Annotated in this window: 107 protein-coding genes and 1 tRNA gene (1 of these 108 only partly in view); 55 read left to right on the top strand and 53 right to left on the bottom strand. The window is 65.5% G+C overall.

Features of this window, described 5'->3' with window-relative positions; all coding sequences use genetic code 11:
* Together METLW3_RS0105450 and xth are read right to left on the bottom strand one after the other, a co-directional pair.
* Positions 1-231: the 5' portion of a DNA polymerase III subunit chi gene (locus METLW3_RS0105450; RefSeq protein WP_024878958.1), read on the bottom strand. It extends 237 nt beyond the left edge of the window; 231 of the gene's 468 nt are visible here — the first part of the coding sequence; it begins with the start codon at positions 229-231; its stop codon lies beyond the left edge, outside the window.
* A gap of 37 nt (positions 232-268) precedes the next feature.
* Positions 269-1,045, bottom strand: a complete 777-nt coding sequence (xth, locus tag METLW3_RS0105455; RefSeq protein ID WP_024878959.1) for an exodeoxyribonuclease III — start codon at positions 1,043-1,045, stop codon at positions 269-271.
* Between the two features lie 122 nt (positions 1,046-1,167).
* On the opposite strand from xth, the gene METLW3_RS0105460 reads away from it, so the two are divergent.
* Positions 1,168-1,785 (top strand): HAD family phosphatase, encoded by a 618-nt coding sequence (locus tag METLW3_RS0105460; RefSeq protein WP_024878960.1) that lies wholly within the window; start codon positions 1,168-1,170, stop codon positions 1,783-1,785.
* Between the two features lie 9 nt (positions 1,786-1,794).
* Here METLW3_RS0105460 and pyrF read toward each other — a convergent pair whose 3' ends face one another.
* From pyrF to dnaK, 4 genes are all read right to left on the bottom strand, one after another.
* On the bottom strand, positions 1,795-2,511 hold the full coding sequence (gene pyrF / locus METLW3_RS0105465; protein WP_024878961.1) for an orotidine-5'-phosphate decarboxylase: 717 nt from the start codon (positions 2,509-2,511) through the stop codon (positions 1,795-1,797).
* Position 2,512: 1 nt separating this feature from the next.
* A complete protein-coding gene (locus METLW3_RS0105470) occupies positions 2,513-3,118 on the bottom strand; it encodes a methyltransferase domain-containing protein (protein WP_024878962.1) in 606 nt (201 codons plus the stop codon).
* Positions 3,119-3,194: 76 nt separating this feature from the next.
* A complete protein-coding gene (gene dnaJ, locus METLW3_RS0105475; protein ID WP_024878963.1) occupies positions 3,195-4,313 on the bottom strand; it encodes a molecular chaperone DnaJ in 1,119 nt (372 codons plus the stop codon).
* Between the two features lie 533 nt (positions 4,314-4,846).
* Positions 4,847-6,748, bottom strand: a complete 1,902-nt coding sequence (gene dnaK / locus METLW3_RS0105480; RefSeq protein WP_024878964.1) for a molecular chaperone DnaK — start codon at positions 6,746-6,748, stop codon at positions 4,847-4,849.
* Between the two features lie 352 nt (positions 6,749-7,100).
* Here dnaK and METLW3_RS0105490 point away from each other — a divergent pair, with 352 nt between their 5' ends.
* The 4 genes from METLW3_RS0105490 (at position 7,101) to METLW3_RS0105505 (ending at position 12,766) form a co-directional block, all read left to right on the top strand.
* Positions 7,101-7,691: a phosphatase PAP2 family protein gene (locus METLW3_RS0105490; protein WP_024878965.1), complete on the top strand. Its 591-nt coding sequence runs from the start codon at positions 7,101-7,103 to the stop codon at positions 7,689-7,691.
* A 169-nt stretch (positions 7,692-7,860) separates the two neighbouring features.
* A complete protein-coding gene (locus METLW3_RS0105495) occupies positions 7,861-8,946 on the top strand; it encodes an efflux RND transporter periplasmic adaptor subunit (protein ID WP_024878966.1) in 1,086 nt (361 codons plus the stop codon).
* An 11-nt stretch (positions 8,947-8,957) separates the two neighbouring features.
* Entirely contained in the window at positions 8,958-12,083 is a 3,126-nt protein-coding gene (locus METLW3_RS0105500) for an efflux RND transporter permease subunit (protein WP_024878967.1), read from the top strand.
* Positions 12,084-12,235: 152 nt separating this feature from the next.
* Positions 12,236-12,766 carry a hypothetical protein gene (locus METLW3_RS0105505; protein ID WP_024878968.1) on the top strand — a complete coding sequence of 177 codons (531 nt, stop codon included), beginning with the start codon at positions 12,236-12,238 and terminating at the stop codon, positions 12,764-12,766.
* A gap of 111 nt (positions 12,767-12,877) precedes the next feature.
* On the opposite strand, the gene METLW3_RS0105510 is transcribed toward METLW3_RS0105505, so the two are convergent.
* The 5 genes from METLW3_RS0105510 to METLW3_RS0105530 all read right to left on the bottom strand — a co-directional run bounded on the left by METLW3_RS0105510 (position 12,878) and on the right by METLW3_RS0105530 (position 17,999).
* Positions 12,878-14,707, bottom strand: coding sequence for a tetratricopeptide repeat protein (locus METLW3_RS0105510; protein ID WP_024878969.1), 1,830 nt, complete (start codon positions 14,705-14,707; stop codon positions 12,878-12,880).
* 161 nt (positions 14,708-14,868) lie between these two features.
* Positions 14,869-16,068: an ADP-forming succinate--CoA ligase subunit beta gene (sucC, locus tag METLW3_RS0105515; RefSeq protein ID WP_024878970.1), complete on the bottom strand. Its 1,200-nt coding sequence runs from the start codon at positions 16,066-16,068 to the stop codon at positions 14,869-14,871.
* Between the two features lie 77 nt (positions 16,069-16,145).
* Complete coding sequence (mdh, locus tag METLW3_RS0105520) at positions 16,146-17,108, bottom strand: malate dehydrogenase (protein ID WP_024878971.1); 963 nt, start codon at positions 17,106-17,108, stop codon at positions 16,146-16,148.
* 181 nt (positions 17,109-17,289) lie between these two features.
* On the bottom strand, positions 17,290-17,712 hold the full coding sequence (locus METLW3_RS0105525) for an EVE domain-containing protein (protein WP_024878972.1): 423 nt from the start codon (positions 17,710-17,712) through the stop codon (positions 17,290-17,292).
* Positions 17,712-17,999, bottom strand: coding sequence for a YciI family protein (locus tag METLW3_RS0105530; RefSeq protein ID WP_024878973.1), 288 nt, complete (start codon positions 17,997-17,999; stop codon positions 17,712-17,714). The genes METLW3_RS0105525 and METLW3_RS0105530 overlap by 1 nt, the downstream gene beginning before the upstream one ends.
* A gap of 458 nt (positions 18,000-18,457) precedes the next feature.
* Here METLW3_RS0105530 and METLW3_RS0105535 point away from each other — a divergent pair, with 458 nt between their 5' ends.
* Both METLW3_RS0105535 and tsf read left to right on the top strand, forming a co-directional pair.
* Positions 18,458-19,516: a 30S ribosomal protein S2 gene (locus tag METLW3_RS0105535; protein ID WP_026597939.1), complete on the top strand. Its 1,059-nt coding sequence runs from the start codon at positions 18,458-18,460 to the stop codon at positions 19,514-19,516.
* Between the two features lie 190 nt (positions 19,517-19,706).
* Positions 19,707-20,630, top strand: a complete 924-nt coding sequence (gene tsf / locus METLW3_RS0105545; RefSeq protein WP_024878975.1) for a translation elongation factor Ts — start codon at positions 19,707-19,709, stop codon at positions 20,628-20,630.
* A gap of 171 nt (positions 20,631-20,801) precedes the next feature.
* Here the strand turns inward: tsf and METLW3_RS0105550 are convergent, their stop codons facing one another.
* A complete protein-coding gene (locus tag METLW3_RS0105550) occupies positions 20,802-21,428 on the bottom strand; it encodes an outer membrane protein (RefSeq protein WP_024878976.1) in 627 nt (208 codons plus the stop codon).
* A 340-nt stretch (positions 21,429-21,768) separates the two neighbouring features.
* Between METLW3_RS0105550 and METLW3_RS0105555 the strand changes: the two genes are divergently transcribed.
* Entirely contained in the window at positions 21,769-22,359 is a 591-nt protein-coding gene (locus METLW3_RS0105555; RefSeq protein ID WP_024878977.1) for a TetR/AcrR family transcriptional regulator, read from the top strand.
* Here METLW3_RS0105555 and METLW3_RS0105560 read toward each other — a convergent pair.
* The 5 genes from METLW3_RS0105560 to METLW3_RS0105580 all read right to left on the bottom strand — a co-directional run bounded on the left by METLW3_RS0105560 (position 22,335) and on the right by METLW3_RS0105580 (position 31,203).
* Positions 22,335-24,287, bottom strand: coding sequence for a methyl-accepting chemotaxis protein (locus METLW3_RS0105560; protein ID WP_024878978.1), 1,953 nt, complete (start codon positions 24,285-24,287; stop codon positions 22,335-22,337). The two genes, METLW3_RS0105555 and METLW3_RS0105560, sit on opposite strands and share 25 nt — an antisense overlap.
* A 225-nt stretch (positions 24,288-24,512) precedes the next feature.
* A complete protein-coding gene (locus METLW3_RS0105565; RefSeq protein ID WP_024878979.1) occupies positions 24,513-26,450 on the bottom strand; it encodes a methyl-accepting chemotaxis protein in 1,938 nt (645 codons plus the stop codon).
* A 243-nt stretch (positions 26,451-26,693) separates the two neighbouring features.
* A complete protein-coding gene (locus METLW3_RS0105570; RefSeq protein WP_024878980.1) occupies positions 26,694-28,148 on the bottom strand; it encodes a hypothetical protein in 1,455 nt (484 codons plus the stop codon).
* Between the two features lie 36 nt (positions 28,149-28,184).
* Entirely contained in the window at positions 28,185-28,832 is a 648-nt protein-coding gene (locus tag METLW3_RS26755; protein WP_157516523.1) for a class I SAM-dependent methyltransferase, read from the bottom strand.
* Between the two features lie 193 nt (positions 28,833-29,025).
* A complete protein-coding gene (locus METLW3_RS0105580; protein ID WP_245267232.1) occupies positions 29,026-31,203 on the bottom strand; it encodes a glycosyltransferase in 2,178 nt (725 codons plus the stop codon).
* A 251-nt stretch (positions 31,204-31,454) separates the two neighbouring features.
* On the opposite strand from METLW3_RS0105580, the gene METLW3_RS0105585 reads away from it, so the two are divergent.
* The gene (locus METLW3_RS0105585; protein ID WP_024878983.1) at positions 31,455-32,108 is read left to right on the top strand and encodes an ABC transporter ATP-binding protein; all 654 of its coding nucleotides are present in this window, start codon (positions 31,455-31,457) and stop codon (positions 32,106-32,108) included.
* Positions 32,109-32,116: 8 nt separating this feature from the next.
* Positions 32,117-33,391, top strand: coding sequence for an LPS biosynthesis protein (locus METLW3_RS0105590; RefSeq protein ID WP_024878984.1), 1,275 nt, complete (start codon positions 32,117-32,119; stop codon positions 33,389-33,391).
* 7 nt (positions 33,392-33,398) lie between these two features.
* On the opposite strand, the gene rfbA is transcribed toward METLW3_RS0105590, so the two are convergent.
* Genes rfbA through rfbB form a run of 4 tightly spaced genes read right to left on the bottom strand, consistent with a single transcriptional unit; the run spans position 33,399 to position 36,797 of the window.
* Positions 33,399-34,268: a glucose-1-phosphate thymidylyltransferase RfbA gene (gene rfbA, locus METLW3_RS0105595; RefSeq protein WP_024878985.1), complete on the bottom strand. Its 870-nt coding sequence runs from the start codon at positions 34,266-34,268 to the stop codon at positions 33,399-33,401.
* A gap of 1 nt (position 34,269) precedes the next feature.
* On the bottom strand, positions 34,270-35,166 hold the full coding sequence (gene rfbD, locus METLW3_RS0105600; RefSeq protein WP_024878986.1) for a dTDP-4-dehydrorhamnose reductase: 897 nt from the start codon (positions 35,164-35,166) through the stop codon (positions 34,270-34,272).
* A 2-nt stretch (positions 35,167-35,168) separates the two neighbouring features.
* Positions 35,169-35,726: a dTDP-4-dehydrorhamnose 3,5-epimerase gene (gene rfbC, locus METLW3_RS0105605; RefSeq protein ID WP_024878987.1), complete on the bottom strand. Its 558-nt coding sequence runs from the start codon at positions 35,724-35,726 to the stop codon at positions 35,169-35,171.
* Positions 35,727-35,744: 18 nt separating this feature from the next.
* A complete protein-coding gene (gene rfbB, locus METLW3_RS0105610; RefSeq protein WP_024878988.1) occupies positions 35,745-36,797 on the bottom strand; it encodes a dTDP-glucose 4,6-dehydratase in 1,053 nt (350 codons plus the stop codon).
* A gap of 342 nt (positions 36,798-37,139) precedes the next feature.
* Between rfbB and METLW3_RS0105615 the strand changes: the two genes are divergently transcribed.
* Together METLW3_RS0105615 and METLW3_RS0105620 are read left to right on the top strand one after the other, a co-directional pair.
* The gene (locus METLW3_RS0105615) at positions 37,140-38,363 is read left to right on the top strand and encodes a tetracycline resistance MFS efflux pump (protein ID WP_024878989.1); all 1,224 of its coding nucleotides are present in this window, start codon (positions 37,140-37,142) and stop codon (positions 38,361-38,363) included.
* Positions 38,364-38,437: 74 nt separating this feature from the next.
* Positions 38,438-39,676: a M48 family metallopeptidase gene (locus METLW3_RS0105620; protein ID WP_024878990.1), complete on the top strand. Its 1,239-nt coding sequence runs from the start codon at positions 38,438-38,440 to the stop codon at positions 39,674-39,676.
* A 3-nt stretch (positions 39,677-39,679) separates the two neighbouring features.
* Here METLW3_RS0105620 and phhA read toward each other — a convergent pair whose 3' ends face one another.
* Together phhA and METLW3_RS0105630 are read right to left on the bottom strand one after the other, a co-directional pair.
* Positions 39,680-40,546 carry a phenylalanine 4-monooxygenase gene (gene phhA / locus METLW3_RS0105625; RefSeq protein ID WP_024878991.1) on the bottom strand — a complete coding sequence of 289 codons (867 nt, stop codon included), beginning with the start codon at positions 40,544-40,546 and terminating at the stop codon, positions 39,680-39,682.
* A gap of 69 nt (positions 40,547-40,615) precedes the next feature.
* Positions 40,616-41,983: a tryptophanase gene (locus METLW3_RS0105630; protein ID WP_024878992.1), complete on the bottom strand. Its 1,368-nt coding sequence runs from the start codon at positions 41,981-41,983 to the stop codon at positions 40,616-40,618.
* A gap of 102 nt (positions 41,984-42,085) precedes the next feature.
* Between METLW3_RS0105630 and METLW3_RS0105635 the strand changes: the two genes are divergently transcribed.
* Both METLW3_RS0105635 and METLW3_RS0105640 read left to right on the top strand, forming a co-directional pair.
* Positions 42,086-42,817, top strand: a complete 732-nt coding sequence (locus METLW3_RS0105635) for a cytochrome c biogenesis protein CcdA (RefSeq protein ID WP_024878993.1) — start codon at positions 42,086-42,088, stop codon at positions 42,815-42,817.
* 5 nt (positions 42,818-42,822) lie between these two features.
* Positions 42,823-43,548, top strand: a complete 726-nt coding sequence (locus METLW3_RS0105640) for a class I SAM-dependent methyltransferase (protein WP_024878994.1) — start codon at positions 42,823-42,825, stop codon at positions 43,546-43,548.
* A gap of 261 nt (positions 43,549-43,809) precedes the next feature.
* Here METLW3_RS0105640 and METLW3_RS0105645 read toward each other — a convergent pair.
* From METLW3_RS0105645 to METLW3_RS0105670, 6 genes are all read right to left on the bottom strand, one after another.
* Positions 43,810-43,885, bottom strand: a tRNA-Lys gene (locus tag METLW3_RS0105645).
* Positions 43,886-44,028: 143 nt separating this feature from the next.
* Positions 44,029-45,096, bottom strand: a complete 1,068-nt coding sequence (gene obgE / locus METLW3_RS0105650) for a GTPase ObgE (protein WP_024878995.1) — start codon at positions 45,094-45,096, stop codon at positions 44,029-44,031.
* Between the two features lie 13 nt (positions 45,097-45,109).
* Entirely contained in the window at positions 45,110-45,712 is a 603-nt protein-coding gene (locus METLW3_RS0105655) for a GNAT family N-acetyltransferase (RefSeq protein WP_024878996.1), read from the bottom strand.
* 197 nt (positions 45,713-45,909) lie between these two features.
* Positions 45,910-46,179 carry a 50S ribosomal protein L27 gene (gene rpmA / locus METLW3_RS0105660; protein WP_024878997.1) on the bottom strand — a complete coding sequence of 90 codons (270 nt, stop codon included), beginning with the start codon at positions 46,177-46,179 and terminating at the stop codon, positions 45,910-45,912.
* Positions 46,180-46,324: 145 nt separating this feature from the next.
* Positions 46,325-46,642, bottom strand: a complete 318-nt coding sequence (rplU, locus tag METLW3_RS0105665; protein WP_024878998.1) for a 50S ribosomal protein L21 — start codon at positions 46,640-46,642, stop codon at positions 46,325-46,327.
* A gap of 146 nt (positions 46,643-46,788) precedes the next feature.
* Positions 46,789-47,178 (bottom strand): helix-turn-helix domain-containing protein, encoded by a 390-nt coding sequence (locus METLW3_RS0105670; RefSeq protein ID WP_024878999.1) that lies wholly within the window; start codon positions 47,176-47,178, stop codon positions 46,789-46,791.
* A gap of 81 nt (positions 47,179-47,259) precedes the next feature.
* Here METLW3_RS0105670 and METLW3_RS0105675 point away from each other — a divergent pair, with 81 nt between their 5' ends.
* A complete protein-coding gene (locus tag METLW3_RS0105675; RefSeq protein ID WP_024879000.1) occupies positions 47,260-48,009 on the top strand; it encodes a glucose 1-dehydrogenase in 750 nt (249 codons plus the stop codon).
* 63 nt (positions 48,010-48,072) lie between these two features.
* Here the strand turns inward: METLW3_RS0105675 and METLW3_RS0105680 are convergent, their stop codons facing one another.
* From METLW3_RS0105680 to rfbF, 5 genes are all read right to left on the bottom strand, one after another.
* A complete protein-coding gene (locus METLW3_RS0105680; protein ID WP_198022746.1) occupies positions 48,073-48,570 on the bottom strand; it encodes a sigma-70 family RNA polymerase sigma factor in 498 nt (165 codons plus the stop codon).
* 268 nt (positions 48,571-48,838) lie between these two features.
* A complete protein-coding gene (locus METLW3_RS0105690; protein WP_157096431.1) occupies positions 48,839-49,162 on the bottom strand; it encodes a hypothetical protein in 324 nt (107 codons plus the stop codon).
* Between the two features lie 156 nt (positions 49,163-49,318).
* Positions 49,319-50,695, bottom strand: coding sequence for a lipopolysaccharide biosynthesis protein RfbH (rfbH, locus tag METLW3_RS0105695; RefSeq protein ID WP_024879003.1), 1,377 nt, complete (start codon positions 50,693-50,695; stop codon positions 49,319-49,321).
* The gene (gene rfbG / locus METLW3_RS0105700; RefSeq protein WP_024879004.1) at positions 50,692-51,804 is read right to left on the bottom strand and encodes a CDP-glucose 4,6-dehydratase; all 1,113 of its coding nucleotides are present in this window, start codon (positions 51,802-51,804) and stop codon (positions 50,692-50,694) included. Before rfbG ends, rfbH begins: the two co-directional genes overlap by 4 nt.
* A 103-nt stretch (positions 51,805-51,907) precedes the next feature.
* The gene (gene rfbF, locus METLW3_RS0105705; RefSeq protein ID WP_024879005.1) at positions 51,908-52,681 is read right to left on the bottom strand and encodes a glucose-1-phosphate cytidylyltransferase; all 774 of its coding nucleotides are present in this window, start codon (positions 52,679-52,681) and stop codon (positions 51,908-51,910) included.
* A 301-nt stretch (positions 52,682-52,982) separates the two neighbouring features.
* Between rfbF and METLW3_RS0105710 the strand changes: the two genes are divergently transcribed.
* Positions 52,983-53,984, top strand: a complete 1,002-nt coding sequence (locus METLW3_RS0105710; protein ID WP_024879006.1) for a peptidoglycan-binding domain-containing protein — start codon at positions 52,983-52,985, stop codon at positions 53,982-53,984.
* 158 nt (positions 53,985-54,142) lie between these two features.
* Positions 54,143-56,671, top strand: a complete 2,529-nt coding sequence (locus tag METLW3_RS0105715) for a DNA translocase FtsK (RefSeq protein WP_024879007.1) — start codon at positions 54,143-54,145, stop codon at positions 56,669-56,671.
* A gap of 26 nt (positions 56,672-56,697) precedes the next feature.
* Here METLW3_RS0105715 and METLW3_RS0105720 read toward each other — a convergent pair whose 3' ends face one another.
* Entirely contained in the window at positions 56,698-57,846 is a 1,149-nt protein-coding gene (locus tag METLW3_RS0105720; protein ID WP_036308682.1) for a hypothetical protein, read from the bottom strand.
* A 246-nt stretch (positions 57,847-58,092) separates the two neighbouring features.
* Here METLW3_RS0105720 and METLW3_RS0105725 point away from each other — a divergent pair, with 246 nt between their 5' ends.
* Positions 58,093-58,980, top strand: a complete 888-nt coding sequence (locus METLW3_RS0105725) for an outer-membrane lipoprotein carrier protein LolA (protein ID WP_024879009.1) — start codon at positions 58,093-58,095, stop codon at positions 58,978-58,980.
* A gap of 77 nt (positions 58,981-59,057) precedes the next feature.
* Here METLW3_RS0105725 and METLW3_RS0105730 read toward each other — a convergent pair whose 3' ends face one another.
* Positions 59,058-60,113, bottom strand: a complete 1,056-nt coding sequence (locus METLW3_RS0105730) for an NAD(P)-dependent alcohol dehydrogenase (RefSeq protein ID WP_024879010.1) — start codon at positions 60,111-60,113, stop codon at positions 59,058-59,060.
* 299 nt (positions 60,114-60,412) lie between these two features.
* Between METLW3_RS0105730 and METLW3_RS27380 the strand changes: the two genes are divergently transcribed.
* Both METLW3_RS27380 and METLW3_RS0105740 read left to right on the top strand, forming a co-directional pair.
* Positions 60,413-60,739: a HigA family addiction module antitoxin gene (locus tag METLW3_RS27380; protein ID WP_024879011.1), complete on the top strand. Its 327-nt coding sequence runs from the start codon at positions 60,413-60,415 to the stop codon at positions 60,737-60,739.
* Positions 60,740-60,767: 28 nt separating this feature from the next.
* Positions 60,768-61,229 carry a hypothetical protein gene (locus METLW3_RS0105740; protein WP_024879012.1) on the top strand — a complete coding sequence of 154 codons (462 nt, stop codon included), beginning with the start codon at positions 60,768-60,770 and terminating at the stop codon, positions 61,227-61,229.
* A gap of 36 nt (positions 61,230-61,265) precedes the next feature.
* Here the strand turns inward: METLW3_RS0105740 and dgcA are convergent, their stop codons facing one another.
* The gene (gene dgcA, locus METLW3_RS0105745) at positions 61,266-62,249 is read right to left on the bottom strand and encodes an N-acetyl-D-Glu racemase DgcA (RefSeq protein WP_024879013.1); all 984 of its coding nucleotides are present in this window, start codon (positions 62,247-62,249) and stop codon (positions 61,266-61,268) included.
* A 136-nt stretch (positions 62,250-62,385) separates the two neighbouring features.
* Between dgcA and METLW3_RS0105750 the strand changes: the two genes are divergently transcribed.
* The 8 genes from METLW3_RS0105750 to METLW3_RS0105785 all read left to right on the top strand — a co-directional run bounded on the left by METLW3_RS0105750 (position 62,386) and on the right by METLW3_RS0105785 (position 69,688).
* Positions 62,386-63,531 carry an ABC transporter permease gene (locus METLW3_RS0105750; protein ID WP_024879014.1) on the top strand — a complete coding sequence of 382 codons (1,146 nt, stop codon included), beginning with the start codon at positions 62,386-62,388 and terminating at the stop codon, positions 63,529-63,531.
* A 4-nt stretch (positions 63,532-63,535) separates the two neighbouring features.
* The gene (locus METLW3_RS0105755; protein ID WP_024879015.1) at positions 63,536-64,375 is read left to right on the top strand and encodes an ABC transporter ATP-binding protein; all 840 of its coding nucleotides are present in this window, start codon (positions 63,536-63,538) and stop codon (positions 64,373-64,375) included.
* 5 nt (positions 64,376-64,380) lie between these two features.
* A complete protein-coding gene (locus METLW3_RS0105760; protein WP_024879016.1) occupies positions 64,381-65,265 on the top strand; it encodes an MlaD family protein in 885 nt (294 codons plus the stop codon).
* Between the two features lie 330 nt (positions 65,266-65,595).
* Positions 65,596-66,180 (top strand): ABC-type transport auxiliary lipoprotein family protein, encoded by a 585-nt coding sequence (locus METLW3_RS0105765; protein ID WP_024879017.1) that lies wholly within the window; start codon positions 65,596-65,598, stop codon positions 66,178-66,180.
* Positions 66,181-66,368: 188 nt separating this feature from the next.
* A complete protein-coding gene (locus METLW3_RS25170) occupies positions 66,369-66,758 on the top strand; it encodes a 2Fe-2S iron-sulfur cluster-binding protein (RefSeq protein WP_024879018.1) in 390 nt (129 codons plus the stop codon).
* A 289-nt stretch (positions 66,759-67,047) separates the two neighbouring features.
* A complete protein-coding gene (locus METLW3_RS0105775; protein WP_024879019.1) occupies positions 67,048-68,082 on the top strand; it encodes an NAD(P)/FAD-dependent oxidoreductase in 1,035 nt (344 codons plus the stop codon).
* A 40-nt stretch (positions 68,083-68,122) separates the two neighbouring features.
* On the top strand, positions 68,123-68,785 hold the full coding sequence (locus METLW3_RS0105780; RefSeq protein ID WP_024879020.1) for an O-methyltransferase: 663 nt from the start codon (positions 68,123-68,125) through the stop codon (positions 68,783-68,785).
* A 24-nt stretch (positions 68,786-68,809) separates the two neighbouring features.
* Positions 68,810-69,688, top strand: coding sequence for a hypothetical protein (locus METLW3_RS0105785; protein WP_024879021.1), 879 nt, complete (start codon positions 68,810-68,812; stop codon positions 69,686-69,688).
* 235 nt (positions 69,689-69,923) lie between these two features.
* Here METLW3_RS0105785 and METLW3_RS0105790 read toward each other — a convergent pair whose 3' ends face one another.
* Together METLW3_RS0105790 and METLW3_RS0105795 are read right to left on the bottom strand one after the other, a co-directional pair.
* Positions 69,924-70,310 carry a hypothetical protein gene (locus METLW3_RS0105790; RefSeq protein ID WP_024879022.1) on the bottom strand — a complete coding sequence of 129 codons (387 nt, stop codon included), beginning with the start codon at positions 70,308-70,310 and terminating at the stop codon, positions 69,924-69,926.
* Between the two features lie 163 nt (positions 70,311-70,473).
* Positions 70,474-70,863, bottom strand: a complete 390-nt coding sequence (locus METLW3_RS0105795) for a DUF2946 family protein (protein ID WP_024879023.1) — start codon at positions 70,861-70,863, stop codon at positions 70,474-70,476.
* A gap of 201 nt (positions 70,864-71,064) precedes the next feature.
* On the opposite strand from METLW3_RS0105795, the gene METLW3_RS0105800 reads away from it, so the two are divergent.
* From METLW3_RS0105800 to METLW3_RS26765, 4 genes are all read left to right on the top strand, one after another.
* The gene (locus METLW3_RS0105800) at positions 71,065-71,706 is read left to right on the top strand and encodes a helix-turn-helix transcriptional regulator (RefSeq protein ID WP_024879024.1); all 642 of its coding nucleotides are present in this window, start codon (positions 71,065-71,067) and stop codon (positions 71,704-71,706) included.
* 197 nt (positions 71,707-71,903) lie between these two features.
* Positions 71,904-72,689, top strand: a complete 786-nt coding sequence (locus METLW3_RS0105805) for a 3-hydroxybutyrate dehydrogenase (protein WP_024879025.1) — start codon at positions 71,904-71,906, stop codon at positions 72,687-72,689.
* The gene (locus METLW3_RS0105810) at positions 72,686-73,702 is read left to right on the top strand and encodes a patatin-like phospholipase family protein (protein WP_024879026.1); all 1,017 of its coding nucleotides are present in this window, start codon (positions 72,686-72,688) and stop codon (positions 73,700-73,702) included. The genes METLW3_RS0105805 and METLW3_RS0105810 overlap by 4 nt, the downstream gene beginning before the upstream one ends.
* A 263-nt stretch (positions 73,703-73,965) precedes the next feature.
* A complete protein-coding gene (locus METLW3_RS26765; RefSeq protein WP_024879027.1) occupies positions 73,966-75,021 on the top strand; it encodes a hypothetical protein in 1,056 nt (351 codons plus the stop codon).
* 27 nt (positions 75,022-75,048) lie between these two features.
* Here METLW3_RS26765 and METLW3_RS26770 read toward each other — a convergent pair whose 3' ends face one another.
* Together METLW3_RS26770 and METLW3_RS0105825 are read right to left on the bottom strand one after the other, a co-directional pair.
* On the bottom strand, positions 75,049-77,178 hold the full coding sequence (locus tag METLW3_RS26770) for an EAL domain-containing protein (protein WP_024879028.1): 2,130 nt from the start codon (positions 77,176-77,178) through the stop codon (positions 75,049-75,051).
* 82 nt (positions 77,179-77,260) lie between these two features.
* Entirely contained in the window at positions 77,261-77,518 is a 258-nt protein-coding gene (locus METLW3_RS0105825) for a hypothetical protein (protein WP_024879029.1), read from the bottom strand.
* Between the two features lie 98 nt (positions 77,519-77,616).
* Here METLW3_RS0105825 and METLW3_RS0105830 point away from each other — a divergent pair, with 98 nt between their 5' ends.
* A complete protein-coding gene (locus METLW3_RS0105830; RefSeq protein WP_024879030.1) occupies positions 77,617-78,441 on the top strand; it encodes a LysR family transcriptional regulator in 825 nt (274 codons plus the stop codon).
* A 6-nt stretch (positions 78,442-78,447) separates the two neighbouring features.
* On the opposite strand, the gene METLW3_RS0105835 is transcribed toward METLW3_RS0105830, so the two are convergent.
* The 3 genes from METLW3_RS0105835 to METLW3_RS0105845 all read right to left on the bottom strand — a co-directional run bounded on the left by METLW3_RS0105835 (position 78,448) and on the right by METLW3_RS0105845 (position 81,788).
* Positions 78,448-79,191, bottom strand: coding sequence for an acetoacetate decarboxylase (locus tag METLW3_RS0105835; RefSeq protein WP_024879031.1), 744 nt, complete (start codon positions 79,189-79,191; stop codon positions 78,448-78,450).
* 87 nt (positions 79,192-79,278) lie between these two features.
* A complete protein-coding gene (locus METLW3_RS0105840) occupies positions 79,279-79,665 on the bottom strand; it encodes a VOC family protein (RefSeq protein WP_024879032.1) in 387 nt (128 codons plus the stop codon).
* A gap of 161 nt (positions 79,666-79,826) precedes the next feature.
* A complete protein-coding gene (locus METLW3_RS0105845) occupies positions 79,827-81,788 on the bottom strand; it encodes an acetoacetate--CoA ligase (protein WP_036290244.1) in 1,962 nt (653 codons plus the stop codon).
* A gap of 242 nt (positions 81,789-82,030) precedes the next feature.
* Here METLW3_RS0105845 and METLW3_RS29270 point away from each other — a divergent pair, with 242 nt between their 5' ends.
* Positions 82,031-82,165: a hypothetical protein gene (locus METLW3_RS29270; protein ID WP_280949425.1), complete on the top strand. Its 135-nt coding sequence runs from the start codon at positions 82,031-82,033 to the stop codon at positions 82,163-82,165.
* A 101-nt stretch (positions 82,166-82,266) separates the two neighbouring features.
* Here METLW3_RS29270 and METLW3_RS0105855 read toward each other — a convergent pair whose 3' ends face one another.
* Together METLW3_RS0105855 and METLW3_RS0105860 are read right to left on the bottom strand one after the other, a co-directional pair.
* Complete coding sequence (locus METLW3_RS0105855; RefSeq protein WP_024879034.1) at positions 82,267-82,626, bottom strand: response regulator; 360 nt, start codon at positions 82,624-82,626, stop codon at positions 82,267-82,269.
* Positions 82,627-84,708 (bottom strand): HWE histidine kinase domain-containing protein, encoded by a 2,082-nt coding sequence (locus METLW3_RS0105860; RefSeq protein WP_024879035.1) that lies wholly within the window; start codon positions 84,706-84,708, stop codon positions 82,627-82,629.
* On the opposite strand from METLW3_RS0105860, the gene ftsY reads away from it, so the two are divergent.
* The 6 genes from ftsY (at position 84,620) to METLW3_RS0105890 (ending at position 88,543) form a co-directional block, all read left to right on the top strand.
* Entirely contained in the window at positions 84,620-85,894 is a 1,275-nt protein-coding gene (gene ftsY, locus METLW3_RS0105865) for a signal recognition particle-docking protein FtsY (protein ID WP_348625809.1), read from the top strand. The two genes, METLW3_RS0105860 and ftsY, sit on opposite strands and share 89 nt — an antisense overlap.
* A complete protein-coding gene (locus tag METLW3_RS0105870) occupies positions 85,891-86,499 on the top strand; it encodes a septation protein A (protein ID WP_024879037.1) in 609 nt (202 codons plus the stop codon). The genes ftsY and METLW3_RS0105870 overlap by 4 nt, the downstream gene beginning before the upstream one ends.
* A gap of 141 nt (positions 86,500-86,640) precedes the next feature.
* Positions 86,641-86,796 carry a hypothetical protein gene (locus METLW3_RS25185; protein WP_157096327.1) on the top strand — a complete coding sequence of 52 codons (156 nt, stop codon included), beginning with the start codon at positions 86,641-86,643 and terminating at the stop codon, positions 86,794-86,796.
* A gap of 77 nt (positions 86,797-86,873) precedes the next feature.
* Positions 86,874-87,581 (top strand): thioredoxin domain-containing protein, encoded by a 708-nt coding sequence (locus METLW3_RS0105880; RefSeq protein ID WP_024879039.1) that lies wholly within the window; start codon positions 86,874-86,876, stop codon positions 87,579-87,581.
* 102 nt (positions 87,582-87,683) lie between these two features.
* The gene (locus tag METLW3_RS0105885; protein WP_245267438.1) at positions 87,684-88,076 is read left to right on the top strand and encodes a DsrE family protein; all 393 of its coding nucleotides are present in this window, start codon (positions 87,684-87,686) and stop codon (positions 88,074-88,076) included.
* Between the two features lie 107 nt (positions 88,077-88,183).
* Positions 88,184-88,543, top strand: coding sequence for a VOC family protein (locus METLW3_RS0105890; protein WP_036309309.1), 360 nt, complete (start codon positions 88,184-88,186; stop codon positions 88,541-88,543).
* 16 nt (positions 88,544-88,559) lie between these two features.
* Here METLW3_RS0105890 and METLW3_RS0105895 read toward each other — a convergent pair whose 3' ends face one another.
* Entirely contained in the window at positions 88,560-88,871 is a 312-nt protein-coding gene (locus METLW3_RS0105895) for a putative quinol monooxygenase (RefSeq protein WP_026597987.1), read from the bottom strand.
* Positions 88,872-89,007: 136 nt separating this feature from the next.
* Here METLW3_RS0105895 and METLW3_RS0105900 point away from each other — a divergent pair, with 136 nt between their 5' ends.
* On the top strand, positions 89,008-90,114 hold the full coding sequence (locus METLW3_RS0105900; RefSeq protein WP_024879043.1) for an endonuclease/exonuclease/phosphatase family protein: 1,107 nt from the start codon (positions 89,008-89,010) through the stop codon (positions 90,112-90,114).
* A 184-nt stretch (positions 90,115-90,298) separates the two neighbouring features.
* Complete coding sequence (locus METLW3_RS0105905) at positions 90,299-91,729, top strand: ATP-binding protein (protein WP_036308690.1); 1,431 nt, start codon at positions 90,299-90,301, stop codon at positions 91,727-91,729.
* A gap of 80 nt (positions 91,730-91,809) precedes the next feature.
* On the opposite strand, the gene METLW3_RS0105910 is transcribed toward METLW3_RS0105905, so the two are convergent.
* On the bottom strand, positions 91,810-92,271 hold the full coding sequence (locus METLW3_RS0105910) for a hypothetical protein (RefSeq protein ID WP_024879045.1): 462 nt from the start codon (positions 92,269-92,271) through the stop codon (positions 91,810-91,812).
* 352 nt (positions 92,272-92,623) lie between these two features.
* On the opposite strand from METLW3_RS0105910, the gene METLW3_RS0105915 reads away from it, so the two are divergent.
* From METLW3_RS0105915 to METLW3_RS0105925, 3 genes are all read left to right on the top strand, one after another.
* A complete protein-coding gene (locus METLW3_RS0105915) occupies positions 92,624-93,442 on the top strand; it encodes a L,D-transpeptidase (protein WP_036309311.1) in 819 nt (272 codons plus the stop codon).
* 127 nt (positions 93,443-93,569) lie between these two features.
* Positions 93,570-93,713, top strand: coding sequence for a hypothetical protein (locus tag METLW3_RS0105920; RefSeq protein ID WP_024879047.1), 144 nt, complete (start codon positions 93,570-93,572; stop codon positions 93,711-93,713).
* A gap of 10 nt (positions 93,714-93,723) precedes the next feature.
* Positions 93,724-94,674 carry a site-specific tyrosine recombinase XerD gene (locus METLW3_RS0105925; RefSeq protein WP_024879048.1) on the top strand — a complete coding sequence of 317 codons (951 nt, stop codon included), beginning with the start codon at positions 93,724-93,726 and terminating at the stop codon, positions 94,672-94,674.
* Positions 94,675-94,745: 71 nt separating this feature from the next.
* Here METLW3_RS0105925 and METLW3_RS0105930 read toward each other — a convergent pair whose 3' ends face one another.
* The gene (locus METLW3_RS0105930) at positions 94,746-95,624 is read right to left on the bottom strand and encodes an alpha/beta hydrolase (protein ID WP_024879049.1); all 879 of its coding nucleotides are present in this window, start codon (positions 95,622-95,624) and stop codon (positions 94,746-94,748) included.
* 343 nt (positions 95,625-95,967) lie between these two features.
* Between METLW3_RS0105930 and sucD the strand changes: the two genes are divergently transcribed.
* The 8 genes from sucD (at position 95,968) to METLW3_RS0105970 (ending at position 103,672) form a co-directional block, all read left to right on the top strand.
* Positions 95,968-96,852, top strand: coding sequence for a succinate--CoA ligase subunit alpha (sucD, locus tag METLW3_RS0105935; RefSeq protein WP_024879050.1), 885 nt, complete (start codon positions 95,968-95,970; stop codon positions 96,850-96,852).
* Positions 96,853-96,988: 136 nt separating this feature from the next.
* Complete coding sequence (locus tag METLW3_RS0105940; RefSeq protein WP_024879051.1) at positions 96,989-100,024, top strand: 2-oxoglutarate dehydrogenase E1 component; 3,036 nt, start codon at positions 96,989-96,991, stop codon at positions 100,022-100,024.
* Between the two features lie 2 nt (positions 100,025-100,026).
* On the top strand, positions 100,027-101,250 hold the full coding sequence (gene odhB / locus METLW3_RS0105945) for a 2-oxoglutarate dehydrogenase complex dihydrolipoyllysine-residue succinyltransferase (RefSeq protein ID WP_024879052.1): 1,224 nt from the start codon (positions 100,027-100,029) through the stop codon (positions 101,248-101,250).
* A gap of 123 nt (positions 101,251-101,373) precedes the next feature.
* Complete coding sequence (locus tag METLW3_RS0105950; protein WP_018264521.1) at positions 101,374-101,643, top strand: DUF1150 domain-containing protein; 270 nt, start codon at positions 101,374-101,376, stop codon at positions 101,641-101,643.
* A gap of 86 nt (positions 101,644-101,729) precedes the next feature.
* On the top strand, positions 101,730-101,999 hold the full coding sequence (locus METLW3_RS0105955) for a hypothetical protein (protein WP_134188029.1): 270 nt from the start codon (positions 101,730-101,732) through the stop codon (positions 101,997-101,999).
* Between the two features lie 39 nt (positions 102,000-102,038).
* Complete coding sequence (locus tag METLW3_RS0105960) at positions 102,039-102,389, top strand: hypothetical protein (protein WP_024879054.1); 351 nt, start codon at positions 102,039-102,041, stop codon at positions 102,387-102,389.
* 58 nt (positions 102,390-102,447) lie between these two features.
* Positions 102,448-102,888 (top strand): Rieske (2Fe-2S) protein, encoded by a 441-nt coding sequence (locus METLW3_RS0105965; RefSeq protein WP_024879055.1) that lies wholly within the window; start codon positions 102,448-102,450, stop codon positions 102,886-102,888.
* 79 nt (positions 102,889-102,967) lie between these two features.
* Positions 102,968-103,672: a glutamine amidotransferase gene (locus METLW3_RS0105970; protein WP_024879056.1), complete on the top strand. Its 705-nt coding sequence runs from the start codon at positions 102,968-102,970 to the stop codon at positions 103,670-103,672.
* Between the two features lie 102 nt (positions 103,673-103,774).
* Here the strand turns inward: METLW3_RS0105970 and METLW3_RS0105975 are convergent, their stop codons facing one another.
* Positions 103,775-104,251, bottom strand: a complete 477-nt coding sequence (locus METLW3_RS0105975; protein WP_024879057.1) for a hypothetical protein — start codon at positions 104,249-104,251, stop codon at positions 103,775-103,777.
* Between the two features lie 126 nt (positions 104,252-104,377).
* Positions 104,378-106,630: a penicillin-binding protein 1A gene (locus METLW3_RS0105980; RefSeq protein ID WP_024879058.1), complete on the bottom strand. Its 2,253-nt coding sequence runs from the start codon at positions 106,628-106,630 to the stop codon at positions 104,378-104,380.
* Between the two features lie 242 nt (positions 106,631-106,872).
* Between METLW3_RS0105980 and dnaN the strand changes: the two genes are divergently transcribed.
* Positions 106,873-107,991: a DNA polymerase III subunit beta gene (gene dnaN, locus METLW3_RS0105985; RefSeq protein ID WP_024879059.1), complete on the top strand. Its 1,119-nt coding sequence runs from the start codon at positions 106,873-106,875 to the stop codon at positions 107,989-107,991.
* Positions 107,992-108,037: 46 nt separating this feature from the next.
* On the opposite strand, the gene METLW3_RS0105990 is transcribed toward dnaN, so the two are convergent.
* A complete protein-coding gene (locus METLW3_RS0105990) occupies positions 108,038-108,400 on the bottom strand; it encodes an MmcQ/YjbR family DNA-binding protein (protein ID WP_024879060.1) in 363 nt (120 codons plus the stop codon).
* Positions 108,401-108,425: 25 nt separating this feature from the next.
* The gene (locus METLW3_RS0105995; RefSeq protein ID WP_024879061.1) at positions 108,426-109,223 is read right to left on the bottom strand and encodes a hypothetical protein; all 798 of its coding nucleotides are present in this window, start codon (positions 109,221-109,223) and stop codon (positions 108,426-108,428) included.
* On the opposite strand from METLW3_RS0105995, the gene METLW3_RS0106000 reads away from it, so the two are divergent.
* Complete coding sequence (locus tag METLW3_RS0106000; protein ID WP_024879062.1) at positions 109,222-110,676, top strand: hypothetical protein; 1,455 nt, start codon at positions 109,222-109,224, stop codon at positions 110,674-110,676. The two genes, METLW3_RS0105995 and METLW3_RS0106000, sit on opposite strands and share 2 nt — an antisense overlap.
* Positions 110,677-110,856: the final 180 nt, after the last annotated feature.

Here is a 110,856-nt window from a genome sequence, read left to right on the forward strand (position 1 = left end):
GATGGCGAGGAAGATCGGCTGCGTCTCGGGATCGTCGTCCTTCGCCGAGCCATGCGGCAGAAAGCTCTCCCCCGCATAGGACCAGAGCAGATCGTCGAGCGCCTCCAGCCGCCGCGCGCTGGTCGCCTGCACCACGACGCGCCAGTCGCGCGCCAGCGACAGCTCGAGCAGCTTGGGCAGAGCGCTCTCCAGCGGGAGGCGCTGGAGATGATAGAACCAGACATCGGTCATGGCGTGAGCGTCCATGCTTCGCGCGTGATGATGGGAGTCATTCCAGCTCGCATCTTATCGGCACATGGTCGGAGGGCTTTGCGCCGGCGCGCAGCTCCTTGTCTATGGTCACGCTCTGCAAGCGGTCGGCGGCCTGCGGCGAGAGCAGAAGATGGTCGATGCGAATGCCATTGTTCTTCTGCCAGGCGCCGGCCTGATAATCCCAGAATGTGTAGAGGCCGGTGGCGTCGGTCGAGGCGCGGAAAGCCTCCGTATAGCCGAGGTTCAGCAGCTCCTGGAATTTGGCGCGGGTCTGCGGCAGGAACAGCGCGTCGCCGGCCCAGGCTTTGGGGTCGTGGACGTCGCCGGCCGCGGGAATGACATTGTAGTCGCCGGCCAGAACCACCGGCTCCTCCAGCGCCAGAAGGCTCGCCGCATGGGCGATGAGGCAGTCCATGAAGGCGAGCTTATATGTGTATTTCTCTGTGTCCGGCGGATTGCCATTGGGCAAATAGATGCTGGCGACGCGCACGGCGCCATGATCGGTGGAGACGACCGCCTCTATGTAGCGGGCCTGCGGATCATGCTCGAATTTCGGCAGGCCGCGCACCACCTCTATCGGCGTCTTGGAGAGAATGGCGACGCCGTTGAAGGTCTTCTGCCCATGCGTCTCGACATTATAGCCGAGATCCTCGATCTCGGCGCGGGGGAAGGCCTTGTCCTCGCATTTGATCTCTTGCAGGCACAGCACGTCCGGCGCGACCTCGCGCAGATAGGCAGTGAGCGGCTCTAGCCGCTGGCGGACGGAATTGACGTTCCAAGTGGCGATGCGCAAGGCGGGCTCCCGGTCATGGACCGGACCTCGTCATAGCGCGCGCGCCGCCGGAATGAAACGTGCCGCTCCAATTGTCGTCACAGGCCGTCGGTATATGCTCCCCGCTAGCCCGGAGCCCCCGAATGTTCGTGAAATCCCACGTCACCACCGTCGTCTTCGATGTCGGCAATGTGCTGGTCGATTGGAATCCCCGCTATCTCTATCGCAAGCTCTTCGACGATTCGCAGGCGATGGAGCGCTTCCTCGGCGAGGTCTGCACCTCGGATTGGAATCTGGAATTGGATCGCGGGCGCCCCTTCGCCGAGGCGGTGGCCGAGCGCGTCGCGCTCTTTCCCGATCTCGCCGATCTCATTCGCGCCTATGATACGCGCTGGAGCGAGATGATCACCGGCCCCATCGCCGGCACGGTGGCGCTGCTGGAGCGGCTCGCCGCGCGCGGGACGCCGCTCTATGGGCTCACCAATTTCTCGGATGAAAAATATGTGGAGACCTTCCCGCGCTTTGATTTTTTCCAGCGCTTCGCGGGCGTCGTCGTCTCGGGCAGGGTGGGGCTGCTGAAGCCCGACGCCGCCATCTATCGGCTGCTGCTCGAGAGCTATGGGCTCGATCCGGCGGCCTGCATTTTCATCGATGATTCGGCGGCCAATGTGGAAGGCGCGCGCGCTGTCGGCATGCATGCGACGCGATTCGAGAGCCCGGAACAGGTCGAGCGCGATTTGCGGGAGCTGGCGCTGCTGTGAAGGGCGCGCTCAGCCGCCCATAGCGGCGGAGATTTCCGCAACGATCATGTCCGCGGCGGCGCGTGGGGCGGGCGCCTGCGTCACCGGCCGGCCGACGACGAGATGATCCGCCCCGGCGGCGATGGCCTCGCCCGGCGTCATCACGCGTTTCTGATCGCCGAGCGCGGCGCCGGCGGGGCGCACGCCCGGCGTCACCAGCGCCATTTTCGGCCCGACGAGCGCGCGAATCGGCGCCACTTCCTGCGGCGACAGGATCAGCCCGTCGATTCCCGCGTCCTTCGCCTGAATCGCGCGGCGCGAAACCAGCTCGGCGACGCCGATGGAATAGCCGGCCTCGGCGAGATCGGAATCGTCATAGGAGGTCATCACCGTGACGGCGAGCAGCCGCAGGCCGCTATCGCCCGCGCCCTGGCGGGCGGCGCGCATCGTCTGCGGAAAGCCGTGAATGGTGAGGAAATCCGCGCCGAGCCGGGCGATCTGCCGCGTCGCGCGCTCGACCGTCTGGCCGATGTCGTGCAGCTTCAGATCGACGAAGACCTTCTTGCCGCCGGCCTTCAGCTCCTCGACCAGCGGCAGGCCGCCGCCATAGGCGAGCTCCATGCCGATCTTGTAGAAGGAGACCGAATCGCCGAGCCGCGCGACGAGCACGCGCGCCGCTTCCACACCGTCGACGTCCAGCGCGACGATGAGGCGATCTCGCGCCGGGATCGTCGCGCCATTCGTCATGTCAGCCCGCCCGCCGGCTGTAGCGCCACACGCGCGCCGGCGGAATATTCGCCCAGACCTGCGAGCCCGTAGCCGTGAAGGCGGAGCCATTCGGATGGCGCTTCAGCGGCATGGGCGAGAACAGGCCATAGGTGAACTGAATGATGATGCCGCCCGGCGCCATCATCTCGAAGCCCTGATCGAGCAGGCGCAACCGGTCCGATTCGGGCTGGTTGAGCAGCGGCAGGCTCGAGACGATGGTGGAGATCGGCCCTTCGACCTTGCCGGCCAGCGTCTGCTTCAGCGAGTAGGCGTCGCCCTGCACCACTTCGACGCCCGGAAAGCGCTGGCGCAGGAGATCGCAGAAGGCGGTCTCATATTCGACCAGCAGCAGGCGCGAGGCGGGAACCCCATGCTCCAGCAGCGCCTGCGTGACCGGGCCGGTGCCCGGTCCGAGCTCGACGATCGGCCCCTCGCGGGAAAGATCGACATAGCTCGCCATGGCGCGGGCGAGCATAGGCCCCGAGGGCGAGACGGCGCCGACGCCGCGAGGATTTTCCATCCAAGACCGCAGAAAGCGCGCATTATCGGCGAGAGCGGATTTCAGTGGCTCGATATTCAGTGACACGCTGAGACAGCCTCTCGATCGTTCCAAACGCGCGCGAACATGTATGAGGTCGCACGCCCGGTCAATGGCGTCCGCCTCATTTGCCGAACAGGTCTTTCATCTTCGCGAAGAATCCGGTCGCCTCCGGATGCGTCTGGTGGGACGATTCCTCCTCGAATTCGGTGAGCAGCTCGCGTTGGCGCTTGGTGAGACTTTGCGGCGTCTCGACGCTGATCTGCACATAGAGATCGCCCGATTCGCGACCGCGCAGCAGTGGCATGCCCTTGGCTTTCACCTTGATCTGCTTGCCGGTTTGGGCGCCTTCGGGGATTTTGATCTCGGTCTCGCCGCCGTCGATCGTATGCACTGTGATCTTGCCGCCGAGCGCCGCGCGCACCATGGAGATCGGCACGCGGCAATAGAGATCGGCGCCGTCGCGCTGGAAGAACGTATGCGGCTTCACCGACAGGAAAATATAGAGGTCGCCGGAGGGGCCGCCGCGCAGCCCGGCCTCGCCCTCGCCGGCGAGGCGGATGCGCGTGCCGTCCTCGACGCCGGGCGGCACATTGACCGAGAGCGTGCGCTCTATGGTGGCGCGGCCGGTTCCCGAGCAGGCGGTGCAGGGATTGTCGATCACCTCGCCGCGGCCCTGGCAGGTGGGGCAGGTGCGCTCTATGGCGAAGAAGCCCTGCTGGGCGCGAACGCGGCCATGACCGGCGCAGGTAGGGCAGGTCTTGGGCTTGGAGCCCTTTTTGGCGCCTGTGCCGCCGCAGGGCTCGCAGGAGACGGAGGTCGGCAGCTTCAGCGTCGCCGCCTTGCCGTGGAAGGCCTCCTCCAGCGTGATCTCCATATTGTAGCGCAGGTCCGAGCCGCGCTCGCGAGCGGAGCCGCGGCCGCCGCCGCGCCGTCCCATCACCTCGCCGAAGAGATCGTCGAAAATATCGGCCATGGAGGCGGCGAAGCCGTCGCCGCCGCCGAAGCCGCCGCCTTGCTCGAAGGCGGCGTGGCCGAACCGGTCATAGGCGGCGCGCTTCTGCGTGTCGGAGAGGCATTGATAGGCCTCATTGACCTCCTTGAAGCGCGCCTCGGCCTCCGAGTCGCCGGGATTGCGATCCGGATGATATTGCATCGCGGCCTTGCGAAAGGCGATCTTGAGCTCGACGTCGGTCGAGGTCTTGGCGACGCCGAGAATTTCGTAGAAGTCGCGTTTGGACATGGGGTCGGTCGATAGGAGTTGGGGAAGGCGTCCTGCGGGCGGAAGCGCCGAGGATCGCAGCCGATATAGGAACTCGGAAATTTGTTACCACGGTTTGGCGGACGCGCCAAAGTCGCGTTTCCGAACCCGCTGGGGTCTTTCGCGCCTCGGCGAAATTGCGCCCGATCCTGTTTGTCAGCGTCGACTGTCTCAGCGCGAAAAGCGTGGCGGGCGTGAACCGAGGCTGGCCGCGCTCGCTCTCGACGCGCCTCTCCTTCTCCCACTCGTGGGAGAAGGTGGCCCGACGCAGCCGGGTCGGATGAGGGTTCCGCGAGCTTAGAGCGCTTTCCGATCGAATGGAATCGGTCGATCGATTAGAATTCGCTCCAACGAAAAAGGCGAGAGCGCCATCCGATCCAGTTGGATCAGGTGGCGCTCTACAGCGTCGTCGAATGTTGGCGGAATGCGATAGGGACCCTCATCCGACCCTCGCTGACGCGAGGGCCGCCTTCTCCCGCGAGCGGGAGAAGGGAGCGCCCTTTCGACGAACCGGCTTACTTCTTCTTCTCGTCGCCGCCGACTTCCTTGAAATCCGCGTCGATGACGTCGTCCTGCGCATGGGTCTCGCCCGCCGGGGCGGCGCCTTCGGACTGCTGGGCCTTGTACATCGCCTCGCCGAGCTTCATCGAAGCCTGGGTCAGCTCATTGCTCTTGGTCTTGATCGCCTCGGCGTCCTCGCCCTCGAGCGCGGTCTTCAGCGCCGCAATGGCGGCCTCGATCGCGCTCTTGTCGGCGGCCGACACCTTGTCGCCGAACTCGGCCAGCGACTTCTCGGCCGAATGCACGGCCGCCTCGCCATGGTTCTTGGTGTCGACGAGCTCGCGGCGCGCCTTGTCCTCGGTGGCGTGCGCCTCGGCGTCCTTGACCATCTTGTCGATGTCGGCGTCCGACAGGCCGCCGGAGGCCTGGATGCGGATCTGCTGCTCCTTATTGGTGGCCTTGTCCTTCGCCGTCACATTGACGATGCCATTGGCGTCGATGTCGAAGGTCACCTCGATCTGCGGCACGCCGCGCGGCGCCGGCGGAATGCCGACGAGATCGAACTGGCCGAGCAGCTTATTGTCCTGCGCCATCTCGCGCTCGCCCTGGAAGACGCGAATGGTGACGGCGGTCTGATTGTCCTCGGCCGTGGAGAACACTTGGCTCTTCTTTGTCGGGATGGTCGTGTTGCGGTCGATGAGGCGCGTGAACACGCCGCCCAGCGTCTCGATGCCGAGCGACAGAGGCGTCACGTCGAGCAGCAGAACGTCCTTCACATCGCCCTGCAGAACGCCGGCCTGCACCGCCGCGCCGATGGCGACCACCTCGTCCGGGTTGACGCCCTTATGCGGCTCCTTGCCGAAGAACTGCTTCACCACCTCCTGCACTTTCGGCATGCGGGTCATGCCGCCGACGAGCACCACCTCGCCGATCTCGGCCGCGGAGAGGCCGGCGTCCTTCAGCGCCTTGCGGCAGGGCTCGATGGTGCGCTGGATGAGATCGTCGACCAGCGCCTCGAATTTCGCGCGCGTCAGCTTCAGGGTCAGATGCTTCGGACCGGAGGAGTCCGCGGTAATGTAGGGCAGGTTGATCTCGGTCTGCGTCGCGGAGGAGAGCTCGATCTTCGCCTTCTCGGCGGCTTCCTTCAGGCGCTGAAGGGCGAGCTTGTCCTTGGTGAGATCGATGCCCTGCTCCTTCTTGAACTCGCCGGCGAGATATTCGACGAGACGGCCGTCGAAGTCCTCGCCGCCGAGGAAGGTGTCGCCATTGGTGGACTTCACCTCGAACACGCCGTCGCCGATCTCGAGGATGGACACGTCGAAGGTGCCGCCGCCGAGGTCATAGACCGCGATCGTGCCGGCGCCCTTCTTGTCGAGGCCATAGGCGAGCGCGGCCGCGGTCGGCTCGTTGATGATGCGCAGCACCTCGAGACCGGCGATCTTGCCGGCGTCCTTGGTGGCCTGACGCTGAGCGTCGTTGAAGTAAGCGGGAACGGTGATGACCGCTTGAGTCACGGTCTGGCCGAGATAGGCCTCGGCCGTCTCCTTCATCTTCTGCAGAATGAAGGCGGAAATCTGCGAGGGCGAATATTGCTTGCCGTCCGACTGCACCCAGGCGTCGCCATTGGGGGCCTTGACGATATTATAGGGGACGAGGCCGATGTCCTTCTTGGTCATCGGATCGTCGAAGGAACGACCGATGAGTCGCTTTATCGCGAAGAAGGTGCGCTCCGGATTGGTTACCGCCTGACGCTTGGCGGGCTGGCCGACGAGACGCTCTCCGTCCTCTGTGAAAGCGACGATGGACGGCGTCGTGCGCGCGCCTTCCGCGTTCTCGATGACCTTGGGGCTCGACCCTTCCATGACGGCCACGCAGGAATTGGTCGTGCCGAGGTCGATGCCGATGATTTTAGCCATATCGCCGTTCCTTTCGTTCTTTCGAAATCGGGTCCCGAAGCGGCCCGTATGTCGCCGATCCTTCGGCGGCTCGCATTTTCAGCCCGCCGCGCATCGGCTGTTCATCGTCACTTCAGATTGTAATCGGCCTGCATCGGCGCAAGTGCGATCTGCATATAGAGCGCGCCGGGCATATAGAATGAAGGCTCCCATTGCGGCAAGCGCCGTCGGGGCCGGGATTTTCTGTTCTTCCGTCGGCTTTGCCGCTCGGGCTCGCTTTCGCTTATTCTCCTCGCAGCGATTCGCGAAGCGAAGCTCGGCCGCGGACGAGCCCGCGCCTATTTCCGAACTCTGATTGCGAACAGGCCGACGCGTGCTTCCCCACTCGATCGAACCCATTCTGCGAATCGTCGCCGTCCTCGGCGACGCCGGCTTCGTCCTGCCGGCGAGCGGCGGCCTCGCCGCGGCGCTGTGGGCGGCCGGCGATCGCCGCGCGGCCGTCGCATTCCTCGGCGCCATAGCGGTCTGCGGCGTCATGGCGACCTTCGCCAAGATAATCTCCATGGCCTTCGGCCCGCCGGCGTTGCACAGCCCCAGCGGCCACGCCGCGCTCGCGGCGGCCTTCTTCCTGCCGCTCTCCGCAATTTTCATGCGCGTTCGCGAGAAGCGCGCCGGAATTTTGGCCGCCGCCCTCTGCCTGGCGGCGGCCGTGCTCGTCGCCATCATCAGAGTGGCGCAGGGCGCGCATACGGAGCCGGAGGCTTTCGCCGGATTTTTCATAGGCTTGGCGTCATTCGGCGTGTTTCTGCGCGCCGCCCCGGCGCAGGTCTCGATCGGCGCTCCGGCGATCATCGTCTTCTTCATCGTCGCTGTCGCGATTCAGTCCCAGATCGGGCTCAGCATAGAAGTAGAAGGGCCGCTCGAGCGCATTGCGACACGGCTCGCCGAGATGCTGTCGCTCTAGCTCCAATGTTTCTATCTTGTTTCTTTTGCGCTTTCGAAAAAACCTCGGGGCCGGAAGCGGATAGGCTCTTCTCGCACGGCGCGGCTGACGCCTGACAATATTTGATTTTCATCACGAAGCGTGCGATTCGACACGATAGGAATAGCGTTTTTGGCGGAGAAACGCCGCAATGCAGAAGAGTCGATTGTTGCGGTCCGCGGCGGCGTTATCCATTCTCCTCCTGCTTTCCGCCTGTGACAATTCCGGCCGCAAGGCCGAGGACCCGGCGCGGGTCGTGCTCGTCGCGCCGGTTCATTACGCGCCGCGCTCGCCGACGCGCCAATTCGTCGCCGCCATCCGTCCTCGCGTCGAGACCGACCAATCCTTCCGCGTCGCCGGCAAGGTGGTGCGCCGCCTCGTCGAGAATGGGCAGGCCGTCAAGGCCGGCGATCTTCTGGCGGTGCTGGATGAGGCCGATCTGCGCCTGCAGAAGGAGCAGGCCGAGGCGGAACTCTCCGCCGCGCGCATGGCGCTGGAGCAGGCCGCCGCCGACGAGCGCCGCGCGCAGACCTTGCGCAAGGATGGCTGGACCGCGCAGGCGGCGCTCGATCGCCAGAAAGCCCAGGCCGAGGAGGCGCGCGGCCGCCAGCAGCGCGCGCTGCGGGCCGTCGAGCTCGCCAAGAATGCGCTGGATTACGCCTCGCTGCGCGCCGATTCGGACGGCGTGGCGACGGCGACCTTCATCGAGCCGGGGCAGGTGGTCGCGGCGGGTCAGGCGGCGGTGCGCGTCGCCCGCGCCGGCGCGCTCGAGGCCGTCGTCGCTCTGCCGGAGGCCTTCGCCTCCGTCGCCGGAGCGGGGGAGGCGAGCCTCTTTCTCTGGTCCGATCCAGCCAAGACCTATCGCGCCAGCCTGCGCGAGCTCGGCGCTTCCGCCGACGCCGCCACCCGCACCTTCTCCGCGCGCTATTCGATCGTCGGCGCCGATGAGAAGGTCGGGCTCGGCATGAGCGCGACGCTGACGCTCGCCGGCAAGGATCAGGGCGTCGCCGCGGCTCTGCCGCTGGCGGCTCTGTTCGATCAAGGCTCCGGCCCCAGCGTGTGGAAGGTGGAGGAGGGCGGCAAGCTCACCCTCGCGCCCGTCTCCGTGCTGCGCTACGAGGCCAAGACGGCGCTGATCACCGCCGGCGTCGCCGAGGGCGACCGCGTGGTCGTGCTCGGCGCCCATAAGCTCGATCCCGGCCAGCGTGTGCGTCCGGTCGACGCCGAGAGTCTGTGAGGCGCGGGGCGATGGGCTTCAATCTCTCTCTTTGGGCGGTCAAGCGTCAGACGCTCACTCTGGCGCTGATTCTGGCCGTGGCCATCGCCGGGGTCTTCTCCTATTTCCGCCTCGGCCGCGCCGAGGACCCGTCCTTCACCATCAAGGTCGCCAATCTCACCGCGATCTGGCCCGGCGTCACCGCGCTCGAGATGCGCGATCAGGTCGCCGACCGCCTGGAGAAGAAGCTGCAGGAGCTTCCCTATCTCGAGAAGATCGAGACCTATGTGAAGCCGAGCTTCCTCGCCATGCAGGTGACGTTCAAGGACACGACGCCGCCCGCGCAAGTGCCGATCCTCTTCTATCAATTGCGCAAGAAGCTCCACGACATTCAGCCGGAGCTGCCGCAGGGCGTGATCGGCCCCGACGTCAATGACGAATTCGGCGACGTCGACGCCGTGCTCTACGCCGTGCATGGCTCCGGCGCCGATTATCACCAGCTCGACCGCGTCGTGGAGATGTTCCGCCAGCGCCTGCTGGAGACGACGGACATCGTCAAGGTCAATGTCTATGGCGAGCAGGATCGCAAGATCTTCGTCGAGTTCAGCCAGGCCAAGCTCGCCAATCTCGGCGTGACGCCGCAGGCGCTGTTCGAATCGCTCGCCAAGCAGAATGCGGTGAACGCCTCCGGCGTCTTCGAGACGCCGGCCAATCGCGTGCCCTTGCGCGTCACCGGCGCGCTGAAGGGCGCGGAGGCCATCGCCGCGACGCCGGTGGAGGCGAGCGGCCATGTGTTTCGCCTGGGCGACGTCGCCGATGTCGTGTCCGGCTATGAGGACCCGCCGAATTTCCTCGCCCGTTACAAGGGCGAGCCGACCATCGTCGTCGGCGCGGTGATGGCGCGCGGCGGCAATGTCCTCACCCTCGGCAAGAATCTCGAGGCCACAATGGCCGAAGTTCGCGCCGAGACGCCGGTCGGCATAGAGATCACGCAGATCGCCGATCAGCCGACCGTCGTCTCTCATGCTGTCGGCGAGTTCACGCGCTCCTTCGTCGAGGCGCTGGTCATCGTCCTTTTCGTGAGCTTCGTCTCGCTCGGCTTTCGCACCGGAATCATCGTCGCCCTGTCGGCGCCGCTGGTGCTCGCCGTCGTCTTCGTGTTCATGAACGCCTTTGGCGTCGATCTTCAGCGCATCTCGCTCGGCGCGCTCATCATCGCGCTCGGCCTGCTGGTCGATGACGCCATCATCGCCGTCGAGATGATGACGGTGAAGATGGAGCAGGGCGAAGATCGCATCAGCGCGGCGACCTTCGCCTGGACGTCCACGGCCTTTCCCATGCTCACCGGCACTCTGGTGACGGTGGCGGGCTTCATGCCGGTCGGCTTTGCCGCCTCCTCCACCGGCGAATATACGGGCTCGCTGTTCTTTGTGCTGGCCGTGGCGCTCGTCGCCTCCTGGTTCGTCGCCGTGCTGTTCACGCCCTATCTCGGCGTGAAGCTGCTGCCGGATTTCTCGCGCCATGCGCATCACGATCCCGAGGCGATCTATTCGACTCCCTTCTATCTCGGCCTGCGCCGGCTCATCACCTGGGCGGTCGACAATCGCCTGCTCGTCGTTTGCGCGACGGGGGGGATTTTCGTCGCGGCGGTCCTCGGCTTCGGCCATGTGCAGAAGCAGTTCTTCCCCATTTCCGAGCGGCCGGAGCTGTTCTTCCAGCTGCGCATGCCGGAAGGCTCGTCCATATTCGCGACGGCCGCGGCGGTGGACGAGGCCGAGAAGCTGCTGAAGGGCGATGAGGACGCCGTCCATTACACGAGCTATATCGGCCGCGGCCCGCCGCGCTTCTGGCTCGGCCTCAGCCCGGCGCTGCCCAATGAGGCCTATGCGGAGATCGTCATCGTCGCCAAGGATCTCGAGGCGCGCGAGCGGTTGAAGGTCCGCCTGTCGAAGGCGCTGGAGGATGGCGCCGTCTCGCAGGCGCGCGCCCGCGTCGATCGCTTCAACTTCGGCCCGCCGGTAGGCTTTCCGGTGCAGTTTCGCGTCATCGGCCGCGATCCGGCGGAGGTGCGCGCCATCGCCTATCGCGTGCGCGATCTAATGCGCGAGGACAAGGCCGTCGTTGAGCCGCATCTGCAATGGAACGAGCAGACGCCAGCGGTGCGGCTCGTCATCGATCAGGACCGCGCGCGCGTCATGGGCCTCACGCCGCAAGAGGTGGCGAATCGGCTGCAGATGATGGTCTCCGGCGTGACGATCACCAGCCTGCGCGACGGCATAGACCGCGTCGATGTGGTCGCCCGCGCCACGCCTGGCGAGCGCGGCGATCTCGGGCGGCTCGACGACATCGTGATATTGACGCGCGCGGGGGCGCCCGTGCCCGTCTCGCAGATCGCCAAGATCGTCTATGAGCATGAGGAGCCGATCATCTGGCGGCGCAATCGCAACATGCTCGTCACGGTGCGCGCCGATGTGAAGGACGGCGTGCAGGCGCCGGACGTCACCAATCGCATATGGCCGCGCCTCGCCGAAATTCGCGAGCATCTGCCGCCGGGCTATCGGCTCGAGATCGGCGGCGCGATCGAGGAATCCGCCAAGGCCAATTCCTCCATCGCCGCCGTGGCGCCGGTCATGATTCTCGTCATGCTGGTGATCGTGATGTTCCAGCTGCAGGACTTCACGCGGCTCGGCCTCGTTATGATGAGCGCGCCGCTCGGCCTCATCGGCTCCTCGCTGGCGCTCAATCTCGCGGGCGCGCCTTTCGGCTTCGTCGCTCTGCTCGGCCTCATCGCGCTCTCCGGCATGGACATGCGCAACTCGATCATCCTGGTCGATCAGGTGCGTCAGGACCTCGAGAAGGGCGCCAATTATCGCGAGGCCATCATCGGCGCCACGGTGCGCCGCGCGCGGCCGGTGGCGCTCACCGCGATGGCCGCCATTCTCGGCATGATTCCGCTGACGCGCTCGCTGTTCTGGGGGCCGATGGCGCTCACCATAATGGGCGGCCTCTTCGTCGCGACCTTTCTGACGGTGCTGTTCCTGCCGGCGCTCTATGCGATGTGGTTCCGCCGCAAGCTCGGCGACACGCTGGTCGAGACGCAGCCGCCGCCGGCTGCCGCGCAATTCGCTTATTGCGAGCTGCCGAGGGTGGCGGAATGAGCGGGAGCCCCGCCCGCCGCGGCTGAAGCGGTTTGCCGAGCGCGGAAGGTAATATAGCCGCATTCCGGTTTGCCAGAATGCGGCTAACGATAGAGTGGAACCATTGAGCGAGCGCTCTGCGTCGAGCGCGCAATATTTCTTCGGAGCGGCATATGCGTAAATCATTGGCCGTGGCGGCCCTTTTGACCAATTTCCTCTGCGGCGCGACCGTCGTTCGCGCGGATGCGTCGCTGGAGGATGTCCGCGTCGCGCGACAAGTCGTCGACGCGCTCCATTTGAGCGATCAAATGGCGGCGATTCTGCCGCAGCTCGTCGACGCCGTGGGGCGCGGGCTCACCGCGCATTATCCCCAGCACGCCCAAGAGATTTCCGAGATCATGCCGCGACTGAAAGTCAAAGCGGCGGCGCGGATCGACGAATTCATGAGCCTCATGGCCACGGCCTTGGCCCCGAAACTGTCGTCGATGGAGCTGCGCGAGTTGCGGAGCTTCGCCACCGGACCGCGTGACGTCGCGGCGCGTAATGATTTCGCGCGCTCGCCGACAGGAATCAAATTTTTCTCCCTGCGCGAAGAGTTCAAGCGCGAAATGCGGGAGCGGGGAGAGCAATGGGGCGCGAAAATCGGACGCGAGGTCGATGAGGAGTTCAAGGCCGAGCTGAAGAGCCGCGGCGTCCATTTATAGAAACTGCTATCGCGCCGTCTTTGAAAATGAATTGCGCCGCTCCTTCGTTAAGAAGGGCGGCGCTGAAACCTCCAGAGAATATGCGGCTCGAGGGGAGCGATTCCCGCCCCCTCAGCCGCCGTTCTTCTTCTTGCTCTGATCGCTGGCGATGGGCGAGGCGTCGGTGAGGCCCTTGTCGATCTTCTCGAGGATCTTCGGCAGATCGTCCGGATCGGGGCTCATGTCGCGCGCGTGATTCCATTGGAAGCGCGCCTCGAGCTTGCGATTGACGCGCCAATAGGCGTCGCCGAGATGGTCGTTGATGACCGGATCGGAAGGCTTGAGATCGACCGCCTTCTCGAGCTCGCGCACCGCCTCGTCATAGCGGCCGAGGCGGTAATAGGCCCAGCCGAGACTGTCGACGACATAGCCGTCGCGCGCACGCAGATCGACGGCGCGGCGCAGCATTTTGAACGCCTCGTCGAGATTGACGCCCTGATCCACCCAAGAATAGCCGAGATAATTCAAAACCAGCGGCTGGTCCGGATAGAGCTCCAGCGCCTTTTTGAGATCGGCCTCGGCGGTCGGCCAGTTCTTGCGGCGCTCATTGGCGATGCCGCGATAATAATAGAGCAGCCACTGGCTCTTGTCCGTCTGCGGCTGCAGGTCCAGCACCTTGGTGTAGGTGGTGACCGAATCGGCGAAGAGCTTGCGCGAGCGCTGTATGTTGCCGAGCGCGGTCAGCGCCTCCTGATCCTTGGGATGCTCGACGATCACCGCCTGGAGGTGGTCGGTCGCCTCCTTGGTCTTGCCGAGCGTCTCCAGCAGCAGCGCCGCCTGCACATCGGCGTTGACGCGCAGCGGGTTTTCCTTCGGCACGCTGTCGTAGAGATCGATGGCGATCTCCTCCTGCTTCATGCGCTCATAGATGTCGGCGAGGGTGATCGTCGCCAGCGCATTGTCGGGCGCGAGGAAGAGCGAGAGGCGCAGATAGATCAGCGAGGCGAGCTCGTCGCCCTGGCGGCCGCCGATCGCGCCGAGGCCATAGAGCACCTCGGCCGCGCCGGCGTCTGCGTCGCGAACGAAGGGCGTGAGCGGCTTGCCCGTGTCGATGTCGGCGATCGCCGCGGTGACGATGGGATGACGCGGGGCGAGATCGTCGAAGGCGCGATAGACGCGGCGCGCCTCCTCGCGGCTGCCATGCGCGACGAGGAAGCGCGCATAGGCGTCGACGAGGCGCAGCGTATTGCGCTCGGAGCCATAGGCGGATTTGAAGCGCTTGGTCGCCTCGGCCTTGTCGCTGTTCTTCGCCGAATCGACGATGAGCGCGGCGTGATAGTCGCGGAAGACGGCGAAGGCGTCTTCCTTGAGCTTGTCGGCCGTGGCCAGCGCCTGCTTGGTCTCGCCGGCGCCCGCATAGGCCCAGGCGGTGAGCAGCGTGGAGGTGACGTCATGCTTGCGGTCGAGCCCGCCTTTGGCGAGGACGGCGCGGGCCTTGGCGAATTTCTTGGCCTTTATCGCCTCGACGCCGAGCGTCAGATTGGCGAGGCCATTGTTTTTGTCGAAGGTCGCGACGCGGGCGGCGAGGGCGAAGGCCTCCTGCATATTGCCATTGGCGAGAGCGGCGACGAAGGCGCGCTCGGTCAGCTCGCGATTGCGCGGATCATTGCGCAGCGCCTCGCGGAAAAATGTGGAGGCGGCCAGCGTGTCGCGTTCCGCTCCGGCGACGATGGCGGCGAGGTAATTTCCGGACGCGCTCTCGCCGACTTCGAAGGGCGTCGCGATGGAGAGAGACGATTCGCGGGCGTGAGCCGAGCCCTCGCCGACGAAGGAGATTTTGCCGGCGAAATCATCGACCCCGAGCGAAAGCGCGCAAAACGCCGCGGCGGCATAGGCCGCGCGGGTCGAGAAAGAGCGAACGCGGCGCCGTCCAGGCGCATCGGACGAGAAGAATCTGTTCACGTGCTGTTTCCCGCAATCGGCCGCAGCGGCGCGGCGCCGGCGCGCCCCGAAAGAGGCCGCCGAGCGCCACCATCATGCGGGAAGATGGCTGTTTTGAGCCGCCCCCGCAAGTGCGAAATATCCCAACGGGGGCAGCCGTCTTTTGTCGCGAAAGCGTCGCGTCAGCTTCGTCCGCGCACGGCGGCGACGATCTTCTGCGCAGCGTCGTCGAGATCGTCGGCAGGGATCACATCGAGGCCCGAGCTGGAAATAATTTCCTTGCCGAGATCGACATTGGTGCCCTCGAGGCGCACCACCAGCGGCACGGCGAGGCCGACTTCCTTCACCGCGGCGATGACGCCCTCGGCGATGACGTCGCAGCGCATGATGCCGCCGAAGATGTTGACGAGAATGCCCTTCACTTTGGGATCGGCGGTGATGATCTTGAAGGCGGCCGTCACCTTCTCCTTGGTGGCGCCGCCGCCGACGTCGAGGAAGTTGGCGGGGTTCTCGCCATAGAGCTTGATGATGTCCATCGTCGCCATCGCGAGGCCGGCGCCGTTCACCATGCAGCCGATGGTGCCGTCGAGCGCGATATAGGCGAGCTCATATTTGGAGGCCTCGATCTCCTTCTCGTCCTCCTCGGTCTTGTCGCGCAGCGCGACCACATCGGGATGACGATAGAGCGCGTTGTCGTCGAAGGAGATCTTCGCGTCGAGGCAGCGCAGGCGGCCGTCCTTGGTGACGATCAGCGGATTGATCTCGAGCAGCTCCATATCCTTGGCGACAAAGGCCGAGAACAGGCGCTCGGTGAGCGAGACCGCCTCCTTCACCAGCGGGCCGGTGAGGCCGAGCGCGTCGGCGACGCGGCGGCCGTGATGCGGCAGCACGCCGGTCGCCGGATCGACGGCGAAAGTCACGATCTTCTCGGGCGTCGCATGGGCGACGGCCTCGATATCCGTGCCGCCCTCGGTGGAGACGACGAAGGAGACGCGCGAGGTGGCGCGATCGATCAGCAGCGACAGGTAGAATTCCTTGTCGATATCGGCGCCGTCCTCGATATAGAGGCGGTTGACCTGCTTGCCGGCCTCGCCCGTCTGCACCGTGACCAGCGTCGAGCCCAGCATCTCTTTGGCGAAGGTCTCGACCTCGTCGAGCGAGCGGGCGAGGCGCACGCCGCCCTTCTCGCCGGCCGAAGCCTCCTTGAACTTGCCCTTGCCGCGGCCGCCGGCGTGGATCTGCGCCTTGACGACATAGACGGGGCCGGGCAGGCCGCTCGCGGCCTGGCGCGCCTCGTCGGCGGCGAGCGCCGGAGCGCCTTCGGCGACCGGGGCGCCGAACTCACGCAGGATGGCTTTGGCCTGATATTCGTGGATGTTCATTTCTCACCGATCCTGATTGCGACCTTACGTCGCGACAACGCGCCCCTCGCCGGGGGCGGAAACGGGGCTCAGCGCGCTCAGGCGAAGGCGGGGTCGAGCGCCTTGCTGGCGGCGATCAGCGTCTTCACCGAGCCGACGGATTTGTCGAACATCTGCTGCTCGGCGGCATCGAGCGAGATCTCGACGATGCGCTCCACGCCATTGGCGCCGATCACCACCGGCACGCCGACATAGACCCCGCTGACGCCATATTGGCCGTCGAGATAGGCGGCGCAGGGCAGCACGCGGCGTTTGTCCTTCAGATAGCTCTCCGCCATGGCGATGGCCGCGGAGGCCGGCGCGTAATAGGCGGAGCCGGTCTTCAGCAGGCCGACGATCTCGCCGCCGCCTTTGCGCGTGCGGTCGACGATGGCGTCGATCTTCGCCTGAGTGGTCCAGCCCATGGCGACGAGATCGGGCAGGGGAATTCCGGCGACGGTCGAGTAGCGCACGGAGGGAACCATATCGTCGCCATGGCCGCCGAGCACGAAGGCGCTCACATCCTCCACCGAGACGTTCAGCTCCTCGGCCAAAAAGAATCGGAAGCGCGCCGAATCGAGCACGCCCGCCATGCCGACGACCTTATTGGTCGGCAGGCCGCTCGCCTTCTGCAGCGCCCAGACCATGACGTCGAGCGGATTGGTGATGCAGATGACGAAAGCGTTCGGCGCATAGGCCTTGATGCCGGCGCCGACCTTGGAGACGACGCCGAGATTGATGGTGAGCAGATCGTCGCGGCTCATGCCCGGCTGGCGCGGCACGCCCGCCGTCACGATGACGACATCGGCGCCGGCGATGGCGGAATAATCGTCCGCGCCGGCGATGCGCGCGTCGAATCCCTCGACAGGCGCGGATTGGGAGAGGTCGAGCGCCTTGCCCTGAGGCACGCCGCTCGCGATGTCGAACAATACGACGTCGCCGAGCTCCTTGAGGCCGATGAGATGGGCCAGCGTCCCGCCGATATGGCCGGCGCCGATCAGGGCGATTTTCTTGCGCGCCATCTTTTCTCCTATGGGCGTGCCTGGAAATAAACTGCTAGCGCGCTTTTTCCCGTCTGAAAAGGCGAGAGTCGCTTCTAGCGAAGCTTCGCACGAAAATTGAGCAAGCGCGCGAGCCTGCGCCGCGCGGCTGTGGAAATAGGCTGTTCCGAACCCGCTCTCCTTCCGACGCCGCTCCGTGGGTCTAGAGCGCGTCCACGCCGCCGAGCGAGAGAATGAGCTTCCATTCCTCCTCCGAGACGGGCTGCACCGATAGGCGAGAATTATTGACCAGCACCATTTCGGAAAGGCGCGGATCGGACTTGATCTCGGCGAGCGTCACCGGCCTCGCGAATGGCGCGACGGCCTTTATGTCGACCATGCCGAATTTGCCGCTCTCATCCGTATGGTCGGGATAATAGGTCTTGATGACTTCCACCACGCCGACGACGGCCTTGTCCTCGTTGGAATGGTAGAAGAATCCATGCTCGCCGATCTGCATCGCCATCAGCTGCTTCTTGGCGAGATGGTTGCGCACGCCGTTCCAGAATGTGCCCTTCGCGCCGGCCGCGACCTGCTGGTCCCAGGACCATGTTTTGGGCTCGCTCTTGAACAGCCAATGCGCCATCAGAGCTCGGCTCCCACCACGCGCTTCCAAGGCTTGACCTCGACGCTCGCGAACAGCCCGGCCTCGGCGTAAGGGTCCTCGGCGAGCAGAGCCTGCGCCGCGGCGACATCCGCCGCCTCGACGATCAGCAGCGAGCCGACCGGTTTCTCGGCCGAATCGAGAAACGGCCCGCCGAGCTTCACCTGCGCCGCATTGGCGGCGAGGAAGGCGAGATGCGCCTCGCGGGTGGCGAGCCGAAGCTCGACATGGTTCGGCTTGTCCAGGCAGAGAGCGACGAAGAGCGGCAAAGCGGCCTCGTGAAAAGGGGGTAGCGACGGCGGGGCGGTGATTAGCAGATCATGGCGCCGCGGTCGACAGAATTGGACGTGGGAAGCAGGGAATGCGTCGGCGTCAACGCCTTCCGCTCGGAGGGACGATAACGCGCCCGGGGTCGGATGAGCGACGTCGCATTTCGCCTCGAACGTGACGTGACGTCGCATGTCTCATTTCTCAGAGCGTGCAGCGTCAGTCGTTCGGGCAGGCTCGGATACGTTCAGGGGCGCCTATAGTTTAGTGCAGGAAACAGTTCATCCAATCGATGCGCCCTCAATCGATGCGCCCACCTTGCCCCTGCCGCCGTTCTCGCCTATAAGCCGCGCCATCCCACAGGCGAAAGTCTTACGGTTCCTGCTACAAGGCGCCGTTCCGGTGGCCGGTTCTCCGGCTTCTCCATGCTTTCGCCGAGGCTAGAACCGGAGAAAATACAATGGCGATTCCTGATTTCACGATGCGCGGCCTGCTCGAGTCCGGCGCTCATTTCGGCCACCAGTCGCATCGCTGGAACCCGAAGATGGCTCCCTATATCTTCGGCGCGCGCAACAACATCCACATCATCGACCTCGCCCAGACGGTGCCGCTGCTGCATCAGGCGCTGAAGGTCGTCTCCGACACTGTGGCGCGCGGCGGTCGCGTGCTCTTCGTCGGCACCAAGCGTCAGGCGCAGGATCAGATCGCCGACGCCGCCAAGCGCAGCGCGCAATATTTCATCAATTCCCGCTGGCTGGGCGGCACGCTCACCAATTGGAAGACCATCTCCGGCTCCATCCAGCGCCTGCGCAAGCTCGACGAGCAGCTCGGCGCCGGCTCCGCGGGCGTCACCAAGAAAGAGCGTCTGCTGCTCACCCGCGAGCGCGACAAGCTCGAGAAGGCGCTGGGCGGCATCAAGGACATGGGCGGCACGCCCGATCTGATCTTCGTGATCGACACCAATAAGGAGCAGCTGGCGATCAAGGAGGCCAACCGCCTGAAGATCCCGGTGGTGGCGATCCTCGACACCAATTGCGATCCAGACGGCATCACCTTCCCGATCCCCGGCAATGACGACGCTGGCCGCGCCATTGCGCTCTATTGCGATCTCATCGCCCGTGCGGCGATCGACGGCATCTCGCGCAGCCAGGGTCTTTCGGGTCTCGATATCGGCGCCATGGAGTCGCCGACGGCGGAGCCGGCGCTCGGCCGCGTCCACACGGATCTGCGCTCGGCCGATGAAGTCGCCGCCGATGCTGCGACCGCCGAGGTCGAGATCGCGCTCGAGCCCTTCGAGCTGCTCGCCGCTCCGCGCGGCGCTCCGGACGATCTCGCCAAGCTGCATGGCGTCGGTCCGCAGCTGGTCAAGAAGCTCAACGATGGCGGCATCTTCCATTATTGGCAGATCGCGGCCATGGCGCCGGCCGACGTCGAGAAGCTCGATCTGGACCTCAAGCTCAACGGCCGCATCGCCCGCGACGGCTGGGTCGATCAGGCGCGCTCGCTGGCTTCGGCCTGATTTCGCGCCAGAGCGCTTTCCGATCGAACGGAATCGTTCGATTGATCAGAATTCGCTCCCAAATAGAGAAATGAGAGCGTCATCCGATCCCGAGTGGATCGGATGACGCTCTAGCGTCACATTCACGAAAGATTATCGCGCCGGCTCCCAAAGGGGCCGGCGTTAGCTCTAGCTAGAGGTGTCTAACCCCATGGCCCAGATCACCGCCGCTCTCGTCAAGGAACTGCGTGAGAGCACGGGCGCCGGCATGATGGATTGCAAGGCCGCCCTCAACGAGACCAATGGCGACATCGAGGCGGCCGTCGATTGGCTGCGCAAGAAGGGCCTCTCCAAGGCCGCCAAGAAGTCCGGCCGCGTGGCCGCCGAGGGTCTCGTCGCTGCGATCGTCGAGGACGGCGTCGGCGTCGTCGTCGAGGTGAATTCCGAGACCGACTTCGTCGCCCGCAACGACGACTTCCAGAAGCTCGTCAATAATATCGCGCGAGTCGCGCTGGAGACCGGCGCCACGAGCGCCGAGGAGCTCGCCGGCAAGCCCTATCCGGGCGGCGGCGTCGTCTCCGAGGCGATCACCACCGGCATCGCCACCATCGGCGAGAATCTGACGCTGCGTCGCGTCGCGCCGCTGAAGGTGGAGGGCGCGGTCAATCGCTACGTCCACACGCAGATCGCCGACGGCCTCGGCAAGATCGCGGTGATCGTGGCGCTCGAGTCCAAGGGCGACAAGGAAGTCCTGTCGACGCTCGCGCGTCAGATCGCCATGCATGTCGCCTCGGCCAATCCGCTGGCGCTCGACGCCTCCGGCCTCGACCAGGCGACGGTGGAGCGCGAGAAGGCGCTGCTCGCCGAGAAGAACGCGGGCAAGCCGGCCAATGTGCTGGAGAAGATCATCGATTCGGGCCTCAAGACCTATTACAAAGAGGTCCTGCTGCTCGATCAGGTCTCGAACCACCCGGATCACGGCGGCAAGACCATCACCCAGACGCTCAAGGAGCATGAGGGCAAGGCTGGTGCGCCTATCGCGATCAAGGGCTTCGCCCGCTATGCGCTCGGCGAGGGCATAGAGAAAGAGACCAGCGATTTCGCCGCGGAAGTGGCGGCGGCCGCCAAGGGCTGATCGCATCTGTCAAATCCCCGGTCGCTGCGGCGGCCGGGAGCCGGTCTCCGGCGCAACTGGTCTTCCAAAAGAAAAAGGCGAAGCGGACCGAGGGTCGCTTCGCCTTTTTTGCTTTTATGCCTGCCGTCCGACGTCCGCATGGCCCCTGAGAGAGGCCATGCGGCGTTCCGACTAGAACAGGTTGAAGTGGTAGTTGATGCCGGCGCGGACCGTGTGGAACTTGGCGCGCTGCGGGCCGATGGCGAAGCCGCCATTGTTGGTGAGGTCGGTGTAGAGATATTCGACCTTGGCCGACCAGTTCGGCAGGAAGGCGTATTCCACGCCGCCGCCGGCGGTCCAGCCGGTACGGGTGTCGCTGCCGAACGGCGTGTTCAGCTCGCCATAGGCGAAGCCGCCCGTGCCATAGACGAAGAGCTTCGACTCGAGCAGGGCGAAGCCGGCGCGGCCGCGCACAGTGCCGAACCAGGGCAGGCTGGCGTTGCCGAAGCCATTGTTGGAGCGCAGGCTCGTGCCCTGGAAGTCGGTCTCGAGGCCGACCACGAAGAGCGGCGAGATCTGGTAGTTGTAGCCGATCTGGCCGCCACCCACGACGCCGCTGACGTCGCCGCCGAAGCTGTTGTCCGCCTTGAAGCCGCCGCCGACATTGAGGCCGACATAGGCGCCCGTCCAGGAGAAGACCGGCGGCGGCGGCGCGAAGGCCGGCGCATCCTTGCGATAGGGCAGGTCGGCGGCGTGAGCGGCGCCGACGGAGAGAGCGGCGGCGACCGCGATAGCCGAAAGGCTGTTCTTGATATGCATGGAAACCTCCGAAGAGCACGAAAAAAGGACGCCCAGCCGCCGCCTCGGCTAGAACGTGACCATAGGCCGAAATTCGTCGAGTCGGCCTGATTTGTCAACCACTGTTGATATCTTCGGCGAGAACCCCGTCGAGCGCGTCGGACGTCTGGTCCGGTCGAGCCCCGCCGGAGGCTTCACCATGCGGTGGACGAGCGTGACCTTGGCCTGCGAAAGGTTCACATTTCCCTAATAGGTAAAATACCGCGAAATTTTGACGAGAAGTCGGCCGGTCGCTGGAATGCCGATTGACGGCGCGTCGCGCGCGATCGATTGTAAATACATATCGGGAGAAGGATTCTCGATGCGGCCGGATAAATCGGAGAAGCGTTCGGGGGAGGCGACGCGGCGGCGTATTCTCGCCGCGGCGATCGCGCGTTTCGCGCACGCCTCCTTCGAGGAGGTGAGGCTGCGCGACATTGCCGCAGATGTCGGCGTCGATGTGGCCCTGGTGCATCGCTCTTTCGGCTCAAAGGAGCAACTGTTCGCCGCCGCCGTCGTCGAGGCGTGCCCGGCGACTCTCCTATCGGCGGATCGCAGCCGGCTCGGCGCGGTGTTCGCGAGCTTCGCGCTCGAATCGCAGCAGCACGACGGGCTGCAGATCTTCATTCGCTCGCTGACGAGCCCGCTGGCGCGCGATCTCATTCGCGCCTGCTGCTATCGGGATTTCATCGGGCCGCTGGCCGCCAAGCTCGATGGGCAGGCGGCGCAGCAGCGGGCGGCGCTGTTCGTCTCCTGCCTCATCGGCTTCTCCATCATGCGGGAGGTGCTGCGGGTCGAACCGCTGCTCGCCGACGCCGACAGCGGGCCGATGATCCAGCGCCTGCTCGCCGCCTGTCTCGACGAGATCGGACCGCTCGTCGCGAGCGATCAAAACTCCTCCCAATCGTCCTGAGCCGGCTGCGGCTTACGCGCCGCGCCGCCGCCGCGTTCGGCGGAGACCGTCTTCAGCGCCGCCCGCGGCGCGTTGGCGTGCGTGCGGGAGCCGTGCTTGTCGCCGAGCTCGAAGCTCGCCACAGAGCGCGTCAGCGCCTCCGTCTCCTTGCGCAGGCTGTGGCTGGCGGCGGTGGTCTCCTCCACCATTGCGGCGTTCTTCTGCGTGTTCTGATCCATCTGGGTGACGGCGGTGTTGACCTCGGCGAGGCCCGTGGCCTGCTCGCGGGCGCCCGCGGCGATGTCGGCGACCACCTTGTCGATCTCCGCCACCTGGGCGACGATGGTGTCGAGCGCCTTGCCCGTCGCGCCGACGAGCTCGACGCCCTGATCCACCTCTACCGTGGAGGTGGAGATGAGGCCCTTGATCTCCTTGGCCGCCTCGGCGGAGCGCTGCGCCAGCGCGCGCACTTCCGAGGCCACCACCGCAAAGCCCTTGCCGGCTTCGCCCGCGCGCGCCGCCTCGACTCCGGCGTTGAGCGCCAGGAGATTGGTCTGGAAGGCGATCTCGTCGATGACGCCGATGATCTGGCCGATCTGCTGCGAGGAGCGCTCGATGCGGCCCATGGCGTCCACCGCCCGGCGGACGATCTCGCCGCTCTTCTCGGCCTCCATCTTGGTGGAGCCGACGATATTGCTGGCGTGAACGGCGCCCTCGGCGCTCTTCTTCACCGTGGTGGTGATCTCTTCCAGCGCGGCGGCCGTCTCTTCCAGGCTCGCGGCCTGCTGCTCGGTGCGGCGGGCGAGATCGTCGGCGGCGACGGCGATCTGGCTGGAGCCGGAATCGATGGCTCGCGCGCCGCCGGCGACGAGGCCGAGCGCGGCTTCCAGCTGGCTCATGGCCGCGTTGAAATCATTCTGCAGCCGGCGATAGGTCTCTGGCATGGCGTCGGAGAGCCGATAGACGAGATTTTTGGAGGCGAGCTTCTCGAGACCGTCGCCGATCGCCTGCAGCGCCGCCTCGCGCTCTCTTTCGACCACGGCCTGCTCGGCTTTGCGCCGCGAATCGGCCTCCTCGCTGCGACGGCGCTCCTCGGCGGCGCGGGCCTCGGCGGCGCGCAGCTCCTGCGCATTGCGCTTGAACGTGTCCAGCGCGCGCGCCATCGCGCCGACCTCGTCGCCGCGCTCCACGCCCGCCACGACGGCGCCGAGATCGCCCTTGGCGATATCGCCCATCTGCCCGGTGAGGCGCGCGATCGGCGCGCCGATCTTGCGGCCGGAAACATACAGCGACGCCGCGCAGCCGATGAGAACGGCGAGGGCGCCGACGCCGATCATCGTCCAGATCGTCTGCGCGGTCTGGCGGCGCAGCTCCTCGCCGACGCGCTTGTCCTCCGCCTCGGCGGCCCTATAGATGGAACGCATCTCATCGACGATGGCGCGGATTTCCTCATCGGCGCCGCGCAGCAGCGACACGCATTTGGCGAGCTGCTCCAGCTCATGCGGCTTCAGGCGCGCGCCGAGCTCGAGCGCCGGCAGCTCCTGAGCGATTGCGATCGCGGGCTTCGCCTGCTCGAAGACCTTGGCGAAGCGGTCGCGATAACCTTTGATCTGCGCCGCATGTGCGGGATCGAGCTGCATCGCCTCGCCGAGCAGCGTGTCGACGCGCGGGCCGATAGAGGCGGCCTCCTGCGTGGCGGCGCGCGAGATAGGCGTATCCGCGTCATAAGCGATCATCTGATGTACCGAGAGGCCGAAATCGGTGATGGCGCGATTGGATCGCAGCAGCTTCACCACGGCGGCGTAGGAATGCTCGGTCAGATCTTCGTAGCGTCGTCCGAGTTCGCTCATGCGATGGACGCCCAGCCCGGTGACGCCGATGAAGAGCAGGCAGGTCAAAGCGAGTGGAAGAAGGCTCTTGGTGGTGAGCTTCAAATTGTCGAACCGCATCGAGAAAGCTTCCTTATGATCGACGGCGAGCCGGCGCAGTTGTCGCGGGAGTGGCGCTCGCGGGAATACGGTGGAGCCTAAGCAGCAAAAGGTTTCTGAAAAATCTATGTTTTCCTCTTTCGCATGCGCCGGTGCGGCCGGCGCGCAGCAGCCTCGGCGCCAAAAAAGAGAGGCCGCCGGGGCGTCCCCGGCGGCCTCTCGGATCGTCGAAAAGCGAGCGTCCGGTCAGAACTCCGTCCAATCCTCCTGCGCCGGGAGGGGCTGCGGCTTGCGGACCGCGCCGCCGCCGTCGGCGGAGACCGTCCTCAGCGCCGGGCGCCGCGCCTGCGGGCGCTCTGCGAGCCGGAAGCTCGCCACCGAGCGCGTCAGCCCCTCGGTCTCCTTGCGCAGGCTGTGGCTGGCGGCGGTGGTCTCCTCCACCATTGCGGCGTTCTTCTGCGTGTTCTGATCCATCTGGGTGACGGCGGTGTTGACCTCGGCGAGGCCGGTGGCCTGCTCGCGCGCGCCGGCGGCGATGTCGGCGACGACGCGATCGATCTCCGCCACCTGGGTGACGATCTTCTCCAGCGCGCGGCCGGTCGCGCCGACCAGCTCGACGCCTTGGTCCACCTCGATCGTCGAGGTCGAGATGAGGCTCTTGATCTCGCGCGCGGCCTCGGCGGAACGCTGCGCCAGAGCGCGCACTTCCGAGGCGACCACGGCGAAGCCCTTGCCGGCCTCGCCCGCGCGCGCCGCCTCGACGCCGGCGTTGAGCGCCAGAAGATTGGTCTGGAAGGCGATCTCGTCGATGACGCCGATGATCTGGCCGATCTCCTGAGAGGATTTCTCGATCCGCCCCATGGCGTCGACGGCGCGGCGGACGATCGCGCCGCTCTTCTCCGCCTCGGTCTTGGTGGAGCCGACGATGCCGCTCGCATTGACGGCGCCCTCGGCGCTCTTCTTCACCGTGGTGGTGATCTCCTCCAGCGCGGCGGCAGTCTCCTCGAGGCTGGCGGCCTGCTGCTCGGTGCGACGGGCGAGATCGTCGGCGGCGACGGCGATCTGATCGACGCCGGAGCCGATCGCCTCCGCGCCGCCCGCCACCACGCCCAGCGCCGCCTCCAGCTGGCCGATGGCCGCGTTGAAATCGTTCTGCAGGCTGCGATAGGCGGCGGGCATGTCCTCCGAGAGGCGATAGACGAGATCCTTGGCGGCGAGCTTCTCGAGGCCTCTGCCGATCGCCTTCAGTGCCGCCTCGCGTTCCTTCTCGGCGGCCGCCTGCTCGGCCCGGCGCTCTGCGTCGGCCGCCTCGCTGCGCCGCTTCTCCTCGGCCGCGCGGGCCTCCGCCGCCCGCAGCTCCTGGGCGTTGCGCTTGAATGTGTCGAGCGCCTCGGCCATTGCCCCCACCTCGTCGCGCCGCGCGACGCCTTCCACGACGATGTCGAGATTGCCGCGGGCGATGGCGCTCATCTGTCCGGTGAGCCGCGCGATGGGCGCGCCGATCTTGCGGCTCGAGACATAGAGCGTGGCGGAGCCGCCGCCGAGCAGGGCCAGCGCGCCGACGATGAGCATGGTCCAGATCGTATGCTCGGTCTGGCGGCGCAGCTCGTCGCCGACATGCTGATTGTCCTCGAGCACCGAGTCGTTGAACTTCTTCATATCCTCGGTGAGCTTTTCCAGCTGCATGTCGACATTGCGCAGAATCGCCAGGCATTTGGCGAGCGCGTCGAGCTCGTGCGGCTGCAGGCGAGAGCCGACCTCGAGGCCCGGAACGTCCCGCGCGATGCGAACGGCGGGCTTGGCGTCCTCGATGATCTTGTCGATTCGCGCACGGAAGGTCTTGATCGCCGGGGCGCGGGCCGGATCGAGCTGCGCCGCCGCGTCGAGAAGCGCATTGACGCGCTCGCTGGCGGTCTCGAAATTCTTCTCGGCGAGCTTGAACAATTCCGTGTCGGATTCATAGGCGACCATCGAATGAACGGCATAGCCCACTTCGAAAGCGGTGCGATTCGTTCGCAGCAGCCGCACCAGGGCGGCGTCCGAATGGTCGGTCAGATATTGGTAGCGGTGGCCGAGATCCTGGATTCGATAGACGCCGAGCGCCGTCACGCCGAGGAACAGCAGGCAGGTCAGGGCGAGCGGCAGCAGGCTTTTGGTGGTGAGCTTGAAATCGTCGAATCGCATGGAGCCGGGGTCCTTCGAGACGGAGATCGGGATGCGCGCCGTCGTCCGGCGAGCGCATTCGCTCCGCGGTGAGATGGGGACAGTCGCCGACGCGCTCGGAATCTCCGGCGGGCCTCATGCCTCGGGTCGGTCGAACAATATCCAGCCTAGACCCGGAAAAGTTTCAGAAATCTCTATGTTTTTGACAATACAGATGATTTTTGTATTTGAGCGACGAGACGGGGCGTCTGCTGCGGCGTCGCGTCACCCCTCGGCGCGGCGTTCCGGCGCGGCCCACAGCTCCTCCGCATAGCCGCGTCTGATCCAGCTGCGGAAGCGATAGCGGCGGGAAAAGCCGTAATCGGGCAGCAGCGCGCCCACCACCGATTGCCGGCCGGAGGAGCCGACCACGCGATTGGCCTCCTGATTGACGCTCAGCAGCAGCGGCGCCCAGCGGCCGATGCGGGCGAAATAGCTTCGGCAGACGGCGTCGCCCATCTCGGGAAAGGAATCGCAATTGACGACGATGTCGCTCTCGATGAGCGCTTCGTCGTCGATCTCCGGCGCGAGGACGAGATCGACGCCCTCGCCGCGGGACGGCTCGCGCGGATGGCGGAACTGCACGCTCGCTTCGGGCAGGCCGCGCCGCAACGCGAAGAATTGCATGGCGGCGACCGTCGGCAGATCGACGATGGTGTAATGGCGCGCGCCGGCGAGCAGCGCATAGCGCGCCGCCTTGCCGAAGCCGCCGCCGATCTCGCAAATTCTGGGACGCGCGAGGCCGCTCGCCTCTATCGCGCGCAGAGCGAGATAGAGCGCCTGAATGTCGCGCCCATGCAGCACATTGCCGTCCATGGCGAGGCCATAGAGCCCGTCGAAGACGGCGGGCGGCGCGATGGGAAAGCCGAGCGCCGCCTCGATCTCGGCGACCAGCTCGCGCGAGGAGGCGACCAGCGTCTCGCCCACATAATCCTGCTCGGCGCATTCCACCCGCGCGAGGCCGATATATTGCGCGAGCGAGGCCAGCATGTCGTGGAAGGGCGCGACCGCGGCCCGGCGGCCCTCCGGCGAGGCGGCGAGAAAGTCCCGATAGGCCTGCACGCCCTGCTCGAGCCCGGTGGCGGCGGAGGATTTCTGCACATCGACGAGGCATTGCGCCAGCGCGCGAGGATCGCCGCCGTCGAGAAGCGCGAGCAGCGGCTGATGGCGATTCGAGACGATATCGGTCCACATGGCGCCGCCGCCGCCCAAGCGCCGCGCGCCGCGGCCGCTGGCGTGCTGCGCCCAGGCGCTCTGCAGCTCGGCGGCGATCTCTATGTCGCGCTCGTCGACCGGCCGCAGCGACAGCGTGGGCTCGAGCCGCGGCAGGCCGCGCCGCGTGGAATTGAGCAGCTCGGCCGCAAGGCTGCGCCGGCCCGCATTCTCCAGCAGCCAGAAATCCTCGCCGCGCACGCGGGCGGCCAGAGTCTCCTCGGGATAATCGCCGTTCGGCAGATCGAAATCGAAGCCGTAGCGTCCGTCGCCGAAGCCGGCGCGCGCCAAATCCTCGCGCGGCCGATCGGCGCGCGCGACGCCGATCACGGCGCCGGCGGAGCAGATCTCGACATCGAATCGATCGCGCGGCCGCAGACGGTCATAGACCCAGCCGGACACGCGGCCGCCGCTCGCGAGATCGACATAGCCCGAGAATTCCCGCAAGCGCTTGCGCGTGAAGAACATCGGCCGTGCTCCTATGGCGCGCGCGGGCGCTGCGTGTCACTTGCGCGCAAAAATCGAAAGCCCGGAGGAGTGGCCGCCCTCCGCCTCTCGTATGTTCGTAAAACCGGCTTCATGCAATGCGGCGATCAGATCGTCGCGGCGGAGCAAAGACGCCTCTCCACGCTGCGCGACTTGCGTGTGAATATACAGCGCGTCGGCGTGGCGCGCGAGAAGCGCTATGGCCGCGAGCGGATCGGCGAAACGGCGCAGCGCGTCGCAGGCGACGACGAGATCATAGCGCTTGTCCGTATCGCGCAGAAACGCCTCCATATCGCCGAGCCAGAAGCGCGTTCGCGAGAGGCGCATCACCTCTTTGGCGACGAGGCAGCGGATGAATGCGGCTCGGCTCGGCTCGATCGCCTCGACGCGCGCGCCGGCGGATTCGAGAAGGAAGCTGTGGCCGGCCTCGCCGGGCGAAAGCTCGAGCACCTTGCGGCCCTCGAGCGAGCCGAAGCAATCGATCGCCCATCGAATGCGCGCATCGTCGAAGGCTTCGATCCGACCGGCGGAGACGCCGCATGTCGGCGGAAAAGCGCAGCTCCATCCGCCGATCACATCGATGGCGTTCTGCAGGCGCGGAACGCTCGACACATAGGAGTCGAAAACCTCCGCCGGAGGACGCGACACTCCTCGTTTCGGCAGCATGTCTCGCAGCTTCCTCAGCATCGATACGATCATCCCTCGGCGATGAGCAGAAATGCTTTCGAATCGCATCGAAAACACGACTGATTTTTCTGTTTAAAGACATCTATTCCATGCGCGCCGGGAGCGCGCACGGGCGCCCGCGACGCGGCGCGACGGATTACGCTGTCGCGACGCTTTTGGCAATCGGCGGGCGTTACACGCGGAAATGACGGCCCGGCGGCAGGCTGCTGAGCAGTTGCAATCGCGGCGCCGCATTGTCGCGACTGTACCAGGGGTTGAATGCGGGATCGACATAATTGACGAGATCGTATTTTTTGCGCAGCGTGTCCTGCTCGCGGCGAAAGCGCGCGATATTGGCGTTCGTCTCGTCGCTGCCGCGGCTCGCCGATTCATGATGATAGAGCGTTGCGAAAGGCGTCCATACGACGCGAAATCCGGCGCGGCCGGCGCGCATGCAATAATCCGTGTCATTATAGGCGATGGCGAAATTCTCTTCGTCCAGTTCGCCGACCGTCTCGAGGCAGGCGCGTGTGATCAGCATGCAGGCGCCCGTCACCGCCGCCATGGATTGGCGGACATCGAGCCGGCCCATGGGGCCGGGATAATCGCCGGGCATGCCGCAGAACCAATGTCCCGCCACCGAGCCGAGGCCCATGATGACCCCCGCATGCTGCAATGTTCCATTCGGATAGAGCAGCCGCGCGCCGACAATTCCCGTCGACGGATAGGCGAGGCAGGAGACCATCTCCTTCAGCCAGCCGGCGTCCATGACCTCTATGTCGTTATTGAGCAGCAGCACGCAATCGCCGCGCGCCGCCCGCAGGCCGCGATTGACCTGCCGTGAGAAGTTGAATTTCTCCTCGACGATGTCGACAGAGAAGAAAGAATGCGCCGCCTTCGTCTGCTCATAGAGATCGAGAACGCGCTCGTCCTTCGTGCCATTGTCGACGACGAGTATCTCCATGCGCGGATAATCGGTCCGCAAGGTGAGATCGTCGAAGAGGCGGGAGACGAGCGCGAAGGAATCGCGGCTCGGCACGATGATGGAGACGAGCGGCCAGGCGTCGTCCTTCGGCGAAAAGCGAACGCGATGCAGATCGGCGTTGCGCGCCGGCTCCACCACCGCCTGGACGCCGTCGAGGGCGTAGCTCTCCGCCAGCGAGCGGCGCGCGCTCGTCGTGGCGCGATCGAGAAAGCTCACCGAATAGCTCTTTCCGTCTCGGCGCCAGAGGTAGGCGGGGTAGGGGAGATGGACGATCTCCTCCGTCGCGAGGCCGCGCGTGTAGCGCAGCAGCAGATCATAATCCTGCGAGCCTTCGTAGCCCTGGCGCAGGCCGCCGAGCGCCTGCAGCCGCTCGCGGCGATAGAGCGAGAGATGATTGACGTAATTGACGCCGGAGAGCAGCGCCGGATCGAAGGCGGGCTTCAGCGAGTAATGCTTGGGTTGCAGCTTGGCGTCGGCGACGATCTCGTCGGTGAAGACGAATTGCGCGCCGGGCGTGCGCTCGATCGTCTCCAGCAGCGCATCGACGGCGAAAGGCGCGAGCGCATCGTCGTGATCGATGAAGCCGACCCAATCGCCGCGCGCCGCGGCGAGGCCGCTATTGGTGGCGACGGCGATCCCGCCATTCTGCGCCGCGCGCAGAACCGTCACATGCGGCGTGTCGCGATGGCGCTCGAGCCAGTCGATCGTCTCGCGCGACGTCGAGCCGTCGTCCGAGAGGATCAGCTCATAGGCGCCGGCCCTTTGAATCCGAAAGGAGTCGAGCAGCTGATCGAGATAGAGCGCGGGCGCGTCATAGACCGGCGTTACAAAGGAGAATGCCGGCCGCTCGCCCGCCCATGCCGGCGCGCCGGCGTAGCGGGCGTTGGCCATGGCGATCACCTGCTCGAAATGCGGAGTCGCGCCGCGCACCTTGGCGACGCGCGCGCCGACGTCGGAAAGCTCCGGCGCGCCCGGCCGCGCTATGGTCTCGCAGAGCGGCGCCGCGCGCTCGCCCCGCGCGGCCTCGCGCAGCCTGCCGCCGACGAAGGCGCGCACGGATTTTTCATCATAGGCGATGAAGGCGCGAAAACGAAACCGTGAAGGGTAGGAGGAGGGATCGAAACGGACATGATGCACGCGGCCGAAGCTGCGCAGCGCGATCACATAGAGGCCGTCGCGCGTGTGCTTGAGCTCGATCTCGTCATCCGGCTCGAAGCCCTTGCCGAAATCGATATAGATGCGCGGGTCGAGCGTCTGATCGGCGTCGGCGACCTCGAGAATGATATAGGCGGCGCGCAAAAAGCCCGTGACGAAGACGAAGAGCGGGTCCGCATCCGTGGCCTGCCAGCTCTCCCAGCCGAGCCGGCGAAGGCCGGATCGACGCACAGAAGGAATTCTCAGCAACAAGACCGTGCTTTCCCGAATATGAGTCGCGGACCGGGGTTCCGCGCTCGCGTCATATAGTCGAGCCGCGGCGCCTTGGCCATAGCTCGGCGCCTGGCGCGCGTGATGCGGCCGTGGCGGAAAAGTGGCGAAATTAGGCCTTTGCGCCCGCGTGGACGCGGCGCTCGCGCTGGGCTATAAGGGCGCGGTTCGCGTCAATGGCGGTTCCCTGGCGAAGCCTGCTCGAAGAGAAGATGATCCAACTCTTAGACGTCTTCAAATTCTATAAGACCGAGCGACACTCGAAGGTCATATTGGATCATGTGTCGATGGTTTTCGACACGAGCTATTCCTATGGTCTGCTCGGCGTCAACGGCGCCGGCAAGACGACGACCCTCAAGGTCATCGCAGGCACCGAGCTGCCGAATTCCGGCAAGGTGCGACGCACGGTGCGCGTGTCCTGGCCGCTCGGCTTCGGCGGCGGCTTTCATCCGGCGATGACCGGCCGCGAGAATGTGCATTTCGTGGCGCGAATCTACGGCGCCGATCCGCGCAAGGCGGCGATGTTCGTCGAGGAGTTCTCCGAACTCGGCGATTATTTCGACGCGCCGGTGAAGACCTATTCGTCCGGCATGGGCGCGCGTCTGGCCTTCGGCATGTCCATGTCCATCGACTTCGACGTCTATCTCATCGACGAGATCACCGGCGTCGGCGACATGCGATTTCAGAAGCGATGCCAGGAGGCGTTCGACCAGCGGCGCAAGAATTCGAGCGTCATCTTCGTCTCGCATTCGATGCAGGCCGTGGCCGATTATTGCGACCGCGGCGGCGTGCTCGTCGACGGCCGCCTCTTCATGTTCGACACGGTCGCCAAAGCGATCGAAATGTACAATCGAATGAACCGATAGAGGCGAGGATGGACCAACCTCCGAAGTCTCCCGATCTTCGCACGGTCAATGCGCTGGAGCGCGCCGAGGCCGTTCAGCGCTTCCTGGCCGAAGCCGCGCGGCGCGCGCGATTTTCGGCGCGGGCGCGCGGCGCCTATCAGAAATCCAGCTTCGCCGAGCGTCGCGGCGCAAAGGCGATGCGCATCGCCTTTCTCGTCCTCGCGATCGCCATGGTGGCGATCCCCAATGTCGTGGGCGGGCTCTATTACGGGCTGCTCGCTTCGGACCAATATGTCGCCGAGGCGAAATTCACCGTGAGCAGCGCGGCCATTCCTAAGCTCGACGGGCTCGGCTCCGTGACCGGCCTGCCGCAGATGATGATCTTTCAAGATTCGATGATCATCATCGAATATATCGAGAGCCGGACGCTGGTCGAGCAGCTCGAGCGCCAGGTGAATCTGCGCGAGCTCTATGGCTCGGATCGCGTCGATTGGTGGGCGCGCTTCAAAAAGTCGAAGCCGATCGAGAATTTCACCGAGTACTGGAAGAAGATGGCCACGGCGACGATCAGCTTCCCCTCCGGAATCGTCACGCTGACTGTCCGCGCCTTCTCGCCGGCCGACGCCAAGACGATCGCCGACAAGGTGATCGCCGACTGCGAGACTCTGGTCAATGATCTCAATGAGCGGATGCGTCAGGACACTGTGCGGGCCTCCGAGCAGGATGTCGAGCGCGCCGCCGAGCGGCTGAAGGTCGCGCGCGTGAATTTGGAGCGCGCGCGCAATACGGAAGGGCTGATCGACGTTCGCCAGACGAGCAAATCGCAGAGCGAAGTGCTCTCCGCCGTCCAGATCGAGCTGCTGAAATATCAGCAGGAATATCTCACCCAGTCGCGCTACGTCGATGAGAGCGCGCCGCAAATTCGTCATCTGAAGCGACAGATCGAATCGCTCGAGAAGCAGGTCGCGAGCCTGAAGGCGGAGATCACCACGCGCGAGCAGCAGGGGATCGACGCGCTGGCGAGCAAGACGCTCTCCGGCAAGATGACGACCTTCGCCAATCTCGACCTAGAGCATAAGATCGCCGAGACGAGCTATCAGATCGCGACCGCCTCGCTCGACGGCGCGCGGCTGTTCAGCGATCGCAAGCTGCTCTATCTCCATCAGATCGAGGCGCCTGCTCTGCCGGAGGACGCGCGCTATCCGCGGCGCTGGCTCTATACGGGCCTGCTGCTCGCCATTTCGCTCACCCTTTATGGCTTGGTCGTCGGACTCATCGCCTTCGTGCGCAACCATATGGCCTGAGCGCGCGTCAGCGCTCGCCCGCCACTTGCGTCAGATAGGCGCCATACTGGCTCTTGGCGAATTTCTGCGCGGCGGCGCGTAGCGTGTCGGCGTCGATCCAGCCTTGGCGAAAGGCGATCTCCTCGAGGCAAGCGATGCGCTGGCCCTGTCGCAGCTCGATCGCGCGCACATATTCCGCCGCCTCCAGCAGCGAGGCCGGCGTGCCCGTGTCGAGCCAGGCGAAGCCGCGACCCAGGCGCTCCACATTCAGCTCGCCGCGCTGCAGATAGATATTGTTGAGATCGGTGATCTCCAATTCGCCGCGCGGCGAAGGTCGCAGCTCCGCCGCATATTGCGGCGCGCGCTCGTCGTAGAAATAAAGGCCCGTGACCGCCCAATTGGATTTCGGCGCTTTCGGCTTTTCCTCGAGCGACAATGCGCGGCCCTGCGCGTCGAAATCGACGACGCCGTAACGTTCCGGATCGGCGACGTGATAGGCGAAGACGGTGGCGCCGCGGCGCGATTGCTTCGCCTTGGTCAGCGACTCCGTGAGGCCGTGGCCGTAGAAAATATTGTCGCCCAGCACCAGCACGGAGCTTCGCCCTTCGACGAAGCTCGCGCCGATGACATAGGCTTGCGCCAGTCCATCCGGGCGCGGCTGCGCGGCATAGGTGAAGGCGACGCCCCATTGCGCGCCGGAACCGAGCAGGCGCTTGAACGCCGCTTCGTCATCGGGCGTCGTGATGACGAGTATCTCGCGCACGCCGGCGAGCATCAGCGCGCTCAGCGGATAATAGATCATCGGCTTGTCATAGACCGGCAGCAATTGCTTGGAGACGGCGAGCGTCGCCGGATGAAGCCGCGTGCCGCTGCCGCCCGCGAGAATGATTCCGCGCATGTCATGCTCCTCCATCTGTGGGGCCGGCGAGCAGCCTGTCGACGCAGGCCGCGAGCGATGGGCGCCAGTCGGGCAGAGCGACGCCGTAGATTTGCGAAAGCTTCGCATTGTCGAGACGCGAATTGGCCGGGCGCCGCGCCGGCGTCGGATAATCCGCCGTCGTGATGCGGCGAACGCGCACTGGCCTGCGACCATGCTCCGCAGCGCGCGCGAAGATCGCTTCGGCGACATCGGCCCAGCAGGCTTCGCCCGCGCCGGTCATGTGAAAGACGCCGCGCAGCTGCGGCGCGCCGTCCTCGCAAAGGCGCTTCGCAATGCCCAATGTCGCCTCGGCTATATCGAGCGCGCTCGTCGGATTGCCGAGTTGATCGGCGACCACGCCGACCTCCGCGCGCGTCTCTCCGAGCCGCAACATTGTGCGCACGAAATTCGCGCCGAATGGGCTGTAGACCCAGGCCGTGCGCAGCATAGCGGCGTTTGGGCAGAGCGCCGCGACGCGCCTCTCGCCCTCGAGCTTGGAGCGGCCATAGGCGCCGAGCGGCGCCGTGGGATCATCCTCACGATAGGGGCGCGCAGCGGAGCCGTCGAACGCATAATCGGTCGAGAAATGGATGAGCGGAACGCCGAGCGCCGCCGCAGCCTCGGCGACATGGCCGGCGCCTTCGCCATTGACGCGCATGGCGAGCGCTTCTTCCTGCTCCGCCTTGTCGACTGCCGTATAGGCGGCGGCGTTGACGATCACATCGCAGCGCGCATCGTTCAGCGCCGCGCGCACGCTATCGCGATCCGTCAAATCGAGCTGCGGCCGTCCGAGCGCGATGACTTGTGTTTCTTCGAGAGCGCGCTCACGCAGAGCGGTGACGATCTGGCCCTGCGTTCCAGTGACGGCGATGCGCATGCTCACGCGAATGTATCCGTGAGATCGCGCAGGCGTGGCCAGCGGCGATCCTTCTCCGACAGTATGGCGCGCGCGGGCGCGATCGGCCAAGCGATGTCGAGATCGCCATCGTCGAAGGCGAGGCCGCGATCATTGGGCGCCGAATAGAAATTCGTGACCTTATAGACGACTTCCGTATCCGGCTCGAGCGTGCAGAAGCCATGCGCGAAGCCGATGGGAACGAGCAATTGCCGCCAATTCTCCGCGGAGAGCTCCACCGCGACATGACGCCCGAAGGTCGCAGACGAGCGGCGAATATCGACAGCCACATCCAATATGCGGCCGCGCGTGACGCGCACCAGCTTGTCCTGCGCGAAAGGAGCAGTTTGAAAATGCAGCCCGCGAATGACGCCCGTCTCGCGCGAGAGAGAATGATTGTCCTGCACGAAGCGCAATGGCGGCAGGCCGCGCTCCTCCCAGCGCCTTTCATTATAGCTCTCGGAGAAAAAGCCGCGCGCGTCGCCGAAGCGATCGGGCGTGACGATCTTGACGCCATCGAGCGCCGTATCCTCGACCTTCATTCTGTCCTCACGCGCGCGTCAGGCGACGCAACCGAGCCGCTCGCCGCGATATTTGCCGGAGCGTATGGCTTTCCACCACGCTTCATTGTCGAGATACCAGCGCACCGTCTTGGCGAGACCGCTCGCGAAGCTCTCCTTTGCGCGCCAGCCGAGCTCACGCTCGATCTTGGAGCAATCGATCGCATAGCGCAGATCATGGCCTGGCCGATCCTGCACGAAGGCGATCAGCTCACGATAAGAGCCGCGCGCGCGGGGCCGCAGCTCGTCGAGACTGTCGCAGATCGCCTGCACCACTTCTATGTTGCGCATCTCCGAACGGCTGCCGACATTATAGGATTGTCCGACGACGCCGGCGCGCGCGACGGTGAGCAGCGCCTCGGCGTGATCCTCGACATAGAGCCAATCGCGCACATTCTCGCCGCGTCCATAGACGGGCAGCGGCTTCTCCTCGAGCGCATTGAGAATGGTGAGCGGAATGAGCTTTTCCGGGAAATGATAGGGGCCGTAATTATTGGAGCAATTGGTGACGATGGTCGGCAGCCCATAGGTCTCGCGCCATGCGCGCGCGAGATGATCCGAGCCCGCCTTGGATGCAGAATAAGGCGAGTTGGGCGCATAGGGCGTGTCCTCGTGGAACAGCCCTTCCGCGCCGAGCGCGCCGAACACTTCGTCGGTCGAGATATGCAGAAAGCGAAAACCGGCGGCGGTCTGCGCATCGAGACGGCGCCAATAATCGAGCGCCGCGGCGAGCAGAGTGAAAGTGCCGACGACATTGGTCTCGATGAAAGCGCCCGGCCCGTCGATGGAGCGATCGACATGGCTCTCGGCGGCGAGATGCATCACGACGTCGGGCCGAAACTCCTCGAAGGCGGCGGCGACGGCGTCGCGGTCGCATATGTCGGCGCGGCGGAAGCAATAGCGCGGATCGCCGGCGATGGGCGCGAGCGAGTCGAGATTGCCGGCATAGGTGAGCTTGTCATAGACGAGCAGCTCATGCGGCGTCGTCTCGATGATCCGGCGCGAGACCGCCGAGCCGATGAAGCCGGCGCCGCCGGTGACGAGAATGCGCATCTAGCGCCCGATCCGGGCGGCGTTCGCCGCTGTCTCATGGAGGAAGCGAGAGGGAAGACGCATCCGCGAAAAGCACCTTGTTCCTGGTCCCGAGGATTCGCCTCGTCGCCGCCGCCGCAAGATTTTTCTCTTCTATTCACGCCTATTGAAAGATCGCGGCGCTGGCTGTCAACTCCGGCGCGCCGAGCGAAAATATGTTTTTTATGCGGCGTTTTCCGGCGCGCTGGCGTCGGTTGCGAGAATTTGGACTCGTTCCAGACTGCTTGCGCAGCGTGTCGGTTTCGCGCTATCCCGCGATAGATCGGGCCGCGACGGATCGCCGGCCGTACAGAAGAGTAGTCGATGTTTCAGCGTCCCGGCAAGGCGGCCTTCGTCTTCATCCTCATCACTGTCGCGCTCGACATGCTGGCGCTCGGCGTGATGATCCCGGTGCTTCCCAAGCTCATCGTGGAGTTCGAGGGCGGCGATCTGCAAAGCGCTTCTATAGCGACGGGCGTCTTTGGTTTCGCCTGGGCCTTCATGCAATTTTTGTTTCAGCCCATGCTCGGCGCGCTGTCGGATCGTTTCGGCCGTCGGCCGGTCGTGCTGCTGTCCAATCTCGGCATGGGGCTCGATTATGTGTTCATGGCGCTCGCGCCGTCCTTGCCCTTCCTCTTCATCGGACGGCTGATATCGGGCGTGACGGCGGCCAGCGTCTCGACGGCGACGGCCTATATCGCCGACATCACCGAGCCGGAGAAGCGCGCCGGCCGTTTCGGCATGATCGGCGCGGCTTTCGGCGTCGGCTTCATCCTCGGCCCGGCGCTCGGCGGCGTGCTCGGCAATCACGGCTTGCGCTACCCGTTCTGGGCCGCGGCGGCGCTGAGCCTGCTCAACGCCGCCTATGGCTATTTCATCCTGCCGGAGTCGCTCTCGCCGGAAAAGCGCACCAGCTCGGTCCTCTGGCGCAGCGCCAATGTGCTCGGCTCGCTGGATTTCCTGCGCCGCGACCGCTCGCTCGCTCTGCTGGCGCTCGCCATATTCCTCTCCTATCTGGCGCATGAATCGCTGCCGAGCCTCTTCGTGCTCTACACGGAATATCGCTACCATTGGGACGCGGAGACGACCGGCTGGGCGCTCGCCATCGTCGGCGTGTCGCAGACGGTGGTCTCCGGCGGATTGGTGCGGCCGGCGGTCAAGCGCTTCGGCGAGCGCGCGACGCTGGTCGTCGCTCTGGCGGCGGGGGCGCTCGGCTTCGCCGCCTACGCTTTCGCGCCCACGGGCGGGATCTTCATGGCGGCGCCCCCGCTCATCGCCCTCTGGGCGATGGCCAATCCGGCGTTCCAGGGCCTCGCCACGCGCTTCGCCTCGGCGTCGGAGCAGGGGCGGCTGCAAGGCGCGCTGTCGAGCTTGCGCGGCGTTTCCGGCATGGTGGGGCCGCTGTTCTTCACGCAGATTCTTTCCCTCTCCATCGGCGCGGGCGACTTTCCGGGGGCGGGCTATTTCGTCGCGGCGCTGCTGCTCGCGGCGAGCCTCTTCGTGGCGCGCAACGCCGTGAGCGGAGCCGTGCAGCCTCCCGCCGTCTGACGTCGCATTCCGCCGCGCGGCCGCTTATATTGAGGCCGCGCGCGGTCCATCGGCCGGCGCTTTCGGAGATGCGCATGAGCTTCGTCGCTGCGGCCGTTTATTTCGCCATTCTCGCCTCCGCGGCGCTGGGCGTCTATTTGAAGGCTCGCCAGAGCCGCGCCGCGCGCGCCGATCGCGATGCGCCTCCACCCGAATTCGCGGAGACGATCACTCCGCAAGAGCATCGCCGCTCCGCCGATTACACGGTCGCGCGCATGCGCCTCTCCGTCGGCGAGACCTTGCTGGACGCGGCGATCTCCGTCGCTTGGCTCGCTTTTCTGCTCGGCCCGCTCTATGCGCTGCTCGTGCAATTCATCGCGCCGGGCCTGACGCTCAGCGTCGCCGTCGTCGTCGCGGTGGCGATCGTCGATCATCTGCTGCGCCTGCCGCTGTCGCTGGTCGAGACTTTCGGCCTCGAGGCGCGCTTCGGCTTCAACCGCACCACGCCTTTCATGTTCGTCCTCGATGAGGCGAAGGGCGCGGCGCTCTGGCTGCTGTTCTTCATTCCCTTGCTCTATGGGCTGTTCTTCGCGGCGCGCTTCTCGCCCGATTATTGGTGGCTGGCGGGCTTCGTCGCGGCGGTGGCGCTGCTGCTGGCCATGACGGTGATCTATCCTTCCGTCATCGCGCCCATGTTCAACCAGTTCTCGCCACTCGAGGATGCGGCGCTGAAGGCGCGCATGGAGGAGCTGCTGGCGCGCTGCGGATTTCAGTCGGGCGGGCTCTATGTGATGGACGCCTCGACGCGCTCCACTCATGGCAACGCCTATTTCTCCGGCTTCGGCAAGGCGAAGCGCATCGTCTTCTTCGACACGCTGCTGCGCAAGCACAGCGCCGACGAGATACTCGCCATTCTCGCCCATGAGCTCGGCCATTATAAATTCGGCCATGTGCGGCAGCGGATTTTCCAGGCGGCGGGCTTTCTCTTCATCGGCTTTGCGGCTCTGCACCTCGCCTTCACCCGCGGGCTCGGCGGCGCCTTCGGCCTGCCGAATGATCCGGGAATTATTCTCGTCATCGCGCTGACGGCGGCCGCGCCCATTCTGCATCTTCTGTCGCCGCTCACCAATTTCCTGTCGCGCCGGGCGGAGTTCGAGGCTGACGGCTTCGCCAAATCCATCTACGGCAAGGAGCCCATGGTGAGCGCGCTCACCAAGCTCTCGCGCGACAATCTCTCGACGCTGACGCCGGATCGGCTCTATGCGCTGTTCTATTACTCGCATCCGCCGGCGCCGATCCGCATCGCCGCGCTGGAGGAGGCGAGGGGCGCCTGACCTTCAGGCGGCGTGCGCCTTGCCGCGGAAATAATGGAAATCGCCGCGCGTGATCAGCGCATCGCCGGGCGCGATCTCATGCGGCGCGAGATCGGCTTCTGACCGCAGACGGTCGTAGATGGGGCCGAAATCGCGATAGCAGGCCTCGAGCAGGCGCTCGAATCCATCGACGACGAAATAGCACTGCTGGAAATCGTCGATGATGTAATTGGTGCGCATCACCCGCTCGAGATCGAAGCCGATGCGATTGGGCGAGGTGTCCTCGAGCGAGAAGACCGTCTCCGCCGGCGAGGAGAGAATGCCGGCGCCGAAGATGCGCAGCCCCGCAGGCGTCGCCAGCAGTCCGAACTCCACCGTATACCAATAGAGCCGCGCCAGATTGGCGAGCTGGCCGCGCGCCAGCGCCCGCCGTCCGCCCTCGCCATAGGCCTGTAGAAAGCGCGCATAGACGGGGTTCGCCAGCAGCGGCACATGGCCAAAGACGTCGTGGAAGACGTCCGGCTCCTCGAGATAATCGAGCTCCTCCTCCGGGCGAATGAAGGCGCCGGCGGGAAAGCGCCGATTGGCGAGATGCTCGAAGAAGACGTCGTCGGGAACGAGGCCGGCGACCGGAACGACGCGCCAGCCCGTCAGCGGCGAGAGCCGCGCGCTCAGCACGTCGAAATCGGGAACGCCGGCGGGCGAGAGCGCGAGCGCGTCCATTGCGGTGAGATATTCGTCGCAGGCGCGGCCGGGCAGAAGCTCGGCCTGGCGGGCGTAGAGCCGGCTCCAGCGATCATGCTCGGCCGCGCTATAGGAGGGCCAATTCTGCTCGATCGTCCAATCGGCGCGGCGGGGCGCGTCGGCGTAGCGGTTCGTGCCCTTCTCCATGCGGCCCTCCTTTAGCGAAAGCCGGGTTCTCGAAATAGATAGGCGCGCGCCGGCCGGCCGCAAAGCCGCTCAGCCGGGCGCGAAATGCGCGGTGAAATGGCGCAGGAAGGGCGCCTGCCTCACGATACGAAACGGCGGGATGGCGGCGCGCTCGCGGAATACGTTCTCGATCGCCTCGATCACATAATCGAAATGGCTCTGCGTGTAGACGCGGCGCGGAAAGGCGAGGCGCACCAATTCGCGCGGCGCCGGCGTCTCCGTTCCGTCTTCCGCGCGGCGGCCGAACATCACGCTGCCCAATTCGACGCCGCGCACGCCGCCCTCGAGGTAGAGCGCTGCGGTGAGGCCCACGCCCGGAAAATCCTTCGCCGAAAGATGCGGGCAAAAGCCCGCGGCGTCGATGAATACCGCATGGCCGCCGGCCGGCCGCACGATCGGAACGCCGCGCGCGATGAGGCGGGAAGCGAGATATTCCACCGTCGCATGGCGATAGCGTTGGTATTCCTCCTCCAGCGCTTCCTCGAGCCCAACGGCGATCGCCTCGAGATCGCGGCCCGCGAGTCCGCCATAGGTGGGAAATCCTTCCGTCAATATCAGCAGATTACGAAAATCCTCCGCCCAGCGATCGTCATTGCAGGCGAAGAATCCACCTATATTGGCGAGCCCGTCCTTCTTGGCGCTCATCGTCGCGCCATCGCAGAGAGAGAACATCTCCCGCGCTATGTCGATGAGCGCGCGATCCGCATAGCCGCGCTCCCAGAGCTTGATGAAATAGGCGTTCTCGGCGAAACGGCAGGCGTCGAGCACCAGAGGTATTCCGCGCCGCGTCAGCAGAGCCTTGGCCGCGCGAATATTGTCGAGAGAGATCGGCTGCCCGCCGCCTGTGTTGTTTGTCGCGGTGAGCATGCAGAAGGGAATTTTCTTTCCCTCGCGCTCCAGCGCACGCTCCAGCGCCGCGAGATCTATGTCGCCTTTGAAATGCGTCTCCGCATGAATATCGGCGGCCTTTGCGCTGGGCAGATCGAGCGCCGTCGCGCCGACATATTCGATATTGGCGCGCGTCGTATCGAAATGGCTGTTGTTGGGGACGATATCGCCGCGCTTCAGCCGCGTCGCAGCGAGAATGCGCTCCGCCGCGCGGCCTTGATGCGTAGGAAAAATATGCTTGAAACCCGTGATGTCGCGAATGGTCTTCTCGAAGCGGCGCCAGGACCTGCTTCCCGCATAGCTTTCGTCGCCCATCATGAGCGCGGCCCACTGCCGATCCGACATGGCGCCCGTGCCGCTGTCGGTCAGAAGATCGATGGTGATGTCTTCCGCATCGAGCAGAAAAACATTGTAATGCGCGGCCTTCAGCCGCTCCTCGCGCGTGTTCCGCCTTGTGATCGGCAGAGCTTCTGTCATCTTGATGCGGAAGGGCTCGATGATGGTGCGCATATGCCGCCTCCTTCGAGATGCGAAATAGGGCGCGGCGCCGACGCCGCTTTACGTAGCCTCGCCGGCTGTGGCAAAACCGTCGGCGCGATAAGAGGAGACCTCATGGCGGCCGACGTCACTTATCCTGCCGCTGCTGCGGCGGGCGTGCTCTCTTTCCTCAGCCCTTGCGTGCTGCCATTGGTGCCGCCCTATCTCACCTTCATCGCGGGCGCGACGCTCGAGGATCTCGCGGTCGAGGGAAAGAAGCGCGCCCGGCGTGACGTGTTCCTGGCCGCGATCTTGTTCGTCGCCGGCTTCTCCACCGTGTTCGTGGCGCTCGGCGCGACGGCGAGCGCGTTCGGACGAGCGCTGCACGCCTACCAATGGATATTGGAGAAAGCCTCAGGGTTCGCCATCATCCTGATGGGCCTGCACTTCCTCGGTGTCTTCCAGATCGGCCTGCTCTATCGTGAGAAACGCCTCGAGGTCGCAAAGCCGGTCGGCCTCCTCGGCGCCTATGTCATGGGCCTCGCCTTCGCCTTCGGTTGGACGCCCTGCATCGGTCCGATCCTCGCCGCCATTCTCGCCGTCGCCGGCTCGCAGGAGACGGTCGGCCGCGGCGCTGTCCTGCTCGGCGTCTATTCGGCGGGTCTCGGCCTGCCCTTCCTCGCCGCCGCGGCGGCGATGGGGCCGTTCATGGGCTTCATGCAGAAGTTCAAGAAGCATTTCGGCAAGGTGGAGAAGGTCGTCGGCGCGCTGCTGGTGCTCACGGGACTCGCCTTCCTCACCGGCGGAATGCAGAGCTTCTCCTTCTGGCTGCTCGAGACCTTTCCGGGTCTCGCGAATTTCGGATGATCGCCATGTCACAGCGCATCGATGAAAATCTCTTCACCGGACCGATCGGCGCCGAATATCGCATGCTCGAGCTCATCTGCCCCAATGCGGCGCTGCTCGCCCGCCGCGTGGCGGAGCGCGTCGCGCATTGGCGGGAGGGCGCCGCGCTCGAGGTATTGGAGATCGGCTGCGGCACCGGCGTGAGCACGCTTCCCTTGCTCGCGGGACGCGACGATCTCCATGTCACGGCGATCGACAGCGCCGCCAAAATGCTGGATCAGGCGCGCTCTCACCTCGCGGATTTCGTCGCCGCCGGCCGCGTGCAATTCGTGGAGGCCGACGCGCTCGCCTATCTTCGCGGCCTTCCCGCGGCCAGCGTCGACATCGTCTCCTCCAATTACGCCGTGCATAATTTCCTCGACGATTATCGTCGGGAATTTCTCGCTGAGATTTTCCGCGTGCTGAAGCCGGGCGGCATTTTCGTCAATGGCGACCGCTATGCGATGGACGACCGCGCCGCGCATCTCTCCGCGACTCAAGCGGAGGTGCGCAGCTGGTTCGCAAAGCTCGGGACGATCGGCCGCTATGATCTGCTCGAGGATTGGGTCGCGCATCTCTTCAGCGACGAATCGCCCGAGCATGTGATGTATCTGGCGCCGGCGCTGGAGCGCATGACGGCGGCAGGCTTCGCCGATGTTCGTGTCGAATATCGCGAAGGCGTGGACACGCTGCTGACCGCGGTCAAGCCGTAACGGGTCCTAGAAAAGAAAAACGCCGGACGTACCTCCGGCCCGGCGTTAGAGCCCGCGACGGCATGTAGCCGTCGTTTGCTCTTCGTCACAACTAGCGCCACGCCATGACTGGACAATGACAAGAGCGCGGCAATCCTGTGATTGTCGCGCGTGACTTCTGCTGCGGTCGGTCAGGGTGAAGCGCCGCGGCGGCTACGCGCCGTTGTTGCGAAGACCGCGCTCTTACGGGTCTCGCCACGCCGATATCGGCTTTGATTTTAATGGTGGGCGCACAAGGGCTCGAACCTTGGACCCGCTGATTAAGAGTCAGCTGCTCTACCAACTGAGCTATGCGCCCGTCCGTCGCTTCGGCTTGCGCTGAATGAGCGGAACGAGGTGGCAAATACCCAATGACGCCGCTCATGTCCAGCGCTGAAAAGAAAAATTGTCACATTTTCTGTGTCGACCTTCTCCTCACGGCGCGAGCGGCGCTCTTCGCCTTCAGGGCCGCCATTCCGGCGCGGGCTCGGCGGCCTTCGCCTCCTCATGCGCCGCTGTCTCCTTGGCGGCCGCCAGGGCGCGCAGGGCCGCCGTCACGCCTTCGCTGGTGGCGGAGGACAGCAGCAGCAGGGTAGGGCGCTCAGCGGCGCCCGCAGGCCCGGCGGAGGCCATTGCGCGTTTGAGCCGCTCTTTCTGCTTCTTCAAATGCTCGGGGTCGGCGGCGTCGATTTTCGACAGCGCGACGATCTCCCGCTTCTCGTCGAGCTCGGCGCCATAGGCCGCGAGCTCGCGGCGGACGATCTTGTAATCCTTGCCCGCGTGCTCGCCGGTCGCGTCGACGAGATGCAGCAGCGCGCGGCAGCGTTCGACATGGCCGAGGAAGCGGTCGCCGAGCCCATGGCCGTCATGCGCGCCCTCTATGAGGCCGGGAATGTCGGCGAGCACGAATTCGCGATCGTCCACCCGCACCACGCCGAGGCCGGGATGCAGGGTGGTGAAGGGATAATCGGCGATCTTGGGCTTGGCGGCGCTGACCGTGGCCAGAAAGGTCGATTTGCCGGCGTTGGGCAGGCCGATCAGCCCGGCGTCGGCGATGAGCTTCAGCCGCAGGATGAGCGTGCGCTCTATCCCCTCCAGACCGGGATTGGCGCGGCGCGGGGCTCTGTTCGTCGAGGTGGTGAAGTGCAGATTGCCGAAGCCGCCATTGCCGCCGCGCGCGATGATCGCGGTCTGCCCGACCTCCGTCAGATCGGCGATCAGCGTCTCGCCGTCCTCCTCGAGGATCTGCGTGCCGGCGGGCACTTTCAGCACCGCGTCGGCGCCCTTGGCGCCATGGCGGTTCTTGCCCATGCCATGAACGCCGGTCTTGGCCTTGAAATGCTGCTGATAGCGATAGTCGATGAGCGTGTTGAGCCCATCGACGCAGATCGCCAACACATCGCCGCCGCGGCCGCCGTCGCCGCCGTCCGGCCCGCCGAACTCGATGAATTTCTCGCGACGGAAGGAGACGCAGCCGGCTCCGCCATCGCCCGAGCGCACGTAGATTTTCGCCTGATCCAGGAATTTCATGGCTGTTTCGAACTCATGTCGCTTGCAGCTTCGGGCGCCGCGCGCCGAAGCTCGTCGGAATGGCGCCGCGGCGCAGGTCGAAAAGCTCCACATCGACCTCGCCGCCGCGCGCCGGCGCGGGGAATTTGCCCTGTCCCGCGCGGGTGAAGCCCAGCTTCTCATGCACCCGCAGCGAGGCGGCGTTGCTCGGCAGCGCGCTGGAGACGATTCGCTCCAGCCCGGTCATGCCGAACACCATATCGATGAAGGCGCCCGCCGCTTCGCTCATCAAACCGCGTCCCCAATAGGGTCGTCCCAGCCAGAAGCCGATCATGCCCGCCCCGCGCGCATTCGCCCCATGCACGCCGATCACGCCGATCGCCTCGTCCGCCTGGCGCTTTTGCGTCAAGGCGAGGGTGAGGCCGGCGCCGCTGGCGTTTTCGGCGCGCGCGGCGAGAATGAAGCCTTCCGCGTGATAGGACTCATATGGGTGCGGAATGCGCGCCGTCTTCAAGGCGACCTCGGGATCGCCGGCCAGACGGCAGATCGAGCCCTCATCGGCGGCGCGCGGCCAGCGCAGCCACAGCCGCGAGGTCTCCAATCTGAAAATGTCGTCGCGGGCAATTTCCGGAAACATCCGAGGCTCCATGGCGGCCGAGTGCGAAAAAGGGCCGAAAAAAGACGAAGGGGAAGCGGGCGTTCCGCTTCCCCTATCGACCCTTTGAGGCCTTTTTCCGGATTTTGCGCCTGGAGCGTCGCCTTTATCGCGACTGCTCGAAGACCAAATCCGCCGGGGATCGAAACGCCGGCGGAAGGTCCTCGCAGATCCTCCGCCTATTCGGCGGCTGCGGCCGCCGGCTCGACGACCGATACCGAAGCGCGGCCGCCGCTGGATTTGAACAGGACCACGCCGTCGACGAGCGCGAACAGCGTGTGATCCTTGCCGATGCCGACATTGCGGCCGGGATGCCATTTCGTGCCGCGCTGGCGAACGATGATGTTCCCGCCGATCACGGCCTCGCCACCGAACTTCTTCACGCCGAGACGGCGACCGTCGGAGTCGCGACCGTTGCGCGACGAGCCGCCCGCTTTCTTGTGAGCCATTGTTCTCGCTCCTTAAATTTTCACGCCGAGCCGGCGCCCGCCGCTCGGGGGGGCCGCGCAGGGCGGCCGCTGAATTGGTGCGCGCGCCGAACGCGCGGCGCGCTTGGTTCTTCTATACGCCGCCGGGCGGCGTTACGCCAAATTCTCAGGCGCCGGCTTCGATGCCGGTGATGCGCACGATCGTCAGGTCCTGACGGTGGCCGCGCTTGCGCTTGGAGTTCTGGCGGCGGCGCTTCTTGAAGGCCAGCGTCTTGGGGCTGCGGGCCTGCTCGGCGATCTCGCCGGTGACGCTCGCGCCCGCGACCAGCGGCGCGCCGATCTTGGCGGAGCCCTCGGCGCCGACGAACAGAACCTCGTCGAAGGTGATCTTGTCGCCCGCCGCGCCCTCGAGGGCCATGACGGTTATCGTGTCTCCGGCGGTGACGCTATATTGCTTCCCGCCGGTCTTGATGACTGCGAACATCTCTTTTTCCTGTGTTCGTCCCGGCTCTGGCGACGATGCGCCGGCCGGCTTTTTTGCAGTTGACCGGTTTTGCTCCGCTCCTCGCGCCGAAGCATCGACGCAAAAAGAAAATCGCGGCGAAACCGCCGCGACGAAGCGGGAAAGCCCTAGACGGGCGCGGCGTCTTTGTCAATCGCCGGTCGCGGAGCCGATTCGGCCGCCGCCTCGATCTTCTGCCGCTCATAGGCCGAGATGATCGACTGCACCATGGGGCCGAAGCGCTCGGCCAGCTCTGCGCAGCGAGTCGAATTGATCAGCTCCACGCCGCGGCGCTCGCTGCGGATGAGCCCGGCCTCCCGCAAAATGCGGAAATGCTGCGAGAGCGTCGATTTGGCGAGCGGCGCCTGCTCGAGAACATTCAGGAATTGCGAGCAGTTCTGCGCGCATTCCGACGCCGCCAGCCGGGTGAATATCTGCACGCGCACAGGGTCGGCCAGGGCGTAGAGAATCCCTTCGACAGTGATCTCGTCCAGCCGCGGATGGTGGAGCTTCCTCATGCGCCACGCTAGCACGATTGACATTCATTCAGTAGTTCCGTATTTCAGAACTAATGAATTTAGCGCGAAAGGAGCGCGGACATGGGTCGTCTTTCAGGAAAAATCGCGGTCGTTACCGGCGGCAATAGCGGCATAGGTCTCGCCACGGCGGAACTCTTCGCCAAGGAGGGCGCGCAGGTCGTCATCACCGGCCGGCGGAAGGCCGAGCTCGATGCGGCGGTCGCTCGCATCGGCGCGAGCGCCGTCGGCGTGCAGGGGGATGTTTCGTCGCTCGAAGATCTCGATCGGCTCTACGCCGAGGTGAAGGAGCGCTTCGGCCGCATCGACATTCTCTTCGCCAATGCTGGAGTCGTCCGTCTCGCGCCGATCGAAGCGGTGAACGAGGCTTTCTTCGACCACATGTTCGACATCAACGTAAAAGGCCTGCTGTTCACCGTGCAGAAGGCGCTGCCGCTGTTTTCCGACGGCGGCGCGATCGTGCTCAACTCGTCGATCGCCAATACGGTGGGCACGCCTGGATTCGGCGTCTATTCGGCGACGAAGGCGGCCGTGCGCTCCTTCGCCCGCACTTGGACGGCCGAGCTGAAAGACCGCAAGATTCGCGTCAATGTCGTGAGCCCCGGCCCGATCGAGACGCCGATCTTCGACACGATGGGCCTCTCCGAGCAGCAGCACGACGAATTGGCGGGACAATTGGAGACCAGTGTTCCGCTCGGCCGCTTCGGCAGATCGGAGGAGGTGGCCGAGGCCGTGCTCTTCCTCGCCTCCAGCGCGAGCAGCTATGTCGCCGGCGTCGACCTCTATGTCGATGGCGGGATGGTGGCTGTCTGATCGACTCATTCCGCATGAGCCGCCGCCGCGCGTCGGACCGACGCGCGGCGGCGGCTGTTTGGCTCAAGCGCCGAGATCGCGCCTGATCTCGTCATTGGCCCGAGCGAGATGACGCTCGACGGTGCGCACCGATACGCCGACGCGCGCCGCGATCTCGGCGCTGGTCAGATGCTCGAGGCGTTTCAGCAGAAGTATTTCCCGATAGAGCGGCGGCAGCCGCTCCAGCGCGGCGCGCAGCTTTTGAAATTCCATGAGCGTGGCGATCGCGTCGCCGGAGTTCGACCGCTCCGCCTGATCGGCGTCGCGCGCGGCCTCCTCTGCATAGCGCGAGCGGATGCGATCCCGTCGCACGGCGTCGACCGAGAGATTGGCGGCGATGCGGAAGAGATAGGCGCGCGGGCTGTCGAGCGTAGCGACATCGACGCGCTGCAGCGCGTGGAGATAGATGTCCTGCACCATATCTTCCGACTCTTGCATGCCGACGCGGCGACGCGCGAAGCGGCGGAGGGCCGGCGCATAATCCTGATAGAGCGCGCCGAGGGCTTTCTCCGAGGCGGTCATCGCACGCCCTCCCGCGGCCCGATGTGAGAAAGTCTCGCGGCGACGCCGCTTGCGGATTTCGTTCTCGGCATTGGAAAATCCCTTCATCGAGGGCGGGGCTCCGTCGAGCCGCCATTGTTTTTCAAAAAAAAGCGACGTCGGGCGCTGCGCGCGACGAGCGTCGCGCACGACAAATCTCTGGCCGCGCGACAGGGCTCGCGGCGCGACATGTCCGGCCTCGGTGAGCGGCGACGCGCGAAGGGAATCGATAATGAGCGGTAGATGGAGATCAGATCGCGGCGGGCGGCCCGCGCGCGACGAAGAGAAGATGTGCAATCAGCGGGCGCGACCGCGCATCGCCCGGACGGCGCGTCGGCGTCGGCTTCGACCACGGGACGAGATGCGCCGAGGCGAACGCCGTTTCGAGCCAAGACGCGTCATGCAATGCGCAGCCGAACATGCAGCAGTCGAGCGTTCGGCAATGACGATCTATAGGCGCATCGCTCTTTTCCGTCGCGCTCGACGCGCAGGTCGAAGCCACAGCGTCATGCTGCGGCCGCGGCGCGGGGACGAGCGCGAACAGCGATTGAAAGACGAGAATGCAGAGCAGCATCGCGATATTTCGCGAAGCGCGGCGAGACAGGAACAATCGGCCGAAGATGCGCTGCATGTCGACGAAACTAGCATCGACGGCGCACAATTACAACTAATACGTGCGTTCAGAAATATTGCAATCTCATGCCGTAGGAGCCCGCCGCGTTTCGCGCCCTCAGGCGGCGCGCCAATGTCCTGCATCCGCGAGAAAGGCGCCGATCGACTCGGCGATATAGGCGATATGCGCCTCGCTCAATCCGGGATAGACGCCGACCCAGAAAGTGCGGCGCATGATGACATCGGTGGCGGAAAGCGCGCCGGCGACCCGATGCGGGCGGTCCTTCATATAAGGCTGGCGCAAAAGATTGCCGCCGAACAGCAGCCGCGATCCGATGCGGCGCTCGGCGAGATGCTGCAGCAGCGCCTCGCGTCCAAAAGGCGCATTCTCGCGCAGCGTCAGCGCGAAGCCGAACCAGGAGGGATCGCTGCGCGGCGTCGCCTCGGGCAGCAGGAAAACATCCTCATAGGGGCGCAGCGCCTCTTTCAGCAGCGCGAAATTGCGCTTGCGGGCCTCGATGAAGCCCGGCAGGCGCTCCATCTGCGCCAGCGCCACGGCGGCCTGCATATCGGTGATCTTCAGATTATAGCCGAGATGCTGATAGACATATTTGTGATCATAGCCGAAGGGCAGATCTCCTGATTGCCACTCATAGCGCTTCTTGCAAGTGTCGTCCTTGCCCGGCGCGCACCAGCAGTCGCGGCCCCAGTCGCGGAAGGATTCGACGCTGCGGCGCAGCACGGAGCGCGAGGTGAACACCGCGCCGCCTTCGCCCATTGTGATGTGATGCGCGGGATAGAAGCTCAGCGTGCCTATGTCGCCGAATGTGCCGACCTGGCGTCCATCATAGAGCGAGCCGAGCGCGTCGCAGCAATCCTCGACCAGCCACAGGCCGTACTTCTCGGCGATGCGCGTCACCTCTGCGAGATCGAACGGATTGCCGAGCGTATGGGCGATCATTATGGCGCGCGTGCGCGGCGAGATCGCCGCCTCTATGAGATCGGCGCGGATATTATAGGTCGGTATGTCGACATCGACGAAGACGGGCGTCATCCCATTCTGCAAAATGGGATTGAGCGTCGTCGGAAAGCCGGCGGCGACGGTGATGACCTCGTCGCCGGGCTGAAGCGCGCGCTCCTTCAGCAGCGGCGAGGTCAGCGCGGTGAGCGCCAGAAGATTGGCCGAGGACCCGGAATTGGCGGTCAACGCATGCCGGACGCCGATGAACTTTTCCAGCGCCTTCTCGAAAGCCGCATTGAATCGTCCGGTGGTGAGCCAAAAATCCAGCGCCGAATCGACGAGCGTCTGCATCTCGCGCGCACCATAGACCTTGCCGGAGACCGGGACGGCCGAGGCCCCGGGGCGAAACTCCGGCGTCGCATGGGCGATCTCGGCGTAGCGGCCGACAAGCGCCAAAATCTGCTCGCGCAGCGCGTCTTTCTCATCCGCCGTCTCGGCGGGGGCGTGCGAGGCGGCGGCTGCGGGCGGGGTCATATCATTGCTCCGGGCGTGCTCGCGCCGCGCTCAGCGGCGTCCATGCGTCTCTCATAGGCGTCGATCTGGGCGAGCGATGTGGTCGCCACATCCTCGCCGCGGCGGCGGCGCGATTCCCAATCGACGATCGCCTCCAGCGCCTCGAAGATCGACCATTGCGGGAGCCAGCCGAGCCGGCTGCGCGCCTTGGCGGAATCGAGCTTCAGCAAATGCGCCTCATGCGGCTCGTCGCCGCCGCTCTTCATCCAGCCGGCGCCCTCGCCATAGGCGCGGCAGAGCGCGTCGGCGATCTCTCCCACCGTGCGCTCGCCGGAGGGATCGGGGCCGAAGTTCCAGGCTTCCGCGAAGGGCGCGCCATCGCTCCACAGGCGCTCGGCGAGCGTCAGATAGCCGGCGAGCGGCTCCAGCACATGCTGCCAGGGACGCACCGCGCGCGGAAAACGTATTTGCGCCGTCTCGCCGCGTTCCAGCGCGCGCAAAATATCGGGCACGAGGCGATCCGCCGCCCAATCGCCGCCGCCGATGACATTTCCGGCGCGGGCCGTGGCCAGCGCCGCCCCGCGCGAGGGGTGATCGGGCGTCGCGAAATAGGAATTGCGGAAGGAGGCGGCGACGAGCTCCGCGCAGCCTTTGCTGGCGCTATAGGGATCGAAGCCGCCCATCGCCTCGTTTTCGCGATAGGCCCAGGGCCATTCGCGATTCTCATAGCATTTGTCGCTGGTGACGATGACGATGGCGCGGGCCGAGGGCGCGCCGCGCAGCGCCTCCAGCAGATGCGCCGTGCCGAGCGCATTGACCTCGAAGGTCTCGATCGGATTGGCGTAGGAGTAGCGCACGAGCGGCTGCGCAGCGAGATGGAAGACGATCTGCGGCTCGAGCTCCCGCACCGCGCGCGCCAGCCGCGCGGCGTCGCGAATGTCGCCGATGACGCTCGTCATCTTATGGTCGAGGCGCGCGAGCGCGAAAAGGCTGGGCTCGGTCGGCGGCGCCAGGGCGTAGCCCGCCACATTCGCGCCGAGTCGCATCAGCCATAAGGAGAGCCAGCCGCCCTTGAAGCCGGTGTGTCCGGTGACGAGGACGCGCTTGCCGGCCCAAAATTGCGGCGTCATTGGGCGTTCGCCAATTGCGGAAGAGCGAGCCTGAAGGCTCGCGGTCCAAACAGCGCCCTGGACCGCGAGCCTTCAGGCTCGCCTCGATCGCCACGAATTCTGCTCACGCCCAGACCTTCCAGGGCGCCTCGCCGCCGCTCCACAATTGCTCGAGGAAACGCTTGTCGCGCAGCGTGTCCATGCATTGCCAGAAGCCGTCATGGCGATAGGCGCGCAGCTGCCCGTCGGCGGCGATGCGGGTCAGCGGCTGCTGCTCGAGCGCGGTCAAATCGCCGTCGATATAATCGAGCGCCTTCTTCCACATCACGAAGAAGCCGCCATTGATCCAGCCGCCGTCGCCGCGCGGCTTTTCATCGAAAGAGAGAATGTCGTCGCCATCCATGGTGACGGCGCCGAAGCGGCCGGGCGGACGCACCACCGTCATGGTCGCGAGCCGGCCATGGGCGCGGTGATAGTCGATCTCGCCGGCGATATCGATATCGGCGACGCCATCGCCATAGGTGAGGCAGAAGGGCTCGTTGTCGGGGAGATAATCTGCGATGCGCTTCAGACGTCCGCCGGTCATCGTCTCTATGCCCGTGTCGACCAGCGTGATCCGCCAGGGCTCGGCCATTTTATTATGGACGATGGTCTTGTTCTCGGCGAGGTCGAAGGTGACGTCGCTCATATGAAGGAAGTAGTTCGTAAAATAGTCCTTGATGAAATAGCCTCTATAGCCGAGGCAGACGATGAACTCATTGACCCCGTGCTGCGAGTAGATCTTCATTATGTGCCACAGGATCGGCTTGCCGCCGATCTCGATCATGGGCTTGGGGCGATTGTCGGTCTCCTCGCTGAGGCGCGTGCCGAGACCGCCTGCGAATATTACGGCCTTCACGCGCGGTCTCCTCGAGAATGCGAGGGCGGTCCTCGGCGAATCGGGACGCGCCTTTCACGCAGTCTAGCCGCGCGCCTTGCGCGAGCCTGTCGCGCGGCGCGAGTGGCCATGGGGCGGGGTCCTTGCGTCCTCTCGTGCGCGGGCGCACATTATTTTCCGTTGTGGCGGGCGAGAAGATCGCTCGGCGATCGACGTAGATTTTAAAAGGTCCCGAGACGCTCAGATCGTCCTCCTTCGCTCGGCGGAACGATCGAAGCGGGATTTGAACGATCGTCTCTTCAATCGAGGGCGGGGGCCGCGAATGCGTTGGTGTGTCTGCAAATCACACGGCATTATCGATTATCGTTCCGCGGATGCGCCGCCCGCGCGCAAGCCGGACGAGGTTCGGATTTCCGAATCGGTCGGCCTCGGCGGCGTCAATTCCTATTCGGATGTGCTGAAGATTCAGCAGCTTCTCGACAAGATTCCGAAGATCAACGGCGGTCCCGCGCCGCTGTTGGCGACAGACGGAATATGCGGGCCGCTGACGCGAGGCGCTATTCTCGACTTCCAAAAGAAGCAGTTTCCGGCAAATCCGCAATTCCATGACGGCTGGCGCCCGGATGGGCGCGTCGATCCTGGAAAATGGACGATCGACAAGATGAATGTCATCGCCAATTGGGGGAGCCGAACCGATTTGCTGGAGATCGCGCGGAAGCAGGCTCCGGTCGCGCGAGCGCGGGTGATGAACGCGCTCCACCGCCTTTCGGTCGTGCGGTCCTCCTACGCATTGCCGAGCCCGCTATTCTCCAACGCGCAGCTGAAACGCGAGGCGGATTGGCATTTCAAATTCCATAAGGCGGCCTATCCGCTGGAGAATATCGACGCGGTGTCGACGATCTACCAGCGGATGAACGCCGCTCTGACCAAATTCATCGCCGGCAGCTTCCCGCTTTTCCAATTGTCGGATCACTATCGCGAGGACGCTCTCGCCTATGCGCATGTGGGCGGATATTCTTTCAGCATCGCAGAAATCGAATCCGGCGAGCAGGGCGCTTACATTTATGTCGCCAATGAACGGTTCGGCAGCCTCCCGGTGATCATCCACGAGCTGGGTCATTATTGTGGCGGCCGTTTCCGATCCGGGCGCGAGATCGATCACGTCAGCACGCCGCATCCCAAGCCGAATGGCGCGGCGCGCGAAGCGGGACGGCACGACTACCGGCGCATGACGCCGCAGGAAGCATTGAAAAATGTCTATAGCTATCAGGTCTACGCCCTGCCGGAGATGGGCTATGGCCCGCCCGAGTCGGGACAGATCTGAGCGCGGCGGCCGGAACCGGCCGATGAGGCGGCGTCAGGGTTAATCGCCCCTTAACCCCGCCTGCCTACCCTCGGCCGTCACGTCAGCCGAGCGCGCCCGTTTTCGGCGCGCTTCGCTGTATTTTTCGATTCGTCGCACGAGTGGGCTCGTTCGTCATGATGCGCAGCAACGCATTCCGTCACGTTTCCGAGCCGGTGCGCGAATTCACGGCGCGCCGAGCCGCGGAGCTCGCCGGCGCGGCGCTGATAGCGGCCTCGGTCGCGGCGGCTCTGGCGCTGGTCTCCTGGTCGGCGCGCGATCCCTCCTTCAATCATGCGACCACCGGGCGGGTGCGCAATCTGCTCGGCTCCGGCGGCGCGGTCGCCGCCGATATATTGATGCAGCTGTTCGGCCTCGCGGCGATCGCGGCGATATTGCCGATCGCCGCGCAGGGCCTGCGGCTCGTCACGCAGCGCGCGCTGCATCGGCCGCTGCTGCGCTTCGGCTTGTGGATCATCGGCGCGCTCGCGGCGGCGGCGGTCGTCTCGCTTCTGCCCGTCACCGACCGCTGGCCGCTGCCCACCGGGCTCGGCGGGGTGCTCGGCGACGCCGTGCTGGCGCTGCCGCGCCGCTTCTTCGGCGATTCGGCGGCGGCTATGGCGCTGGTGGCGCTGGTCGGCGCCGGAACCGCCATTCTCGCCCTCACCGGCGCCGCCGGCTTCGGCTTCGAGGCCGCCGCTCCCGCCCATGCCGAGGACGAGCCCGCCGACCGCAGAATCGACGAGGAGGAAGAGGATGACGAGCCCGGCGCCGCGATCGTCTCGCTGGGCGCGCTCATTCACGCCGGCCTCACCATAAAGACGCTGGTGACGCGTCGTTTCGCCGCGCTGCTGGCGCGCCGTCGTAAGCCGGTCGAGATCGAGGAGCCGTCCGGCCCGCCTTTGCTCTCCGCCCGCCGCGAGCCGGTTTTCGACGCTTTCTCCTTTGTCCCGCCGCCGGCGCCCGCGCGCGCCGCCGCAGCCGCCGCTGCGCCGCGCGAGGAGGATTACGACGAGCCGCCGCCGGCCTCCGCCCGCGTGATGGAGCCCGTCGGGCCGCTGAAGCAGGGCAAGCGCGTGATGCGCGAGCGCCAGCCCACTCTGTTCGAGAGCCGCAATGAGCAGCATCGCTACGAGCTGCCGCCGCTGCTGCTGCTGAGCGAGCCCAAGAAGCAGGCGGCGGCCGCCAAAATCTCGCAAGACGCGCTGGAGCAGAACGCCCGCCTGCTGGAAGGCGTGCTCGAGGATTTCGGCGTCAAGGGCGAGATCATCAATGTGCGGCCAGGCCCGGTGGTCACGCTCTATGAGCTCGAGCCCGCGCCGGGAATCAAATCGTCGCGCGTGATCGGCCTCGCCGACGATATCGCCCGCTCGATGTCGGCGGTCTCGGCGCGCGTCGCCGTGGTCTCCGGCCGCAACGCCATTGGCATAGAGCTGCCCAACCATCGCCGCGAGACCGTCTTCCTTCGCGAATTGCTCGCCTGCGAGGATTTCGAGAAGACCAAGCATCGTCTCGCCATAGCGCTCGGCAAGACGATCGGCGGCGAGCCGGTCATCGTCGATCTCGCGCGCATGCCGCATCTTCTCGTCGCCGGCACGACCGGCTCCGGCAAATCGGTCGCCATCAACACGATGATCCTGTCGCTGCTCTACCGGATGAAGCCGGAAGAGTGCCGCCTCATCATGGTCGATCCGAAAATGCTCGAGCTTTCGGTCTATGACAACATCCCTCATCTGCTGACGCCCGTCGTCACCGACCCCAAAAAGGCGGTGGTGGCCCTCAAATGGGCGGTGCGCGAGATGGAGGACCGCTACAAGAAAATGTCCAAGCTCGGCGTGCGCAATATCGAGGGTTTCAATCAGCGCGTCGTCGAGGCCCAGGCCAAGGGCGAAATCATCACCCGCACGGTGCAGACCGGCTTCGACCGCGAGACCGGCGAGGCGATCTTTGAGCGCGAGGAGATGGAGCTGCATCCTCTGCCCTTCATCGTCGTCATCGTCGACGAGATGGCGGATCTGATGCTCGTCGCCGGCAAGGATATCGAAGGCGCGATCCAGCGTCTCGCGCAAATGGCGCGCGCGGCCGGCATTCACCTCATCATGGCGACGCAGCGTCCCTCGGTCGATGTCATCACCGGCACGATCAAGGCCAATTTCCCGACGCGCATCTCCTTCCAGGTGACGTCGAAAATCGACAGCCGCACCATTTTGGGCGAGCAGGGCGCCGAGCAGCTCTTGGGGCAGGGCGACATGCTCTATATGGCTGGCGGCGGCCGCATCTCGCGCGTGCACGGGCCTTTCGTCTCGGACAATGAGGTCGAGAAGATCGTCGCGCATCTGAAGACGCAGGGGCAGCCGCAATATCTCGACGCCATCACCACGGAGGACGAGCCCTCCGAGGAGGCGGTGGAGAGCGCCGCGCCGGGCTCCATGGATGCGGAGGAGGGCGCCGATCTCTACGATCGCGCCGTGGCGATCGTGCTGCGCGACCGCAAATGCTCGACGAGCTACATTCAGCGGCGCCTGTCGATCGGCTACAATAAGGCCGCGTCGCTGGTGGAGCAGATGGAGCGCGAGGGCGTGGTGGGCCAGGCCAATCACGCGGGAAAACGCGAGATATTGGTGGGTGGCGGGATAGATCGCGGGGCGTTCGATATAGACGCGGCGTGACCGTTGCGACTGCGCCGCCCCATTCTTCATCTCACGAGCATTCGGCCCATCTCGATCGCTTCCTTGGCGAGGTTCGTCGCGACGATACGCACGCTCAGCACGGCGCCTTGCGCAGGCACGATCCGAACCCAGCTCTGCGCGCCGACTTTCAACGTCTCGACGGCCGCTCCGGCGGCGACCTCTATGTCGATATAGGTTCCGACGCCTGTCGCTCCCGCGTGCCAGGCGTAGACGCCCTCGCCATAATGGGCCGCCGCGCCCGTCGAGAGCCGCAGCGAGCCTTCCATCTCGATCCGCGCATAGCTGACCCCCGGCAGTTCCGATGTGAGCGTATGTCGAAATCGACGCGGCGCGGTCAGCAATTCGGCCGTTCGAATTGGGTTCTTGCCCTGCAGATCGGCAGCCGTCTTGGCGAGGCGGACCATCGCAGGGTGTAGAGCGTTGCGCTCCAAGGCCTTGCGGGCGGCCCTTTGCGCGAGCAGCTTCAAGACGACTCTGCCGCCCTTCGCAGCGAGCTTGACGAGACCATAGCCCGCTATCACATAGCTCAGCGGGTCTTCCGAAACGAGTCCGGGCTCGCTCCCGCCGGAACCAAGGATCGCCAGGATTCGGCCCTCGGGGTCGATCAGCAGCTCGAAGTAATTCGGCCCGATATTGTTGAAGTGAGCGAAGGAGCCCCAATCGCCCGCATTCGGATAATCCTCTTCCACATAGGCGATATCTTGATCCAATATCGCCCGAAGTTCCTTTATGCGCGTCTCGCCGTCGTTCTTGGTGGCGAATTTGCGTTGAACGATGATGTTCTCGACCAACACTCTTCCGATATGTCCGATCACCGGATAGGCGGCGAATTTGCCGACGACCGGATAATCATAAGCGTAGAAGGGCTTTTGATCGACGACCGGCGCGAGCGACATTTTCGTGCTGCGGTTGGCGAAGAGGAGGCTGTAGCGCTTCTCCCACCTCGTCGCGAAATCCTCGAATTTCGTGCTCGGCGAACGATAGAGATCCAACGGCCGCATTTGCGCGGGAAGCAGCTGAAAGCCCTGGATGGAATCCTGAAAAGGCACGCGAACCCGGCCGCCATGGGCGTTGTCGCCCACGGTCACCCATTCCTGCCGCGCCCATAATGTGGCGTCGAGCAGGCTGCGGTTGGCAATGGCTTCGTAATCCATGAAATTCTCCGGCGGCAATTGGAGCGTTCTCGCTCCGGCGCCGTGATCTTGCGCGGATGCGCGCCGGCGACTGTGCGTCAGAGCACGCTCGCGCGAGAGCCGCCGCTCGCCGAGAGGGCGCCGACGTCAGGGCGACGCAATCGTGCTCGGCGTATATGATCCAACATTAGCCATATCGCCGTCCTAGTGAGGACGGCGGACGGCTCCCGATCAGCCGCGCCGAAATCGTCCGGAGCACCAATTCCTGTGAAATCGCCTCTCGCCGCCGCGCTGGTTCTCACCCTTCTCGCCGCCTCCGGCGCTCAGGCCGTGGAGCAGAAGAAAAAGCCGCATCCGACGCCGGCCGCCAAGGCTCAGGCGGGAAAGCCGGCGGCCAAGGGCAAGCCGGCCGCCGACGCCAAAGCGAAGCCGAAGCCCGCCGATCCCAAAACCGCGCAGGCCAAGCCGGCCGACCCCAAAGCTGCCCCCCCCGCCGCCAAGCCGCCGGCCTCGGCGCCCGCGGTTCCGGACGCGGCCAAGGCCGCGGTGGGCGCCGTCGCAGTGGGCGGAGCCGCCGCCGCCGTCGCTGTGGCGGCTCAGCCCCAGGCGCCGCTCACCCGTGACGAGGCGATCAAGCGCGCCGAGGCCTCGCTCAACTCCTCTCCCGTCATGACGGCCGATTTCGTGCAGATCGGCGGCGACGGCCGCCGGGCCGAGGGCAAGCTCTATGTGCATAAGGTCGGGCGCATGCGCTTCGAATATGCGCAGCCGGCCACGATGGAGGTTGTCTCCGACGGCGTGCAGGTCGCCGTGCGCGATCGCAAGCTCAATACGCAGGACCTCTATTTCATCAATCAGACGCCGCTGAAATTCCTTCTCAACGAGAAGATCGATCTGCAAAAGGATGTGAAGCTCGTCGATGTCGTGATCGACGACGCCGGCGCCTCCATCTCCATAGAGGACAAGGCGACCTTCGGCGGCACGTCGAAGATCAAGCTGATCTTCGATTCCAAGACCTTCCTGCTCAAGCAATGGCAGGTCTCCGACCCGCAGGGCTATGAGACCTTGGTGTCGCTGTTCAACGTCGACCGCAGCAGCGCGCCGGACGCCAATCTGTTCAAGATCGACAAGGGCTCGCTGCTCGACTTTCATTAGAGCGTTTCCAGCCGAAGTGGACGCTGGTTCGGCGTTGGAAACGCGTTGAAACTAGAGCCGGCGAGCCCTCGTGATGCTCACGCGGCTTTCAGCGACGCCATATCGATGACGAAGCGATATTTCACATCGCTCTTCACCATGCGCGCATAGGCCGTCTCGATCTCCTGCATGGCGATCGTTTCTATATCGGCGACAATGCCCTTCTCGGCGCAGAAATCGAGCATTTCCTGCGTCTCCTTTATGCCGCCGATCAGCGAGCCGGCGATCTGCCGCCGCTTGAAGATCAGCCCGCCCGCCGATGGCGAGGGATGCGGCGTCTCCGGCACGCCCACCAGAGTCAGCACGCCGTCGCGCTTCAGCAGATTCACATAGGCGTCGAGATCATGGCTGACGGCGACCGTATCGAGAATGAAGTCGAGGCTGCCCGCGCGGGCCGCCATGGCCTCCGCATCCTTGGAGACCACGACCTCGTCGGCCCCGAGCGCGAGAGCGGCCTCGCGTTTCGACGGCGAGGTGGTGAAGGCGACGACATGCGCGCCCAGCGCATGGGCGAGCTTCACGCCCATATGGCCGAGCCCGCCAATGCCGACGACGCCGACCTTCTTGCCCGGCCCGACGCCCCAATGTTTGAGCGGCGACCATGTGGTGATTCCGGCGCAGAGCAGCGGCGCGACGGCGGCGAGCTGCGCCTCCTCGTGATGAATGGCGAGCACGAAATGCTCGTCGACGACGATCGCCGTCGAATAGCCGCCGAAAGTGTTCTCGCCGGAGCCGTCGAGCGCGCCGTTGTAGGTGGCGACAAAGCCATGCTCGCAATATTGCTCGAGCCCATCGTCGCAGGAGACGCAGTGGCGGCAGCTGTCGACCATGCAGCCGACGGCGGCGATGTCTCCCACTTTGAACCGTGTCGCCTCCGCGCCGACGGCGGTCACGCGGCCGACGATCTCATGGCCCGGCACGCAAGGGTAACGCGTGCCCGGCCATTCGCTGCGCGCCGTGTGCAGATCGGAATGGCAGACGCCGCAAAAGAGAATGTCGATCGCGACATCCTTCGGTCCCGGCGCGCGGCGCTCGATGGAGAAGGGCGCGAAAGGCGCGGTGGCGGATTGGACCGCATAGGCCTTGGTGGGCATGGGTGGGCCTCGGGATTTTCGAAGGGGGGACTCGCCTCGGGCGGAGGCGGTTTCCAATAGCATGTTTCGAGGATTGGGTCGAAGGTGCGGAAGGGCGATCCCCCTCGCCCCTCACACTGAGGAGGCGGCGAAGCCGCCGTCTCGAAGCGCGAGGGCTCCAGAGGGCGGCGCTGACGGCTTCCTCGTCCTTCGAGACGCCCGCTTCGCGGGCTCCTCAGGATGAGGAAACCTTCGACCGGCGCCGTGGGGTGGACAATAGATGTCGATTTCATCGACTATCACTGATGAAGGCGCGGGCGATGATGAAAAATCCTGCCCATCCCGGTGGGCTCATCCGAGACAATATCGAGGAGCTGGGCCTGAGCGTCGCCGAGGCGGCGAAGGGGCTCGGCGTGACGCGGCAGCAGCTCTATCGACTGATCAACGGTCATCACGGACTCACGCCGGAAATGGCGCTGCGGCTCGAGCAGGCTTTCGGCGGATCGGCCGACGCCTGGATGCGGATGCAGATCGCCTATGACCTTCGCGCGGGCGCGGGCGCGCGCGAGCGTTTCCATTGCTCGGCTCGCGCCGAAGGTGGCGTGAATTCGTCAGGCTCTGCGAGGTCACATGCTCGAACGCGATAGACGAATTTATGGTCGATGTGTTCGACTGATGATCGATGGCGTCGAATCGCTTCTGTGTCATGAACCCGGCGAACTGTTTCGCGACGGGCGCGAAATCCCGCTCGCCACGCCATATTTCTTTCATGCATTTCAATCGGATCTGGAAGACTACGCCGAACAGCTCGAAAAGCTCGGACTGTTGCGGCCCTTGATCGATCCTCCGGGCCATGCCTGCTGCTTCGAGCTTGTTTGCGGTTCCGAAGAAGCAGAGCGGATCGCATATGAGCGCGCTTCGTCAGGGGCGCCGCTGCCGAGGCTCCTCGCGAGCCTGTTCTATTTCGCGAGCGACAAAGTAGGCATGACCGACGAAATCGGGGTCGAGTTTCCGCTCGGCTGCTACGCGCGTGACGTGATGCCCGATATGTGCGAACTCGGCTACGCCGCTCGAAAAGGGCAGGGGTACGTCTGGCTGCCTCGATTTCAAGAAATTCTCGATATCAAAGTCGTATAGCCGCGTCTGACGTCGTTGGTCTCGCTCCTTCGTCGCTCACCCCCACAGCTCCTTCTCCGGAGGATACACCAGCGACCCCTCGTACCGCAGCCCCGGCTCGCGGTCCTTCGCCAGCAGCAGCGGTCCGTCGAGATCGACGAACTCCGCCCCTTGCGCGACGATCAGCGCTGGGGCCATGGCCAGCGAGGTGCCGACCATGCAGCCGGCCATGATCGAGAAGCCGAGCCGCCGCGCCTCGGCGGCGAGCGCCAGCGCCTCGGTGAGGCCGCCGGTCTTGTCCAGCTTTATGTTCACCGCGTCATAGCGCCCGACCAGCGCGACGAGGCTGATGCGGTCGTGGACGCTCTCATCGGCGCAGATCGGCACGGGGCGGGGGAGGCGCGCGAGCGCTTCATCGGCGTCCGCCGGCAGCGGCTGCTCGATCAGCTTCACGCCGGCTTTCGCGCAAGCTTCGCTATTGGCGACGAAATTTTCTTCGCGCCATGCCTCGTTGGCGTCCACGATCAGCGCCGAATCGCTCGCACCGGCGCGCACGGCCGCAATGCGCTCGGCGTCGCCATCGCCGGCGAGCTTCACCTTCAGCAGCGGGCGATGCGCGGCCTTGGCCGCGGCCTCGCGCATTTCTTCCGGCGTTCCGACCGAGATCGTATAGGCGGTGACGAGCGGCTCCATGCGCAGGAGGCCGGCGAGCCGATAGGCGGAAACGCCGGTGCGCTTCGCCTCCAAATCCCAGAGCGCGCAATCGGCGGCGTTGCGGGCCGCGCCCGGCGGCAGCAGAGCGGCCAGCGCTGCGCGATCGGCGCCGGCCTCCAGCAGATCGCGCACGCTCTCCAGCTGATCGACGACGCTCTCGACGCTCTCGCCATAGCGGGCGTAGGGCACGCATTCGCCGTGGCCAATGGCGTCGCGGTCGGCGAGCTGAGCCACCACCACGACGGCCTCGGTCTTGGCGCCGCGCGAGATGACGAATCGCCCGGCGATGGGGAAACGTTCGACGGAAATGGTCAGTTGGACGCCCATAGCGATTTTTCCAGTTGAAACAGAGAGACTGCGGGCGCCGCGGCCAGGCTCGCGCTCGACTCTGGCTGCGGCGGAAGTTAAGACGCTGCGGGGCGCGGAGAAAGGGAGCCGCCGGCCCATAGGGCCGAAAATAGGCATGGCCACGGACCTCGACCATACGGCCCGCCTCTCGTCGCGACGAGAGGGCGAGACCGCGCGCTTCGCGCTGGGCGGCGAATGGGTGCTCGCCGATTCCGCCGCGCTGGAGAAGGACGCCGCCGGCATGGCCGCCGCCGCCCGCGGCGCCGCTCGCGCTATCGTCGATCTCGCGCAAATCGTCCGGCTCGACACCGCCGGCGCCTGGATCATCGGCCGCGCCATGGACGAGCTCGCCCATGCCGGGGTCTCCGTCTCGCTGGAGGGCGCGCGGCCGGAGCATGTCATCTTGCTGCAAGAGACGAAGTTTCGTCCCTTCGAGGCGCCGTCGCGCTGCCGTCGCCTGCTCGTCGTCGATATTCTCGCCGATCTCGGCCGCTCCGTCGTCTCGGCGGCGCAGGACGCCTATAGCGGCGTGGGCTTTCTCGGCGAGTTCGTCGTCGCCTCGGGCGTCTCGCTCATGGCGGCGGGACGCTTTCGCTTCACCTCGCTCGTCTATCATATGGAGAGCTTCGGCTTTCGCAGCCTGCCGATCATCGCGCTCATCAATCTGCTCGTCGGCGCCATTGTCGCGCAGCAGGGCATATTCCAGCTGCGACGCTTCGGCGCCGGCGCCTATGCGGTCGATCTCATCGGCATTTTGGTGCTGCGCGAGCTCGGCGTGCTGCTCACCTCCATCATGATCGCCGGCCGCTCCGGCTCCGCCATCACCGCCGAGCTCGGCTCGATGAAGATGCGGGAGGAGGTCGACGCCCTGCGCGTCATGGGCCTCTCGCCGGTCGAGGTGCTGGTGACGCCGCGCGTCTTGGCGCTGGTTCTGTCGCTGCCGCTGCTCACCTTCATCGCCGATATGTCGGCGCTGTTCGGCGGCCTTCTGGTGTGCTGGGTCTATGAGGGCATCAGCCCGGCGGCCTATCTCTCGCTGCTGCAGGCGGCGATCGGCCGCAACACTTTCATCGTCGGCCTCATAAAGGCGCCATTCATGGCGCTGGTCATCGGCATGGTGGCCGCTATGGAGGGCATGGCGACCAGAGGCTCGGCCGAATCGCTCGGCCGCCATGTCACGGCTTCTGTGGTGAAGGCGATCTTCATGGTCATCGTGCTCGACGGCTTCTTCGCCATCTTCTTCGCCGCGATCAAATATTAGCCCGATGACCGACCTCGCCTCGCAGACGATCGAAAAGCCCGCCGCGACGCGCGAGACGGTCATTCGCGTGCGCGATCTCTTCGTCGCCTTCGGGCAGAGCTTGGTGATGCGCGGCCTCGATCTCGATGTCTATCGCGGCGAGGTGCTGGGCTTCGTCGGCGGCTCGGGGCAGGGCAAATCGGTGCTGATGCGCACCATTCTCGGCCTCGTCGATAAGCGCTCCGGCCTCATAGAGCTGTTCGGGCGCGATCGCGACGCGCTGACCTCGGCCGAGCGCCGGCGCGTCGAGCGGCGCTGGGGCGTGCTGTTTCAGAACGGCGCGCTGTTTTCCAGCCTCACCGTGCGGCAGAACATTCAAATGCCCATGCGCGAGACCGGGCATATTTCGGCGCGGCTGATGGACGAGCTGGCGATGCTGAAGCTCGAGCTGGTCGGCCTGCCCGCGAGCGCGGCGGACAAATTTCCGGCCGAATTATCGGGCGGCATGATCAAGCGCGCGGCGCTCGCCCGCGCGCTCGCCCTCGACCCGGAGCTGGTCTTTCTCGACGAGCCGACCTCCGGCCTCGACCCCATAGGCGCGGCGGAATTCGACGAGCTGATCGCCACTCTGCAACATACGCTCGGATTGACCGTCTTCATGGTGACGCATGATCTCGACAGCCTCTATTCCATCTGCGACCGCATCGCCGCGCTCGCCGAGGGAAAGGTTATCGCCGCCGGGCCGATGGAGGAGATGCTCGCCTGCGAGCATCCTTGGCTGAAGGCTTATTTCCACGGCGTGCGCGGATCGCGCCTCTCCGGCGCGCTCGACGCGCGCAAGACGAATATGCGAGGACGAGAGTAGGCCCCATGGAAACCCGCGCCAATTTCGCCCTCATCGGCGCTTTCACCCTCGCCGTGGTGTTCGCGGCCTTCGGCTTCGTCTTCTGGTTCTCGGGAGCGAGCCAGACGGCGCAATACAAGACCTATGAGGTTCATTTCAACGGCTCGGTCAGCGGGCTGCTGCGCGGCGGCGACGTGCGCTTCAACGGGCTGAAGGTGGGCGAGGTGACGCAGCTCGCCATTTCCGAACAGGATCCGAGCCGCGTCGACGTGCTCGTCAGCATAGACCGCAAGACGCCGGTGAAGACCAACACGCGCGCGCGTCTCGAGCAGGCCGGCTTCACCGGCGTCTCCTATGTGTCGCTCACCGGCGGCACGTCGGGCGCGGAGGAGCTGCGCGCCAAGCAGGGCGAGACCTATCCCGTCATCGAGGGCGAGCGCTCCGAGTTTCAGAATATTCTCGAGAATGTGCAGAAGCTCTCGTCCACCGCCACCGAAGTTCTCGAGAGAGTGGGCAAATTGCTCGACGCCAATTCGCAGACCATCTCGGACACGCTGCGAAACACCGAGAAATTCACCAAGGCGCTCGCCGATAATTCGGGCGGAATCGACTCCTTCATCCATGACATGTCGGAGATCAGCGCCTCGATGAAGCCGCTGCCGGCGCGTATCGACAAGCTTCTCGCCGCGATCGATCCCAAGAAGCTGAACAGCATTGCTGCCGACATCGCCGGCGCCTCGGCCAATCTCAAGAATTTCTCCGGCGGCGGCCTGAAGCAATATGAGCAGCTCGCCGTCGATGCGCGCAAGACGCTGGAGACGGTGGAGCGCGCCGTGCGCTCGCTGGAGAAGAATCCGCAGCAGGTGATCTTCGGCGCGAGCCCGTCTCTGCCCGAATATCGCGGCAAGTGACCGAGCGCTCGGGTGAGACGCCACGATCCTCGCCCTCATGCCGAGGAGGCTCCGCAGGAGCTGTCTCGAAGCACGAGGGCGAGCCCCAGAAGGCGGCGCGTGACGCTTTCCTCGTCCTTCGAGACGCCGGCTTCGCCGGCTTCTCAGGATGAGGAAAGCTTCGTTCAGCCGTTCTCGAGCGGCTTTGATGACCAGCGACGTTCGAGTAAGCTTGGAATCACGACAGCGTTCCAGCCGAAGTGGACGCCGGTTCGGCGTTGGAAACGCGTCGAAAAAGGTAACAGGGAAAGCGGCGCGGCGTCGCGCGCGATCAGCGGGAAGGATCGGTCCATGACGCCGTCGAGAGCGTCGCTCTCACTCATTCTGCTCGCCGCTCTGGCGCTCGCGGCTTGCGGCGGCGCGCCGCAGCGCGAGAGCTTCGATCTCGGCGGTCCCGGCGAGGCTGGGCGCGCGCTGGCGCGGCCCTTGCGCGGCACGCTCGCCGTCGCCGAGCCGCAGGCGGTGCAGCCCATCGACTCCGATCGCATCGTCGTGCGCACCGGGCCGAACGAGGTCGCCAATCTCGCCGAGGCGCAATGGGTGGATCGGCTGCCGCGGCTCGTGCAGGCGCGGCTCATCGCCGGCTTCGACATCGGCCGCCGCGCCGGCTCGGTCGTGCGCGCCGGAATGATCGCGGATCATGTGCTTTCGACCGAGATTCGCCGTTTCGAGATCGATGTGACGACTTCCGAGGCGGTGGTCGAGATCGCCGCCAGAATGCTCGATTCGCGCGGTGCGCCGGTGGGGCAGGGCCGCGTCTTCTCGAGCCGCGCGCCGGCGCCCCATTCCACCGGCGCGGCGGCGACGCAGGCGCTGGACGAGGCGCTGACCGCGACCGTCGGCCAGATCGTGCGTTGGACCGCGGCGCAAGTCTGAGCGCGAGCCTGCGACATGACGCCGTCGCAGGCTCGAGGAAAGACTAGCGCGTCCGCCCTACCGATGATAACTGATCGCGCGATAGGACGAGCGTCGGGCCGAAGCTTCGGGCGAGGGACTTCGGCGGCCCGCCGAATTTTGCGCCAGCGGCAGGCGCGCCGACACGTCAACGGAAGAGACAGAGCACCATGGTGAAGACCAGCCTCTACGACCAAGCGAACCGCTATGGCGCCGAGCCCGGCGGCGGCGCTCCGACCAAGGCGAAGATCACTTTCGTCGATTCGCATGGTCAGGCCCGCACGGTCGAGGGCGAGACAGGCTCCACGGTCATGGAGACGGCGCGCCGCAACGACATTCCCGAGATTCCGGCCGAATGCGGCGGGGCCTGCGCCTGCGCCACCTGCCATGTCTATGTCGACGAGGCTTGGGTCGAGAAGGCCGGCAAGCCGTCGCAGATGGAAGAAGACATGCTGGACTTCGCCTTCGACGTGAAGCCCAATTCGCGCCTCAGCTGCCAGATCACCGTGCGGCCGGAGCTCGACGGCCTCGTGGTGACGACGCCCTCGCAGCAGGGCTGAGGGCTCCGCGAGGACGCAAGCCGCCGATCTTCGAAGGACGAAAACGCCGCCCCGTCGCGGCGTTTTTTTTTGCGTTCGTTTTGATCTCCCGAAGACATTTGCATGACGGCGCGGATGCTATAGACCATGGCCGTGAAGGGATCGGGTTTCGACCGGAGCTGGCCGCGCCGGCCTGCCTGTTTCGATGGCGGCGGCCATGGTCGATCGAAGCGCGCTCGGCGCATTTTGGTCCGACGAGAGTCGCCCCGCCCTCGCGAAATTTCGTTTCGAACGCGGCGAAGGATGGACAATGACTGAGACAATCGAGACCGACGCGCTGATCGTCGGGGCCGGCCCGGCCGGTCTGTTCGCGGTTTTCGAATTGGGCCTTCTCGATATTCGGGCTCATGTCATCGATATTCTGCCGCGCGCAGGCGGCCAGTGCTCCGAGCTCTATCCGGAGAAGCCGATCTACGACATTCCCGGCCATTCGCTCGTCACCGGCCAGGGCCTCACCGATAATCTGCTGGAGCAGATCAAGCCCTTCAATCCGACCTTCCATTTCAATGAGATGGTCGAGACGCTGACACCCACGGGCACGCCCGAGCAGCCCTCCTTCGAGGTGACGACCGACGCCGGAACGAAATTCAAGGCCAAGGTCGTGCTCGTCGCCGCGGGCGGAGGCTCCTTTCAGCCGAAAAAGCCGCCAATCGCCGGCATCGACGCTTATGAGAACAAGTCGGTCTTCTATGCGGTGCGCCGCATGGAGGATTTCCGCGACCGTGACGTCGTCATCGTCGGCGGCGGCGATTCGGCATTGGATTGGACGCTCAATCTGCAGCCCATCGCCAAGAGCCTGACGCTCGTCCATCGCCGCGATCAGTTCCGCGCCGCGCCGCATTCGGTCAATGCGCTGCAGGAGCACATCGCCGCCAAGCGGGTGGACTTCCGTCTCGGCCAGGTCACGGCGGTCGAGGGCGTGGACGGCGAGCTCTCCTCGGTGACGATCCGCGGCAATGACAATGTCGACACGGTGGTGTCGGCGCATCGCCTGATGCCCTTCTTCGGCCTGACGATGAAGCTCGGCCCGGTGGCGGATTGGGGGCTCAACCTGCACGAGAATCTCGTTCCCGTGGACACGGAGAAATTCGAGACCAATCACCCCGGCATTTTCGCCATCGGCGACATCAACACCTATCCGGGCAAGCTGAAGCTCATTCTGTGCGGCTTTCACGAGGCGGCGCTGGCCGCGCAGAAGGCGCATCGCTACATCTTCCCGGACAAGAAGCTGCTGTTCCAATACACGACGTCCTCGACCAATCTGCAGAAGAAGCTCGGCGTCTGATCGCCGAGCCTCGTCCTTTGGTCGCGCGGAGGAGGGGCGAATGTCATCGCAGGCCTGGGGTGAAGTCGACGCCTATATCGCCGATCGGCTGATCGGCGCCGACGCCGATCTCGATTCGGCCCTCTCCGCCAATGCCGCCGCCGGCCTGCCGGCGATCGACGTCTCGCCGCCGCAGGGCAAGCTGCTGCATCTGCTGGCGCGCTCCATCGGGGCGAAGCGGATTCTCGAGGTGGGCGCGCTCGGCGGCTATAGCACCATATGGCTGGCGCGCGCTCTGCCCGAGGGCGGCCGGCTGGTGACTTTGGAGCTCGAGCAGAAGCACGCCGATGTCGCTGCCGCCAATCTCGCGAAGGCCGGTCTCGCGAGCCGTGTCGAGATTCGCGTCGGCGCGGCGCTGGACACTCTGCCTAAGCTCGCGGCGGAGGCGGCCGGTCCCTTCGACCTCGCCTTCATCGACGCCGATAAGCCCAATAACGCCAATTATTTCGCCTGGGCGCTGAGGCTCGCGAGGCCGGGGAGCCTCATCATTGTCGACAATGTGGTGCGGGACGGCTCGGTGCTCGCGGGGACGGACGCCAACGCCGCCGGCGCGAGAGCGCTGTTCGAGGCGATCGCCGCCGAGCCCCGCGTCACCGCGACCGCCATTCAGACGGTCGGCTCCAAGGGCTGGGACGGCTTCGCCATCGCGATCGTGAACGGCTGACGCGGCGCTCCGATACGAGGACGGATGCAGATGGCGCGCCTCTACAGCGACCAAATGGTCGGCTATTGGCGGAAGGGGATGCGCGAGCTGAATTTCGGCGATGCGCTTTCCGAGCTGCTGTATCGAGAGCTGACCAAGCGCAGCATGCGCGACCGACGCGCCGGACGCTATAAAAGCGATTTCGACGTCGTTCGCTTGATCGGCAGCGTCATTTCCGATCATCAGATCGAGATCGATCTCACCCATTCCCGCGCCTATCGCGCGCCGAAGATCGCCTTTTGGTGCTGCGGCAAGCGCGACCCGCATCCGCTGAACGAGGAGTTCCGGCGGCATTGCGTCTTTCTGGGCGCGCGCGGACCGCTCACGCGCGATGCGCTGGGCCTGCCGGCGGAGACGCCGCTCGGCGATCCCGCATTGCTGCTGCCCTTGCTCTATGCGCCGCGCATCGATCCGGGCCTGGCCGACAAGGCGATCTGCGTGCCGCATTTTCTCGAGCCGAAAACCGATCGGCAGCTGATCGAGGAAACCGGCGTCGATCTCGTCGTGCGGCCGAATATCGCCGCGAGCCTGGACGCCATTCGAGCGACGATCGACCAGATCGTGAGCGCGCGTTTCGCGCTCTGCGGCGCTCTGCACGCAGCTATCCTGCGCTGCGCCTATGACGTCCCTTTCGGCTATCTCGACAGCGGCTACGTCGATGTTCCATTCAAATGGGACGATTTCGCCGCCTCGATCGGCGTCGGCGCGCGCTTCGCGTCGAATCTGCCGCAGGGCGAGGCCTTTTATGCGGAAGATTTCGCCGGAAAAATCCGTAAGCCCGATCTTCTGGCGATTCTCGATTGCGCGCCCATCATCGCGCCCCGCGCCTTGCGCGCCCGCGTCAAGGCGCTGAAAAAAGACTAGGCTGGAGGTCGGTCGCGTCTTTCGGCTACGCCTCCGCCTGCGGAAGCGCCGCATCGGCGGGGGCGGGCGAGCGCCAGCGCGCAACCGGCCGGCCGCAGAGATCGACGCGGTGGTCTTGTCCGCTCGAAAAGCGCCCTGAAAATGCGAAAGCGCGGTCCGGTTCGATCGGATCGCGCTTCGAGGCCGAGGGCGGCGCTTCGGCCGCCCCTGCCGATATCGATATTTCGATCTGCTCTCAGCAGGCGTCGGCGAGCGCCCGATCGCGCGCAGCCGCGCCCTTTTGGACCGGCTCGCCGGCGGCGTCGAAGAAGGAGGCGTCGATCTGGCGGCCCCTCTCGTCATAGCGCCAGGCGATTTTGGCGACGCCGAGGCCCTTGCGCAGGGTCGGCTTGCCGTCAGCGTTGAAATAGGCTTCCTCGACCTTATTACCGCGCTCGTCATAGCGGCGGGCGACACGCGCCGCGCCTATGCTCTTGCGCTTCACAGGGCGGCCGTCGGCGCCGAAGTAAGTCTCCAGCACCTCGATCCGCCGGCGCGTCGGCGTATTGGACTGGTCCTGAGCGGGCGCGGCCGCAGTTCGCGCGGCGCGCCGTCCTTCGCGGGGGGCAACTTCATAATCCATTGTCTCGACTCGGCCTCTCGAGCGATTTTCGAGTCGATCCCCGCGCATCGTGGCGCATGCGGAATCGATCACGAATTCGCTTTTGTCTTCTGATGGATGCGCCTTCACTCCGCTGGGGGCGGGAGCGGAAAGGCGCGCCAGCGGCGCAGCCTCCGGGCTGCGTTCAGACGGCGAGGACGGGCGGAGCGCGCGCTCCGACAGGAAGTTGGGCGAGACGTTTATGACCGCCGGATTCGCGCAGAGGCAGGAGAATTCCCGCCTCGGGCGAGTGCGGCGGCTCGAGCTCGGCGAAGCTGCCGATGACGCCGCCGTCGAGCCCCGTGCAATGCTGGATGCAGCAGGCGTCCATGCCATGCGCGGGAGCGCGCGGACCCTGCGAGCGCTCGTCCACCGCCTTGGCGGTGACGCAGATCGCGCTGCCGAGGGCGTTCTGTCCGGCGCGGGCGCCGACGACGAGGCCCGCGGCCAGTCCCTGCAGCACGAGCAGATAGGCGACGAGCAGCGTCGCCGCGGTCTGTCCATACTGCCGAGATTTGTCGCTCTGCTGGGTCACGATCGCTCCAAGATAGGCGGGCCTGGCGACATGGTCAATGGAGCCTTGCGGGGCTATCCTCGGAATTTGCTGAAAATGCGAGGATTTCTGGCGGAAAAAAGACCGCGCGGCGCCACGTTGGCGCTTTTGCCGGAGGGCAAATCTCGAATTGCGGAGCGGAGGCGACTGTTCTATTCCTAGCTTTAGGAATGAGGTCCGCCAATGGCTGAGATCCTGACGCATGCGCAAATCTGGGCGGCGCTGGACGCGCTCGGTGAGCGCTATGGCCTCACCGCCTCCGGCCTCGCCCGCAAGGCCGGGCTGGACCCGACCACTTTCAACCGCTCCAAGCGGCAGACCGCCGATGGGCGGCTGCGCTGGCCCTCGACCGAATCGATCGCCAAGGTTCTGCAGGCGACCGGGGCGAGCCTGGACGAGTTCATGTCTCTGGTCATGGCCAAGGGGCAGCGGCCGACGCGCAGCGCCCGCCCGCTCATCGGCCTCGCCCAGGCCGGGGTCGGCGGCTATTTCGACGACGCCGGCTTCGCCACCGGCACGGGCTGGGACGAGATCGACGTCTTCGCCGACGCCGACGAGCATTCCTACGCGCTCGAGATTTCCGGCGACTCTATGGCCCCTCTCTATCGCGACGGCGACATCGTCATCGTCTCGCCGGCGGCCCCGGTGCGCCGCGGCGACCGCGTGGTCGTGAAGACCACCTCAGGAGAGGTGCTCGCCAAAGAGCTGAAGCGCCAGACATCACGCACGGTGGAGTTGAAATCCTTCAACCCCGCCTATCCGGACCGCGTCCTGCCCAAGGAGGAGGTGAGCTGGATCGCCCGCATCCTTTGGGCGAGCCAGTGAGCCGGCGGCGTCATGTTCCCTCGACGTCGAGACGCTAGAGCATTATCCGATCCGATCGGATAATGCTCTAGCGTCTCTCTTTTGGAGCGAATTCTGATCGATCGAACGGTACCGTTCGATCGGAACGCGCTCTAAATTGCGTCCCGACGCATGATTTCCGGCGCCATTGGTCGGCGCGTTTTCACCAAGGAGCGCGAATGTCTCTCGCCAAACGCAACGCCGTCGTCACCGGCTCCACCAGCGGCATCGGCCTCGCCGTCGTCCGCGCCCTCGCCAAGGAGGGGGCCAATGTCGTCCTCAACGGCTTCGGCGACTCCGCCGAGATCGAGAAGGAGCGCGCGGCCATTGAGAAAGAGTTCGGCGTCACCGCCATTTACGACGGCGCCGACATGACAAAGCCCGAAGAAATCGCCGCCATGATCCAAAACGCCGAGGCGAAGCTCGGCTCGGTCGACATTCTGGTCAATAACGCCGGCGTCCAGTTCGTCTCGCCGATCGAGGATTTCCCGATCGAGAAATGGAATCAGATCATCGCCATCGATCTCTCCTCGGCCTTCCACGCCATTCGCGCGGCGACGCCGGGCATGAAGAAGCGTCGCTGGGGCCGCATCATCAACACCGCCTCGGCGCATTCGTTGGTCGCCTCGCCTTTCAAGGCCGCCTATGTCGCGGCGAAGCACGGCATAGCCGGGCTCAACAAGGTCGTGGCGCTGGAGCTCGCCACTTTCGGCGTCACGGCGAATTGCATCTCGCCCGGCTATGTGTGGACGCCGCTGGTCGAGAAGCAGATTCCCGACACGATGAAGGCCCGCAACCTCACCCGCGAGCAGGTCATCAATGATGTGCTGCTGCAGGCGCAGCCGACCAAGGAATTCGTGACCGTCGATCAGATCGCGGCGCTGGTCCTGTTCCTGTGCTCGGACGCCGCGGCGCAGATCACCGGCTCCAACATTTCCATCGACGGCGGCTGGACCGCGGGATGACCGACGAAAAGAAGAAGGTCACTCTGGCCTTGCAGGGCGGGGGCGCGCATGGCGCCTTCACCTGGGGCGTGCTCGACGCTTTTCTCGAGGATGGGCGGCTGGACGTCATCGGCATCAGCGGCGCCAGCGCCGGCGCGATGAACGCCGTCGTCTATGCCGATGGATTGCGCGAGGGCGGCCCGGCGCGCGCCCGCGCGCAGCTCCAGGAGTTCTGGCGGACGGTCAGCCTCGGCGGCGATCTCAGCAAGGCGCAGCGCGAGCTCTGCGACATGGTGTTCGGCTTCTGGGATCCGTTGAAGCTGCGCAAGACGATCGCCCAGAACGCCGCCAATTATTTCTCGCCCTATGAGTTCAATCCGCTCGACATAAATCCGCTGCGCGATCTCATCGACGGGCTCGTCGATTTTACGGCGCTGCGCGCCACCGACAATCTGAAGCTGTTCATCTCGGCCACCAATGTGCGCACCGGCAAGGTGCGCATCTTCCGTCGGCCGGAGCTCACCATAGACATGCTGATGGCCTCCGCCTGCCTGCCCACTCTGTTCCAGGCGGTGGAGGTGGAGGGCGAGGCCTATTGGGACGGCGGCTATATGGGCAATCCGGCGCTCTTTCCGCTCTACACGGAGACCGATTGCTGCGACATTATTCTGGTGCAGATCAATCCGGTCGAGCGCGACGAGATTCCGCGCACCTCGCAGGAGATCATGGACCGGCTGAATGAGATCACCTTCAACGCCTCGCTCCTGCACGAGTTTCGCGCCATCGACTTCGTGGCCCGTCTCATCGACGCCGGACGGCTGAAGGGCACGCATTATAAGAAGGTGCTGCTGCATCTGGTGGAGGGCGGGGCGGCGATGAAGCGCTTCGGCGCGGACACCAAGCTCGACGCCGATTATGATTTCCTGCGCTCGCTGTTCGATATCGGCCACGAGGCGGGCAAGGCTTTTCTCGATGAGCATTATGACGCGATCGGCGTCACGGGAACGGCGCAATTGAAGGAGCAGCTCGTCTGAGCGGGCCGGGGCTCGCCGGGTTTTTCGTAGAAAACCGCTCCGTGCCGCCCGCGGGCGCCGCAGCAATCGGCGGGTCGTGGCAAAGATCGGCCACATTTCTCTCTATTCCTGGTGGAGCGCGGCGAAGGCCGCAATGGAAATTTCACGCCGAGAGGGGTGTTTCGCGAATATTCGTGAAGGCCGCGATCGACGAAAATCGCGAATGATGGCGTCGAGCGCCGCGGGCTTCGGACCGACGCGCCGACGCAATCGGAGGACTGAAGATGAACGCGCCCGCCGACGAGAAGCTCATCGCCGAGTTCGAGGAGTTCAAGGAGCTGTTGCGCCACACCCCGCAGCCGGCGGAGGAGGCGGCTCATCTTCGGCTCGATCATCCGGCCGAGCCGCCGCCGGCCGCCACCGCGCCCGAGGCCGTGCGGGCGCCGAACGAGGTCGATCGGCAGCTGCGCGCGCGGCGCAGGCCGAAGGCGGACGACTCCCAGAGCGAGCGCCGCGCGGCGCCCCGGCGTGGGCGCGGATGGCTGATCGCCGCCGCCATCGTCATTCTCGTGGTCGGCGCGGGCGCTATCGCGACCGTCTTCTTGCCCGGCGACTCGGAGGACGAGCCTCTCGTCTCGGCGACGCAGCGCGATTCCATCGACCCCGCCGAGCCCGCCGCCATGGACAATGCCGATGGCGGCAGCGCGGCGGAATCGGCGCCCGCCGCCGCGGAGGCCGCGCCCGAGACCGAGCCGCCCGCTTCCGCCGCCGCCGAAGAGCCGGCCGTCGCCGCGCCCGCCCCGGCCCGGGCGCCATCGGCTCTGCCGGAGGGCGCGCTGAGCCCGCCGGCCGCCAATGCCGTCCCGCTCACCACGCCGACCGCCGCGCCGATCCGCGTCATTCCGACGCCCAAGGCGCCGCCGCCGGCCGCGCCGGTCGCCGTCGAGCCCGTGATCGCCGAGCCGCCGGCGCCGGAGCCCGTGGTCGCTGCGTCGCCGCCCGCCGCCAAGCCTCATGCCGCCAAGGCGGCGCCGCAGCCCAAGCCGCCGGCGGCGCAGCCCGCCAAATCCGTCGCTGCGCCGCCAGCCAAGCCCGCCGCTGCTCCGGCCAAGCCCACCGCCCAGGCGAAGCCCGCCAAGCTCAAGCCCGAGACCAAGCCCGCCGCGGTCGCTCCCATCGCCGCGCCGGCCGCGACCGCTCCCGTGGCGGAAGCGCCGGCCGCCGCTCCTCCGCCGCCGGCCCCTCCGAGAGAGCAGCCCGGCTTCATGGAGCGCGCGGTCGATACGGTCACGGGCGCGGTCGGCGATCTCGGCCGCATGGCGACCGGCGTCATTCCCTGATTTTAGGAAGATAAATGGCCGCGTGGCTCAGGCCACGCGGCGATCGGCGCGTCGGCGGCGTAGCAGTTTCGAGGCGTCGCCGATGGTCATCGCCTTGCCGAAATAAAAGCCCTGGCCGATCTCGCAGCCATTCTCGGCGAGGCGACGCAGCACCTCCACGGTCTCGACGCCCTCGGCGACCGTCGTCACGCCGAGATGCTTCAGCAGGCTCAATATCGCATCGACGATTCTGCCGGCCTCTTCATCGTGCTGCATGGCCAGCACGAAGGAGCGATCGATCTTCACCTTGTCGAAATGAAAGGCGCGCAGATGATAGAGGCTCGAATAACCCGCGCCGAAATCGTCGAGCGAGATGCGCACGCCTTCCGCCTGCAGCGCGGCGAGCGTCGCGCGCGCAGTGTCGACTTCGTCGATGAGCGCGCTCTCGGTGATCTCGACATCGAGACGCGAGGGCGGAAACCTCTCCTCCTCCAGCGTCGACAGCAGGCGTGAGGCGAGCAGCGGATCTTTCAGCTGCATCGGCGAGACATTGACGGATAGCCGCACCTGCGCCCCCCATTGCAGCGCCTCGCGGCAGGCGCGCCGCACCACCGACCAGGTGAGCTCGGCGATGACGCCGATCTGCTCGGCGAGCGGAATGAAGACGTCGGGCGGGATAGAGCCGAGCTTGTCGTGCGTCCAGCGCGACAGCACCTCGAAGCCATAGACGCGATTGTCGCGCAGATCGACGAGCGGCTGATAGTAGGGGCGGATGTCGCCGGCGGCGACGGCTTTCTTCAAGGCGGATTCGAGCTCGGCGCGCCGGCGCAGATCCTCGTCCATGCTCTGCTCGAAGAAGCGGAACCGGCCGCGCCCATCGCGCTTGGCGTGATACATGGCGATATCCGCGGCGCGTAGCAGCGTGCTGACGTCGAGACCATTCTCCGGACACAGCGAGACGCCGATGCTGGCGCTGAGCTCCACCCGCCGCTCGCCGATCTCGATCGGCTCCGCGATAGCGGAGAGCGCGCGGCCGGCGACGCGCATCGCCTGATCCATATGAGTCGCTGGAGTCATCTCCATCAAAATCGCGAATTCGTCGCCGCCCATACGCGCGACGACATCGCTCTTGCGCGAGGCGTGGCGCAGGCGCCGCGCGATCTCGCAGAGCACGGCGTCGCCGAAGCGATGGCCCTCGAGATCATTGATCGGCTTGAAGCGATCGAGATCGACGAAGAGCAGAGCGCAGGCCGTGGCGCCGTCCTCGACGCGCTCGATCGCGGCGTGCAGATCGGCGACCAGCATGCGCCGATTGGGCAGGCCGGTGAGCGAATCCTGACGCGCGAGAATTTGCGCATGCTCCTGCGCCGCGCGCGTCGCCTCATGCGCGCGCTCCAGCGCCTGCGCATTGGCGCGGAACACGTCGAGCGATTTCGCCATGGCGCCGATCTCGTCGTCGCGGCCGATCTCGGGAACCTCGACATAGTGTTTCCCCGCCGCCAGCTCGGTGAGCGCGGCGGTGATCGCCGCGAGCGGACGCGTGATCCGCTCCTTGACGCGAAACAGCAGCCAGGCGGCCAAAGCGAGGGCGAGCGCGGAGGCGAGCAATGTGGTCTTCAGCGCGCCTTCGGTCACGCGCGCGGCCGTGTCCGCCTCGGCGCGCGCCGACCATTTCAGCTGGTCGATCGCAGCATCGACGGCTTCATCGGCAACCCTGTAGGGCTGGTGCAGAGCATTGACGCCGCGCGCGGCTCGGATCGCGGCGACATCCGGCTCATTTGCGATCCAGGCGTCATGAGCGCCGAGATAAGCGGCGAGCGCCGTGCTGAATTTGGCGAGGTCGGGACGCGGCTCCGCGCCGAACAGCGCGAAATAGTCGCGCTGAAGCTCTTCTATGACGATGCGATGCTCGGCCGCCCGCCGCTCCGCGGCGATGCGTTCTTCTTCCGCCTCCGCCAGCCCGCGATAGGCCTCTTGGATTCTGAACTCGGAAATCCGGTCGGATAATTCGCCGAGAATGCGCGTTCCTTCGATCCATTTCGACGCGAGCGCGTCCGTCTTGGCGTCCACAGCGCGCAGGCTCAGCGTGGACAGAAGCGCCAATCCCAGAACGATCGCCAGAAAAGCGCCGATGAACAGCGCCAATTGGGCTTGCAGCGAGAAGCGAAAGCTCGTCATGGAGCGCGGCCGAGGCGGTGAATTTGTCTCATCGACAATGATAATTGTAATATGAGCGGCATATGTCCAGTTGCGCCGGGCGCTATCGCGAGCGCTCGATTGTCGCGGGGGCGGCGTCGCAGCCTTGCTCCAGCAGCGGAGCCGAAGGATAGGCGCGCCGAGCTTTCGCCTGCGTCAGATAGAAGCGCTCGCCCTCGCGAAAGGCCGCGTTTCCGCTCACCACCTCGAATTCGCAGAACGCGCGCGCCTCCTGCGGCGTGGCCAGCAGCCGCACGCTGCGCGGCAGCAGCGCGAAGCCCGCGCCATCGTCCTTCTCCAAAATCGTCAGCAGAGCTTCCATAATATTCGCCCCGTTCATTCGTCACGCTGACGCATATGGCGCGGAGCTGCGGGGCGGTCCAATTGTCAATTTCGATTCCATGATGCATTTCTCGCATCATGGAGCTGCAGTGGATCGACGATTTTCTGGCGCTCTGCCAGACGCGCAATTTCACGCGCGCGGCGCAAGCGCGCGGCACGACGCAATCCGCCTATAGCCGCCGCATGCAGCGGCTGGAGGAATGGCTCGGCGCGCCGCTGTTCGATCGCGAGCGCCGCCCGGTGACGCTGACGCCGGCGGGAGAGGAATTCCTCGCGCGCGCGCATCGGCTGCGCGACGAGATCTATGATGCGCGCCGCGCCGTGCTCTCCGTGTCCAGCCATTTGGAGAAGGCGCTGCGCATCTATGCGACCAACACTCTGGCGGCGACCTTTCTGTCGCCGTGGTTGATAAAAAATGAATTGCGCAATTACTCCGTCGTCGTTGCCTCCGTCTCCGGCTGCGTGGAGGCGGTCAAGCGCGGCCATGGCGATCTCGCCATGGTTCCCGATTTCGGCGACGCCGATCATCTCGCCGGGCTCGCGCTCGAGGTTATCGGCGAGGATCGGCTGATCCTCGCGCAGCGCCGCGGCGGCGAGAAGGTCGTGGCGCTGGAGGGCGACTCTCTTATTGGACGCCTCATGGTCTATGCGCCGGGCACGCATTATGGCGCGCGCATCGCCGCCATGCTCGCCGCGCATGGAATTCGAATGCGCGATCCGCCGATCTGCGAGAGCGCATCGGCGGAAGCGCTGCTGGCGCAGGTCGAGGCCGGGCTCGGCGCCGCCTGGATTCCCGCCATTCTCTTGCGCGGCGAGAGCGTCGCGCGCTGCCCGCTCCCCGGCTATTTCGATATCGCTTATAAAATTCTGCTGGCGCGTGCGCCCGAGCGGGAAGATGCGTGAGCGCGGCTATTTCTGATCGAGATAATCGAACACGACCTCGCCCAGCGCGAGCGTGAGATCGGCGGTGAAATGCGTCGCGGAGACGATCTCGCGCACGGGCAGGCGGGCGACGTCGCAGGCGACATGCGGATGCAGAGCGAGCGCCGCCGGCGAGGCCCAGGCCCCTTTCACCTCGACATCCGTCATATGGTAGCGCACCAGCTCCAGCACGCGCGGCGAGCCGTCGACATGGGGGATGATCTTCAAAAGAAAATTCGGCTGCTGGATCGCCTCGGCGATCGGCGCTGTCTCCAATATGCGATGCTTATAGCCGACCGAAGCCTCGACGCAGAGCGCCGGCCCATATTTCAGCGTGCAGAGAATGACGTCGCCGTCATGCTCGATCTTGGGCGAGGCGAGCTTTTTGGGAAAGCCCCACAGCTCGCGGCCGCCGGCGATGGGCGCGTCATCGTCGAGATACATGGCGTGGACATAAGCGCCCTTCTGCCCGTTGAAGCGCACCGGGATCACTTGTCCGCTCTCGGTATAGTCGCCGAAGCCGGTCGAGTCCGGCATGCGGATGAACTCATATTTGACGATGGGCTCGTCCACCTCGAGCGGCTCCGGAACCACGGCCCGCAGCGCCTCGAGATCGGTGCGATAGGTGATGACGATGAATTCGCGATTGTAGAAACGATAGGGTCCGCGCGGATAGGCGGGATTGGTGAGCGGCATCGCAAAAGCCGTCTTGCGCACCTCGTCGATCTTCATCTTCGCGGCTCCCTATCGAACATGGTCAGACAATGAGGCGAGTAGATAGCGCGCTTTCGTGACGATCCGACGCTCGCGCGCCGGCGATCAACGCGCCGAGGCGTCCAATTGCACGAGCACCCATTGATTGCCGTAGAGGTCGTGGAAACGAAAATGGAACGATCCTTCGTCGCTCTGGACAGTTTCCGCGACCTTCACGCCCTTGTCGGTAAGGCGTGCGAAATCGCCATGAATGTCGTCGGTGTAGACCACCCCGACGGGCTGACCGCCGGTCTGGTTTCCGACTCGCGCGCGCGCCTCGGCGCTATCGGCGAGAAGCAGCCAGACGCCGCCCTGACCGAAACCGAGATGCAGGAAGCGCCGGGCGCCTTCGCCAGCGTCGAAGAGCGTCTCCAGTCCGAGCTTGTCCCGATAGAAATTCGCGGCCTCGTCATAGTCGTTCACCAGAATGACGATGCGTCCCAGCGCCTGCATAGCGATCCTTTTCCTGCGTCGAGGCCGCAAAGAGCGGGCGCTGAAGCGGCGCGCTCGCTCCGCGAGAGTCTTTCCGGTTCAGATTGAACCGGAAAGACTCTCGCCCTTGTTCTGTCGTGTTTTCTTCACGCGAGCCGGTTCCCACTTCGCTCGAAAACACTCTAGGGGCCTTTGTCAGCGAGCTGCGGAAGATTTGCGAAAAAGTCGAGCGCTTCTGGATTGGAGAGCGCGCCGATATTCTTCACCGGCCGCCCATGCACGATCTCCTTGACCGCGAGCTCGACGAGCTTGCCAGAGCGCGTATGCGGCAGATCGGGCGCCTCGACGATGACCGAAGGCACATGGCGCGGCGAGGCCTTCTCGAACAATTCGCGTTTGATGCGCGCGGCGAGCCCGTCGTCGAGGCTCGTCCCTTCGCGCGTCTTCACGAACAGCACGATGCGCGTCGTGCCTTCCCACTCTTGATCGATGGCGAGAGATTCGAGAATCTCCGGCAGGCGCTCGACGATATTGTAGATATCCGCCGTGCCGATGCGCACGCCCTGCGGATTGAGCGTCGCGTCCGAGCGGCCATGGATGAGGAATCCGTTGTGCTCGGTCTCCGTGGCGAAATCGCCATGGCGCCAAATGCCCGGATGTTCCGAGAAATAAGCCTTGCGATATTTCTCGCCGTCGGCGTCGTTCCAGAAATAGATCGGCATCGAGGGGAAGGGCTGCGTGCAGACGAGCTCGCCCTCATGTCCGGTGACGCGCTTGCCCTCGTCGTCCCACACTTGCACCGACATGCCGAGGCCGGCGCATTGAATCTCGCCGCGATAGACCGGGCTCCACGGATTGCCGAGAACGAAGCAGGAGACGATATCGGTGCCGCCGCTGATCGAGGCGAGCTGCACATCCGCTTTGACGTCGCGATAGACATAATCGAAGCTGTCCGGCAGCAGCGGCGAGCCCGTGGAGGCGATGCTGCGCACGGCGGAGAGGTCGTGGCTCTCGCGCGGCTTCAGCCCGGTCTTCTCTATCTGCTTCAGATAGCCGGCCGAGGTGCCGAAGAAGGTCGCCTTCTCTTTGGCGGCGAAGTCGAGCAGAATCGCGCCATCCTTGCCGGAGTTGAAGAATCCGTCATAGAGCAGCAGCGTCGCCTCGCTGGCGAGGCCGCTCGCCAGCCAGTTCCACATCATCCAGCCGGTGGAGGTCGCATAGAAGAAGCGGTCGCCGGGCTTGATGTCGCTCAGCAGGCGATGCTCCTTCAAATGCTGAAGCAGCGTGCCGCCGGCGCCATGCACGATGCATTTGGGCGCGCCCGTCGTGCCGGAGGAGAACATGATGTAGAGCGGATGGTCGAAGGGCAGGCGCTCATAGCGCAGCGCTGCGCCCTGATGCGCCGCGACAGCCTGCGGCCAGAGCTGCGCATCGGCGAGGCCGTCGAGCGCGGGCGACGCGCTCGTGTAGGGGACGACGAGGATTTTCTGCACGGTCGGCAGCTTGCTCGCGATCTCGCGAATATTATCGGCGCGGTCGAGCGTCTTGCCCTTGTAGAAATAGCCGTCCACCGCGATGAGAATGCGCGGCGCGATCTGGCCGAAGCGATCGAGCACGCTCTGCACGCCGAACTCCGGCGCGCAGGAGGACCACACCGCGCCGAGCGAGGCGGCCGCCAGCATGCCGATGATCGCCTCCGGCCCATTGTGGATATAGGCGGCGATGCGGTCGCCGGGCTCGACGCCCTGCGCGCGGAAGAAGGCCGCGAGCGCGCCGGCTTGGCGCTCGATCTCGCCGAAGGTGAGCCGCCGCTCGACCTTGTCCTCGCCCCAGAAGACGATGGCCTCGGTCTCCGCCGGGCGCGGGCGCAGCAGATTTTCCGCGAAATTCAGCCGGGCGTCCGGGAACCAGCGCGCGCCGGGCATTTTATCGGCGTCGATGAGGACGCGCTCGCCCTTCTCGCCGGTGACGCCGCAGAAGTCCCAGATCGCCGACCAGAACTCGGGCGAATGGGTCAGGCTCCAGCGATAGAGCCCGTCATAATCGAAGCTCTCGGCGAAGGGCTTGGTCGCCTCGATGGATTGCGCGAAGCGGGTGAGAATGGCGTTCTTCTGGCGATCGAGGTCGGGCTTCCAGATCGGCATCGATAAGTCCTTGGGGCGCGGTATGGGGCTGTGCTCGTCATAGAAGCTCCCAATTGCGCGCGATAGGGGATCGGCCTGCGTATTTTGGGACTGCGGCCGGCGCTGCGACAAGCTTTGGTTTCGGGCTCGGCGCCGCTATGTTGGGCGCCGCGGCGGTTCGTTCGGCATTTATTCATCTTGGCCGCGGCATTGTCATGGGGCCGTCCCGCGCCGTGGACGCCCCCTCATAGAGGAGATCGATTATGACGAAGAAGTTGATCGCCGCGCTGGCTCTGGGTTTCGCCGTGGCCATGACTCCGCTCGCCGCCTCGGCCCATCCGCGCGCCCACAAGCATCATCATCACCACCACCACCACCACCATCATCATCATCGCTGACGATCACGGCGGGGAGGCGCTCGGCTTCGGGCGCCTCGGCCTCGCTCGGACGCGCCCGCGCCGCCGGAACGCCGAACCGGCGTCCGCTTCGGCTGGAAGCTCTAGCGCCCGAGATCGCGTATGCGCGAGGTCAGCTCGTCCTGGTCATAGGGCTTGGCGAGGAAGGGCGCGCCGCAGAGCGGCTCCGGCAATTGCCGCTGCAGATATCCCGACAGCACGAAGAAGGGGAGATTGCGCGCCCTCAGCGCGTCGGCGATGCTGGCGCTGCTGGCGCCGCGCAGATTGGCGTCGAGGATCACGCCGTCTATGTCCTCGTCCTCGAGCAGCTTCAAGGCCTCGTCCACCGAGCTCGCCGTGCCTCCGATCTCATATCCGACCTCCTCGACGACGAAGCAGAGATCGGCGGCGATGGCCGGCTCGTCCTCGACGACGAGAATGCGGATCGGCTCGTTACCCTTCATCTAATCCTCTCCTTGCGCGGGCTCGATGACATTGTCGAGCGGAGCGCTCACCTTCCAGACGACGCCGCTCGGCGCATAGTCGAGCGTCACCTGTCCGCCGAGCGCATGTTTGGCCATTTGCAGAATCACCATATGGCCGAAGCCGTGACGCTTGGGCGCGACGACGGTCGGGCCGCCGCTCTCGCGCCACTCCATCTCGAAATGCGGCGCATCGCCCTCGCCGACGACGCCGAAGGCGATATGCACGACGCCCGTGTCATTGGAGAGCGCGCCATATTTGCCGGCGTTGGTGGCGAGCTCGTGCAGCGCCATGCCTATGGCTTGGCTCGCCGCCGGCTTCACCACCGTCGTCGGCCCCTCCATGCAGATGCGCGAGCCGAACAGATCGCGGAAATGGGCGAGCTGCGAGCGCGTCAGCGCATGCAGCTCGACGCCGCGCCATTCGTTCTGCACCAATAGATCATGGCTCGCGCCGAGCGCCGCTATGCGCTGATCGAAGCGCTGCGCGAAGGCGATGGGTGAGTCGCGCCGCGCCGTCTGCCGCGCCACGGCGCGCACGACGGTGAGGAGATTCTTGGCGCGATGCGTGACCTCGCGCAGCAGCAGCTCGACGCGCTCCTGCGCGTGCTTGCGCTCGGTGATGTCCTGAATCGTGCTGCGCAATCCGACGATGGCGTCGCGCTCGTCGCGCACCGCCTCGCCGCGAATGGTGACATGAATGGCGACGCCGTCGGCGCGATGCGCGGGCAGGTCGAGCTCGAAGCCTTCGCCGGTGCGCAAGGTCTCGCTGGTCGCGGCGTCGAGCCGCTCCCAATCGGCGGGGGCGTAGAGCAGGCCCTTCTGCTCTGCAAAGCTCGGCGGCGGCGCATCGGGGTCGAGGCCGAAGATGCGCGCGATATAAGGCGAGGCGCCGCCGCGATCGTCATGGCGTCCGCTCCAGCGCCAGCTGCCGATGCGGCCGAGCCTCTGCGCCTCGCGCAGCTCGGCCTCGGTTCGCTGCAGCGCCAGCTCGCGCACGCGGATTTCCTCGGCGCGCTCCCGCTCGGCCGCATAGGCGCGGGCGTCGGTCATGGAGGAGGCGATTTTCGCGGCGACGCGATCGAGGAAATAGGCATAGGCGGCGTCGAGCCGCTTGAACGGATTGATGGCGGCGATCAGCGCCGCAGCGGCGCGGTCCTGGCCGAGCAGCACGATGGGAAAGAGCACGGCTTCATCCGCCGCCGCCGGCCAGGGGCCGCAAGGCGGCTCGCCGAAGCGCGCGTCGATCGTGCGAATGGCGACGCGCCCCGGCGTCAGCCGCGCGACCTCGGCGAGGCCCCAAATGTCGCCGCGGATCGGATCGGGATCGCCGAGCGGGATGCGAAGCGGCGCGATGTGGCCGCCCGGACGCACGCCGGTCGCCGCCATCAGCTCCGCCTCGCCGCGCTCATGGTCGAAGCGATAGATGGCGGAGAAGGGCAGGTCATAGCCATTGACGGCGAGCACGCTGGCGGCGAGGCGGCAGGCCTCGCCCTCGTTCTCGGCCCGGCTCAGCGCGGCGAGATCGCGCAATGTGCGCAGCCGCCGCTCGCCGATGACGCGGTCGGTCGTCTCCACCACCGGGCAGAAGACGCCGCCTATGCCGCCGTCGTCATCGGGGATAGGGCTGTAGGAGAAGGTGAAATAGCCTTCGTCGCGGCGGCCGTTGCGGATCATGTGCAGCTGCAGATCTTCCGAGCGCGTCGGCGCGCCGTCGGTGAACGCGCCCTGCAGCATGGGGCCGATGACATCCCAGACTTCCGGCCACACCTCGCGGGCCGGCCGGCCGAGCGCGCGTGGATGCTTGTCGGCGAGCAGGCCGTGATAGGCGTCGTTATAGAGAAGGCAGAGCTCGCCGCCCCAGAAGATGGCGATGGGAAAGGCGCTGTTGAGGCAAATCTCCAGCGCTACGCGCAGGCGCTTCGGCCAAGTCTGAGGCATGCCGAGCGGCGACCGCGCCCAATTGGCGGCGGCGATGGCCGCCGCTGTCTCGCTGTCTCCGAAGAAAAATTGTCCGCCGGATCGCCTCTCCGAGACGTCGATCCAGGCTGCGCCGGCTGTCACTGCGACGACCCCGGGTCGTTCGAGGCCAGCCCCCCACGTCTCATATCGAGCCGCCATTCGGCCGCTTCAACCCCGGCGCGGCGAAACGCGCCGCTGGCTCTCCGGCGCGCCCTGGTGTAGCAATCGGCCGCGACCGCGAGGTACCATGAGCGAAGCCGAAGAAAAAAAGGGACTCTTCGCGCGGCTGTTCGGCCGTGGAGGAACGCCCGCCGAAGAAGCCGGCGCAGATCGTCCGAAAAAGCGTTCCTGGTGGGAGCGGCTGACCGGGGGGCTATCGCGCTCCTCGCAGGCCATCGTCCAGGGCATTTCCGATCTCTTCAGCAAGCGCAAGCTCGACGCGCTCACGCTCGAGGAGCTCGAGGATGTGCTGATCCGCGCCGATTTGGGCGTTGCCGCCGCGCAGCGCATCTCCGGCAAGGTCGGCGCGGCGCGCTATGAGAAGACCATCGGCCCGGACGAGGTGCGCGCCATTCTGGCGGAGGAGGTCGAGCGCGTGCTCGAGCCGGTCGCGCGCCCCTTCGAGCTGGATCAGACCAAGAAGCCGTTCATCGTGCTCGTCGTCGGCGTCAATGGCTCGGGCAAGACGACGACCATCGCCAAGCTCGCCGCCAAATGGACCGGCGAGGGCAAGAAGGTGATGCTCGCCGCCGGCGACACTTTCCGCGCCGCCGCCGTGGAGCAGCTCCGCATCTGGGGCGAAAGGCTCAACTCGCCCGTATGTTACGCGCCGGAGGGCGCCGACGCCGCCGGCCTCGCCTTCGACGCCATCAAATCGGCGCGCGAGCGCGATTCCGACATTCTGCTGATGGACACGGCCGGCCGGCTGCAGAACCGCGCCGAGCTGATGGCCGAGCTCGCCAAGATCGTCCGCGTGATGAAAAAGGCCGAGCCGGAGGCGCCGCACGCCGTTCTGCTGGTGCTGGACGCGACCGTCGGGCAGAACGCGATCGCCCAGGTCGACGCCTTCGAGCGAACGGCCGGCGTCACCGGCCTGGTGATGACCAAGCTCGACGGCACGGCGCGCGGCGGCATTCTCGTGGCCATCGCCGAGAAATACGGCCTGCCCATTCACTTCATCGGCGTCGGCGAAGGCTCGGACGATCTCGAGCCCTTCACCGCGCGCGATTTCGCCCGCGCCATCGCCGGGCTCGACTCCGAAGCCGAGGCGGGCGAGCAAAGCTCATGACAGAAGAAACGACCGCAGCGCCCGCCAAGAGGCGCCTTCACCCGGGATTGAAATTCGCGCTGGAGATGGGGCCGCTGGTCCTGTTCTTCATCGTCAATCAGAAGTTCGGCATCTTCCAGGCGACGGCGGCGCTGATGGTCGCCGTGGTGGCGACGCTCGCCGTCTCCTATTCCATCACGCGCCATTTGCCGACCATGCCGATGGTCACGGCGATCTTCGTGCTCGTCTTCGGCTCGCTGACCTTTTTTCTGCAGGACGAGAATTTCATCAAGCTGAAGGTGACGATTCTCTACGCTCTGTTCGGCTCGGCGCTGCTCGGCGCGCTGTGGTTCGACAAGCTGCTGCTGCCGGCGGTGTTCGAATCCGCCTTTCGGCTGGACGACGCCGGCTGGCGCAAGCTCACCTGGCGCTGGGCGCTTTTCTTCTTCTTCCTTGCCGCGCTCAACGAATTCGTGCGGCGCGGCTTTCCGACCGACGTCTGGGTGAATTTCAAGGTCTTCGGCATTTTGCCGCTGACGCTGCTCTACGCTCTGTCGCAAATCCCGCTGATGATGCGCCACGAGCTGAAGGAGGACGCCGGCGAGGAGCCGGACAGTCACTTCTAGAGCGCTCTCGGCCTCCTGATTCTCTACTCTTTCTCGTCCGGCGCGCTTTGTGCGGTCTCGCACAGGCGCCCCCGGACGGCGGCGCTAATTGTCATGGCGTTCGCCGCCGATGCGGCCGTTCCGACGAGAAGGAAGCCCGCCATGACCGAGTTCGCCCAGCTCTTCGCCGCTCTCGTGGCCGCGATCGTCATCGGCGCCGCTTTCTCGCTGCTCGATGCGGACGCGGCCGTCGCCTCGGCGCCGGCGGGCGCGGGGGCCGTCCATTCGGTACTCTGCGGTGGCGGCTGGTGCGGCTGAAGGCCGCCGTGCGCACACCCTAAAATCGCTTCTTTCTGTGCTAGCCGGGATGCGATCTCGATGAGGAGCGCATTCTTATGGCCGAATATAAATTGCTTTCGTCGCTCAGCCGCCGCGTGCTGCTCGGCTCGCTCGCCGCAATGGCGGGGGGCGCGGCCTTCCGCCCCGCTCGGGCGCAGGAGAACAGCCTCTTTCCGATCATGGCCGACGATGGTCAGCCGATCGCCAATTATCGTCTGCCCTCGGAAGTCTCGCCCGCCGATCTTCCGGGCCTGCTCTGGCATGGGCCGGCCACCGCCGATGTGGTCGTGTTCGAGTTCTTCGACTATAATTGCCCCTATTGCCGCAAGGCCGCGGGCGATCTCGACGCGCTCGTCGCCAAGGACAAGAATCTGCGGCTCGGGCTCGCCGACAACGCCACGCTCGGCCTCGGCTCCTTTCTGTCCGCGCGGGTGAAGCAGGCGGTGCTGCGCCTCTATGGCCCGGAGCGCGCCTATCAGTTCCATAAGCAATTATTCGCGCATCGCGGCGCCATTGACGGGATCTCCGCTCTCGCGGTCGCCAAAGCCATGGGTCTCGATACGTCCAAGATCGAGGAATCGGCGAATTCGGAGATGATCGGCGGCGTGGTGAAGCGCCATGTCCAGCTCGGCGCCGATCTCGGCTTCGCGGCCTCGCCGTCCTTCGCCGTGAGCTCGGTCGGCGTGCTCGGCTATCCCGGCCCCAAATCGATGGCGCGCATGATCGCCGCCAGCCGCAAATGCGACGCGCCGGTCTGCGGCTGATTCAAGGCCGAGCGGATCGGCGTTCGAGCGAGGACGAGGATGATGAAATATGCGTTGACGATCGTGCTGACGGTCTTGGCGGCGGGCCTCGGCGGGCGCTCCATGGCGGAGCCCGCGGATTATTACAAGGATCAGAAGGTTGTCTATCACAATGACGGCGGCGGCCCGGACAATGTCGCCTATTTCAAGCGCATGCTCAATTCGATCAAGAACCACATAGAGGCGGTCGGCAAGGATCATGTCGAAATTCGCGTCGTCGATCATGCGAGCGGCGTCGAAATGTTTCAGATCGCCAGGGCCGACAAGGAGATCGCCGCGCGGCTCGACGCGTTGAAGGCGCAAGGCGTGCGCTTTCTCGTCTGCGCCAATACGCTTCGTGAGCGCAACATCGATCCATCTACGCTCTATGGCGTGACCGAGCGCGACATCGTTCCGAGCGGCGTCGCAGAACTCGCACGGCTGCAGGGCATGGGCTTCGTCTATATTCATTTGTGAGCGGACGCGGGAGGTCGCGAGCGCTATCGGACTAGACTTTCGCGGCGATCTCCCGCAACCTCGAAGAATATCCGGCGTCGGGCCGGATAGATTTCGAGATGCGCCGCATGACCATTCGAACCATTTCCGTTTCGCTCGCCACCGAAAATGTTTCCCGTTCCGTCAAATTCTATGTCGAGGAGCTCGGCTTCGTCTGCCTGCTCAAATTGGAGGAATTCGCGCGTGTGCGCTCGGGCGCGGCGGACATAATGCTCGTCTCGCCCAATACGCATCGCGATTGGCAGGGCCAGCAGTTCACCGGGGCCATCTATCTCGGCGTCGACAATGTCGATGAATTATGGGAACGGCTGAAGGATCGCGCGCGCATCGTCTATCCGATCGCGACCATGGATTATGGCGTGCGCGAGTTCGGCCTGCTGGACGACAGCGGCTATCAGCTCTCGCTGGCGCAGCCTGTCGCCGGCTGAGCGAGCGAGGCGCGGGTCAGACCGCCTCTTCCGCGTCGATCTCATAGGCTGCGAGCCGGCGGTCGTGAACGCCGAGCGCCTCCCACGAGTCGCGCCATTGGCGCAAATGGGCGGATTCGAAATGCGCGCTCAGCGCCGCGCGGCTCTCCCATATTTCCGTCACGCGGATGAGACCCGGCTCCAGCACGTCTTCCGCATAGGAATAGGCGAGGCAGTCCGCTTCCGCGCGGCTCGCGTGGATCATCGCCGTCATCGCCGGAAGCGCCCGCTCGAGCGCGTCCGGCGGGATACGAATGGTTCCGACGATCAGAATTCGGTTCTGCGGCATAGGAAGCCTCCATTCGTCCGCGCGAAGCGCTGTCGCATCATTGAAACAAACGTCGTGCAGTGCTTATACTTCACGACGCCGGCGTCGCCGGCCATTGTGTGAAACGGCTTTTTCGCCTTCGTCCGGGCGCTCACCTATGAAGCTCGCATCCTATAATCTCGAAAATCTCTTCCTTCGCGCTCACGCGCTGAATGGCGAAACCTGGTCCGACGGCAAGAAGGCGCTGGAGGCGCAGGCCGAGCTCTCCGCCATTCTCGGCAAGTCGGTCTATGCCGCCGCCGACAAGAAGAAGATCATCAAGCTGCTCGGCGAGCTGAAGCTCGAGAAATCCGACGACGGCGGCCCTTTCGCGATCCTGCGCCAAAATCGCGGCCATCTCGTCAAGCGCGCCAAGACCGGAATCGAGGTCGTCGCTGGCGGTCGCAACGACTGGATCGGCTGGGTCGAGCTGAAACGCGAGGAGGTGAACGAGGAGGCGACGCGCAATACGGCGCGCGTCATCATCGATATCGACGCCGATGTGCTCGGCGTCATCGAGGCGGAGAGCAGGCCGGCGCTGGTGCGTTTCAACGACAATATCATCAAGGGGGAGGGCGGAAAGCCCTACGCCCACGCCATGCTCATCGACGGCAATGACGATCGCGGCATCGACGTCGGCCTCTATGCGCGCGCGGGCTATGAGATCGTCGCCATTCACAGCCATGTCGACGACGTTGACAACACCGGCCGCATCTTCAGCCGCGATTGCGCGCATTATGAAATCCGCACGCCCAAGGGCAATTTGTTGCATCTCTTGATCAATCACTTCAAGAGCAAGGGCTTCGGCTCGCAGACGACCTCCAACGCCAAGCGCGAGCGGCAGGCGGCGCGGGTGAAGGAGATTTACGACGTGCTGAGCAAGAGCGACGAGCATGTCGCGGTCATCGGCGATTTCAACGACACGCCGGACAGCGCGCCGCTGGCCCCGCTGCTGCATCAGACCGATTTGAAGGATATCAGCGAGCACGCCGCTTTCGACGATGGCGGCCGGCCCGGCACTTTCGCCGCCGGCGCGGCGTCCAACAAGATCGACTATATTCTTCTCTCGCCGGCGCTATTCGCCGCGGCGAAAGGCGGCGGCATTTTCCGCAAGGGCGTGTGGGGCGGCAAGAACGGGACGATCTTCCCGCATTATCCGGAGATCACCAAAGCCTCGGAGGCGGCCTCCGACCATGCGGCGATCTGGGCGGATGTCGATTTGTGATCGCGATCGGCTCGCAGGCGATTCTGTGCGGAATAGCGGCGTGCGGCGCTGACAAAATCAGGAAAAACAGGAAGGATTTGTCGGGGGAATTTCCGTAGACCTTCGGCAGAGCCGCGTGGCACCGTCTCATGATCGACGAAAAGCTCGCATTTCGTCGCCGCTGTTCGCCGAGACGGAGACCGTGATGCTGCGTCGCCCTATCGACCGTCTCTCGCTCCGGGCGGGACTGAGCTGGCTCGTCGGCCTCGTTCTATCGGCGACGCTTCTGATCAATGTCGCGGTTCTCGTTCTGCACGCCGGACCGCGCATTCGAGCGGAAGACGAGACCATGCTGCGCTTGACGCATGAATTGCTCGCGACGGCTTTGGTAAGTCTTCAGGAAACGGCCGATCCAGCGCCGGCGATGCGTCGTTTCTATGAAAGTCTCGGCGCGCTTCGCCATGTCGACATCAAAATACTCGCGAATGCGGATGTGGCTTCGCTCGGCAAGCCGACGCCCAAGCGTCGCGACAGCGCCGGCGTGCCCGATTGGTTCGTGTCGCTGGTCGACGCGCCGACCCGCGTCTCGATCCTGCGCCTCGGCAGCTTGCCGACCGTGCTGATCCGCGGCGTCGACGACGGCCGCATCGCCATCGTCTCCAATCCGGTCGACGAATTGGCGGAAATCTGGTCCGATCTGTCCTGGCTCGCCTTCGTCAGCTTCGCGGCCACCTTGCTCTTCTTCGCGCTCGTTCTCTGGCTCGTCCATGTCTCGCTGGCGCCGTTCGAAGACATGCGCCGGGCGCTCGCCGATCTCGAGGCCGGCAGAACCAATGTGCGCGTCGCCCTGCGTGGCGCGAGCGAATTCCGCGGCATTTCCATTGCGTTGAACTCGCTCGCCGCGACGCTGGATCAGGTGAAGGCCGAAAATCGCGGCCTGATGGCCGAGCTGTTCAGCGTTCAGGAGAAAGAGCGGCGAGAGATCGCCCGTGATCTGCACGACGAGGCAGGCCCTTGTCTCTTCTCCATCCGGGCGGGCGTGGTCGCGCTCTCTGAGGCGGCGGCTGCTCCCATGCCGGATCTCGCGCGCTTGCGTCGTATCGGCGTCGAGATGGACGAGGCGAGCGAAGCGATGCAGGCGCTCGTCCGCGGCCTGCTCGGCCGGCTGACGCCGCGCGGGCTCGCGGAATTCGGCCTCGCCGCGGCGCTCGCCGAACTCGTCGCGTCATGGCGGTCGAAGCGACCCGATGTCGTTTGCGCCCTCGTTGCGCCGCACGATCTGTTGTCGCTCGAGGAGCCTATTCTTTCCGCCGCCTATCGCATCGTTCAGGAGGCGACGACCAATGTGTTTCGCCATTCCGGCGCGCGCCGCGCGCTGGTCGGGGTCGAATTCGCGGCGAGCGAGGAGAGCGACGGCGGCTCGGTTCTGGCGATCGTCGTGGAGGACGATGGCGTCGGAATGCCGGACCGGCCGAGCGGAGGCGGCCGCGGCCTGCTGGGGATGCGCGAGCGCGCGCAAGCGCTCGGCGGGCGGATGACTGTGGAGAATCGACCGCTTGGCGGCGCGCGAATACGCGCGTGGTTGCCTGTGCCGGACGCCGAGGAGGAGATCGAGGAAAGCGATCATCGCCCATAGGCTCGACGAAACGTCCGCGCTCACCCAGCGGGCGCGAACGCCGGTTCGGCGACCGAACATGGAAAGCTCCCGAGCCGGAGTTACCGGCTCCACTCGCGCTGATGCAGCTCCAATTCGAGATGGCGCAGGAATTTCGTATCCGGCAGCGCACGCAGCGCGTCTTCGATGCGATCGACGTCGGCGCCGTCGACATCGGCCGCAAACAGCACCATCAGGCCGCCGTCGCGGCTTTCGACGATCGCATCCTCGAGCCGCGAGACATCGCCGCCGCGCTCCCCTTTGACCACGGCGAAATCGAAGACAATCCGCAAATCGTCGGACAGCAATATGATCGCCTCGAGGCTTTCCAGCTCCGCCTCGGGCGCCTCATGGGCGAGCCGATAGGCGAATTCGGGATCGCCGGCCGCGAGGACGGCGAGCTGGAGCTCCTGGCTCCAGCCCTGCTCGCGCAGGCGGGAGAGCGCTTCGACGAGAGACAGGGGATCGGCGGGCAGGGAATGGGCGGGGAGGGAATAGGCGCGCTGCGCCATCGCTTGCGGCATAGGCGGGGCTCTCTCTTCTTCTTATTCAGCGTCGTGAGCGCTGTCTCGAGTTTGCTACAGAATGTCGCGTCGAAGGTCGTCCGGCAAGTCCCCGGCAAAAGCTGCGCCAGCCGGCGAGGGCAGATAGGGCGGGCGCGTTCCGCCGGCCGGCGTGAGCGCGGGTGTTTTCTATTCGTCAACCATAAAAATTGCTTCAGATTTACGATTAAAATTCAGGGTTTATTCTTCGCCCGGTCCAGCTAGAGCGTTTCCAGCCGAAGTGGACGCCGGTTCGGCGTGGGAAACGCGTCGAAACAGTCTAGAGCAAGATGATCGCGTCGGCCCTCGGGCGGCGCGGCGGGCGGTGCGTTTCATGTCCAGAAGAGTTTCCTGTCTCCTCGCCATCCTTCTTTCGTCTTCGGTCGGCGCAGCCGCCGCGGCTCCGCGCGTCATCACCGGGATCGGCGAGCGCGAGGCCGGTCGGCTCTTTCCGGCCGCCCCGGCCGAGGAGCCGGCGCCCGAGCCGGCCTATGTCGCTCCGCCGCCGGTCCTCGCCTATGTCGCGCCGCGACCAGCGCCGCAGCCGCGCGTCGTCACGGCGCGCGCCGAGCCGCCCGTGGCCCCCGGGGCCTATGGCGGCGGCTTTATCGAATTGCTCGTCACCGGCCAGACGCCGGAGCCGCAGCCGCAAGCGCGGCGGCGCGTCGCGGCCCTCGGCGCGGGCGAGGCCAATGTTCAGCGCCAGATCGATCCGGCCTTCTTCCGCACCGAGGTCGATTATGCCGGCGCCGAGCGTCCCGGCACGATCGTCATCGATTCAGAGAATAAATTCCTCTATCTCGTGCAGGGAGGCGGGCGCGCGCTGCGCTATGGCATAGGCGTCGGCCGACCGGGCTTCACCTGGGCCGGCGTCAAGTCCATCTCACGCAAGGCCGAATGGCCGGATTGGACGCCGCCCGGCGAGATGCTCGCCCGTCGGCCCGATCTGCCGCGCCATATGGACGGCGGTCCGGCCAATCCGCTCGGCGCGCGCGCCATGTATCTCGGCTCCTCGCTCTACCGCATCCACGGCACCAATGAGCCTTACACGATCGGCCAGAATGTCTCCTCCGGCTGCATTCGCATGATGAACGACGATGTGGCCGACCTCTATGATCGCGTCCATGTCGGAACCAAGGTTGTGGTTCGTTGACTCTGGCGAGCGATCGCCGGTGGCGAAACAGCCGCCGCGCGCCTATCTCACGAGACGCGCGGACGGTTGCAAAACAACCGGCTTCGGGCGATAGCTGCCATTCGTTTTCTTCGAAAGGGGCCGATTCTTGCCCAGCCTCATCCGCTTTTTGGTCATTGTCGGCGTGCTCGTCGCCCTCGCCTATGCGGGGATGCTGGCGATCGTGGCCTATGTCTCGCCGCAGCCGCGCGAGATGACGCAGACGATCTCGCCACAGCGCCTCAACAAGTGAGACCTTCTGAATGGGCGACGGCAAGCGCCATCCGCTGATCGCCGCCTTTCTCGACATGCTGGCCGCCGAGCGCGGCGCCGCGCGCAACACGCTCGACGCCTATCGCCGCGACCTCGAAGATTATTTCGCATTTCTCGGCAAGTCCGGCGTCGATCCGCTTCGCGCCGACACGGACGGCCTGCGCGCCTATCTCGCGGCGCTGGAGGCGCGCGGCATGACCGGCGCGACCGCCGCGCGGCGGCTCTCGGCGCTGAAGCAGTTTCACAAATTCCTCTATGTCGACCGCTATCGCGCCGATGATCCGGCGGCGCCGCTCGAGGGTCCGCGTCGCCATCGCAGCGCGCCGGATATTCTCTCGGTCGACGAGGTAACGCGCCTTCTCGACACCGCGCGGGAGGGGATAGACGATGACGCCCGCCCCATGGGCGAGCGCATGCGCGCCGCGCGTCTCTACGCCGCATTGGAGACTCTCTACGCCAGCGGCTTGCGCGTGTCAGAACTCGTCTCTTTGCCGGCGAGCGCGGCGCGCGCGCGCGAGCCCTTCGTCACCGTGCGCGGCAAGGGCGCGAAAGAGCGTCTCGTCCCGCTCTCCGAGCAGGCGCGCGCGGCGCTGAACGTCTATCGCGCGCTGCTCGCCAAACATTCGCCGGGCCTCGCAGCCTCGCCCTTTCTGTTTCCGTCCGATGCGGCGGAAGGGCATCTCACGCGCCAAGCCTTCGCGCGCGATCTCAAAAGCGCCGCCGCAGCCGCGGGGCTTCCCTCGCGCGACATCAGCCCGCATGGGCTGCGCCACGCCTTCGCCAGCCACCTTCTGCAAAATGGCGCGGATTTGCGCGTCGTGCAGGAATTGCTCGGCCACGCCGATATCTCGACGACGCAAATCTACACGCATGTGCTGGACGAGCGCATCCGCGCCATGGTGCGCGATCTGCATCCGTTGAATGCGGCGAATAGCGAATAGCGAATAGCGAATAGCGAGTGGAGAGTAGGGGGCGGTCGCCTGTGGGTGACTATTCGCTATTCGCTACTCGCTCACCCGACTCTCTCCACAAAATCCCCTATCGCCCGGATCGTCCCCTCATCCAGCAGCAGCGGCGCATGGCCTTGGCCCGGCACGGTGAGGCGCTCGAGCAGCGGATGGCCTTCGCCCATCGCCGCAAAGGTCTCCACCGAGAGAAGATCGGAATTGCCGCCGCGGAGCACCAGCGTCGGAATGGCGGCCACGGCATTCCATTCGTCGTGGAAGAGGATCGGCCCGCTGTCGGGGCCGACCTCGTCTAGCGTATGCGAGAGCGCGGGATCATAGCGCAGCTGCAGACGTCCGTCGGTCTCGACGAAGGTGCTGCGCGCCCATTCCTCCCACTCCGCTTGGCTGAGGCTGGTGAATTGCGGCCCGGCGATGAGCTTCAGCGCGGCGAGCGCGACCGCCATTGTGGCGGAGCCCGGCTCGCGGCCGACATAGCCCTTTATGCGTCGCAGCCCGCCGGCGTCCACCACCGGGCCGATGTCGTTGACGACCGCGGCCTTTAAAATCTCGGGCCTTCGCGCAGAAAAGCGCATCACATGAATGCCGCCGCGCGAGGTGCCGACGAAAACCGCTTTTTCGACGCCCGCCGCCGCGAGCGTGGCCAGAATGTCGGCCTCCTCGACATCCAGGCTGTAATGCGTCCAGTCCTCGTCCCAGTCTGAGAGGCCGCGGCCGCGATAGTCGAGCGCCAGCACGCGGCGTCCGCGCTCGGCCAGCGCTCGAGCGAGAGCGTCGAAATCCAACGCCGTGCGCGTGAGCCCGGCCAGGCAGACGACCGGAATGGCCGCGCCGTCGCCCGCCGGAGCGTAATCGACATAGTGGAGCCGCAGCCCATCCCCCGCAGTGAGAAATCGGCTTTCGCGCCGCACGCTCTGCTCCGCCATCCACGCCCTCGGTTTTGGCCTCTCGCCTGTGCGGCGGGCCTTTCGCGGATATAGGCGCTGCGGCGCCGGAATGTCTTCCCCCGCCTGGGCGGCGCCTAGAAATTCTCCGGCCTTGGCGGCGGCTGCGCATTCTGCCGCTATTTCGCGCAGGAGCCGAGCCCGCTTCCGCGCCAGTCAGCCTTGATGCGCGCGTCGTTTCTCAATAATTTGCGATTACCGCTCTTCGAAACGGCAAATAGCGGGTTTCGAGTGAGCAGATCGTCGCGCCGCCCGTGTTTCGAGCGGGCGCGCTTCCCGAATAAGACTGGCGGCGCTATTGCGCCCCGACGCCCCAGGGGCTCGAATGTCCGTCCTCATCGACAAGAACACCAAGGTCATCTGTCAAGGCTTTACCGGCAAGACCGGCACTTTCCACTCGGAGCAGGCGGTGCGTTACGGCACGCTCATGGTCGGCGGCGTCTCGCCCGGCAAGGGCGGCTCGACGCATCTCGACCTTCCCGTCTTCGACACTGTGGCGCAAGCGCGGGAAAAGACCGGCGCCGACGCTTCGGTCATCTATGTGCCGCCGCCGGGCGCGGCCGACGCCATTTGCGAGGCGATCGACGCCGAGATTCCGCTCATCGTCGCCATCACCGAGGGCGTTCCTGTCCATGACATGATTCGCGTCAAGCGCGCGCTGTCGGGCTCCAAATCCCGCCTCATCGGCCCCAATTGCCCGGGCGTCGTCACCGCGGGCGAGAGCAAGATCGGCATCATGCCCGGCAATATTTTCAGCCGCGGCTCCGTCGGCGTCGTCTCGCGCTCCGGCACGCTGACCTATGAGGCCGTGTTCCAGACGACGCGCGAGGGTCTCGGCCAGACCAGCGCCGTGGGCATCGGCGGCGATCCGGTCAAGGGAACCGACTTCATCGAGGTCTTGGAGTTGTTTCTGGCCGACGAGGCCACCAAATCCATCATCATGATCGGCGAGATCGGCGGCTCCGCGGAAGAGGACGCGGCCCAATTCTTGATCGACGAGGCCAAGCGGGGCCGCAAGAAGCCGATGGTCGGCTTCATCGCGGGCCGCACCGCCCCTCCCGGGCGGCGCATGGGCCACGCCGGCGCGATCGTCTCTGGCGGCAAAGGCGACGCCGAGAGCAAGATCGCGGCGATGGAATCTGCCGGGATCGTGGTCTCGCCGTCGCCGGCGCGGCTCGGCAAGACATTGGTCGAAACGCTGAACCGCTGAGGTTCGGCGACCATGCGCGTCGGCGAATCGCCGGCGCGTTCCCCCGAAAAAAGAGCGCGGGGCGAAATCTTTAAAGAATTGTTAAAATGATTTCGCTCAACTTCGAGAAGTTTCGGCGCTCGGGAGACTGAACAGAATGGCGCGTCTCGAGACGAATGGCGGACCGGCGGGCGGCGAACAGCAGCCCTCGCCGCGCGGGAACGCTTCTGCCCAGAACAGGCTGCTGCAGAGCGTCGACCCGAGATACCTCGAGCATCTGCTCGCGGCCTATGAGGCCGATCCGTCCTCGGTCGGCCCGGCGTGGCGCGACTATTTCGCGAGCCTCGGCGCCGACGCCGCGCTCGCGGAGGCGGGCGCGGCGGCAGGTCCGTCTTGGGCGCGGCCGGGCTGGCCGGCGACGCCCGCGGACGATCTGGTCGCGGCTCTGGGCGGCGAGGCGCCGCGTGAGACGGCCAAGTCCATGGATGGCAAGCCCGCGGCCGGCAAGGGGGCGGCAGGCGATCATGCCCCTTCGGCGGAAGAGATTCAACGCGCCGCGCGCGACAGCGTGCGCGCGCTGATGATGATACGCGCCTATCGCATGCGCGGCCATTTGCACGCCAATCTCGATCCGCTCGGTCTCGAGCAGCGCCACGACCATGGCGAGCTGCATCCCGAGACCTATGGCTTCACCGATGAGGACTATGATCGCAAGATCTTCATCGATGGCGTGATGGGCATGAAATACGCCAGCGTCTTCGAGATGGTGGCGATTCTGCGCCGCACCTATTGCGGCCCCATCGGCTATGAGTTCATGCATATCTCCAATCCGGAGGAGAAGGCCTGGATTCAAGCGCGCATCGAGGGTCCCAAGAAGGAGATCGTCTTCACCGAGGAGGGCAAGAAGGCGATTCTACGCAAGCTGGTCGAGGCGGAAGGCTTCGAGAAGTTTCTGGACGTCAAATATACGGGCACGAAGCGTTTCGGCCTCGACGGCTCGGAAGCCATCATCCCGGCGCTGGAGCAGATCATCAAGCGCGGCGGCGCGCTCGGCGCCAAGGAAATCGTGCTCGGCATGGCGCATCGCGGCCGGCTGAACATTCTCTGCCAGGTGATGGCCAAGCCGCATCGCGCTCTGTTCCACGAGTTCAAGGGCGGCTCCTTCCTGCCGGATGAGGTCGAGGGCTCGGGCGACGTCAAATATCATCTCGGCGCATCGTCCGATCGCGAGTTCGACAATAACAAGGTGCATCTCTCGCTGACGGCCAATCCGTCGCATCTCGAGATCGTCGATCCCGTGGTGCTGGGCAAGGCGCGCGCCAAGCAGGATCAATATCGCTGCACGGAGACGGATCGGCGCGAGGTGATGCCGCTGCTCATTCACGGCGACGCGGCCTTCGCCGGCCAGGGCGTCGTCGCGGAATGCTTCGGCCTCTCCGGGCTCAAGGGCCATCGCACCGGCGGCTCGGTGCATTTCATCATCAATAATCAGATCGGCTTCACCACCTATCCGCGCTACTCGCGCTCCTCGCCCTATCCGTCCGATCTCGCCAAAATGGTCGAGGCGCCGATCTTCCATGTGAATGGCGACGATCCGGAGGCGGTCGTCTATGCTGCGCGCATAGCGACGGAGTTTCGGCAGCAGTTCCACAAGCCCGTCGTCATCGACATGTGGTGCTATCGCCGCTTCGGCCACAATGAGGGCGACGAGCCGGCCTTCACCCAGCCGCTGATGTACAAGAAAATCCGCGCGCATAAGACGACGCTCGAGCTCTATAGCGAGAAGCTGATCGCCGAAGGGGTGATGACGCGCGAGGAGGTCGACGCGGTCAAGAACGAATGGCGCCAGCGCCTCGAGCAGGAGATGGAGGCGTCGCAATCCTACAAGCCCAATAAGGCCGATTGGCTCGACGGGCGTTGGGCGGGCGTGAAGCCCGGCTATCAATCCTCCGAGGACGAGCGGCGCGGCAAGACCGGCGTGCCGGTGGAGAGCCTGCGCCGCATCGGCATGGAGCTGACCAAGGTTCCGCAGAGTTTCCACATTCACCGCACCATCCAGCGCTTCCTCGACGCGCGCCGCACGGCGATCTCGAGCGGCGCCGGCATAGATTGGGCGACGGCCGAGGCGCTGGCCTTCGGCTCGCTGCTGGCGGAAGGCTATAATGTCCGCCTCTCCGGCCAGGACAGCGAGCGCGGCACCTTCTCGCAGCGCCATTCCGTGCTGATCGATCAGGAGGACGAATCCCGCTATCTGCCGCTCGACCATGTCGGCGTGGGGCAGGGCCGTTACGAGGTCATCAATTCGATGCTCTCGGAAGAGGCGGTGCTCGGCTTCGAATATGGCTATTCGCTCGCCGAGCCGCGCTCGCTGGTTCTGTGGGAGGCGCAATTCGGCGATTTCGCCAATGGCGCGCAGGTGGTCTTCGATCAGTTCCTCTCCGCGGGCGAGCGCAAATGGCTGCGCATGTCCGGCCTCGTCTGCCTGCTGCCGCATGGCTATGAGGGGCAGGGGCCGGAGCATTCTTCCGCGCGGCTCGAGCGCTATCTGCAGCTCTGCGCGGAGGATAATCTGCAAGTCGCCAATTGCTCGACGCCGGCCAATTACTTCCACATTCTGCGTCGGCAGCTACATCGCGACATTCGCAAGCCGCTGGTGCTGATGACGCCGAAATCGCTGCTGCGCCACAAGCGCTGCGTCTCGCGTCTCGATGAGATGGGCGAGGGGACAATGTTCCATCGCTTCATCTCGGACGACGCCGAGCTGCAGCCGTCGGACAAGTTCCGGCTCGCGCCCGACGACAAGATCGCGCGCGTGATCCTGTGCTCCGGCAAGGTCTATTACGATCTGTTGGAGGAGCGCGAGTCGCGCGGCGTCAACGACGTCTATCTCCTGCGCGTCGAGCAGCTCTATCCCTTCCCGCTGAAGGGGCTGGTGACGATGATGTCGCGCTTCAAGCAGGCCGATATCTTCTGGTGCCAGGAGGAGCCCAAGAATATGGGCGCCTGGTCCTTCGTCGAGCCCTATCTGGAATGGGTGCTGACGCAAGTCGGCGGCAAGTCCAAACGCGCTCGCTACATCGGCCGGCCGGCTTCGGCCTCGACGGCGGCGGGCACTATGTCCAAGCATCAGGCGCAGCTGCGGGCCTTCCTCGACGAGGCTTTTGCGACGCGCATTTCTCTCGCGGCGGAGTGATCATGACGGAAATTCGCGTTCCGACCCTGGGCGAGTCGGTGAGCGAGGCGACGATCGGCCGCTGGTTCAAAAAGCCCGGCGACGCCGTCGCGGCGGATGAGGCGCTGGTCGAGCTCGAGACCGACAAGGTGACGCTAGAGGTGAACGCCCCCGCTGCTGGCGTGCTGACCGATGTCGTCGCCAAGGATGGCGAGACGGTCACGCCCGGCGCGCTGCTGGGGCAGATCGCCGAAGGCGCCACGGCCGCCGCGCCGCGTCCGGCTCCCGCCGCGCCCATCGTCGCGCCGCCGCCGGCCGCTCCGGCGCCCGCGCCTGTCGCCGCCGCGCCGGCCCGTCCGCCGGCGCCGTCCGCCGCCAAGATCGCGAAAGAGCAGGGCGTCGATCTCTCCGGAATCGTCGGCTCCGGCAAGCAGGGTCAGCTGCTGAAGGGCGATGTTCTCGCCCTCGCGGCGCGCCCCGCGCCCGCCGCGCCAGAGCCGGTGAGCGCCCCGCCGGCGCCGCGCCCGGCCGCCCCGCCGGCCGACGCCGAGCGCGAGGAGCGGGTGCGCATGTCGCGCCTGCGCCAGACCATCGCCAAGCGCCTGAAGGAAGCGCAATCCAACGCCGCCATGCTGACCACCTTCAACGAGGTCGACATGTCCGCGGTGATGGCGCTGCGCAATCGCTACAAGGATTTGTTCGAGAAGAAGCATCAGGTGAAGCTCGGCTTCATGGGCTTCTTCGTGAAGGCCTGCTGCAAGGCGCTGGAGGAAGTGCCGGCCGTCAACGCCGAGATCGACGGCGCCGACGTCATCTACAAGCATTATTGCCACATCGGCGTCGCCGTCGGCACGGACAAAGGCCTCGTCGTGCCGGTGGTGCGCGACGCCGACCGCATGAGCGTCGCCGAGATCGAGAAGGCGATCGGAGATTTCGGCAAGAAGGCGCGCGACGGCCGGCTCGATCTCGATGATCTGACCGGCGGCACTTTCACCATCTCCAATGGCGGTGTCTATGGCTCGCTGATGTCGACGCCCATTCTCAACGCGCCGCAATCCGGCATTTTGGGCATGCATAAGATCGAGGAGCGGCCGGTCGTCATCGCCGGCAAGATCGAGATTCGCCCGATGATGTATCTCGCTCTCTCCTATGACCACCGCATCGTCGATGGCAAAGAGGCCGTCACCTTCCTGGTGAGGGTCAAGGAGCAGCTCGAGGACCCCGCGCGCCTCGTCCTTGATTTGTGACGGTTTCGCGAAAAAATCTGGGACGGCGCCCTCAAAATCCGCCGTCCTGATGCACAGATATCTCCCGTGCTACGATTGTAGGCGTCCGCCGGGCGGGTCGATACGACCGCCGAGGAGTGTGAGATGGAAGTCAAGACCGCGACCGAGAGAAGAATTCCCCTGCTGACCCCCGAGCAATTCGCGCATCTGGGCGATGGAGCGATCGCCTATGTGCGGACGATGAGCTCGGAGGATGTCAAGCGGCTCTATCCTCAGGCCCCGGCCATAGAGCCCGGCCTGACGCTTTTCGCGCTGCTCGGCGCGGACGGCACGCCGATCGTCCTCGCCGACACGGAAGAGGGCGCCCTCGCCAACGCCTGGCAGCAGCAGCTGCAGACCGTCAGCCTCCATTGAGGCTGACGGGTGGACGAAAATCCGCTAAGCTCTGCTCGTGACGCGCTGCGGCGCGGCTCCTATGGTCGAGGCCAATGGAGGTTTTCATGAGCGATTCGCTGTTGGATCGAAACAAGATCATGATCGAGCCACAGACAGACGAAAGCGCGAAAGCGGGCGCGGCCGGCGACGGGCTGGAGCGGCTTTTTCGGCCGATCGTCGATTTCATCCGCTCGATGGCCGATGGAGTCGAGTCGATAAGACCGCTCGAGGACGATATTCGGACGATGTCGGCCCAGGCGCAAAGACTGTCGAAATCGATGCAGGATTATGGCTCGGAGCTGCGCGGTTACGGAGCCTGGGCGAAAAAGTTCTAACGTTTTTTTCAGTCGGTTTATTTTACGGAGCGGGCCGCTTTGTTCGGAGGCACGAAGGATACTCTGGCGCAGCTCGCGGCGCGGCTGGCGGAACTCTATAAGGAAATCGTGACGACGACGGTGCAGTTCGACGAGTTGCGTCGATACACCAAGGAATCGCTCGACGAATTCAAGCGCCTGCTCGAGCGGCAGAGCGACAAGATCGACCGCATAGAACGTGAGCGGATCACGGCCGAGGCCGAGCTGACGGCGAGAATCAGATTTCTGGAGGGGCGGTTGGATGTGTTGAGCGAAAAAGCGCTCCATATCGCCGTGGCGGACATAGCCGCGGGCTATGTGAAGCGCGGAGGCGACGGAGAAGCCGTCAAGCGGCTCACCGACGGGAGCTGACGGCGCCGAGATTGCTTCGCTCTTCCGGACTTTGTAGCGATTCCGAGGAGGGAACGGTATGGAAGAGCCGACACGCGAAATCTTCGCCGTTTGCCATGTGAATGATGTCGCAAAACGCCGGGCCGTCGGCTATGTGCTGGCCCGTGTCAATGACGAGGGCAAGACTGTGCCTTTCCCGGTCGTCATCGTGCGGCACGTCGGCAAATATTATGGCTATGTCAACCGCTGCCCGCACCAGGGCAGCCGGCTGGATTTCGAGCCGAAATCCTTCCTGGACCCGACGCAGCGCTTCCTGCTCTGCGGCAAGCATGGCGCGCAATTCGACATTCCGACCGGCGTCTGCAACGACGGTCCCTGCGTCGGCGCGCAGCTCGAGAAGGTCGAGGTGGTCATAGACGATAGCGAGGTCTGCCTCGCCGGCGTCACCATCGCCGAGGAGGACGGGCTCGATCGCGAGGAGAACGACGTCTATCCGGAGGTCGTCATCACCGCGGACTGAGTCGTCTCGTTCTGGACCTTTCTGCCCGGTCGGCGGCGGCATAGACTGCGCCGATCCGGAATCGTCCAGCGAGGAAACGATGAAGACCGCGCTCGCCATACGCCATGTCGCATTCGAGGATCTCGGCAGCTTCGCCGAGCCGATCGCCGCGGCGGGCTATTCGATCCGCTATGTCGAGGCGGGGATGCAGCCGATCCCCGCCGAGGCGGCCGACGCCGATCTCGTCATTGTGCTCGGCGGGCCGATCGGCGTCTATCAGACCGAGGAATATCCGTTTCTGTCGGATGAGGCCGCGCTGCTGCGCGCCCGGCTCGGGCGTGACGCGCCGACGCTCGGCATTTGTCTCGGCAGCCAGCTGATGGCGGCGGCGCTCGGCGCCCGCGTTTATCCGGGCGGCGCCGGCAAGGAGATCGGCTTCGCGTCGATAAGCCTGACGCAGGCCGGGCGCGACAGCGCGCTCGCCGCTCTGGTCGAGCCCGAGGCCGAAGTGCTGCATTGGCACGGCGACACTTTCGACCTGCCGGACGGCGCGGTTCTTCTGGCCTCTTCGGCGCTCTATGCGCATCAGGCCTTCGCCGTGGGGCGACGCGGCCTCGCTTTGCAGTTTCATCCAGAGGCGGAGAGGGACAGCCTCGAGCGCTGGTTCATCGGCCATACGGCCGAGCTTTCCGCCGCCGGCGTCTCCATCGCCGGCCTGCGCGCCGCTGCGGCGGCCAAAGCGCTGGGCCTTTCCGAGCGCAGCCGGCGCTTCATCGCGCATTGGCTCGCCGATATCGTCGAATAGCCGACAAAAAGGCGCGGTCCGCGGACGCCGGGAATGCGTCGGTGGACCGCGCGAGAGCGACGCCGTCGGGCCGAGACGACGTCGCTGCCTTTCAAGCAGAAATCAGCCGCGAACCGAGACCTTGCGGAACGGATTCTCGTGGTTCGTCAAGAAGGCGTGACCGAACTCGGTCTTGTTCCACTCGACGGACTCGGCCGGCAGGAATTTCAGCGCGGTGATGGTGATGGGGAAATCCTTGGTGGCGGAAACGCTCGCCAGCTTGATCTCCGTATTGCCGGGGCCGACCGAGAGATCGACGACGGCCGCGCCATCGGCCTTGGAAAGGCGCGCCCAGCCGGGCGTGCCGATGCCAGAGGCGACGACCGTGGCTTCGGCGAACAGCGGCGCGGCGGCGCCATCGGCGGCGTCCGGGCCGAAAGCGGGAGACTGGAACGTGAAGGTCGCCATCACCTCGCTGCGGGTGATCTTATGGTCCGGTCCGATCGGACGTCCCGTCGAATACAGAACCAATTTACCGCCATCGAGCGCCGCCTTGATATCGTCGAGCGTCGCCGAAGCGAAAGCCTCCGCCAGTCTCATATCGCTTTCTCCACTTTGCGAAATGCACGCCGCTTTTGCGACAAAAGCGACATGCGGGACAGGTTCTCATCCCGAGCGTCGCAATTGTCGTGCCGCGCGTCTCACAATTTCAGGAGATCATAAGTCTCAGCCGCCGAATAATTTCTCGAAAATGTTCTTCTCCTCCCGTGAAGGGCCGCGCCGGCGCGCCGGGGTCTGGTTCGGAATGTCGGCCGGCGGCAGCAGCGCCTCGACCCCATGGACCGAGCCGGTGGCGCTGTCGTCCTCCTCGTCGCGGGCCTGGCGGCGACGCGAGGGCTTTGGCGGCTCGGGCTCGGGATCGGAGGAGAAGAAATCGAGCAAGGGCGCGATCGGCGAGGCGCTCTCCGCCGTGGCGGGCGAGCGCCATGAGCCGGAGGGCAGCGCCGCGACCGGCACGCCCTGATGCGCGGCCTTCATGAAGCGGCTCCAGACCTCGACCGGCAGATTGCCGCCCGAGACCTTCTTCGTCGGCGAATTGTCGTCATTGCCGAGCCAGACGCCGGCGACCAGATGTGGCGTGTAACCGACAAACCAGGCGTCGCGGAAATCCTGGCTGGTGCCGGTCTTGCCGGCGGCGCGCCAGCCCGGCAGCTCCGCCTTGCGCGCCGTGCCGGTGGAGAGCGTCTCTTCCATCATCGTGTTCATCATCGCCACATATTGGGGCTCGATCACGCGGCCATTGCTGGAGCCCTTGCGGAAGTAGAGCTGCTTGCCGCCGGCTGTGCGCACCTTGACGATGATGTGCGGCTGCACCCCGACGCCGCCATTGGCGAAGGGCGCATAGGCCGTGACCAGCTCGAGCGGCGTCACCTCCGACGTGCCGAGCGATATGGAGGCGTTGGGCTGCAGCTCGGAGGCGACGCCGAGCCGATGCGCGGTCTTCACCACCGTTTTCGGCCCTACCTCGAGGCCGACGCGCACCGCCACCGTGTTGAGCGACAGCGCCAGCGCCTTGGTGAGCGTGACTGGGCCGAAATATTCGTGGCTGTAATTCTCCGGCTGCCAGCCTTTCACATTGATCGGCCCGTCCTCGCGCACCGTGTCCGGCGTGAGGCCGTGCTCGAGCCCGGCGAGATAGACGAAAGGCTTGAAGGCCGAGCCCGGCTGCCGCTTGGCGGAAACAGCGCGGTCGAACTGGCTCTCGGCGTAATTGCGGCCGCCGACCAGCGCGCGAATGGCGCCATTGGGATCGAGCGCCACCAGCGCGCCCTGGCTGACGCCGAATTTGTCGCCCTTCTTGTCCAGCTCTTCGGCGATCGACTTCTCGCCGACATCCTGGAGCTTACGATCCAGCGTCGTCGTCACGACAATGTCCTGGTCGATGGCGCCGATCGTGTCGTCGAGCATGTCCATCACATAATCGGCCGCGTAATTTATGGAGCCCGCGCCGCGCTCCCGATGCGCGACGGCCGGGCGGCCGAGGGCGAGCTTGGCCATCGCCTCGGTGATATGGCCTTCCTGCGCCATCGCAGTCACCACCTGCGCCGCGCGCTCGGTCGCCCCTTCCGGATTGCGGTCCGGCGCCAGCTTGCTCGGCGCCTTCATCAGGCCGGCGAGAACGGCCGCCTCGGCCAGCGTCACCTGGTTCGCGCCATGGCCGAAATAGCGCTGCGCCGCCGCCTCCACGCCATAGGCGCCGGAGCCGAAATAGACGCGGTTGAGGTAGAGCTCGAGAATCTGGTCCTTGGAATATTTATGCTCGAGCCAGAGGGCGAGGATCGCCTCCTGGATCTTGCGCGTGATGGTGCGCTCCTGGGTGAGGAACAAATTCTTGGCGAGCTGCTGGGTGAGCGTCGAGCCGCCCTGCATGCCGCCGCGGCCGGTGACATTGCGCGTCAGAGCGCGGGCGATGCCGATCGGATCGACGCCCCAATGCGAGTAGAAGCGCCGATCCTCTATGGCGACGAAGGCCTTGGGCAGATAGGGCGGCAGATCGCCGAGCCGCACCGCCGCCCCGCCGGTGTCGCCGCGATTGGCCAGCAATTCGCCGTTCGCCGCCAGAATGGCGATATTGGGCGGGCGCTTGGGCACCGCCAGAGTGTCGATCGGCGGCAGCTGCGCCGCATGATAGACAAAGACGCCGCCGACGCCGATCGCGCCCCAGATGGAGAGCACGGCGCCCCAATAGACCAGCCCGCCGAGGCCGAAGCCACCGCCCCGCTTGGACTTTTTCGGCTTGGCGGCGCGCGGCGGCGGAGCGTCGCCCGGATCGTCCTCCGGCGGCTGCGCGCTTTTGCCCGATGCGCTCGTGCCTTTGCGTTTGGGTTTCGCCATGCGATCCTCTCGCGGGTCGGCGCGAAGCTCGCCGTTCCCGTCGCCGTCGAAACGCGGTTCGCGGCGTTGTTTCTCGCGCGCCATAGGGGTCCGCCGCCTCGGGTTTCCTCTGCGCCGCGGCGCCATGCGCGCGGTCGACGCCGACACTAGCTGTAATGCTGTCGATTTAAGGGCCGGTTAAGCAAAGAAGGCGGGGGCGCCACGCTTCGCCGCAATAGGAACTTATGCACAGAGCGCCGTCGATCCTCCTGCAGGTCTTGCGCTATCCGTCGCGGCTTGCGAAAATCCCGCCCTTGGTATGAAAAACGCGGCACGGATCGAGCGCAATGAAAGTCACCATCGAGAGAGCGGCGCTGCTGCGCGCCCTCGGCCATGTTCACCGTGTGGTGGAGCGGCGCACGACAATTCCGATCCTCGCCAATGTGCTCATCGACGCCACGGCGGGCACGCTGATGCTCAAGGCGACCGATCTCGATCTCGAGATCACCGAGAAGGTCCCCGCCGACGTCGGCCAGCCGAGCGCCACCACTCTGCCGGCCCATACTCTTTATGATATTGTCCGCAAGCTGCCGGAGGGCGCGCAGGTCTCGATCGAGGGAACCGGCGAGCAGGGCCAGCTCACGCTGCGCTCGGGCCGCTCGCGCTTCAATCTGCAGAGCCTGCCGGAGAGCGATTTTCCCGATGTCACCTCGGGCGAGTTCTCGCACAGCTTCTCGCTTGCGCCGGCTGACCTCAAGAAGCTGATTTTAAAGACGCAATTCGCCATCTCCAGCGAGGAGACGCGCTATTATCTGAACGGCATCTTCCTGCATTCGACCGAGGTGGAAGGCCATCAGCTGCTGCGCGCCGTGGCGACGGATGGGCATCGTCTGGCGCGGGTCGAGCTGCCGGCGCCGGCCGGCTCGGCGGGAATGCCGGGCGTGATCCTGCCGCGCAAGGCGGTCGCCGAGGTGCTGCGCCTCGTCGAGGACGCCGAGGGCGCGGTGGCGATCGAGCTCTCCGCCAATAAGATGCGCTTCTCCTTCGGCGAGACCGTGCTGACGACCAAGCTCATCGACGGCACTTTCCCGGACTATGGCCGTGTCATTCCGGCCAATAACGACAAGCGCCTCACCGTCGAGCGCGGCGTGTTCCGCGAGGCGGTGGATCGCGTCTCCACCATTTCATCGGAGCGCGGCCGCGCGGTGAAGCTGGCGCTCTCGGAAGGAAAGCTGGTGCTTTCTGTCACCAATCCCGACCAGGGCTCGGCGGTGGAGGAGATCGAGGCCGATTACGACGGCCCGCCGATCGATATCGGCTTCAACTCCCGCTATCTGCTCGATATCGCCGATCAGCTCGACAGCGACACGGCGCTGTTCCGCCTCGCCGATCCCGGCTCGCCGACGCTGATCCAGGACCGCGACGGCGCGAGCGCGCTCTATGTGCTGATGCCGATGCGGGTGTGAGGTCCGCGCGGGCGGAGGGGAAGCGGCTCTCGACGGTTGCGAGATTTCAGGCGTTGTCCAGGCCGAGCTCGACGCGCTTCTTCCGTGGGAGCCCTCGCGAGACGATCGAATACGATTCGCGGATGTAGACGCGCAGCTCGGCGTCCGAGAGGCCCGGCTCCGCGAAATGCTGTATCCATTTCAAGCCGCGGGAGGCGAGATAGGGCGCGGGACGCAGGCCGGGTTGCTCCTTGAGCATCTCATAGGCGACGTCGCCGACCTTGAAGGTGAAGCGCGGCTGGCCTTCGTCCCAGCCGCCGATCGCGAAAACCTTCCCGCCGACCTTCCAGACATGCGAGCCGCCCCATTGCACCACATGGCTGGCCGCCGGCAATGCGCCGCAGAACGCGTTGTAATCGTCATATGTCATGTGCGCCGACTTTCTGGGGGCCTCGTCACTTCACCTCGAATTCCACCATCTCTATCGTCGTCGCGCCGGCGTTGCGCAGCGCGCGGGCGGGGCCGGCGTCGCGCCATTGGAAATCGCCCGGCTGCAAGGCCATGTTCTGCCCGGCGCCGGCGGCGTCCATCTCGATCAGCTCGCCGCCTTCCACCACGATCCGCACGCCGGCCGCGCTCTGCGTGAAGGCGGGTGTGGTCTCTCCCGGCTTCAGCGAGAGGCGCCAGCCGCGTAGGCGCTCATTGTCGATGATCTGCATAAAGCCGGCGGGACGCTCCGAGGGCGCACGGCCGAGCGGCGTCTTTTGCAAAAGTTCGAAGCCGACGATGCTCAGCGGCGCATCCCCGACATTTTCCGCTCTGTGAGTGAGGCTCTGTTTGGAAAAAGCCCCGAAGCCCACCGCGCCGCGGGGCCAACGGATCGACGTGGGCGCGGGGTCGCCCCAATTCTGGACGAGGGTCGGGCTCTCGCGCACCACCACATAGGCGAAATCGCGCGAATGCTCGTGATAGGGCGCGACGCGATGCGGCGGCAGCAGCACATTCAGCATGGCGACCGTCTCATTGCGGAAGGCCGGCACATGAAAGGGCGTCCGCTCCACGGGAAGGATTTGCCCCTGCGCCGCGCCGCCCGCATCGAGCGCCGCGGCCGGCGCGGCGGCGAGCGCCGCGACGAGCAGAAGGGAAAAAGAAAATGTCCGCGTCACGCGCGTCTCCTGATGAAAGCCCGAGCCTTGCCAAAGATAGGGCCGTGACGCAATCTCGCCGCGCAGGCCGGACCATGCGAGCGCCATGACATATCTCCTCACGCATTTCTGGGCCTGGGGCGTCTCGGCCTTCGCGGTCGGCGTTGCGACGGCGCTCTCTATAGCCCGGCGCTCCGAGCGTGGACCGGTCGCCGGCTGGCTGGTGTGGTTCGCCCTCGCTTTCGCCGCGGGCGCGCCGGTGGCGATGCTCGGGCTGCTGCCGGGACGCTCCGGCTTCTGGCTGGAGACGGCGCTGCTGCTGTTTCCCGCTTTTCTCCTCGGCGCGGTGGTCGGCGCGCTGATCGGGAGGCATTCGCTTCGGGATAATGAGGGCTGGGCGCTCGGTCTCATTCCTTTGGCGCTGATCTGGATCGCCGCCGGCTTTCTGGCCGGCCGCTCGATGGAGCAGGATTTGCGGCGCAAGGCGGCGAGCGCGATCGAGAAGATCGGCGGCGATCCCGCCTATCTCGACGTCGCCGGCCGCGATGTTCTGCTGCCGCGCAATGCGCCAAATCGCGCCGTGGCGGCGGAAGAGATCGCGCATATCCCCGGCGTGCGGGGAATCGCCGATGTGGACGCGCTCACCGGCGCGGCCGCCAAGAATTACGAGAACGCCGCCATTGCGCGGCGCGCGGCCCGAGAGGGCGAGCCGTCGCCGCTCGGGCCCGCGCCCGCGCCCAATGGCGTCGCCGGACCGGCGCAGAATGGCCAGCCGCGATCGTCCAATGGCGGCTCCGCCGTGGCGCCTAAGCCAACGCTCGAGCCGAAGGAGCAGGGGCGGGGAGGGGTGAAGCCCGCGCCTTCGACGCCATCCGCCGCCGCGCCGGAGCTGGCGCGGCCCTCCATATCCGCGCAGCCCTCCGAGCCTGCCGGCGCGGTGGAAGCCGGCAAGAAATATGAAGCCGGCAGAAAGGCGGAGACGGGCAAGCCTTCGGCGCCGGTCGAGCCGTCCGAATTCGCCAAGCCATCGGAGGTCGCCAACCCTTCGGAGGCCGCCAAGCCTTCGGAGGCCGCCAAGCCTTCGGAGGCCGCCAAGCCTTCGGATGGCGCCAAGCCTTCAGACCTTGCCAAGGCGCCCAATTTGCCGAAGCCGGCGGCAGGGGAGGAGCCGAGCGCCGCGGTTCCGGCCAGCGGCGAGCTGGACCTTCCCACTTGCCAGAAGGCGCTGAGCGCCGCTCTCGCCAGCGAGCCGGTGCGCTTCGCCAAGCATGGCGCTGGCGTGCGGCGCGGCGCGACCGGGGCGCTGGACAAGGCGGTCGGCCTGCTGCAGCGCTGCCCGCAGACCGAGGTCGATGTGCGCGTGCGGGCCGAGGGCGGCGATCGCGCCGCGCGGGAGAAGGCGCGCGACCGCGCCGCTCGCGTCGTCGATTATCTCAGCCGCATGGGCGTCGAGCGCGGGCGTCTCTCCGTCGCCGGCGAGAGCGGCAAGCCGGTCGCCAAGGGCGCGCCGGAGGGCGAAAGCGGGAGCGGCGTCGATTTCCTGCTGTCGCCGCGCCGATAGCGCTTTCCGATCGAACGGAATCGTTCGATCGATCAGAATTCGCTTCCAACGAAAGAATATAGAGCGCTATCCGATCCAATTGGGGATCGGATAGCGCTCTAGGCGCCGCCTTCGCCGCAATGTGGACGCTATTGAATAGCCAAACTGCAGCGAGATTCGCACGCCGGCTTCCGGCGGGCG

The organism is Methylosinus sp. LW3 (assembly GCF_000527115.1).
Taxonomy (GTDB): Bacteria; Pseudomonadota; Alphaproteobacteria; order Rhizobiales; family Beijerinckiaceae; genus Methylosinus.

What these genes read in the sequence shown, in the direction of transcription:
- rpmA (WP_024878997.1), bottom strand. Translation starts at nt 46,179, where the DNA reads ATGGCTCACAAGAAAGCGGGCGGCTCGTCGCGCAACGGTCGCGACTCC.
- METLW3_RS0105690 (WP_157096431.1), bottom strand. Translation starts at nt 49,162, where the DNA reads ATGCTGCTCTGCATTCTCGTCTTTCAATCGCTGTTCGCGCTCGTCCCC.
- METLW3_RS0105765 (WP_024879017.1), top strand. Translation starts at nt 65,596, where the DNA reads ATGACGCCGTCGAGAGCGTCGCTCTCACTCATTCTGCTCGCCGCTCTG.
- METLW3_RS0105670 (WP_024878999.1), bottom strand. Translation starts at nt 47,178, where the DNA reads ATGAGGAAGCTCCACCATCCGCGGCTGGACGAGATCACTGTCGAAGGG.
- METLW3_RS0105640 (WP_024878994.1), top strand. Translation starts at nt 42,823, where the DNA reads ATGTCACAGCGCATCGATGAAAATCTCTTCACCGGACCGATCGGCGCC.
- METLW3_RS0105615 (WP_024878989.1), top strand. Translation starts at nt 37,140, where the DNA reads ATGTTTCAGCGTCCCGGCAAGGCGGCCTTCGTCTTCATCCTCATCACT.
- METLW3_RS0105845 (WP_036290244.1), bottom strand. Translation starts at nt 81,788, where the DNA reads ATGCCGATCTGGAAGCCCGACCTCGATCGCCAGAAGAACGCCATTCTC.
- METLW3_RS0105630 (WP_024878992.1), bottom strand. Translation starts at nt 41,983, where the DNA reads ATGCGCACCATCATCGAGCCCTTCCGCATCAAGATGACAGAAGCTCTG.
- rfbH (WP_024879003.1), bottom strand. Translation starts at nt 50,695, where the DNA reads ATGACCCCGCCCGCAGCCGCCGCCTCGCACGCCCCCGCCGAGACGGCG.
- METLW3_RS25170 (WP_024879018.1), top strand. Translation starts at nt 66,369, where the DNA reads ATGGTGAAGACCAGCCTCTACGACCAAGCGAACCGCTATGGCGCCGAG.
- METLW3_RS0105730 (WP_024879010.1), bottom strand. Translation starts at nt 60,113, where the DNA reads ATGCCCACCAAGGCCTATGCGGTCCAATCCGCCACCGCGCCTTTCGCG.
- METLW3_RS0105915 (WP_036309311.1), top strand. Translation starts at nt 92,624, where the DNA reads ATGTCCAGAAGAGTTTCCTGTCTCCTCGCCATCCTTCTTTCGTCTTCG.
- METLW3_RS0105825 (WP_024879029.1), bottom strand. Translation starts at nt 77,518, where the DNA reads ATGGAAGCTCTGCTGACGATTTTGGAGAAGGACGATGGCGCGGGCTTC.
- METLW3_RS0105760 (WP_024879016.1), top strand. Translation starts at nt 64,381, where the DNA reads ATGGAAACCCGCGCCAATTTCGCCCTCATCGGCGCTTTCACCCTCGCC.
- METLW3_RS0105950 (WP_018264521.1), top strand. Translation starts at nt 101,374, where the DNA reads ATGGAAGTCAAGACCGCGACCGAGAGAAGAATTCCCCTGCTGACCCCC.
- dnaK (WP_024878964.1), bottom strand. Translation starts at nt 6,748, where the DNA reads ATGGCTAAAATCATCGGCATCGACCTCGGCACGACCAATTCCTGCGTG.
- METLW3_RS0105620 (WP_024878990.1), top strand. Translation starts at nt 38,438, where the DNA reads ATGAGCTTCGTCGCTGCGGCCGTTTATTTCGCCATTCTCGCCTCCGCG.
- rfbD (WP_024878986.1), bottom strand. Translation starts at nt 35,166, where the DNA reads ATGCGCATCGCCGTCACTGGAACGCAGGGCCAGATCGTCACCGCTCTG.
- METLW3_RS0105955 (WP_134188029.1), top strand. Translation starts at nt 101,730, where the DNA reads ATGAGCGATTCGCTGTTGGATCGAAACAAGATCATGATCGAGCCACAG.
- METLW3_RS0105990 (WP_024879060.1), bottom strand. Translation starts at nt 108,400, where the DNA reads ATGACATATGACGATTACAACGCGTTCTGCGGCGCATTGCCGGCGGCC.
- METLW3_RS0105525 (WP_024878972.1), bottom strand. Translation starts at nt 17,712, where the DNA reads ATGGCGCATTGGCTGTTCAAGAGCGAGCCCAAAACATGGTCCTGGGAC.
- METLW3_RS0105970 (WP_024879056.1), top strand. Translation starts at nt 102,968, where the DNA reads ATGAAGACCGCGCTCGCCATACGCCATGTCGCATTCGAGGATCTCGGC.
- METLW3_RS0105560 (WP_024878978.1), bottom strand. Translation starts at nt 24,287, where the DNA reads ATGCGGTTCGACAATTTGAAGCTCACCACCAAGAGCCTTCTTCCACTC.
- METLW3_RS0105895 (WP_026597987.1), bottom strand. Translation starts at nt 88,871, where the DNA reads ATGCCGCAGAACCGAATTCTGATCGTCGGAACCATTCGTATCCCGCCG.
- METLW3_RS0105550 (WP_024878976.1), bottom strand. Translation starts at nt 21,428, where the DNA reads ATGCATATCAAGAACAGCCTTTCGGCTATCGCGGTCGCCGCCGCTCTC.
- METLW3_RS0105790 (WP_024879022.1), bottom strand. Translation starts at nt 70,310, where the DNA reads ATGGATTATGAAGTTGCCCCCCGCGAAGGACGGCGCGCCGCGCGAACT.
- METLW3_RS0105940 (WP_024879051.1), top strand. Translation starts at nt 96,989, where the DNA reads ATGGCGCGTCTCGAGACGAATGGCGGACCGGCGGGCGGCGAACAGCAG.
- METLW3_RS0105930 (WP_024879049.1), bottom strand. Translation starts at nt 95,624, where the DNA reads ATGGCGGAGCAGAGCGTGCGGCGCGAAAGCCGATTTCTCACTGCGGGG.
- METLW3_RS0105750 (WP_024879014.1), top strand. Translation starts at nt 62,386, where the DNA reads ATGGCCACGGACCTCGACCATACGGCCCGCCTCTCGTCGCGACGAGAG.
- METLW3_RS0105675 (WP_024879000.1), top strand. Translation starts at nt 47,260, where the DNA reads ATGGGTCGTCTTTCAGGAAAAATCGCGGTCGTTACCGGCGGCAATAGC.
- METLW3_RS0105995 (WP_024879061.1), bottom strand. Translation starts at nt 109,223, where the DNA reads ATGGCGCTCGCATGGTCCGGCCTGCGCGGCGAGATTGCGTCACGGCCC.
- METLW3_RS0105870 (WP_024879037.1), top strand. Translation starts at nt 85,891, where the DNA reads ATGACAGAAGAAACGACCGCAGCGCCCGCCAAGAGGCGCCTTCACCCG.
- METLW3_RS27380 (WP_024879011.1), top strand. Translation starts at nt 60,413, where the DNA reads ATGATGAAAAATCCTGCCCATCCCGGTGGGCTCATCCGAGACAATATC.
- METLW3_RS0105740 (WP_024879012.1), top strand. Translation starts at nt 60,768, where the DNA reads ATGATCGATGGCGTCGAATCGCTTCTGTGTCATGAACCCGGCGAACTG.
- METLW3_RS0105495 (WP_024878966.1), top strand. Translation starts at nt 7,861, where the DNA reads ATGCAGAAGAGTCGATTGTTGCGGTCCGCGGCGGCGTTATCCATTCTC.
- METLW3_RS0105500 (WP_024878967.1), top strand. Translation starts at nt 8,958, where the DNA reads ATGGGCTTCAATCTCTCTCTTTGGGCGGTCAAGCGTCAGACGCTCACT.
- METLW3_RS0105925 (WP_024879048.1), top strand. Translation starts at nt 93,724, where the DNA reads ATGGGCGACGGCAAGCGCCATCCGCTGATCGCCGCCTTTCTCGACATG.
- pyrF (WP_024878961.1), bottom strand. Translation starts at nt 2,511, where the DNA reads ATGACGAATGGCGCGACGATCCCGGCGCGAGATCGCCTCATCGTCGCG.
- METLW3_RS0105590 (WP_024878984.1), top strand. Translation starts at nt 32,117, where the DNA reads ATGGACCAACCTCCGAAGTCTCCCGATCTTCGCACGGTCAATGCGCTG.
- METLW3_RS0105810 (WP_024879026.1), top strand. Translation starts at nt 72,686, where the DNA reads ATGACCGACGAAAAGAAGAAGGTCACTCTGGCCTTGCAGGGCGGGGGC.
- METLW3_RS0105780 (WP_024879020.1), top strand. Translation starts at nt 68,123, where the DNA reads ATGTCATCGCAGGCCTGGGGTGAAGTCGACGCCTATATCGCCGATCGG.
- METLW3_RS26765 (WP_024879027.1), top strand. Translation starts at nt 73,966, where the DNA reads ATGAACGCGCCCGCCGACGAGAAGCTCATCGCCGAGTTCGAGGAGTTC.
- METLW3_RS0105840 (WP_024879032.1), bottom strand. Translation starts at nt 79,665, where the DNA reads ATGCAGGCGCTGGGACGCATCGTCATTCTGGTGAACGACTATGACGAG.
- METLW3_RS0105965 (WP_024879055.1), top strand. Translation starts at nt 102,448, where the DNA reads ATGGAAGAGCCGACACGCGAAATCTTCGCCGTTTGCCATGTGAATGAT.
- rfbC (WP_024878987.1), bottom strand. Translation starts at nt 35,726, where the DNA reads ATGAAGGTCGAGGATACGGCGCTCGATGGCGTCAAGATCGTCACGCCC.
- METLW3_RS0105460 (WP_024878960.1), top strand. Translation starts at nt 1,168, where the DNA reads ATGTTCGTGAAATCCCACGTCACCACCGTCGTCTTCGATGTCGGCAAT.
- dnaJ (WP_024878963.1), bottom strand. Translation starts at nt 4,313, where the DNA reads ATGTCCAAACGCGACTTCTACGAAATTCTCGGCGTCGCCAAGACCTCG.
- METLW3_RS25185 (WP_157096327.1), top strand. Translation starts at nt 86,641, where the DNA reads ATGACCGAGTTCGCCCAGCTCTTCGCCGCTCTCGTGGCCGCGATCGTC.
- METLW3_RS0105910 (WP_024879045.1), bottom strand. Translation starts at nt 92,271, where the DNA reads ATGCCGCAAGCGATGGCGCAGCGCGCCTATTCCCTCCCCGCCCATTCC.
- METLW3_RS0105715 (WP_024879007.1), top strand. Translation starts at nt 54,143, where the DNA reads ATGCGCAGCAACGCATTCCGTCACGTTTCCGAGCCGGTGCGCGAATTC.
- METLW3_RS0105805 (WP_024879025.1), top strand. Translation starts at nt 71,904, where the DNA reads ATGTCTCTCGCCAAACGCAACGCCGTCGTCACCGGCTCCACCAGCGGC.
- METLW3_RS0105890 (WP_036309309.1), top strand. Translation starts at nt 88,184, where the DNA reads ATGACCATTCGAACCATTTCCGTTTCGCTCGCCACCGAAAATGTTTCC.
- METLW3_RS0105680 (WP_198022746.1), bottom strand. Translation starts at nt 48,570, where the DNA reads ATGACCGCCTCGGAGAAAGCCCTCGGCGCGCTCTATCAGGATTATGCG.
- METLW3_RS26755 (WP_157516523.1), bottom strand. Translation starts at nt 28,832, where the DNA reads ATGCTGCCGAAACGAGGAGTGTCGCGTCCTCCGGCGGAGGTTTTCGAC.
- METLW3_RS0105720 (WP_036308682.1), bottom strand. Translation starts at nt 57,846, where the DNA reads ATGGATTACGAAGCCATTGCCAACCGCAGCCTGCTCGACGCCACATTA.
- METLW3_RS0105635 (WP_024878993.1), top strand. Translation starts at nt 42,086, where the DNA reads ATGGCGGCCGACGTCACTTATCCTGCCGCTGCTGCGGCGGGCGTGCTC.
- METLW3_RS0105885 (WP_245267438.1), top strand. Translation starts at nt 87,684, where the DNA reads ATGGCGGAGCCCGCGGATTATTACAAGGATCAGAAGGTTGTCTATCAC.
- METLW3_RS0105655 (WP_024878996.1), bottom strand. Translation starts at nt 45,712, where the DNA reads ATGTTTCCGGAAATTGCCCGCGACGACATTTTCAGATTGGAGACCTCG.
- METLW3_RS0106000 (WP_024879062.1), top strand. Translation starts at nt 109,222, where the DNA reads ATGACATATCTCCTCACGCATTTCTGGGCCTGGGGCGTCTCGGCCTTC.
- sucD (WP_024879050.1), top strand. Translation starts at nt 95,968, where the DNA reads ATGTCCGTCCTCATCGACAAGAACACCAAGGTCATCTGTCAAGGCTTT.
- METLW3_RS0105570 (WP_024878980.1), bottom strand. Translation starts at nt 28,148, where the DNA reads ATGTTCTTCACGCGCAAGCGCTTGCGGGAATTCTCGGGCTATGTCGAT.
- rplU (WP_024878998.1), bottom strand. Translation starts at nt 46,642, where the DNA reads ATGTTCGCAGTCATCAAGACCGGCGGGAAGCAATATAGCGTCACCGCC.
- dgcA (WP_024879013.1), bottom strand. Translation starts at nt 62,249, where the DNA reads ATGGGCGTCCAACTGACCATTTCCGTCGAACGTTTCCCCATCGCCGGG.
- METLW3_RS0105905 (WP_036308690.1), top strand. Translation starts at nt 90,299, where the DNA reads ATGCTGCGTCGCCCTATCGACCGTCTCTCGCTCCGGGCGGGACTGAGC.
- dnaN (WP_024879059.1), top strand. Translation starts at nt 106,873, where the DNA reads ATGAAAGTCACCATCGAGAGAGCGGCGCTGCTGCGCGCCCTCGGCCAT.
- METLW3_RS0105975 (WP_024879057.1), bottom strand. Translation starts at nt 104,251, where the DNA reads ATGAGACTGGCGGAGGCTTTCGCTTCGGCGACGCTCGACGATATCAAG.
- METLW3_RS0105755 (WP_024879015.1), top strand. Translation starts at nt 63,536, where the DNA reads ATGACCGACCTCGCCTCGCAGACGATCGAAAAGCCCGCCGCGACGCGC.
- METLW3_RS0105555 (WP_024878977.1), top strand. Translation starts at nt 21,769, where the DNA reads ATGCGGCCGGATAAATCGGAGAAGCGTTCGGGGGAGGCGACGCGGCGG.
- METLW3_RS29270 (WP_280949425.1), top strand. Translation starts at nt 82,031, where the DNA reads ATGACGAAGAAGTTGATCGCCGCGCTGGCTCTGGGTTTCGCCGTGGCC.
- METLW3_RS0105710 (WP_024879006.1), top strand. Translation starts at nt 52,983, where the DNA reads ATGCGTTGGTGTGTCTGCAAATCACACGGCATTATCGATTATCGTTCC.
- mdh (WP_024878971.1), bottom strand. Translation starts at nt 17,108, where the DNA reads ATGGCGCGCAAGAAAATCGCCCTGATCGGCGCCGGCCATATCGGCGGG.
- METLW3_RS0105980 (WP_024879058.1), bottom strand. Translation starts at nt 106,630, where the DNA reads ATGGCGCGCGAGAAACAACGCCGCGAACCGCGTTTCGACGGCGACGGG.
- rfbA (WP_024878985.1), bottom strand. Translation starts at nt 34,268, where the DNA reads ATGCGCGGAATCATTCTCGCGGGCGGCAGCGGCACGCGGCTTCATCCG.
- rfbB (WP_024878988.1), bottom strand. Translation starts at nt 36,797, where the DNA reads ATGCGCATTCTCGTCACCGGCGGCGCCGGCTTCATCGGCTCGGCGGTC.
- METLW3_RS0105585 (WP_024878983.1), top strand. Translation starts at nt 31,455, where the DNA reads ATGATCCAACTCTTAGACGTCTTCAAATTCTATAAGACCGAGCGACAC.
- METLW3_RS0105505 (WP_024878968.1), top strand. Translation starts at nt 12,236, where the DNA reads ATGCGTAAATCATTGGCCGTGGCGGCCCTTTTGACCAATTTCCTCTGC.
- METLW3_RS0105785 (WP_024879021.1), top strand. Translation starts at nt 68,810, where the DNA reads ATGCAGATGGCGCGCCTCTACAGCGACCAAATGGTCGGCTATTGGCGG.
- METLW3_RS0105880 (WP_024879039.1), top strand. Translation starts at nt 86,874, where the DNA reads ATGGCCGAATATAAATTGCTTTCGTCGCTCAGCCGCCGCGTGCTGCTC.
- METLW3_RS0105565 (WP_024878979.1), bottom strand. Translation starts at nt 26,450, where the DNA reads ATGCGATTCGACGATTTCAAGCTCACCACCAAAAGCCTGCTGCCGCTC.
- rfbG (WP_024879004.1), bottom strand. Translation starts at nt 51,804, where the DNA reads ATGACGCCGCAATTTTGGGCCGGCAAGCGCGTCCTCGTCACCGGACAC.
- ftsY (WP_348625809.1), top strand. Translation starts at nt 84,620, where the DNA reads ATGGCCGCCGCTGTCTCGCTGTCTCCGAAGAAAAATTGTCCGCCGGAT.
- METLW3_RS26770 (WP_024879028.1), bottom strand. Translation starts at nt 77,178, where the DNA reads ATGACGAGCTTTCGCTTCTCGCTGCAAGCCCAATTGGCGCTGTTCATC.
- obgE (WP_024878995.1), bottom strand. Translation starts at nt 45,096, where the DNA reads ATGAAATTCCTGGATCAGGCGAAAATCTACGTGCGCTCGGGCGATGGC.
- METLW3_RS0105830 (WP_024879030.1), top strand. Translation starts at nt 77,617, where the DNA reads ATGGAGCTGCAGTGGATCGACGATTTTCTGGCGCTCTGCCAGACGCGC.
- odhB (WP_024879052.1), top strand. Translation starts at nt 100,027, where the DNA reads ATGACGGAAATTCGCGTTCCGACCCTGGGCGAGTCGGTGAGCGAGGCG.
- METLW3_RS0105775 (WP_024879019.1), top strand. Translation starts at nt 67,048, where the DNA reads ATGACTGAGACAATCGAGACCGACGCGCTGATCGTCGGGGCCGGCCCG.
- METLW3_RS0105535 (WP_026597939.1), top strand. Translation starts at nt 18,458, where the DNA reads ATGGCGATTCCTGATTTCACGATGCGCGGCCTGCTCGAGTCCGGCGCT.
- METLW3_RS0105800 (WP_024879024.1), top strand. Translation starts at nt 71,065, where the DNA reads ATGGCTGAGATCCTGACGCATGCGCAAATCTGGGCGGCGCTGGACGCG.
- tsf (WP_024878975.1), top strand. Translation starts at nt 19,707, where the DNA reads ATGGCCCAGATCACCGCCGCTCTCGTCAAGGAACTGCGTGAGAGCACG.
- METLW3_RS0105835 (WP_024879031.1), bottom strand. Translation starts at nt 79,191, where the DNA reads ATGAAGATCGACGAGGTGCGCAAGACGGCTTTTGCGATGCCGCTCACC.
- METLW3_RS0105855 (WP_024879034.1), bottom strand. Translation starts at nt 82,626, where the DNA reads ATGAAGGGTAACGAGCCGATCCGCATTCTCGTCGTCGAGGACGAGCCG.
- phhA (WP_024878991.1), bottom strand. Translation starts at nt 40,546, where the DNA reads ATGGAGAAGGGCACGAACCGCTACGCCGACGCGCCCCGCCGCGCCGAT.
- METLW3_RS0105900 (WP_024879043.1), top strand. Translation starts at nt 89,008, where the DNA reads ATGAAGCTCGCATCCTATAATCTCGAAAATCTCTTCCTTCGCGCTCAC.
- sucC (WP_024878970.1), bottom strand. Translation starts at nt 16,068, where the DNA reads ATGAACATCCACGAATATCAGGCCAAAGCCATCCTGCGTGAGTTCGGC.